At 27.9% G+C, this 97,990-nt stretch carries 93 protein-coding genes and 1 other RNA gene; 88 read left to right on the top strand and 6 right to left on the bottom strand.

From position 1 onward, the window contains the following. Window positions 1-251 precede the first annotated feature (251 nt). The 14 genes from thiC (at window position 252) to holA (ending at window position 16,050) form a co-directional block, all read left to right on the top strand. On the top strand, window positions 252-1,559 hold the full coding sequence (gene thiC / locus RGC78_RS04285) for a phosphomethylpyrimidine synthase ThiC (protein ID WP_309556109.1): 1,308 nt from the start codon (window positions 252-254) through the stop codon (window positions 1,557-1,559). Window positions 1,560-2,001: 442 nt separating this feature from the next. Then, window positions 2,002-2,547 carry an RNA polymerase sigma factor gene (locus tag RGC78_RS04280; RefSeq protein ID WP_252212621.1) on the top strand — a complete coding sequence of 182 codons (546 nt, stop codon included), beginning with the start codon at window positions 2,002-2,004 and terminating at the stop codon, window positions 2,545-2,547. Beyond that, complete coding sequence (locus RGC78_RS04275) at window positions 2,540-2,761, top strand: BhlA/UviB family holin-like peptide (RefSeq protein ID WP_252212620.1); 222 nt, start codon at window positions 2,540-2,542, stop codon at window positions 2,759-2,761. The genes RGC78_RS04280 and RGC78_RS04275 overlap by 8 nt, the downstream gene beginning before the upstream one ends. A 223-nt stretch (window positions 2,762-2,984) precedes the next feature. After that, complete coding sequence (locus tag RGC78_RS04270) at window positions 2,985-3,908, top strand: DUF4003 family protein (protein ID WP_252212619.1); 924 nt, start codon at window positions 2,985-2,987, stop codon at window positions 3,906-3,908. A 179-nt stretch (window positions 3,909-4,087) separates the two neighbouring features. Then, window positions 4,088-6,397, top strand: a complete 2,310-nt coding sequence (locus tag RGC78_RS04265) for an AAA family ATPase (RefSeq protein ID WP_252212618.1) — start codon at window positions 4,088-4,090, stop codon at window positions 6,395-6,397. Window positions 6,398-6,658: 261 nt separating this feature from the next. Beyond that, window positions 6,659-6,994: an anti-sigma F factor antagonist gene (gene spoIIAA / locus RGC78_RS04260; RefSeq protein ID WP_252212617.1), complete on the top strand. Its 336-nt coding sequence runs from the start codon at window positions 6,659-6,661 to the stop codon at window positions 6,992-6,994. Window positions 6,995-7,010: 16 nt separating this feature from the next. Beyond that, window positions 7,011-7,442: an anti-sigma F factor gene (gene spoIIAB / locus RGC78_RS04255; protein ID WP_252212616.1), complete on the top strand. Its 432-nt coding sequence runs from the start codon at window positions 7,011-7,013 to the stop codon at window positions 7,440-7,442. Between the two features lie 9 nt (window positions 7,443-7,451). Continuing rightward, window positions 7,452-8,207 (top strand): RNA polymerase sporulation sigma factor SigF, encoded by a 756-nt coding sequence (gene sigF, locus RGC78_RS04250; protein ID WP_252212615.1) that lies wholly within the window; start codon window positions 7,452-7,454, stop codon window positions 8,205-8,207. Between the two features lie 301 nt (window positions 8,208-8,508). Then, window positions 8,509-8,967, top strand: a complete 459-nt coding sequence (gene spoVAC, locus RGC78_RS04245; protein WP_286673994.1) for a stage V sporulation protein AC — start codon at window positions 8,509-8,511, stop codon at window positions 8,965-8,967. A 289-nt stretch (window positions 8,968-9,256) separates the two neighbouring features. Then, window positions 9,257-10,276, top strand: a complete 1,020-nt coding sequence (spoVAD, locus tag RGC78_RS04240) for a stage V sporulation protein AD (RefSeq protein ID WP_252212614.1) — start codon at window positions 9,257-9,259, stop codon at window positions 10,274-10,276. 23 nt (window positions 10,277-10,299) lie between these two features. Beyond that, entirely contained in the window at window positions 10,300-10,656 is a 357-nt protein-coding gene (gene spoVAE / locus RGC78_RS04235; protein ID WP_252212613.1) for a stage V sporulation protein AE, read from the top strand. A 113-nt stretch (window positions 10,657-10,769) separates the two neighbouring features. Beyond that, the gene (locus RGC78_RS04230; RefSeq protein ID WP_309556108.1) at window positions 10,770-13,286 is read left to right on the top strand and encodes a P-type ATPase actuator domain-containing protein; all 2,517 of its coding nucleotides are present in this window, start codon (window positions 10,770-10,772) and stop codon (window positions 13,284-13,286) included. A 5-nt stretch (window positions 13,287-13,291) separates the two neighbouring features. Continuing rightward, window positions 13,292-14,986 (top strand): ComEC/Rec2 family competence protein, encoded by a 1,695-nt coding sequence (locus tag RGC78_RS04225; protein WP_252212611.1) that lies wholly within the window; start codon window positions 13,292-13,294, stop codon window positions 14,984-14,986. Between the two features lie 29 nt (window positions 14,987-15,015). Beyond that, complete coding sequence (holA, locus tag RGC78_RS04220) at window positions 15,016-16,050, top strand: DNA polymerase III subunit delta (protein ID WP_252212610.1); 1,035 nt, start codon at window positions 15,016-15,018, stop codon at window positions 16,048-16,050. Window positions 16,051-16,089: 39 nt separating this feature from the next. On the opposite strand, the gene rpsT is transcribed toward holA, so the two are convergent. Then, window positions 16,090-16,353 (bottom strand): 30S ribosomal protein S20, encoded by a 264-nt coding sequence (gene rpsT, locus RGC78_RS04215; RefSeq protein WP_252212609.1) that lies wholly within the window; start codon window positions 16,351-16,353, stop codon window positions 16,090-16,092. Window positions 16,354-16,673: 320 nt separating this feature from the next. Between rpsT and gpr the strand changes: the two genes are divergently transcribed. The 31 genes from gpr to RGC78_RS04060 all read left to right on the top strand — a co-directional run bounded on the left by gpr (window position 16,674) and on the right by RGC78_RS04060 (window position 49,199). Further along, window positions 16,674-17,645 (top strand): GPR endopeptidase, encoded by a 972-nt coding sequence (gpr, locus tag RGC78_RS04210; protein WP_252212608.1) that lies wholly within the window; start codon window positions 16,674-16,676, stop codon window positions 17,643-17,645. A 109-nt stretch (window positions 17,646-17,754) separates the two neighbouring features. Continuing rightward, window positions 17,755-18,822 carry a stage II sporulation protein P gene (locus RGC78_RS04205; RefSeq protein ID WP_252212607.1) on the top strand — a complete coding sequence of 356 codons (1,068 nt, stop codon included), beginning with the start codon at window positions 17,755-17,757 and terminating at the stop codon, window positions 18,820-18,822. Window positions 18,823-18,892: 70 nt separating this feature from the next. Beyond that, complete coding sequence (locus RGC78_RS04200) at window positions 18,893-19,273, top strand: hypothetical protein (protein ID WP_252212606.1); 381 nt, start codon at window positions 18,893-18,895, stop codon at window positions 19,271-19,273. Between the two features lie 143 nt (window positions 19,274-19,416). Then, complete coding sequence (gene lepA / locus RGC78_RS04195) at window positions 19,417-21,219, top strand: translation elongation factor 4 (protein ID WP_252212605.1); 1,803 nt, start codon at window positions 19,417-19,419, stop codon at window positions 21,217-21,219. 97 nt (window positions 21,220-21,316) lie between these two features. Then, on the top strand, window positions 21,317-22,456 hold the full coding sequence (gene hemW / locus RGC78_RS04190) for a radical SAM family heme chaperone HemW (RefSeq protein WP_252212604.1): 1,140 nt from the start codon (window positions 21,317-21,319) through the stop codon (window positions 22,454-22,456). Window positions 22,457-22,640: 184 nt separating this feature from the next. Continuing rightward, window positions 22,641-23,672 (top strand): heat-inducible transcriptional repressor HrcA, encoded by a 1,032-nt coding sequence (hrcA, locus tag RGC78_RS04185; protein ID WP_252212603.1) that lies wholly within the window; start codon window positions 22,641-22,643, stop codon window positions 23,670-23,672. A 38-nt stretch (window positions 23,673-23,710) separates the two neighbouring features. After that, window positions 23,711-24,331, top strand: a complete 621-nt coding sequence (gene grpE, locus RGC78_RS04180; RefSeq protein ID WP_252212602.1) for a nucleotide exchange factor GrpE — start codon at window positions 23,711-23,713, stop codon at window positions 24,329-24,331. Window positions 24,332-24,409: 78 nt separating this feature from the next. Then, window positions 24,410-26,260, top strand: a complete 1,851-nt coding sequence (dnaK, locus tag RGC78_RS04175; protein WP_252212601.1) for a molecular chaperone DnaK — start codon at window positions 24,410-24,412, stop codon at window positions 26,258-26,260. Between the two features lie 103 nt (window positions 26,261-26,363). Further along, window positions 26,364-27,482: a molecular chaperone DnaJ gene (gene dnaJ / locus RGC78_RS04170; RefSeq protein ID WP_252212600.1), complete on the top strand. Its 1,119-nt coding sequence runs from the start codon at window positions 26,364-26,366 to the stop codon at window positions 27,480-27,482. 219 nt (window positions 27,483-27,701) lie between these two features. Beyond that, window positions 27,702-29,252, top strand: a complete 1,551-nt coding sequence (locus RGC78_RS04165) for a nitrite/sulfite reductase (RefSeq protein ID WP_309556107.1) — start codon at window positions 27,702-27,704, stop codon at window positions 29,250-29,252. Between the two features lie 261 nt (window positions 29,253-29,513). Continuing rightward, the gene (gene trmB / locus RGC78_RS04160) at window positions 29,514-30,173 is read left to right on the top strand and encodes a tRNA (guanosine(46)-N7)-methyltransferase TrmB (RefSeq protein WP_252212597.1); all 660 of its coding nucleotides are present in this window, start codon (window positions 29,514-29,516) and stop codon (window positions 30,171-30,173) included. Between the two features lie 31 nt (window positions 30,174-30,204). Next, window positions 30,205-31,146 carry a 50S ribosomal protein L11 methyltransferase gene (gene prmA / locus RGC78_RS04155; RefSeq protein WP_252212596.1) on the top strand — a complete coding sequence of 314 codons (942 nt, stop codon included), beginning with the start codon at window positions 30,205-30,207 and terminating at the stop codon, window positions 31,144-31,146. 80 nt (window positions 31,147-31,226) lie between these two features. After that, window positions 31,227-31,991: an RsmE family RNA methyltransferase gene (locus RGC78_RS04150; protein ID WP_252212595.1), complete on the top strand. Its 765-nt coding sequence runs from the start codon at window positions 31,227-31,229 to the stop codon at window positions 31,989-31,991. Continuing rightward, window positions 31,991-33,295, top strand: a complete 1,305-nt coding sequence (gene mtaB, locus RGC78_RS04145) for a tRNA (N(6)-L-threonylcarbamoyladenosine(37)-C(2))-methylthiotransferase MtaB (RefSeq protein ID WP_252212594.1) — start codon at window positions 31,991-31,993, stop codon at window positions 33,293-33,295. Before RGC78_RS04150 ends, mtaB begins: the two co-directional genes overlap by 1 nt. A gap of 217 nt (window positions 33,296-33,512) precedes the next feature. Then, a complete protein-coding gene (locus RGC78_RS04140) occupies window positions 33,513-33,857 on the top strand; it encodes a histidine triad nucleotide-binding protein (protein ID WP_252212593.1) in 345 nt (114 codons plus the stop codon). Window positions 33,858-33,993: 136 nt separating this feature from the next. Further along, window positions 33,994-34,170, top strand: coding sequence for a 30S ribosomal protein S21 (rpsU, locus tag RGC78_RS04135; RefSeq protein ID WP_003371500.1), 177 nt, complete (start codon window positions 33,994-33,996; stop codon window positions 34,168-34,170). 29 nt (window positions 34,171-34,199) lie between these two features. Then, window positions 34,200-34,649: a GatB/YqeY domain-containing protein gene (locus RGC78_RS04130; protein WP_035784011.1), complete on the top strand. Its 450-nt coding sequence runs from the start codon at window positions 34,200-34,202 to the stop codon at window positions 34,647-34,649. 335 nt (window positions 34,650-34,984) lie between these two features. Further along, window positions 34,985-35,263 (top strand): sporulation protein YqfC, encoded by a 279-nt coding sequence (yqfC, locus tag RGC78_RS04125; RefSeq protein WP_252212592.1) that lies wholly within the window; start codon window positions 34,985-34,987, stop codon window positions 35,261-35,263. A gap of 2 nt (window positions 35,264-35,265) precedes the next feature. Further along, complete coding sequence (yqfD, locus tag RGC78_RS04120) at window positions 35,266-36,396, top strand: sporulation protein YqfD (protein WP_252226216.1); 1,131 nt, start codon at window positions 35,266-35,268, stop codon at window positions 36,394-36,396. A 34-nt stretch (window positions 36,397-36,430) separates the two neighbouring features. Further along, window positions 36,431-38,491: an HD family phosphohydrolase gene (locus RGC78_RS04115; protein WP_252212590.1), complete on the top strand. Its 2,061-nt coding sequence runs from the start codon at window positions 36,431-36,433 to the stop codon at window positions 38,489-38,491. A gap of 12 nt (window positions 38,492-38,503) precedes the next feature. Further along, complete coding sequence (gene ybeY, locus RGC78_RS04110) at window positions 38,504-39,004, top strand: rRNA maturation RNase YbeY (RefSeq protein WP_252212588.1); 501 nt, start codon at window positions 38,504-38,506, stop codon at window positions 39,002-39,004. A 24-nt stretch (window positions 39,005-39,028) separates the two neighbouring features. Beyond that, entirely contained in the window at window positions 39,029-39,730 is a 702-nt protein-coding gene (locus RGC78_RS04105) for a diacylglycerol kinase (protein ID WP_252212587.1), read from the top strand. A gap of 437 nt (window positions 39,731-40,167) precedes the next feature. Then, window positions 40,168-41,055 (top strand): GTPase Era, encoded by an 888-nt coding sequence (gene era, locus RGC78_RS04100; RefSeq protein WP_252212586.1) that lies wholly within the window; start codon window positions 40,168-40,170, stop codon window positions 41,053-41,055. 24 nt (window positions 41,056-41,079) lie between these two features. Further along, complete coding sequence (recO, locus tag RGC78_RS04095) at window positions 41,080-41,829, top strand: DNA repair protein RecO (RefSeq protein ID WP_252212585.1); 750 nt, start codon at window positions 41,080-41,082, stop codon at window positions 41,827-41,829. Window positions 41,830-41,835: 6 nt separating this feature from the next. Continuing rightward, window positions 41,836-42,453 carry a DUF4342 domain-containing protein gene (locus RGC78_RS04090; protein WP_252212584.1) on the top strand — a complete coding sequence of 206 codons (618 nt, stop codon included), beginning with the start codon at window positions 41,836-41,838 and terminating at the stop codon, window positions 42,451-42,453. 42 nt (window positions 42,454-42,495) lie between these two features. Beyond that, entirely contained in the window at window positions 42,496-43,128 is a 633-nt protein-coding gene (gene ccpN, locus RGC78_RS04085) for a transcriptional regulator CcpN (RefSeq protein ID WP_252226220.1), read from the top strand. Window positions 43,129-43,216: 88 nt separating this feature from the next. After that, complete coding sequence (gene ppdK / locus RGC78_RS04080) at window positions 43,217-45,850, top strand: pyruvate, phosphate dikinase (protein WP_252212582.1); 2,634 nt, start codon at window positions 43,217-43,219, stop codon at window positions 45,848-45,850. A gap of 284 nt (window positions 45,851-46,134) precedes the next feature. Next, window positions 46,135-46,752, top strand: a complete 618-nt coding sequence (locus RGC78_RS04075; RefSeq protein WP_309556102.1) for a hypothetical protein — start codon at window positions 46,135-46,137, stop codon at window positions 46,750-46,752. Next, window positions 46,753-47,517 (top strand): ABC transporter permease, encoded by a 765-nt coding sequence (locus tag RGC78_RS04070; protein ID WP_252212580.1) that lies wholly within the window; start codon window positions 46,753-46,755, stop codon window positions 47,515-47,517. Continuing rightward, window positions 47,510-48,223: an ABC transporter ATP-binding protein gene (locus RGC78_RS04065; RefSeq protein WP_252212579.1), complete on the top strand. Its 714-nt coding sequence runs from the start codon at window positions 47,510-47,512 to the stop codon at window positions 48,221-48,223. The genes RGC78_RS04070 and RGC78_RS04065 overlap by 8 nt, the downstream gene beginning before the upstream one ends. Window positions 48,224-48,245: 22 nt before the next feature. Next, complete coding sequence (locus RGC78_RS04060) at window positions 48,246-49,199, top strand: NrtA/SsuA/CpmA family ABC transporter substrate-binding protein (protein WP_252212578.1); 954 nt, start codon at window positions 48,246-48,248, stop codon at window positions 49,197-49,199. 348 nt (window positions 49,200-49,547) lie between these two features. On the opposite strand, the gene RGC78_RS04055 is transcribed toward RGC78_RS04060, so the two are convergent. After that, window positions 49,548-50,615 (bottom strand): CotS family spore coat protein, encoded by a 1,068-nt coding sequence (locus RGC78_RS04055; protein ID WP_252212577.1) that lies wholly within the window; start codon window positions 50,613-50,615, stop codon window positions 49,548-49,550. 186 nt (window positions 50,616-50,801) lie between these two features. Here RGC78_RS04055 and RGC78_RS04050 point away from each other — a divergent pair, with 186 nt between their 5' ends. The 7 genes from RGC78_RS04050 (at window position 50,802) to rnpB (ending at window position 57,365) form a co-directional block, all read left to right on the top strand. After that, a complete protein-coding gene (locus RGC78_RS04050; protein WP_252212575.1) occupies window positions 50,802-51,830 on the top strand; it encodes a deoxyguanosinetriphosphate triphosphohydrolase in 1,029 nt (342 codons plus the stop codon). Between the two features lie 250 nt (window positions 51,831-52,080). Next, complete coding sequence (gene dnaG / locus RGC78_RS04045) at window positions 52,081-53,859, top strand: DNA primase (protein WP_252212573.1); 1,779 nt, start codon at window positions 52,081-52,083, stop codon at window positions 53,857-53,859. Window positions 53,860-53,864: 5 nt separating this feature from the next. Further along, window positions 53,865-54,989 (top strand): RNA polymerase sigma factor RpoD, encoded by a 1,125-nt coding sequence (rpoD, locus tag RGC78_RS04040; RefSeq protein WP_252212571.1) that lies wholly within the window; start codon window positions 53,865-53,867, stop codon window positions 54,987-54,989. Window positions 54,990-55,081: 92 nt separating this feature from the next. Next, a complete protein-coding gene (locus RGC78_RS04035) occupies window positions 55,082-55,768 on the top strand; it encodes a tRNA (adenine(22)-N(1))-methyltransferase (RefSeq protein WP_309556100.1) in 687 nt (228 codons plus the stop codon). A 63-nt stretch (window positions 55,769-55,831) separates the two neighbouring features. Next, window positions 55,832-56,623 carry a Nif3-like dinuclear metal center hexameric protein gene (locus RGC78_RS04030; RefSeq protein ID WP_252212569.1) on the top strand — a complete coding sequence of 264 codons (792 nt, stop codon included), beginning with the start codon at window positions 55,832-55,834 and terminating at the stop codon, window positions 56,621-56,623. Window positions 56,624-56,680: 57 nt separating this feature from the next. Beyond that, window positions 56,681-56,917 (top strand): hypothetical protein, encoded by a 237-nt coding sequence (locus RGC78_RS04025; RefSeq protein WP_252212568.1) that lies wholly within the window; start codon window positions 56,681-56,683, stop codon window positions 56,915-56,917. Between the two features lie 103 nt (window positions 56,918-57,020). Then, window positions 57,021-57,365, top strand: an RNA gene (rnpB, locus tag RGC78_RS04020) — RNase P RNA component class A. Between the two features lie 41 nt (window positions 57,366-57,406). Here the strand turns inward: rnpB and RGC78_RS04015 are convergent. Next, window positions 57,407-57,868, bottom strand: a complete 462-nt coding sequence (locus tag RGC78_RS04015; protein WP_252226227.1) for an ImmA/IrrE family metallo-endopeptidase — start codon at window positions 57,866-57,868, stop codon at window positions 57,407-57,409. A gap of 17 nt (window positions 57,869-57,885) precedes the next feature. Beyond that, window positions 57,886-58,251 (bottom strand): helix-turn-helix domain-containing protein, encoded by a 366-nt coding sequence (locus RGC78_RS04010; protein WP_252212566.1) that lies wholly within the window; start codon window positions 58,249-58,251, stop codon window positions 57,886-57,888. Between the two features lie 255 nt (window positions 58,252-58,506). Between RGC78_RS04010 and RGC78_RS04005 the strand changes: the two genes are divergently transcribed. From RGC78_RS04005 to RGC78_RS03835, 35 genes are all read left to right on the top strand, one after another. Further along, window positions 58,507-59,016, top strand: a complete 510-nt coding sequence (locus RGC78_RS04005; protein WP_252212565.1) for a helix-turn-helix domain-containing protein — start codon at window positions 58,507-58,509, stop codon at window positions 59,014-59,016. Window positions 59,017-59,379: 363 nt separating this feature from the next. Beyond that, on the top strand, window positions 59,380-59,796 hold the full coding sequence (locus RGC78_RS04000) for a phage tail terminator family protein (protein WP_252212564.1): 417 nt from the start codon (window positions 59,380-59,382) through the stop codon (window positions 59,794-59,796). Continuing rightward, on the top strand, window positions 59,786-59,941 hold the full coding sequence (locus tag RGC78_RS03995; protein ID WP_252212563.1) for a hypothetical protein: 156 nt from the start codon (window positions 59,786-59,788) through the stop codon (window positions 59,939-59,941). Before RGC78_RS04000 ends, RGC78_RS03995 begins: the two co-directional genes overlap by 11 nt. After that, on the top strand, window positions 59,942-61,252 hold the full coding sequence (locus RGC78_RS03990; RefSeq protein WP_252212562.1) for a phage tail sheath family protein: 1,311 nt from the start codon (window positions 59,942-59,944) through the stop codon (window positions 61,250-61,252). It abuts the gene before it with no gap. A gap of 18 nt (window positions 61,253-61,270) precedes the next feature. Continuing rightward, on the top strand, window positions 61,271-61,738 hold the full coding sequence (locus RGC78_RS03985; protein WP_012450094.1) for a phage tail tube protein: 468 nt from the start codon (window positions 61,271-61,273) through the stop codon (window positions 61,736-61,738). 349 nt (window positions 61,739-62,087) lie between these two features. Continuing rightward, window positions 62,088-62,501 carry a phage tail assembly chaperone gene (locus RGC78_RS03980; protein WP_252212561.1) on the top strand — a complete coding sequence of 138 codons (414 nt, stop codon included), beginning with the start codon at window positions 62,088-62,090 and terminating at the stop codon, window positions 62,499-62,501. 195 nt (window positions 62,502-62,696) lie between these two features. Continuing rightward, window positions 62,697-64,649, top strand: a complete 1,953-nt coding sequence (locus tag RGC78_RS03975; protein ID WP_309556098.1) for a tape measure protein — start codon at window positions 62,697-62,699, stop codon at window positions 64,647-64,649. Further along, window positions 64,649-65,311: a LysM peptidoglycan-binding domain-containing protein gene (locus RGC78_RS03970; protein WP_309556097.1), complete on the top strand. Its 663-nt coding sequence runs from the start codon at window positions 64,649-64,651 to the stop codon at window positions 65,309-65,311. Before RGC78_RS03975 ends, RGC78_RS03970 begins: the two co-directional genes overlap by 1 nt. Window positions 65,312-65,322: 11 nt before the next feature. Then, a complete protein-coding gene (locus RGC78_RS03965; RefSeq protein ID WP_309556096.1) occupies window positions 65,323-66,294 on the top strand; it encodes an XkdQ/YqbQ family protein in 972 nt (323 codons plus the stop codon). A 3-nt stretch (window positions 66,295-66,297) separates the two neighbouring features. Further along, the gene (locus RGC78_RS03960; RefSeq protein ID WP_309556094.1) at window positions 66,298-66,627 is read left to right on the top strand and encodes a DUF2577 domain-containing protein; all 330 of its coding nucleotides are present in this window, start codon (window positions 66,298-66,300) and stop codon (window positions 66,625-66,627) included. Continuing rightward, the gene (locus RGC78_RS03955; RefSeq protein ID WP_309556092.1) at window positions 66,620-67,027 is read left to right on the top strand and encodes a DUF2634 domain-containing protein; all 408 of its coding nucleotides are present in this window, start codon (window positions 66,620-66,622) and stop codon (window positions 67,025-67,027) included. Before RGC78_RS03960 ends, RGC78_RS03955 begins: the two co-directional genes overlap by 8 nt. 2 nt (window positions 67,028-67,029) lie before the next feature. Further along, window positions 67,030-68,076: a baseplate J/gp47 family protein gene (locus RGC78_RS03950; protein WP_309556091.1), complete on the top strand. Its 1,047-nt coding sequence runs from the start codon at window positions 67,030-67,032 to the stop codon at window positions 68,074-68,076. Next, window positions 68,066-68,674 carry a putative phage tail protein gene (locus RGC78_RS03945; protein WP_309556090.1) on the top strand — a complete coding sequence of 203 codons (609 nt, stop codon included), beginning with the start codon at window positions 68,066-68,068 and terminating at the stop codon, window positions 68,672-68,674. The genes RGC78_RS03950 and RGC78_RS03945 overlap by 11 nt, the downstream gene beginning before the upstream one ends. Before the next feature lie 6 nt (window positions 68,675-68,680). Next, entirely contained in the window at window positions 68,681-70,129 is a 1,449-nt protein-coding gene (locus RGC78_RS03940; RefSeq protein WP_309556088.1) for a phage tail protein, read from the top strand. Between the two features lie 29 nt (window positions 70,130-70,158). Continuing rightward, the gene (locus RGC78_RS03935; protein WP_309556087.1) at window positions 70,159-70,476 is read left to right on the top strand and encodes a hypothetical protein; all 318 of its coding nucleotides are present in this window, start codon (window positions 70,159-70,161) and stop codon (window positions 70,474-70,476) included. Between the two features lie 12 nt (window positions 70,477-70,488). Beyond that, on the top strand, window positions 70,489-70,677 hold the full coding sequence (locus tag RGC78_RS03930; RefSeq protein ID WP_309556085.1) for a hypothetical protein: 189 nt from the start codon (window positions 70,489-70,491) through the stop codon (window positions 70,675-70,677). Window positions 70,678-70,732: 55 nt separating this feature from the next. After that, window positions 70,733-72,109 carry a phage tail protein gene (locus tag RGC78_RS03925; RefSeq protein ID WP_309556084.1) on the top strand — a complete coding sequence of 459 codons (1,377 nt, stop codon included), beginning with the start codon at window positions 70,733-70,735 and terminating at the stop codon, window positions 72,107-72,109. 11 nt (window positions 72,110-72,120) lie between these two features. Beyond that, window positions 72,121-72,528, top strand: coding sequence for a hypothetical protein (locus tag RGC78_RS03920; RefSeq protein WP_309556083.1), 408 nt, complete (start codon window positions 72,121-72,123; stop codon window positions 72,526-72,528). Then, window positions 72,521-72,652, top strand: coding sequence for an XkdX family protein (locus RGC78_RS03915; RefSeq protein ID WP_309556082.1), 132 nt, complete (start codon window positions 72,521-72,523; stop codon window positions 72,650-72,652). Before RGC78_RS03920 ends, RGC78_RS03915 begins: the two co-directional genes overlap by 8 nt. Before the next feature lie 253 nt (window positions 72,653-72,905). Beyond that, a complete protein-coding gene (locus RGC78_RS03910; RefSeq protein WP_309556081.1) occupies window positions 72,906-74,249 on the top strand; it encodes a Vps62-related protein in 1,344 nt (447 codons plus the stop codon). Between the two features lie 85 nt (window positions 74,250-74,334). Then, complete coding sequence (locus tag RGC78_RS03905) at window positions 74,335-74,535, top strand: BhlA/UviB family holin-like peptide (protein ID WP_012423645.1); 201 nt, start codon at window positions 74,335-74,337, stop codon at window positions 74,533-74,535. Between the two features lie 138 nt (window positions 74,536-74,673). Next, window positions 74,674-75,468, top strand: a complete 795-nt coding sequence (locus RGC78_RS03900) for a GH25 family lysozyme (RefSeq protein ID WP_309556080.1) — start codon at window positions 74,674-74,676, stop codon at window positions 75,466-75,468. A gap of 297 nt (window positions 75,469-75,765) precedes the next feature. After that, the gene (locus RGC78_RS03895; protein ID WP_252243555.1) at window positions 75,766-76,302 is read left to right on the top strand and encodes a hypothetical protein; all 537 of its coding nucleotides are present in this window, start codon (window positions 75,766-75,768) and stop codon (window positions 76,300-76,302) included. Window positions 76,303-76,551: 249 nt separating this feature from the next. Then, window positions 76,552-77,598 (top strand): phosphodiester glycosidase family protein, encoded by a 1,047-nt coding sequence (locus tag RGC78_RS03890; RefSeq protein ID WP_309556079.1) that lies wholly within the window; start codon window positions 76,552-76,554, stop codon window positions 77,596-77,598. A gap of 18 nt (window positions 77,599-77,616) precedes the next feature. Continuing rightward, the gene (locus tag RGC78_RS03885) at window positions 77,617-78,654 is read left to right on the top strand and encodes a hypothetical protein (protein ID WP_252212542.1); all 1,038 of its coding nucleotides are present in this window, start codon (window positions 77,617-77,619) and stop codon (window positions 78,652-78,654) included. Window positions 78,655-78,806: 152 nt separating this feature from the next. Next, entirely contained in the window at window positions 78,807-79,916 is a 1,110-nt protein-coding gene (locus RGC78_RS03880; RefSeq protein WP_252212541.1) for an ABC transporter ATP-binding protein, read from the top strand. A 21-nt stretch (window positions 79,917-79,937) separates the two neighbouring features. Further along, window positions 79,938-80,879 (top strand): PucR family transcriptional regulator, encoded by a 942-nt coding sequence (locus tag RGC78_RS03875; RefSeq protein ID WP_252212540.1) that lies wholly within the window; start codon window positions 79,938-79,940, stop codon window positions 80,877-80,879. Window positions 80,880-81,040: 161 nt separating this feature from the next. Then, a complete protein-coding gene (locus RGC78_RS03870; RefSeq protein ID WP_309556077.1) occupies window positions 81,041-82,060 on the top strand; it encodes a LacI family DNA-binding transcriptional regulator in 1,020 nt (339 codons plus the stop codon). Between the two features lie 146 nt (window positions 82,061-82,206). Beyond that, complete coding sequence (gene malQ / locus RGC78_RS03865) at window positions 82,207-83,694, top strand: 4-alpha-glucanotransferase (protein ID WP_252212538.1); 1,488 nt, start codon at window positions 82,207-82,209, stop codon at window positions 83,692-83,694. After that, entirely contained in the window at window positions 83,694-86,054 is a 2,361-nt protein-coding gene (locus RGC78_RS03860) for a glycogen/starch/alpha-glucan phosphorylase (RefSeq protein WP_252212537.1), read from the top strand. Before malQ ends, RGC78_RS03860 begins: the two co-directional genes overlap by 1 nt. A gap of 369 nt (window positions 86,055-86,423) precedes the next feature. Then, window positions 86,424-88,163: a potassium-transporting ATPase subunit KdpA gene (gene kdpA / locus RGC78_RS03855; protein ID WP_252212536.1), complete on the top strand. Its 1,740-nt coding sequence runs from the start codon at window positions 86,424-86,426 to the stop codon at window positions 88,161-88,163. A 15-nt stretch (window positions 88,164-88,178) separates the two neighbouring features. Then, window positions 88,179-90,245 carry a potassium-transporting ATPase subunit KdpB gene (gene kdpB, locus RGC78_RS03850; protein WP_252212535.1) on the top strand — a complete coding sequence of 689 codons (2,067 nt, stop codon included), beginning with the start codon at window positions 88,179-88,181 and terminating at the stop codon, window positions 90,243-90,245. Window positions 90,246-90,262: 17 nt separating this feature from the next. Then, entirely contained in the window at window positions 90,263-90,868 is a 606-nt protein-coding gene (gene kdpC / locus RGC78_RS03845) for a potassium-transporting ATPase subunit KdpC (protein ID WP_252212534.1), read from the top strand. Window positions 90,869-91,035: 167 nt separating this feature from the next. After that, entirely contained in the window at window positions 91,036-93,738 is a 2,703-nt protein-coding gene (locus tag RGC78_RS03840; protein ID WP_252225578.1) for a sensor histidine kinase, read from the top strand. After that, a complete protein-coding gene (locus RGC78_RS03835; protein WP_252212532.1) occupies window positions 93,731-94,438 on the top strand; it encodes a response regulator in 708 nt (235 codons plus the stop codon). Before RGC78_RS03840 ends, RGC78_RS03835 begins: the two co-directional genes overlap by 8 nt. Before the next feature lie 217 nt (window positions 94,439-94,655). Here the strand turns inward: RGC78_RS03835 and RGC78_RS03830 are convergent, their stop codons facing one another. Further along, window positions 94,656-95,519, bottom strand: coding sequence for a 50S ribosomal protein L11 methyltransferase (locus tag RGC78_RS03830; protein WP_252212531.1), 864 nt, complete (start codon window positions 95,517-95,519; stop codon window positions 94,656-94,658). 211 nt (window positions 95,520-95,730) lie between these two features. Between RGC78_RS03830 and RGC78_RS03825 the strand changes: the two genes are divergently transcribed. After that, complete coding sequence (locus RGC78_RS03825; RefSeq protein ID WP_309556075.1) at window positions 95,731-96,690, top strand: D-2-hydroxyacid dehydrogenase; 960 nt, start codon at window positions 95,731-95,733, stop codon at window positions 96,688-96,690. A gap of 360 nt (window positions 96,691-97,050) precedes the next feature. Here RGC78_RS03825 and RGC78_RS03820 read toward each other — a convergent pair whose 3' ends face one another. Further along, entirely contained in the window at window positions 97,051-97,839 is a 789-nt protein-coding gene (locus RGC78_RS03820) for an HAD family hydrolase (protein WP_252230157.1), read from the bottom strand. Window positions 97,840-97,990: the final 151 nt, after the last annotated feature.

Here is a 97,990-nt window from a genome sequence, read left to right as displayed (position 1 = left end):
TTCCTGCACTGCGTTTGGAAAGGGCGCATGGCTAAAAAAATCGACGGCTCCAAAGTCGCCTTAGCGATTTTGTTCTTCTTTAGGAATTTATAAAAATTTTAAATCTGAGTATAATTCCTAGAATGCTATGTTTTAAAGAAATGAAATTTATATATAATATATTGTGATTAGAAAAGACAGGTTGTTATTTATTTAGGTTATCCCCCTTAGAAAAATTATCTAATTTTTATAATAAGGGAGGATTTTTTTTTATGAGTTATACAACACAAATGGATGCTGCTAAAAAAGGAATTATTACAGATGAAATGAATTTAGTAGCAAAAAAAGAAAATATTAATGTAGGGGATTTGAGAGAGTTAGTAGCACAAGGTAAAATTGCAATACCTGCTAATAAAAATCATAAGAGTTTAAGTGCAGAGGGCGTTGGACAAGGTTTAAGAACTAAAATAAATGTTAATTTAGGTATTTCAAAGGATTGTCAAAATTTTGAGATGGAATTAGAAAAGGTTCGTACAGCAATTGAAATGAAAGCAGAAGCTATCATGGATCTTTCTAATTATGGAAAAACTGAAGGGTTAAGAAAAAAAATAATTGATATGTCACCAGCTATGATAGGAACAGTTCCAATATATGATGCATTAGGATTTTATGATAAGGAATTAAAGGATATAACTGTAGATGAATTTTTTAGAGTAGTAGAAAAACATGGACAAGATGGAGTTGACTTTATAACAATTCATGCAGGGTTAAATAAGGAAGCCATAGAAACTGTAAAAAGAAATAAAAGGTTAACTAATATAGTTTCAAGAGGTGGTTCTTTATTATTTGCATGGATGGAATTAAATAATAAGGAAAATCCATTTTATGAGCATTTTGATAGATTACTAGATATATGTGCTAAATATGATATTACAATTTCATTAGGAGATGCGTGTAGACCAGGGTCAATAAATGATGCTACGGATGCATCTCAAATTAAAGAATTAATAACAATGGGGGAATTAACAAAAAGAGCATGGGCAAAAAATGTTCAAATAATAATAGAAGGTCCAGGACATATGCCTTTAAATGAAATTGAAGCTAATATGATTCTTGAAAAGAAGCTATGTCATGGAGCACCATTTTATGTGCTAGGACCATTAGTTACAGATGTAGCACCAGGCTATGATCATATAACATCTGCAATAGGTGGGGCTATTGCGGCAACTTATGGAGCTGATTTTTTATGTTATGTAACACCAGCGGAACATTTAAGGTTACCTAATTTAGATGATATGAAAGAAGGTATTATTGCAACCAAGATAGCAGCTCATGCAGCAGATATAGCTAAAGGAATACCAAGAGCTAAAGTTTGGGATGATAAGATGAGTAAGGAAAGAGCAGAGCTTAATTGGGAAAAGATGATGGAACTCGCTATGGATTCAACAAAACCTAAAAAATATAGAGAAGAGTCAAAACCACATGATGAAGAAACATGTACTATGTGTGGTAAAATGTGTTCCATGAGGACAATGAAGAAAATATTAAATGGTGAAAATTTAAATATAATAAGGGATTAATAAAAATAGAGATGGCAGTATATAAGTTTGTTTTTATACAAAGTTATATGCTGCTTTTTTTTAGTTTTGAAAATTTACATGATGAAATTAAAATAGCTATTAAACATAATATTGTTATTTATTTTCATGCGCCTAAATTGATTATTCTAATTTAAAACATTTAAAAGCATTGAGTTTTATTTACTTTAATAACTATTTATGTTGGTAATTGTAAAGTTTGAGTAACAATTATTGGATTTTGATGGAATATTTAGGAGGATAAATTATAATTTTCATAATAATATTTATCAAATATAGAACTATTATATTTGTTTTTGTAGAATTTTGTTTGAATAAAAATACATAAATTGAAAAAATAGGTTTACATTTTTTTTATATTTTTACTTTTAGTAGGTATATAAAGCTCTTGTTATGGAGTTAAAGCAACTTAAGGAGTGATCGTATGCCTACAGATTTATTAAAAAAAATGAAATTATTTCAAGAACAATCCAATAATTTTATGGATATAGTGTCTCATTTTAATTCTAAAATTAATTATTTGAGTTATAAGTTAAAATATCCAGAAGCATCTACAGATTTGATTATATATTTATATGAACTTGCCTTACAATTGGATTTGAAAAAGTTTAATGATGATGAAGAAATATTAAAATATATGAGAAGATGCATTAAGAATAAATCAATAAATTTATATTATAAAATAAATTCGTATAGAACCTTTATAACTTATAATTCCGATGAAGAACTTTTAAATGTACTAGACAAAAATATTAACAATGATGAATATTCAAATGTAATATTTAAGGATTTGATTTCATTATTAAAGCCTAAACAAAAGAAAATAATTTTTTTAAAGTTTTATTTACAGTTATCAGATAAGGAAATTGCAGAAAGATTAAAAATATCAAGACAAGCAGTAAATAAATCTAAAAGACAAGCTTTGAAATTTTTAAAGAATATATTATATAGGGAGGCAATTTATGTTTGATCAATTAATAAAAATAGCTGCAACTCAAGGAGTTTGGACAATTTTAAGTTGTGTTCTTATAGTTTATATATTAAAAGCACAAGAAAATAGAGACTTAAGACAAGAAGAGAGAGAGAAAAACTATCAAGATATAATAAAACAACTTACTGAAAAGTTAAATACACTAGATTCAATAAGTTCAACTATTAATGAAATAAGAAGCAAAATTAGATAGATATAATAAACTAATTAATACTATTAGACATACCCTAAAAACTTACTAATTCATATATATAATTAAGAAAGATGTTATTTATTAATAATTAAATAATAAATTTAGACACAAATATGTCATAAAGACATTATATAATTAAATAAAGAAAGTAATTAATAGATTAGTAAAAAACTAGGGGGAGATCATAATAGATACGAATACCAGAATAGTTTGTGATACTACAGTGAATAACTATCTTAATGCTAAAGAAACATTAAGATATGATGGAGATTATATTAATCATTTTTCTTCTTTACTTAATGGATATTATAATAAAGAAATTAAATTTGATGAAATTAAATATATAAGAAAATTTATTAAAGATAAAACGTCTAGAATGTCTTCGTTTAGAGGGGATATGCTATATATATTATCATTTTTAATATCAGTGATGAATGATAAAAAAGATAAAACAGATTTAATTGATGAAATAATTGGTGTATTTGAGTCATTATTAGAAGAAAATTTAAAAGATTGTGGCTATTTAGTTTTATCGGCATATTCAATAGTAAAATATGTAGATAAAGAAAATAGGCAAGATATAATTTATAAAACTAAAGAAATATTTAAAATAATAAAATCTAAATATGGAAACGTAACAAAAGAGGATGATTATTTATTCTGTACGCTATTAGCAATAAATTGTAATGAATTTAATTCTATAACTGAATATATGGAACAAGTTTTTAATTATGTTTTACATTTGGATTTATTCTCTAATAATAGCGTACAAGGATTGACTAATACAATACTGTTAAATGGTTATGAAGATGCAACCTGCAAGGCTGAAGAACTGTTAAAATCCTTAGAAAAAAATGATTTCAAGATAAGTAATCAATTTTTGAGTGTACTAGGAGTTTTGGTAAAAAAACAAGATGTACATGAAATCATAAGAAAAATGAAGGAAGTTGTAGAATATTTATGTGATGAAGAACTTGAATATGAATTTTATATAGATAAAGGATTTAGAAATATACTTGCTTTAGTTATTGTATTTATGAGTATGGAAGAGGAAAATATAAAATATTTGGACGAATTATTAGCATTTAGTACATATTCGTTCTTAATAAGTAAAAATCAAGGAGTTTTTAATGAAGTTTTAGCTTAATTATAAAAAATTAGTAGTAAATAATATATTAAAATATGGAGAAAAAATAAAAAACTATCTCTATTTTTTCAGTTGAAGAATATTAATATTAATATACTACTAATTTAAGGAGGAAACTACTTTTGAAGATTTAATCACAGTTTAAGTTATAGAAAAAAACTTCGAAGTGGATATGGTTTATGAAAAATGAATTAACTCCAAGTGAAGTTATATTTAAATGTTCTTTTAAAGAATTATCTGAGAAAGAACGTCTTGCAGAATTACCAGAAGTTACTTCAAGATTAAATGATATAAAAAGAGCTTTAAAAATTAAGAAAAATGGATACAACTTATATTATATTGATTCATTTGCAATGAATAAATTAACTGACTTGATGGATTATATTTCAAAGATATACGAAGAGGAAAGTGCACCTAAAGATATATGCTATGTTACTACTGAAGATATATTAAATCCAAAAGTTTTATTTTTACCAAGTGGAAAAGGAACACTATTAAAAGAACAAATTGACGATATAAAGAATCAATATTTTGATTGTGTAATAGAATTTTATAATGGCTCATCTGATAAGGAAAAAGAGGAGTTACTTGAAGAAACCAAGGAACAAAGGAATGAGTGTATTTCTAATTTAATGAAAAAAGCAAAGGAAAATAATTTTGAAGTAAAAGCAACAAATGGTGGTTTTGTATTTATTCCATTAAAATCTCAAGGAAATGAGATGACAGAAGATGAGTATGATGAATTGGAAAATGACGAACAGGGGGTAATCAAGGAACAAGTATCAGAATTGAAAAAGGAAGCACAAGTTGTACTAGATAAGCTAACTGCACTTGAAATTAAATCAATTAATGAATTAAGAGTTATTTATGAAAAATATCTTAAAAAAGAAATGAAAGAAATGAAGGAAGATTTATTATTTGAATTTGTAACTGATAAATTTACTTGTATGTATCTTTCTCAAATGTTTGATTGGATTGAAGAGCAGATAGTTGAATGCTATACAGTAAGTCTAGAAGAGGATCAGCAATATATAGATGATATTTTCACAAAATTTGAAGTTAGAGTTCTTGTGGATAATAAAAATATACCACATCCAAGAGTTATTTTTGAAGAAGATCCCACAATAAATAATTTGATTGGAAATATTGAATATAAGAATAGTAATGGAGGATATTTGCCAGACATAGAGTTAATACATCCTGGAAGCTTATTAAAAGCTAATGAAGGTTGTTTAATTTTAAATCTTAATTCATTACTATCTAGTGGGTATAGTTATTATTATTTAAAGAAAATACTAATGCTTGGAAAAATAGACTATAGTTATACAAAAAATTATTTAGATGTTCTATCTTTAGAAGGCTTAAAACCTGAGTCTATACCAATTAATGTGAAAGTTATTTTAATAGGTGATTATGAGGCATTTAGTATACTTCACGAGAAAGACGAAGAATTTAAAAGAATATTCCCATTTAAAGTTGAAATGGAAAATCAATTGAAATGTAATGATGCATCAAGAAGTTTAGTTGCAAATTATATAAAAAATAAAGCAAAAAATGAAAATCTTTTAGATATGGATCAAGAATCAATAGAAGAAATTTTTAAATATTTATCTAGAATTATAGGGGATAGAAATAAGATTTCTGTGGATAATTACTATATTGATAGAATATTATATCTAGCTAATGATAAAGCAAATAGTGAGGGGAGATTCTCTGTAATTAGAGATGATGTTATTAGTAGCTATCATTGTGATGATAAAGATATTAAAGAAGAGATGCTAGAAAGTTATAAGAATAATAAAATATTAATAGCTATTAAAGGTGAAAAGGTTGGATCTATTAATGGATTAGCGGTTATTGGCACAAGTTTATTTAGCTTGGGAAGACCTATGAGAATAACTTGTTTAGCATTTCAAGGCAGTGGTAGAATAATTGATGTTCATAATGAATGCAAATTAAGTGGAAATATTCATGAAAAATCTATTGTAATTTTAAGAGGTTTAATAAATACTTTATTGAGTCCTTATGAAAGCTTACCAGTAGATTTTCAGTTGAGTTTTGAACAAACGTATTCACTAGTTGAAGGTGATAGTGCTTCTGTTGCAGAAATAATATGCATGCTTTCAGCCATTAGTAAAAGACCGATAAAACAAAATATTGCAGTAACAGGATCAATAAATCAATTTGGAGAAGTACAGCCAATAGGAATGGTTAATGAAAAGATTGAAGGCTTTTATACTGTATGTAAGACTATAGATAATATTAGTGGCAAAGGTGTATTGATTCCTAGTATGAATAAAGATGAACTAATCTTAGAAAAAGAAGTGGAAGAGAGTATTAGTAATGGTGATTTTCATATTTATACAATGGATGTCCTTGAAGATGCAATAGAAGTTCTTATACTAAATGAAGGTGAAACTGTTAAGACATTTTTTAAGATTATAGAAGAAGAGATAGCCAAATATAAACCAAGTAAAAAGAAGAAGTAAAAAAATAAGTACTAAGTTAAAAAAATAAGCTTAGTACTTATTTTTTCGTTATGTTTTAGCAAAGCACTTTAGCTCTTAACTATAATCTTTACACTTTTGATTAAAATGTCATTGAGATATTTCATTTTTATTATATAAAATTGAATAAATAGAATAAAATGTAATAAAACAAATTGACGGTGCATAAAATAGTATGTTAAAATATGGTAAAGAAAACTAAGGAGGTGAATTACTCTAAGAAAAATTTTAGAGTATTTTTATATGGATTTAAAATTTGATAAGTATGATGAAATTTTAATAGTCACTATGATTGGGGAGTTAGATCATCATAGTGCAGAAGAAGTTAGAGTTAGAATTGACGATAGAATCGATAGAGATAATATACAAAAATTAATTTTAAACTTTTCTGGAGTGAGTTTTATGGACAGTTCTGGAATTGGAGTAGTTGTTGCAAGAAATAAAAAACTTAATAGTAAAGGTGGCGCTCTCTGTATTTGCAATATAAAGGAAAGCGTAAATAAAGTATTTGAATTAACAGGATTATATAAAATAATTAAACATTATGAAACTGTAGATGAGGCAGTAAGATGCATTTAAGATGGAGGGATTTATTGTGTATGAAAATAAAATGAATTTGGAGTTTGTAAGTAAATCTCAAAATGAAGCTTTTGCAAGAGTAGCTGTAGCTGCATTTATCGCTCAATTAGATCCAACTATAGATGAGATAAGTGATGTGAAAACAGCAGTATCAGAAGCAGTAACTAATTCTATAATACACGGATATGAAAATAAGGAAAATGGAATTATTAAAATTGAAGTTGAAATTCGTGATGGAGAAGTTACCATTGAGATTACGGATCATGGAAAAGGTATTGAAGATATACCGAAAGTGATGGAGCCATTATATACATCACGTCCTGATTTGGAAAGATCAGGAATGGGTTTTACTGTTATGGAAACATTTATGGATGGGTTATTAGTTGAAAGTGAAAAGGAAAAGGGTACAAGGGTTAGAATGAAGAAAAAATTTAACATATTAAGTTAGGGGAAAAATATGGGAACAGAGAATTTTAATAGAGAGGAATATAATTATAATGATAATTCACAATTATTACCTTTAGCTAAAGACGGTGATTCTGAAGCTATGAATAGATTAATAGAGATGAATTTACCACTAGTAGCTTCTATAAGTAAGAAATTTTTAAATAGAGGATATGACTATGAGGACATATTTCAAATAGGATCTATTGGACTCGTAAAGGCCATAAATAATTTTGATTTAAGTTACAATGTTAAATTTTCAACTTATGCAGTACCTATGATCATTGGAGAGATAAAAAGATTTTTAAGAGACGATGGGATGATAAAAGTCAGTCGTAATGTGAAAAGCTTAGCAAAGCGTATACACTTTACAAAAGAAGAATTAACTAAAAAATTAAATCGTAGTCCTACTATAGATGAACTTGCAGAATATTCTGGAGTAGATAAAGAAGAAATAATATTTGCTATAGAATCAGCTAACAGTCTACAATATCTTTATGATACAATTCATCAAGATGATGGAGCACCTGTATTGCTTATAGATAAGTTAAGTGAAAAAGGTGAAGATGATATTGGAATGATAAATAAAATAGCACTAAAAGAGGCGTTAAGAAGTCTAGATGAAAAAGCCAGGCAGATTATAGTATTAAGATATTTTAAAGATAAGACACAAGTCCAAGTAGCTAAATTGCTTGGTATAAGTCAAGTTCAAGTATCAAGAATTGAAAAAAAGGTACTTTTAAAAATGCGAGAGAAATTAGAGGAATAGAAATTAAAATGGTGATTTTTATAAAAAATATAAAAAAACAGATGAGACAATCATCTGTTTTTTTATTTTCTTTAGGAAATTATATCAGTAATTTTGTTTTGAAAATTGTGTGGTTTAAAATTGAAATAAATTATATTTAAGGGATCTATATACAATAGTTTTAGGCGAATGATAATAAGGAACAAATTAACATAATTAAATTTTCTAAATTTACAAATAATACTTATGTATGGATATATAAAAATAAAAAAGAAAGGAGAATGCTACAAGTTTATATTTACAAGTAGCAAAGTGATAAATATTGAAAAAAAGAAATGAAAAAATCATAAGACAAAAATATGAAAAGATGGCTAAGCAAATTGAACCAAAGCCCAAAATACTTCAGGATTGTGCGAAAGCCTTCTTTGTTGGAGGAATAATTTGTACTATAGGACAATTTATAAATAATTATATAGCAACATTAGGTTTGCCAGAAGATGAAGTAAAAACAATTGTTTCTATAGCTATGATTTTCTTTGGTGCATTATTAACAGGTGTAGGGATATATGATAAGATAGCACAATTTGGAGGTGCAGGAACAGTAGTACCAATAACAGGCTTTTCAAATGCAATTGTATCTCCAGCTATAGAATTTAAAAAAGAAGGTTTTGTTTTTGGAGTAGCATCCAAAATGTTTACAATTGCAGGTCCAGTTCTTGTATATGGTATAGGAACGTCTGTAATTATAGGTATTGTGTATTATATAATGTCTATTTTTTAAAATAAAAAGTTATTATATAGATTTATAGTTATAAAAGTTGATAAAATCTAGATTTATGAGTAAATATTAGTTGAGAATTGAGAGTGGAAAGTGTAGAGTGAAGGAGAAAATTCTATATTGGAATTTAAAAAACATATATTTTGGAAAGTCTTTATGACTTTCTACCAAAACTTTTAACTCTAATCTCTCCACTCTCAACTAAAAAAGTGTGGAACAACCACTTTGTTTTTTATATTAATTAGATATTAAGATTAATTACTATAGTTTGTTAATTGAGGTAGGTGTAAATATGAAAATAGATAGTAAGAAAATAGGATCTCAAACAGTTAAATTAACAAATCCACCTAAAATAATTTCTGCTTACTCCATAGTAGGACCTAAAGAGGGTGAAGGACCTTTAAAGGAGTATTTTGATCAAATATTAAATGATGATACTTGTGGCAAAGATAGTTTTGAAAAAGCTGAAAGTGAAATGATGTTTACAGCTATAACAGAGGCTTTGTCAAGAGCTAATTTACAGGAATGTAATATAGATTATCTTTTTGCTGGAGATTTATTAAATCAAATAATATCTTCGAGCTTTGCAGCAAGAAAATTTGATATACCTTTTTTTGGATTATATGGAGCATGTTCTACTATGACAGAATCATTAAGTTTAGCATCTATAATAATGGACTCTGGATGTGCAGATCATGTAGTAGCTGCAACGTCATCTCATTTTAGTTCAGCTGAAAGACAATTTAGATTTCCTCTAGAATATGGATGCCAAAGATGTGCTACTTGTCAATGGACTGTAACAGGTTCAGGTGCACTAGTATTGGGGCATGAAGGAAAATTCCCAGAGGTAACTTATGTAACTACTGGAAAAGTAAAAGACTATGGTCAAAAAGATCCTAATAATATGGGAGCTGCAATGGCTCCAGCGGCTGTAGATACATTAGTAAGTCATTTTAATGATACAGGAAGAAAACCAGAATTTTACGATGTTATAGCAACAGGTGATTTAGGGAGTGTAGGAAAAGAGTTAGCAGACAAATTAATATCGGAATATGGTTTTGATATAAGATCTAATCATATTGATTGTGGAGAAGCAATTTTTAATAATGAACAACAAAAAACTGCTGCAGGAGGAAGTGGATGTGGATGTTCAGCAGTTGTATTTGCAGGAGAATTTTATAAAAAATTAATGAGAAAAGAAATAAAGAATGTACTCTTAGTATCTACAGGAGCTTTAATGAGTCCAACTTCATCTCTTCAAGGAGAGAGTATACCAGGTATAGCACATGCAGTTGCAATAGAAATGAAATAAGTTTTTGAAAGGAGAATACATATATGGATTATTTAAGTGCTTTTATAACTGGTGGAATTATATGTATAATAGCACAAATATTAATGGATACAACAAAGTTAACACCAGGTAGAATATTAGTTTTATTTGTTACAATTGGGGCAATATTAGGTGCTTTTGGAATATATGATAAAATTGTTGCGATAGGAGGTGCAGGAGCTACTGTGCCTTTACCTGGATTTGGAAATTTATTAGCTAAAGCTGCAATAAAAGAAGTAAAAGAAATAGGATTACTAGGAGCCTTTACTGGAGGTATTAAAGGTGCTGCTGGAGGGATAACTGCTGCTATTTTCTTTGGTTATTTAATGGCTCTAATATTCAACCCTAAAACAAAAGAGTAGATTTTTAACTTTATTTTTAATCTACTAACATTTATACTATAATTAATAAATAATAATCCAGTTTATAGGCTGGTTTATTATTTATTTAATTATTAGTTAGGTGGGGGGATTTTTTGGACAAATATTGTAAAAGTACATGGCTTCAAGTTGTTGAAATGTTAGACAGTAATATACAAAAAGGACTTAATAGTAGTGAGTGTGTAGTAAGAAAAGAAAAGTATGGAAGTAATAAGATAGAATTACCAAGTGGGAATAGAGTATCTAAGAATATACTAAGTATATTTAAACAAGTACATATATTAATATATTTAATACTTACAATTTTATTATTTGTATTGAATTTTAATAATTATAAATTTATTATATTAGGATTTTTAATTATAAATACTGCAGCACTTATGTTTTATAACATTAGAAAAGATAAGGAAATTGGCTTTTTAGAAAAGTTGAACTTTGCTACGGCTACTGTAGTAAGAGATGGTCTACAACAAATAATAAAAGCAGAAGATATATTAATAGGCGATATAGTAATTTTTAAAAAAGATTCCTTGATTCCTGCTGATATAAGAATAATAAAAGCTAACAATATAAAAGTAGATGAAAAAAATATTACTGGGGAGACATTTTTTAAAGAGAAATTCGAAAGTAAAATAAGCGGTGGAATAAATTCACTTAGTGAAATGAACAATATACTTTTTAAAGGTTCTGTAATAAAAGAAGGCAATGGGGAAGGTATAGTAATTTCAATAGGGAATTCTACTCAACTTGGAAGACTTTTAGCAATGCTTACATATGCAAGCAATAGAAAGAACACCCTATTAAACAAAACACAAAAACAATGGGGAAAGTATCTGTTGTATAGTTTCCTAATATTAATATGCGGAATGATAAGTATTAATTTAGTAAAACAAGACATAAGTGATTTATATACTGGATTTTTTATAATTGGATGTTTACCAGTTTTTTTAATTATAGCACTAGCTGTTAAATATATTTCTGAATTATTTTTAAAACAAGATATTAATATTATAAATTTTTCTACTTTTGATTTAATAAATAATATTAATATAATGTGTTTAGATAAAATTGGAGCAATAACTCAAGAAAAAATGATAGTAAAAAAAATATTTACTAATAATGAAATATCTTTATCTGAGAATGTCGAATATTCTAAGGATATAAATATTACGAGAATATTAGATATATCGTTATTATGTAATAATTCTATTTATAATGTTGAAAATAATAATGGTTCAGGTGACTTAGCTGAGATAGCATATTTAGAATATGCGTCTAAAAAGAAAGTATATAAATCAATTTTAGATAATCAAAATCTTAGAATTATTGAAATACCTATGGATTTTGATAAAAAAATGATAACAGTTTTGAATAGAATAAAAAGATGGTATAGAGCTAATTCACGTGGTAATTTAGATTCGGTATTAGAAAGATGTACTCATATTATGGTAGATGGAGTAGAGAAAGAACTTACTGATGAAGAAAAATCTAAAATAAAAGAAATTGATATAAAATTTTCAGCAGAAGGTTTAATAACGGAAGCCTTTGCATATAGAAATTTTAGTTATCAACCATCAACGGATGAAAATATAGAAAGTAATATGGTTTTTGTGGGTATTATTGCTTTAGAAAATCCACTTAAAGAAGATATTGAAGAAAGAGTTAATAAAATAAAGGATAATGGTATAATTCCAATTCTATTTACAGAAGAAAATAAAATCAGTGCTATCACAACAGCAAAAAAAGCACGACTTATATATAAAAATGAACAAGTTGTATCAGGAATAGAATTAAATACATTAAGTTCTAAAGAATTAAAAGATTTATTAAATAAAGTAAGAGTATTTTCCAGAATAAATCCTGAAATAAAGTCTCAAATAATAGCTCTATTTAATAAAGATGGATATAAAGTATCAGCAACAGGAGAAAATTTGGGGGATTTACCAAGTTTAAATTTATCTAATGTTGGTATAGCTAAAGGAGAACCTTCTTTATTAGTTAAGAAAATATCCGATGTTTATATAAAAGAAAATTATTTAGATGGATTTTTTAAGATAAAAGATTATGCAACAAAATTAAATCATAATATTAATAGAACATTTAAAGGTATTTATACATTGGTTTTAACACAAATAATAACTTTATTATTGTCTTCAATGGTTGGAATATCGGAATCATTAGATATTTTTAATATATTATTTATAAATATAATTTTAAGTGTACCACTTGCATTAATTTTATTATTGAAAGATGGAATGGATATAAGCAGGAAAGAAGTGATAGGTAGATCAATGTTATTAAGTGCAATAACATTAATATCAACATATATATTAAAAGATAATAGTAGATATTTAATTTCATTGTTAACAATGTCTTTAGGTGGAATTGTATTTATTGCATTTAATAGCAATATAAGCCTAAGGCACTCATCAATAGAAAGAAAATTAATGATAATATCTTTAGTTTTATCAATAGTATCATTAGGAGCAACATTTATGTTAAAACAAGTAGTTATAACAAATAACTGCATGATTATTTCAGCTATAATAGTAGTATTTTTACTTGTGTTTGAAATTTTATTTAAAAAGTGGCAAAACTCATTGATGAGGTGAGCTATTTGAACACAAAAAGAATTGAAGAAATAGCCAATCCAATAGTATATATTTTTATAACGCTAATATTGAGTTCAATTACTTTTGGATTGTTTTCTGATTTTAAGAAGCTTACAATTTTTATTGTTGGCTTTTTTTTAATATGTGTTTTTTATTATTGTGGAATTAACTTTATATTTATAATTAGCTTAATTTTTGCAATTGGATTATTTATTAATTTTTCTTATTACAATATTAATTCCAATGTAGATGCACAAGTAAGAATATTAAAGAATAATTCATATGAAACAATAGGATGTTATAATGGTAAAAAAATTATAATAGAAAATTTAAAAGATGAGTTAACTCAAGGCGATAAATTTAATGTAAAAGGAACATTAAAAGATAACGATATTAAACAAAAGGGGATAGTGGGAACTCTTTTTATAAATAATTTACAAAAAAGCGATGATGATTTTATAAGTAAACTGTATAATATTAAAAATAAAGTATATCAAATGCTAGAAGAAAATATTGGCAAAAGAAAGGCAGGACTTATTTCATCTATTGCATTTGGTTATTCAGAGTGTTTGGATGATGAAGATAAGGAGTATATGAAAAGCTTTGGAATAATACATGCAATTAGTGTTTCAGGATTACATGTTGCTATAGTATATAGTGTTCTAAAAAGATTTTTAGGCATTAAGCTAGGTTTGATATTTACTATAATATATGTTTTATTTACTGGCAGTAATTATTCAAGTATTAGAGCATTTTTAATGCTGAGCACATTGGAATTAAGTCACTTATTGAAACGAAATAATAATTCTATCTCAGCATTAAGCATATCTGGAATAGTACTCTTACTTATGAGACCTTATGCTGTTTTTGAAGTCTCATTTCATTTATCATATTTGGCAACACTAGGAATAATTTTGTATAATAAGAAACTTAATTATAAGTTTTATAAATTGCCTAAGGTGTTAAGAAATACTTTAAGTATTAGTTTATCAGCTGAAATTTTTACTTTTCCATATTTAGTTTTAGTGTTCAAAGATTTTTCTATCAATTTTATATTGGGAAATTTATTTTTAATGCCGTTTATTAATTTAATAGTTATATGTGGCAATATTTTACCAGTTACATATGTTATACCTAGCTTATTTGATTTTTGTAGTTATATTAATTTAGTTATATTGAAATGGTTTGACTGGACATTAGATAAATTAGAGTATTATTCATTACCTATAATCAATGGTAATGAATATATAGCTATATTTTATATGAGCATTTTAATAAGTTTATATTTTGTAAAAAATAATCAATATAAATTTATTTATTTACCTATTTTATTTATAGTAGCAATAACCATTGAACTATATAGTCCGTTACCTAAAATACAATATTATAATGAAGGTTCTTTTTTAATTACTTATAAAGGTGATAGAGTACTTGTAACAAATAAAAATAATATAGATATAAAAAAATTAAAAAATATGACTTTTGCTACAAAAACATATAGAGAAAATGGAATTATAAATATAGGTGATAAAGCTAAAATAAAAAAATATAAAAATAATTGTGTATTAAAGGTTGATGATAAAAATTATATTCTTAAAACTAATAATACAAAAGTTAATTCTAAGGATTATGATATAATAAATTTTAGCGATAATAATATAAATAAAATTATATTATTTAAAGGTAAAGTGCTATTTTAGATGTGAAGTATAGGAAGGCGGATTTTACTTTGATTAATTATGAAGTTTTTGAAAGAGAAATTGAAAAAGGAAATATAAAAAATTCATATATATTTTGTGGATTAGATGAAGAGCTTATAAAGGATTCTATAAACTCAATACTTAATAAGACTATAGGAAATGATAAAGATAATCTTAATTTAATAAGAATAGATGGTATGAAAACAAATTATGATGAAATTATGAATGCATGTGAAACTTTTCCAATGATGAGTGATAAAAAAGTTGTCATTGTATACAGAGCTAATTTTTTGAAAGATAAAAGTGATGAAGCATCCAATAAGACTTATAAAAGTATGTTGAAATATGCTTCTGACATGCCACCGTATACTATTTTAATAATGTATTATTTATTTAATGATAAAAGGGAAAAACCTAATAAGAATAAAAAGTTAAATTCATTAGATAAATTAATACCAGTTGTACATTGTGATAAATTAAGAAGAGACTCTTATATTAAGAAAATAAATGATTTATTTAAAATAAATAAAAAGAATATAGGGAAAATAGAACTTATATATTTTGCAGAAAAAGTGCAAAATAATTTTGACATAATAAAAAGAGAAATTGATAAATTGATTTCATATACAGATGGAAGAGAAATAACTAAAAAAGATATTGATATGTTAATATCATCATCTGGAGAAGATGATGTATTTGATTTAGTTGAATTAATAGCACAAAGAAAAATAGAGCGTGCAATGGATGTAATGAAGGAAATTTTATATAAATCAGATCAACATATGTTAATAATAAGTAATATTCAAAGACATTTTATCAAACTTTATGATATAAAAACTGGATTAAGACAAGGGAAAAAGATAAATAATTTCATGACAGAATTAAGATTACCACAGTTTGTTTGTGAAAAATTAGTTGCACAAAGTAGTAAATTTACAGAAAAACAATTAAGTGAACTTGTTAAATTGTGTGTTAATACAGAAAATAATTTAAAATCTAGTGGACTAGATAAGACTATGGAAATGGAATTGTTACTTATTAATACTTTAACAGTAAAAAGATAAGAAAATAAATAACCCACCAAAAATGGTGGGTTTATTAGATTACGCCATAGCGTTTAATTTCGCAGCTAATCTAGATTTCTTTCTTGCAGCCATGTTTTTGTGAACAACACCTTTTGAAGCAGCCACATCTAAAGACTTAGTTACTGCTACGAAAGCAGTTTTAGCTTCTTCAACATTGTTACCAGCTACAGCAGCTTCAAACTTTTTAATTACAGTTTTTAACGCTGATTTAATCATTCTATTGTTTAAAGTTTTAGTTTCAGTAACTTTAATTCTCTTTTTTGCTGATTTTATGTTTGCCATTCTTGATTCACCCCCTTAAAGTTTTATAGGGCCTAAGCAGTTTTCGGGGAAATCTGCTCAACGTTTAATTTCAACAAACCTTATTATAACATTGAAAGTTATGTAATACAAGTATTAAATTTAAACATATAGGAAAAATAATAGTATTAAGCATTTATCTGATTGCTACCATTAACAATAATCTTATTTTGTAATATATGAGATAATCAATGGGTTGCATGTGGATAAGTTCTTCTAAGATTCAGATAGAGAAAGGCGATTTTTATAAGAAAAATCTAGCTAAAAATAAGAATAACTTGATATATGGAGGTAAGGTAACAATGGATATTAGAACAGATTTGGCAATTGAATCAAGGGAAATGTATATAAAAAAACATAATAGAGAAATTGATGGAGTTATTGCAGAAGAAGAAAAAGAGGGGGATATAAAATTTACTACAGTAAAGATAGAAAATGAAGATGGAGCTAAAAAAATGGGTAAACCTGTAGGAAATTATATAACAATGGATATTCCAGAATTTACAGTTTATGATGGTGGAATAATGGATGATGTTTCTAAGGTTTTAGGAAAAATATTAAAAAGACTTATTAATTTAGAGGAAAAGCAAACAGCACTAGTAGTTGGTCTTGGAAATTGGCAAGTAACACCAGATGCTTTAGGACCTAAAGTTGCAGAAAAAATAATGGTAACTAGACATTTGCAAGTTGTTATGCCTGAGGCTATTGATGATTCCGTAAGGCCTGTATGTGCTATAGCACCAGGTGTATTAGGTATAACAGGCATTGAAACCGGAGAAATTATAAAATCTTTAGTTGATAAAGTTAAACCTGATGTGGTAGTTTGCATAGATGCATTAGCTTCAAGACGTATAGAAAGAGTTAACAGAACAATTCAAATTTCAGATACGGGAATATCTCCAGGTGCAGGTGTTGGAAATAACCGAAAAGAAATAAGTGAAAAAACTTTAGGTGTAAAAGTAATTGCAGTAGGTGTACCAACAGTTGTTGATGCAGCTACAATTGCTAGTGACTCAATAGATTTAGTTATAGATGAATTAATAAGCAAATCTTCATCAGGAAAAGAATTTTATAATATGTTAAAAGATATTGATAAATCAGAAAAGAAACTTCTTATAAAAGAGGTTTTATCTGCTAATGTTGGTGAATTAATAGTAGCACCAAAAGAGGTAGATATGATTATTGAGGCATTATCTAAAATTATATCTAATGGTGTAAATATGGCGCTTCAACCTGATATGGAAATGGAAGATATAAATAAGTTTTTAAATTAAAAGTGGCTTAGCCACTTTTTGTTTTTATAAAATTAATAATTTTATAAATAAAGATAATAATTATGTAAATTTATTAATATAAATATAAAAGAAGCAAGGGGGGGTTAACTTGTATAAACTTACATTAGGAAGAAAAAATTTTAAACAACAGAATGCAAGAACTAAGTTTCTTTCCAGAATTAACAGTGGACTAATATTATTAATTATTATAGTGTTTATATTTTTTCTAAGGGTTGGCAGTGTATTGAAGCAATGTAATGAGAGAGGTGGATATGCATATGTTCAATTATTAAACTTAGGTATGCCAATAGTAAAAGAACAAGTTTATAATGAAGAAAGTTATGCGGAAAATAACTTATCTTTAAAAAATGTTTTATTAAAATCAGTTGGTTTGGACGGGTTAACATATGAGAATATATTAAAAAGCGAAGTTGGCTTTTTTAATAATATAGATAGAAATGATGAGTCTACATTAACATTTAATCAATTTAGCGTAAATGAAGACAGTATATTAAAATTTTCATCAAATGAAAAATCATTAAATAGTAAGATTTATGATGCATCCTTAAAAAAGGAACTAAATGTATCTAAACCTGAAATTTTAATTTATCATACACATACAACTGAAAATTATGCAGAGGCTCCTGCTGATACTACTGATGAAAATGCAAATGTAGTTGGCGTTGGAGATGTATTAGCAAAAGAATTAGAAGAGAACTATGGAATTTCAGTAATACATGATAAAACAAATCATAGCGTTTCATATAATGATAGTTATTCAAGATCAAGTGAAACGGTAGATAAGTATCTAAAAAAATATGGTGATTTTAAAATTATATTAGATTTGCATAGAGATTCTGTGCCTGACAAAGGTGCTATGACTACAAAAGTTGAAGGGACAGAAGCTGCTAAAATTATGTTTGTAAATGCTAAAAATAGTACAAGGTATGATAAAAATAAAGCGTTAACAGAACAAGTATTTAAAAAGACAGAAGAACTATTTCCAGGATTAACAAGAAAAATATTAACTTATAATAGAGGAAAAAATGCATTTAATCAAAGTAAAAGTGATGGAAGCTTACTTTTTGAAATGGGATCTAATGTAAATTCAATTGAAGAAGCAAAAGTTACAGCAAGATGCATGGCAAGGGTTATTGCTGAAATATTAAATAAATAGGGATTAATGAATAATATTAATGGAATAAGACCATTATTTAGATAAATATATCTAAAGGTGGTCTTTTAAAATGAGAGAAAAAAAACACGGGATATTTAGAAGAATGTTACCAGTAATTATGCTGATCTTAATTGTATTAGGTGGACTTATAAAGGTGAATATCATTAATACAAAATCATTATCTCCACTTGGAAATACAAAGCAAAATTACGAATTAGTTAGTGAAGAGTTTGGAGAAGACTTTTCAAATTTTATAAAAGATAATTCAACAATTAAAATTTATAAAGAACAAGATAAACAATTGTTGATCAGAATAGGTAATAAGGACTTAAGAATTAATGAAGAATCTATTTTTACACAGAAGTTAAAAAATTTATATAACAAAATTAGTATTAATTTTACTGGTTTAAAAGAAAATGCGTATAATTTTACTCATAAATCTAAAGAATAATATTTAGATAAAAGGGTTTGAAAAAGTTTTATATAGAAATATTAAATACATGTATGATATAATTTAGGCACTTGAAAAAAATAAAAGGTTTTATTTAAATACAATGGGGGTGACTAAACTGCCTTATTAAGGTAGTTATATATATGAGTGAAAGACAAAAATATATACGAAATTTTTCAATAGTAGCACATATCGATCACGGTAAGTCAACACTTGCAGATAGATTGTTAGAAACAACAGGAACATTAACTAAGAGAGAAATGGAAGAACAAATCTTAGATAATATGGAGATTGAAAGAGAAAGAGGCATAACAATAAAGTCTCAAGCAGCTAGATTAGTCTATAGGAGAGAGAATGGAGAAGAGTATATATTTAATCTTATAGATACTCCAGGACATGTGGATTTTACATATGAAGTCTCTAGAAGTCTAGCAGCATGTGAAGGTGCTTTATTAGTAGTTGATGCAACTCAAGGGATTCAAGCTCAAACTTTAGCAAATTGCTATTTAGCTTTAGATAATGACTTAGAAATTTCACCAGTTATAAATAAAATTGATTTACCTTCAGCTAGACCAGAAGAAGTAAAACAAGAAATTGAAGATGTAATAGGAATAGATGCAGGAAGTGCACCTATGATTTCAGCAAAAACAGGTTTAAATATAGAACAGGTTTTAGAAAGTATAGTTGAAACTTTACCTCCACCTGATGGAGATGAAGAAGCACCTTTAAAGGCTTTGATTTTTGATTCTTATTATGATAGTTATAAGGGTGTTGTATCTATTGTAAGAGTACTTGATGGTAAAGTAAAACCAGGTGATAAAATAAAACTTATGGCAACTAACAAAGTTTATGATGTAACTGAAGTAGGTGTGTTTATTCCAAGCGCGCTTGCAGTTCCAGAATTAAGCGCAGGAGACGTTGGTTACATAACAGCATCAATAAAGAATGTTAGAGATGCAAGAGTTGGTGATACTATAACAGAAGCTAGTAGACCAACAGGAAAGGCATTACCAGGATATAAACCAGCAATACCTATGGTTTATTCAGGAATATATCCAGTAGATGGAGCAAAGTACGATGAATTAAAAGAAGCATTAGAAAAATTACAAATAAATGATGCAGCATTAAACTTTGAACCTGAAACATCTATCGCATTAGGTTTTGGTTTCAGATGTGGATTCCTAGGATTATTGCATATGGAAATAATTCAAGAAAGAGTTGAAAGAGAATTTAATTTAGATATAATTACTACAGCACCATCAGTTATATATAAGGTTACTAAGACAAATGGTGAAGTATTGGATATTACTAATCCAACTAATTTACCACCAATGACAGAAATAGATTTTATGGAAGAACCAGTGGTAAAAGCATCTATAATTACACCAACTGATTATGTTGGAGCTGTTATGGAATTATGTCAAGAACGTCGTGGAATTTATATAGACATGCAATATATAGAAGAAACAAGAGCAGTAATAACTTATGATATGCCGCTAAATGAAATAGTTTATGACTTTTTCGATACATTAAAATCTAGAACTAGAGGATACGCATCTTTAGACTATGAATTTAAAGGATACAAGACAACTAAGTTAGTTAAGCTTGATATTTTATTAAATGGAGATGTAGTTGATGCATTATCAATGATAGTTCCAGATGAAAGAGCTTATAGCAAAGGAAGAGGCATAGCTGAGAAGTTAAAAGAAATAATTCCAAGACAAATGTTTGAAGTTCCAATTCAAGCTGCAATTGGCTCAAAAATTATAGCAAGAGAAACAGTAAAAGCTATGAGAAAAGATGTATTGGCTAAATGTTATGGTGGAGATATTTCAAGAAAGAAGAAATTACTTGAAAAGCAAAAAGAAGGTAAGAAGAGAATGAGACAGGTTGGTTCTGTTGAAGTACCACAAGAAGCATTTATGGCAGTATTAAAAGTAGATTAAAAATATAATAAAAATTAAACATAAGAAAAAAAGCTGACAAATTTGTCAGCTTTTTTCATCTAAAAGTATTAAAAAGCATTAATTAGGAGGAGAAAAGATGAAAGAACTATTTTTAAAAGAAATATCTTTATATATACATATTCCGTTTTGTAAGCAAAAATGCTTATATTGTGATTTTCCCTCATATTCAGGAAAAGAAAAATTTATTAGTGAGTATGTAAATGCACTTAATAAGGAGATTAGAACTAAATCTAGCAATTATAAAATTAAAAGTATATTTATTGGAGGTGGTACACCCTCTTATTTAAATGAAATAGAATTAGAGAAGCTTTTAAAATGCATTAATACTTTAAGATTAGAAGAAAATTTAGAATTTACTATGGAATGTAATCCAGGTAGTTTAAGTGAAGATAAGCTAAAAATTATGAAAAAATATAATGTAAATAGAATAAGTATGGGACTTCAATCTACAAAATCATCTCTTTTAAAAGAAATCGGGAGAATTCATACTCTTGAAGAATTTGAAAATAATTATTTATTGGCAAGAAAAGTAGGATTTACAAATATAAATATAGACTTAATGTTTGGATTGCCAAATCAAAGTGTAGAAGATTGGAGAAGAACATTAGAGAAAATAATAGAATTTAATCCAGAACACATATCTGCATATAGTCTAATAATTGAAGAGGGAACTTGTTTTTATAATTTATATAATAAAGATAAATTAAATTTACCATCTGAAGAAGAAGAAAGAGAAATGTATTTGCTCACAAAAGAATTTTTGAAAGATAATGGATATAATCAATATGAGATTTCTAATTTTGCAAAAGATGAAAAAGAATGTTACCATAATACAGTTTATTGGAAATTAAATGAATATTTAGGACTAGGAGCTTCAGCAAGTTCTTATATTGATGGGAAAAGAATAAAAAACATAGATGATATAGAACTTTATATTAAAAATATAAATAATAATAAAAATGTTGAAAATGAAATCTATAAAAATAATATAAATGATAACATGGAAGAATTCATGTTTATGGGGCTTAGAATGATTAGCGGAATAGAAGAAAGCGAATTTAAAGAGAGGTTTAAAAAAGATATAGACGAGGTATATGGAACCATAATTGATAAAAATATTAAACAAGAATTATTAGTTCGTAATGGGGGTAGAATATATTTGACATCTCGTGGAATAGAAGTATCAAATAGTGTTATGAGTGATTTTATAATATAACTTTTATAGTAAATTAGAGTAAAAATGAGAAAAATGGAGAAAAGTCAATAAAAAATCAAATAAAAGAAGTGAAGATCTTTATATTAAATATAAATAGAATTGACAAAAAACATGATAAATACTATATTAAAAACATAGTCATTAGCACTCGAACATAGTGAGTGCTAACAAAAGAGGTGAGATTATGACTATTGATGATAGAAAAATAAAAATACTTCAAGCTATTATCAATGATTATATTCATACTGGAGATCCAGTTGGCTCTAGAACTATTGCTAAAAAGTATAACTTAGGGGTAGGGTCTGCAACCATTAGAAATGAGATGGCAGATCTTGAAGATATGGGTTATTTAGAACAACCTCATGCTTCGTCAGGAAGAGTTCCATCTAGTAAGGGATATAGATTATATGTTGATAATTTGATGGAAAATCAATTGCTAACACCTGAAGAAAATTTGAGAATAAAGCAATATATTATAGATACGGCTATGTTAGAAGTAGATAAAATAGTTAGACAAACAAGTTCTTTATTATCAGAACTTACTAATTTAACTTGTGTAGTTCAAACTCCATCAGTAAATAAAAGTTTTATTAAATCACTTCAGTTGATGAAAGTAGATAGTACTACATTAGTATCAGTAATAATAACAGATGCTGGAGTAATGAAAAATCATATAATAAGAGTTAATTCAACGCCGACAATTGAGGAATTGAATAAGATAAATGCAGTTATTAATAGGAGACTGGTAAATCTTTGTATAGAACAAATAAATTTACAAGTTATCAATCAATTAAAAGAAGATTTACAAGGATACGATGAATTATTTAATGCTTTGTTAACTCCATTATATGAAACTCTAAAAAATGCAGCAGATTCACCTGATTTAATTATGGAGGGCACTACTAATATATTTAACTATCCAGAATACAACGATATTGAAAAAGCTAAGGAAATGTTATCTCTTCTTAATGATAAAGAGTCATTAAGAGATTTACTTAAAACAAATGAAGATATAACTATTAGAATAGGTGAAGAAAATTATAAGCCACAAGCTAAAGAATGTAGCATAATAGCTGCAGAATATTCTTTTGGAAATAGACCCATTGGAACCATTGGATTAATAGGTCCTAGAAGAATAGATTATTCTAAAGTAATAGCAATAATGGCTGAAATTGTAAAAGAATTAAACAATATGTTAAATAATCAGAATAAATAATTTTTATAATCAATAAGAGAAGAGGTGTAATTTCAGAAATGGAATATAATGGTGAAACTTTAAAAAATGAAGAAGTAGAAGAGATAATTGAAGATGTTATCGAAGAAAATGAAAAAAAAGAAGATAACATTGAAAATAATGATAAGGAAAATCTAAATGATGAAGCTTCTGAAGAATCTTTAAATGAAGAAGAGGATGAACTTAGCATGATGAAAAAGTATAAAGAAGAAAATGAAAAATTAAAGCAGGAAATGGAATCTTTAAATGATAGAGTATTAAGAATTACTGCTGAATATGACAACTACAGAAAAAGAACAACTAAAGAAAAACAAGGAATATACTCAGATGCATGTGTAGATGTATTAAAAGAATTAGTTCCTGTTTTAGATAATCTTGAAAGAGCAGTTGCTGCAGAAGGAAGTCTTGAAGACCTAAAAAAAGGTGTAGAGATGACAATAAAATCTTGCCAAGGTTCTTTTGAAAAACTAGGAGTTGAAGAAATAGATGCATCAGCAGATTTTGATCCAAATCTTCATCAAGCAGTAATGCATATAGAAGATGAGAATATGGGAAAAAATCAAATTGCAGAAGTTTTCTTAAAAGGATATAAAAAAGAAGATAAAGTAATTAGATATACAGTTGTTAAAGTAGCTAACTAATTAACTAGCCTATGAAAAGAGGCTAATATTTAAATAAAATATACAAATAAATTAAACCAAATTTAGGAGGAATATATTATGGGAAAAATAATAGGAATTGACTTAGGTACAACTAATTCATGTGTTGCAGTTATGGAAGGTGGAGAACCTGTTGTTATAACAAATTCAGAAGGAGCAAGAACTACTCCATCAGTAGTATCTTTCCAAGCTGGCGGAGAAAGACTAGTAGGTCAAGTAGCTAAAAGACAAGCGATAACAAATCCAGACAAAACTATTATCTCAATAAAGAGACATATGGGAACTTCTTATAAAGTTGATATAGATGGTAAGAACTATTCACCACAAGAAATTTCAGCTATGGTACTTCAAAAAATAAAAGCTGATGCTGAAAGCTATTTAGGTGAAAGTGTAACTCAAGCGGTTATTACAGTACCAGCTTACTTTAATGATAGTGAAAGACAAGCAACAAAAGATGCAGGTAAAATTGCTGGTTTAGAAGTATTAAGAATAATCAATGAACCAACAGCAGCAGCTTTAGCTTATGGATTAGATAAAATGGATTCAAATCATAAAATATTAGTTTATGATTTAGGTGGTGGTACTTTTGATGTATCTATCTTAGAATTAGGAGATGGAGTATTTGAAGTATTATCTACTAATGGTGATACAAAACTTGGTGGAGATGACTTCGACCAAAAAGTTATGGATTATATAGCAGAAACATTTAAGGCAGAAAATGGAATTGATTTAAGACAAGATAAAATGGCTCTTCAAAGATTAAAAGAAGCAGCAGAAAAAGCAAAGATTGAATTATCTTCATCAATGCAAACAAATATCAATTTACCATTTATAACAGCTGATGCAACAGGTCCAAAACATATAGACCTAAACTTAACAAGAGCTAAATTCAATGAAATTACTAATGACTTAGTTCAAAGAAGTATTGAACCTATGAAAAAAGCATTAAGTGATGCTGCAATTTCTATAGATGAAATTGAAAAAATAATCTTAGTTGGTGGATCAACAAGAATACCTGCTGTTGTAGAAGCAGTTAAAAACTTTACAGGAAAAGATCCATCAAAGGGAGTTAATCCGGATGAATGTGTAGCAGTAGGAGCTGCAGTTCAAGCAGGAGTATTAACAGGAGAAGTTAAAGATGTATTATTATTAGATGTTACACCATTAACTTTAGGAATAGAAACAGCTGGTGGAATAGCAACTCCATTAATTGAAAGAAATACAACTATTCCAACTAAAAAGAGTCAAATATTCTCAACTGCAGCAGATAGTCAAACATCAGTTGAAATAAATGTAGTTCAAGGTGAAAGACAAATGGCTATGGATAATAAATCATTAGGAAGATTTACTTTATCAGGAATAGCTCCAGCACCAAGAGGAATTCCTCAAATTGAAGTTACTTTTGATATTGATGCTAATGGTATTGTTAAAGTATCAGCATTAGATAAAGGAACAGGAAAAGAAGCTAATATAACTATTACTGCATCTACTAACTTAAATGATGAAGAAATAGATAAAGCTGTAAAAGAAGCAGAAAAATTTGCAGAAGAAGATAAGAAGAGAAAAGAAAAGGTAGAAACTTTAAATAATGCAGATCAATTAATCTATCAAACAGAAAAAGCCTTAACTGAACTTGGAGATAAAGTATCAGCAGAAGACAAAGCTAAAGTTACTGAAAAATTAGAAGCTCTTAAAGCTATAAAAGATGGAGAAGATTTAGAAGCTATAAAGAAAGCTACAGAAGAATTAACTCAAGAATTCTATGCTGTATCTTCTAAAGTTTATGCAGCAGCAGGTGGAGATCCATCTCAAGCTGGTGGATTTGATCCAAATGCAGCAGGTGGAGCAGAGCAAGCACCACATGATGACAATGTTGTAGATGCTGATTTTAAAGTAGATGATGATAAATAATTTTACTATATTCTAGTTATCTAATATAATAATTCAGAGGGAAGGCAATGCTCGTCTTCCCTCTTTAAGGTAGAAAACAAAACTAGGTGGTGAACATTAATAAATGGCAAACAAAGATTATTATGAAGTTCTTGGACTTCAAAAAGGTGCAAGTGATGATGAAATAAAAAAGGCTTTTAGAAAATTAGCTATTAAGTATCATCCCGATAAGAATAAGGGAAATGCAGAAGCAGAAGAAAAATTTAAAGAGATAAATGAAGCGTACCAAGTGCTTTCTGATCCTGAAAAAAAATCTAATTATGATCAGTTTGGAACAGCTGATTTTAATGGCGGTGGATTTGGATCAGGCGGCTTTGGTGGCTTTGATATGGGCGGCTTTGGAGATATTTTTGATATGTTTACTGGCGGTTCAAGTACACGTAGAAGAAATGGACCAGTTAGAGGAAATGACATTGAATATACATTAACATTAACTTTTGAAGAAGCTGTTTTTGGAGTTGAAAAGGAAATTACAGTTAATAGAAGCGAAAGTTGTGAACACTGTAATGGTTCAGGTGCTGAACCTGGAACTTCTAAGAAGACTTGTCCAACTTGTGGCGGCTCAGGTCAAGTAAGAGTACAAAGACAAACTCCACTTGGAAGTTTTGTATCAACATCAACTTGTGATAGATGTAGTGGTACAGGAAATATAATTGAAAAACCTTGTACACATTGTAGAGGAAATGGAAATGTTAGAAAGACAAGAAAGATAAACGTAAATATTCCTGCGGGAGTTGATACTGGAAATGTTATGCCTCTTAGAGGACAAGGTGAACATGGCTTAAGAGGGGGAAGTCCTGGAGATTTATACATTAGAATAAATGTAGCTCAATCAAAGGAATTCACAAGAAAAGGAAATGATATTTATATAGATACTCACATATCAATGGCTAAAGCAGCTCTTGGTACAGAGATTACAGTTAAAACAGTAGAAGGAAATGTGAAATATACTATTCCTGAAGGAACACAATCAGGAACACTATTTAGATTAAAAGGAAAAGGTGTTGCTAGAGTTAATTCTACTGGAAAAGGTGATCAATATGTAAGAGTTATTGTTGATATACCAAAAGGATTAAATCAAAAGCAAAAAGAAGCGTTATATACGTTTATGGAAGCTTGCGGTGAAGAAATGAATGAAAATACTCATAATTCTAAGAAAACATTTTTCGGAAGAAAAAAATAATTTTTAAATAAAAAATCGTTTCAAATTTTAATATAATTTGAAACGATTTTTTTGCATAATAAAGTGAAATATATATAAAGATAATACTGTAAGATAAGCACCATTTTAATTTTAGGGATATTTTAAAGATGGGTTATATTGTAATATAAAGCTAGTGAGTAGAGGAATTTATAAATGTTTGTTTATTGTTAATCTTAAAGCAAAGGTAGGTAGGTTTTAATGGATAGGTTGAAAAAAATTTTGTTAGATGAAATAGAAGATTTCAGAAAAATAGGTCATGATTTTTGTGAAGGTAAAATGTCGGCAATGGATTTTAAGAAAATATCTGGTGGCATGGGAACATATGCTCATCGTGGTGGTGAAAAATTTATGGTGCGTCTTAGAATACCATCAGGAATAACACATGTAGATGAATTAAAATTTATATATGATATGGCTAAAAAGTATAATTTAGAAAAGATACATTTAACTACAAGGCAAGCTGTTCAATTTCATGATATATCTATAGATGATGCATGTGAAATAATGAAAGAAGGATTAGAACATAATATATATACTAGAGGAGCAGGTGGAAATTATCCAAGAAATGTTGCAATGTCTCCACTAGCAGGTGTAGATAGATATGAAGCTTTTGATGTTACACCTTATGCATTAGCAGTAAATAATCATTTTTTAAGAAAAATAAATACATATAATCTTCCTAGAAAAATTAAAGTTTCATTTTCAAGCAGTAATATGGATTGTGGACATTCTACTGTTACAGATTTAGGGTTTTTAGCAGTTGTAGAAAATGGTAAAAAGTATTTTAAGGTATACATAGGCGGAGGGTTAGGAAAAAATCCAAAGTTAGGAATTGTGTGTGATGAACTTATAGATCCTAGTGACGTCTTATATCATGTTGAAGCTATGACAAATCTATTTATGGAAGAAGGTGACTATGAGAATAAAAACAAAGCACGTATAAGATATATATTAGATAAAATGGGACCAGAAGAATTTTTAAATTGCTATAAAAAACACTTGAAAGAATTAAGGGACAAAGAAGATTTGACTTTGCATTTACATGTATCAGAGTGCAACAAAGAAGGTATAGAAATTGATTTAGAACATAATAGATTGTATGAGCAAAAGCAAAAGGGATTGTATAGTGTATACTTTCATCCAATAGGAGGTCAATTATATCTTAAAGATTTAAAATTAATTATTGACGAAATTGAAAATACTAAAGATGTAGAAATAAGACTTACTATGACAGAAGGCATGTATATTAGAAATTTAAATGGAGAAGAAGCTAAAAGGCTTTTAGAAGCTACAAAAGATTTAGGTGGAGAAACTACATTAGAACAAAGTATATCTTGTATAGGAGTACCTACATGTCAAATAGGCATATTAAATAGCCAGGGTATATTAGATAATATACTAAAATATTTTAAAGAGAAAAATTATAGAAAAGATGTATTACCTAGAGTTCATATATCCGGCTGTGGAAATTCATGTGGTATTCATGAAGTTGCTTTGATTGGATTTACAGGAAAGAAGAAGAGAGTAAATGATGAAACTAAAGACGTATTTGAACTTCATATAAATGGATCTTTTGAAGAAGGCAATGCAAGACTTGGTAAAATATATGGAGACATTTTAACAGAAGATATTCCAGAATTTCTTTATGAATTAGCATTATTATTGGAAAAAGATAATGTTAATTTTCATGATTATCTAAAGGATCATGAAGAAGAATTTGAAGCATTAGTAAATAAATTTAAAAAATAAGTATAGATTAGCTATTTATTTCTTGATTTTTTTGGGAAATAAATAGCTTTTTATATTTTATAAAACCAATTAAATAGAAGTGTTTCAAATTTTATATAATTGCAATATATTTCGATATATGTATAATTATTATGAATGATAAAGTGAATTTTAATGCTAAAATAAGCAAAAGAATTCTTTTTTTATTAAGGAAATACATAGGTCTTATTGGTTTGATATTAAACTTATAAGGCATTAGATAAAAGATGGAGTGAATTAACAATGAGAATGAGAAAAAAGCCATGGGCAAGACCAGAACTTGAAAGTTGTAATTTTTTTATTGTAAATCCTAAAGAAAACAAAGGTAAGTGGAAGGAATCATTTAACAATGAAAATCCTATTTACTTAGAACTTGGATGCGGTAAAGGTGTGTTTGTAGCTGTACATGGTTCTGATAATGAAAATATTAATTATATTGCAATTGATATAAAAGACGAAGTGCTAGGTCTAGCTAAAAGAAATATAGAAAAAGCATATAACGAGAAAAATAAAGAATTAAATAATATTAAATTGATGGCTCAAGAGATTGGTCTTATTAATGAAATGTTAGATGAAAATGACAACATAAGTAGAATTTATATTAATTTTTGCAATCCTTGGCCTAAAAAGAAACATAAGAAGAGAAGACTAACTCATACAAGACAGTTAACTCAATATAGAAACTTTTTAAAAGAAAATGGAGAGATTTGGTTTAAGACAGATGATGATGAATTATTTGAAGAATCTCTTGAATATTTTAAAGAAGGTAAGTTTAGAATTGAATATATAACTTATGATTTACATACTAGTGGTTTTGAAGGAAATGTTGAAACTGAACATGAAAGAATGTTTACGGAACAAGGAATAAAAACTAAATTTTTAATAGCAATAAAAGAAGACTAAAAAATTAAAATAAGTGTAGGAGTGATTTAATATGAACGGAGTATGGATAGAAGTTAGAGTAATAACAAGTTGCGAAGCAATAGAACCTGTATCAGGAATATTTTATGGATTAAACAGCCAAGGGGTTGCCGTAGAAGACCCAAACGATTTATTAACAAGAGATCAAGGACCATTAACTTGGGATTTTGCAGACATAAACGTATTAGAGCATAAAGGTGAATTTGCAGTAGTTAAAGCTTATTTCTCTGGAGACGATAATTTAGAAGAAATAGTTTCAATTACAAAGGAAAAAATTAAAGAAATTCAAGACATGGGAATAGATATAGGAAAAGGTATAGTTGAATGTGACAAGATAAAAGAAGAAGATTGGGCAAACAACTGGAAGAAGTACTATAAACCATCAAATATTACAGACAGAATAGTTGTAAAACCTATGTGGGAAGAATATGCACCTAAAGATGAAGAGTTAGTCATTGAATTAGATCCAGGAATGGCATTTGGTACAGGAACACATGAAACTACAAGAATGTGTGTTAAAGCATTAGAAAAGTATGTGAAAAAAGATTCAACTGTTTTTGATGTTGGTTGTGGTTCTGGTATTTTAGCCATAGCTGCAGCAAAGCTTGGAGCAAAATTAGCTTTAGGAGTTGATTTAGATCCAGTAGCAGTTGAATCTGCTAAAGAAAATGTAGGATTAAATGATTTAGATAATATTGAAATATTAGAAGGAAATCTTCTTGATGTAATTGATGGTAAAGCTGATATAGTAGTTGCAAATATAATAGCAGAAATTATTTGTATATTAACAGATGATGTTAGTAAAGCTCTAAATAAAGGTGGATTATTTATTACTTCAGGAATAATACATGAAAGAGTAGACATGGTTACTTCAAAGCTTGATGAGTGTGGATTTGAGGTTATGGAAGTAAACAAAGATGGAGAATGGAATTGTATAGTTGCTAAATTAAAATAATGTTTTTTAACATTAATTAAAATAGAGCAAAGTAATGAAGCTAAAAATAATTTTGAATTTATTTAATGAAGGAGATTTTTATGCATAAGTTTTTTACTTCAGCATGCAATATCACAGAAAAAGAGGGAAAAATACTTGGTGATGATGTAAAACATATATATAAGGTTTTACGTTTAAATCAGGGTGAAAAAGTAGTTTTAAATAACTGTGAAGGTAAAGAATACTTAGGAGAAATTGAATCTGTTGGAAAACAAGAAGTAATAGTAAATATATTAGAAGAATTAAGTACTAATAATGAAAGTAGAGTAAATATAACTTTATTTCAAGGATTACCTAAAGGACAAAAGATGGATTTGATAGTTCAAAAAGGAACGGAACTTGGTATAAAAGAATTTGTGCCGATAATAACAGATAGAGTAGATGTTAAATTAAAGGGCGAATTTAAAAAGCTTGAAAGACTAAATAGAATTGCGTTAGAGGCAGCTAAGCAATCAAAAAGAAGTATTATACCAAATGTAAGAGAAGTTGTTGAGTTTGACGAAGCTTTAAATGAACTACAAAGATTAGATCTAATTTTAGTCCCTTATGAAAACGCAGAAAATTTTGGTTTCAAAAGTCTTGTAAAAGAACTAAGTGATAAAAATGTAGATTTAAATTCTATAAAAAATATAGGAGTTGTAATAGGACCAGAAGGTGGATTTGAAGAAAGTGAAATTGAAACTTTAAAACACAAAGGTGCCTATATAATAACTCTAGGCAATAGAATTTTACGTACAGAAACAGCAGGATTTGTAGCTACTTCTTTAATACAATATGAATTAGCAGATTTAGGAGGAAATGTTTAATGAAAGTTGCATTTGCCACATTAGGATGTAGAGTTAATCAATATGAAACTGAAGCGATGACAGAAAAGTTTATAAGAGAAGGTTATAGTGTTACTGACTTTGATGATTTTGCTGATGTTTATGTTATAAATACATGTACAGTTACAAACATGGGGGATAAAAAATCAAGACAAATAATAAGCAAGGCTAGAAGAACTAATAGTGATGCTATAATTGCAGTGGTTGGATGTTATTCTCAAATAGCTCCAGAAGAAGTTTCTAAAATTGAAGGTGTAGATGTTGTTTTAGGAACAAGAAATAAAGGTGATATAGTATATTTTGTTAATAAAGCTAGAGATGAAAAAGCAATACAAGTAAGTGTCAATGAAGTTCTTAGAAATAAAGAATTCGAAGAACTTAATATAGAAGAATATCAAGATAAAACTAGAGCATTTTTAAAAATACAAGATGGATGTAATAGATTTTGTACATTTTGTTTGATTCCATATGCAAGAGGTGCTACTTGTTCTAAAAATCCACAAAAAGTTATTGAAGAAGTAAAGAAATTAGCAGAGCATGGATTTAAGGAAGTTATCTTATCTGGTATACATACAGCTTCTTATGGAGTGGATCTAGGCTCAGACATTACGCTAATAAGCTTACTGGAAGACATAGAAAAGATAGACGGAATAGATAGAGTTAGAATTGGTTCTATAGAACCAGCATTTTTTACTGATGAAGTAATAAATAAAATAAAAAACATGAAAAAATTATGTCCTCATTTTCATTTATCACTTCAAAGTGGTTCTAATGATACTTTAAAGAGAATGAATAGAAGATATACTGCAGAAGAATATGCTAAAACAGTTCAAACACTAAGAGAGAATATTGAAGATGTATCAATTACAACTGATTTAATAGTAGGTTTCCCTGGTGAAACTGAAGAAGAGTTTAATGAGACATATGAATATTTAAAGAATTTAAAATTAACTAAAGTTCATTTATTTAAATATAGTCCTAGAAAGGGAACTAAAGCAGCAGAAATGCCAAATCAAATAGATGGAACTATTAAAGATAAAAGAAGTAAAATATTATCAGAGTTAAATAAAGAAAATGAAATAGAATTTATTAAGAAACTAGTTGGCAGAGATATGGGTGTTTTAATAGAAAGAGAATGTCCGCATAAAGCAGGAATGTTTGAAGGATATACAAAAAACTATGTAAAAGCTGAGATTTCTGATGCAAATGAAAAGATGATAGGCAAAATTATGAATTGCAATATAGAAGATTACGAAGATAATTATATTATTGGGAAAATAAAGTAAAGATTTGGTATAATAAATGTGTAAAAATAAGAAAATATAATTATATACAAAATTATAATTTCTAATAGGCTATGTTTTAAATATATATTTATATATGCAATAGATGAAGTGACATTGTGATTGGAATTTTAGAATTATGATAAGAGTTTTGATTATGCATATATCAATATTGTATTAGAACGGAACATTTTGATAATATTTTTTAGGAGGTGAATTTATGGTAGATTGTATATTTTGTAAAATTATAAAAGGTGATATTCCAAGCAAAAAGTTATACGAAGATGAGCTTGTATATGCATTTTATGATATAAATCCAGAAGCACCAGTTCATTTTTTAATTATTCCTAAAGAACATATAAAAAGTGCAAATGAATTAAATGAAAAAAATATTAATGTAGTTTCACACATCTTTAAAGTAATTAATAAACTAGTAGTAGAGCTTGGTATTGCTGAAAGTGGATATAGAATAGTGAACAATTGTGGAGAAGATGGTGGCCAAACGGTAAATCATATGCATTTTCACATTTTAGCTGGTAGAAACTTGCAATGGCCACCAGGTTAAAATTTACAATATAATTAGTCAGACATTTTATTCTAAGTTGTTGACATTAATCATTGTAATATTGTATAATATACCGTGTGTTATAAAGCCCATAGCTGAGTTAATTAATTTAAGCTAGCGGAGGGAGGGATAGTAAATGTCAGAAATTAAAGTTGGAGAAAACGAGACACTTGAAAGTGCTTTAAGAAGATTTAAAAAGAAGTGTGCTAGAGCTGGGGTTCTTTCAGAAGTAAGAAAGAGAGAACATTATGAAAAGCCAAGCGTTAAGAAAAAGAAAAAATCAGAAGCTGCTAGAAAGAGAAAGTTTAAATAAAATGGTTTCTTTTGAAAGAAGGTATAACAATGCCAACAATTAAGGAAAAACTTCAAGAAGACTGGAAAGCCGCTTTAAAGGCTAAAGATAAATTTAAAGCTAATACAATTAGTACAGCGAGATCTGCTATATTATTAGTTGAGAAAACTGATAATGTTAAGCTTGAGGATGATGAAGTTATCAATATTTTAGCAAAAGAAGTTAAGCAAAGAAGAGAATCTATGCTTGAATTCGAAAAAGGAAATAGACAAGATTTAGTGGATCAGTGTAATGCTGAGCTAGAAATTTTGTTGGAATACCTTCCTCAGCAGTTAAGCGAAGAAGAAATAAAACAAATAGTAAAAGATTCAGCTGAAGAAATGGGTGCAAGTAGCATTAAAGATATGGGTAAAGTTATGTCGGCTATAAGACCTAAAATTGTAGGCAGAGCTGATGGTAAACTTGTAAGTCAGATTGTTAAGGAATATTTAAATAAATAATAAAAGAACTCTTTTTTTGAGTTCTTTTATTATTTATAAGCTATACAAAAAATCCTTATGTTTAATATATTGTTAAACATAAGGATTTTTTTGTTGTCCAAGTAATTATGAGAAAATCTCAAAGAAGCTACATCATCTGAAATTAAGAGTTGTATTACACTATAATTTAAATAATATTTTAATATATAGTATTTTTAGTAAGCACTAACTTGAACTTTAACTTTCAAAAACTGTTTTATATACAAAATACAATGTATGGTAAATTTTAATGAATTAATTTAATTATTTAATCATAGATTACAATAGCAGAGTATTTGGGTATAGAGGAGGAGAATATGGAAGATAAGTTTCAAAGAGGACGAGAAAAAGTATTTGATAAATTAGAGTTTCCCACAGATGTTGTTTTAGATTTGCCAAAGATCATTGTTGTAGGAAATAAGGAAATAACAATTGAAAATCATAAGGGTATTATGACTTTTGACAATAACATGATAAAAATAAACTCTAGAATTGGTGCAGTTATAGTAGAGGGTGAAAAATTTGAAATACTTTTTATAGGAGATAATACCATTACTATAAGTGGAATTTTTAGAGGAATATCTTATGAGGGATAAATATGATATTAGATAAGTTTAAAGTAGGAAAAATAACAATAGAAGTTAACAGTCTAATACCTGAAAAGACATTGAACATACTTTGGCAAAAAGGAATAAATGTATCAAAAATAGTTAAACTTAATATAACTACAGTAAGGTTTCAGATACCTTTTGATTCATATAAAGAAGTGGAAGAGGTAGTTAAAAGGACTAAAGGAAAAGTCAGAATTGTTGGGAAAAGTGGTATAATAGTTTTACTATTATCAATAAAAAGAAAATTATCATTGTGTATTGGAGCAGGAGTATTTTTATTGGTTTTATACTTATTATCTAATTATATCTGGGCCATAGATATACAAACTAGAAATAATTTATCACCATTTGAGATTAGAAAGGAACTTACATCTATAGGTATAAAACCAGGATTAAAAAAATCTGATATAAATGTATATAATATAGAAAAAAAGATGGAAGATTTAGATTCAGAAGTTATGTGGGTAAGAGCTAGAATAGAAGGATCCACATTAAGAGTAATTGTAGCAGAAAAAGTTAATCCACCAGTTACAGAAAAAATATTACCAGAGCAAGTGCTAGCTAAGATGGATGGAGAAATTAAAAGGGTATTTACTTTTTCAGGGAATCCAGCAGTAAAACCTGGAGATATAGTAAAAACAGGTAATGTTTTAATTTTGCCAATACAAGGCAAAGAAGGCTTTGAAAAAGAAGTTAAGCCAAGTGGCAGTGTAATAGCTAACACTTTTTACGAAAAGTCAATGGAAGTACAAATAAGTGGGGAAAAAATCCAAAGAACTGGGGAAAAAGATAGAGATATTTATGTAAACTTTTGGGATAAGAAAATTTATCTAAAAAAAGCTATAAATGATTTTAAATATTATGATAAAATAGAGGAAACTGGTGGTTTATTAAATCAAGTAATATATTTTAGAAAAGAAGGAAAAAGTGTTAATTTAGATAAGGATAAAGCTGTAGAAGATGCAGTAGAAAAATTAAGAAAATCATTACAAAAGGATTTAACTAATGATGCTAAAATAATAGACAATAAAGTAAATATAGAAAATATTTCTAAAGATACAATATGTATAAAGGTGATTTTTACGGTTGAACAAGATATAGCTGAAAATATATCTTAATACTTTCAATGTTAGCGATGAGAAGGTGATTAACATGAAATCAAAAAATAATAAGAAACTACAGAATTTGAAGTCAAAAAAATCAAAGTATTTGGCTTTGTTTGGTACTGTATTTATTGTGTCATATCTTTTACTTTTAACAGCAATAGCACCTAAACAGTTTAATTTGCAAGAGGGCGACATAGCTAGAGTTGATATAAAAGCACCAAGAGATACAATAGATCAAAAAGCAACAAAAGAAAAAGAAAGTGAAGCTATAGAAAAAGTTGATAAGCAGTATACAGTAAAAAATGAAGTTAAAGTTCAAGCAGAAGATAATATAAAGTCTTTATTTGATGAAGTATTAAATTTAAATGCAACAAATATGGATGAAGCAAGTAAAATAACTGAATTAAGAAAAATAACGCAATTTAAATTAACAGATAGTGAATACAAAGAATTAATAAATACACCTAAAGAAACATTAATTGACTTAGAAGGAAAAATAGTCAATATAATTGATAAGATTTATAAGAAAGATATTCAAGAAAATAATGAAAGTTCACTTGAAAATGCAAAAAAAGAAGGAATAAATGCTATTGAAGAATTTAATATAGCAACTCCATTAAAAGAAATATTAGTTAATATAACAAAATCACAAATAAATCCAAATTTATTTTATGATAGTGAAAAAACTGAAGAAATGCAAAAAGAAGCCCAAAAAAGTACTTCTAAAGTTATAATAAAGAAAAATCAAATTATAATAAAAGAAGGAGAACCTGTAACAGCAGAACAAATTGCTATAATAAACGAATTAGGACTTCTTGATAATGGAATAACAGGCAAATATGTATATGTATATTTATCTTTAGCACTATTTTTATTTGTTATATTATTTTTACAATATAGTTATATATATTTAAATTATAAGGAAATATTTTTTGATGCTAAAAGATTAATTCTTATTAGTTTAATTAATATACTTTCTCTTATTTTAGCTAGAAGCATTGGAGCTGTTTCGGCATTTTTAATTCCCTTTGCATTTGGATCTATGTTACTCACATTACTTTTAAATTATAAAATTTCAATTATAATAAGTATTTTTAATTCAGCCATAATTAGTGCACTGGTTGAATTTGATCCACAAGTGATGTTATTAGTATTTATAAATGCTATTTTAGGTGCTGTTATGCTAAAGAAAATGCAACAGAGGAATGAACTTATATATGCAACATTATATATATCAGTAGTTAGCTCAATATTAACATTAGCTACAGGAGTTATTATATCTAGTAATTTAAAGGAAATTTTCATAGTAAGTTTATTCTCTATAATTGGAGGAGTGTTATCAGGAATCTTTGCATTAGGAGTACTACCATTTTTAGAAGGTACCTTTAATGAAGTTACTACGATTAAGTTATTAGAATTATCAAATCCTAATAATCCACTATTAAAAAAGTTACTTATGGAGGCACCAGGGACATATCATCATAGTATGTTAGTTGCAAACCTTGCAGAGATGGCAGCAGAAGAAGTTGGAGCAAATCCAGTAGTCGCTAGAATTGGAGCTTATTATCATGATGTAGGTAAGACTGAAAGACCTTATTTCTTTGGGGAAAATCAAATTGGTAGAGAAAATCCACATGATAAGATAAGCGCTAAACTTAGTACACACATTATAATATCACATGTTAAAGATGGATTAAGATTAGCTAAAGAACATAAGTTGCCTGCTATAATTCAAGATATTATAGCAGAACACCATGGAACTACCTTGGTAAAATATTTTTATTATACTATGAAAAATAATGCTGAAAATCCAGATGATATAAAAGAAAAAGATTATAGGTATTCAGGACCTATTCCAAGTAGCAAAGAAGCTGGTATAGTAATGCTTGCAGATGGAATAGAAGCAGCGGTTAGATCGATAAAAGAGCCTAACAAAGAAAAAATAGAGGAAATGGTTAATAACATAATAAAGGATAAGTTAAATTCCAATCAATTAATCAATTGTGATTTAACACTTAAGGATATTGAAAAGATAAGATTATGCTTTTTAAATGCATTAAATGGTATATATCATCAAAGAATTGAATATCCAAAAGAAAAATTGTAGGGAGAGTGTAAGATGATTTACGTTGATAATAGACAAGAAAAAATGGAAGTAAGTGATGAGTTTACAAATCATCTAGAAAAGGTAATAGAATTTGCGTTAAAAGAAGAAGGTGTTAATATTTCAAGTGAAATCTCTTTATTATTCGTTGATAATGAAGAGATTAGAGAAATTAATAATGAAACAAGAAATATAGACAGAGCTACAGATGTTTTATCTTTTCCTATGCTGGATTATCCAGAAAAGAAAGTATTTAAAGAAGTTTATACAGAAAATGATTTTTCTAAAGCAGATTTTGATGGAGATGATTTAGTACTTGGAGACATTGTATTGTCTTTAGAGAGAGCTTTAGAACAAAGTAAAGAGTATAATCATTCTTATGAAAGAGAAGCATCTTATCTAGTAGTACATTCAGTGTTACATCTTCTAGGATACGATCATATGGAGGAAGATGATAAGGTGAAAATGAGAAAAAGAGAGGAAGAAATATTAACTGCACTTGATATAAGAAGATAGTAGAAAAGCAGGTGAAAAATAACGATGAAATTTAAAAAAGTTTTAGATAGTTTTAATAATGCTATAAATGGAATCATAGAAACTGTAAGAACAGAGCGTAATATGAAAATACATTTAATAGTAGCGTTGTTAATATTGATAGCATGTTTTTTCTTTGATGTAACAAAATATGAATTTCTTATATTAGCCATAACAATTACTATGGTTATAAGTGCAGAAATAATTAATACAGCTATAGAAGCTGTAATAGATCTAAAAGCAAATTATTATCATCCATTAGCTAAAATAGCTAAAAATGCAGCTGCCGGAGCTGTTTTAGTTACTGCAATAAATGCTGTATTAGTAGGATATATAATATTTTGGGATAAATTATCGTATTTTTCATATAACTTAATTAATAAAGTTAAAAAATCAGAACCATACACAATTTTTATTGTACTAGTAATAGTATGTATAGCTACAATAATAGTAAAAGCTATATTTGGAGAGGGAACACCATTAAAAGGTGGAATGCCAAGTGGACATAGTGCTTTAGCATTTTCAATTGCCACAGCAATTTCATTAATTACAGAAGAACCTATATGTGTTATGTTAAGCTATTTAATGGCTCTTATAACCGCTCAAAGTAGAGTTGACTCTGAAGTACATACGATTTTGGAAGTTATTGTAGGAGCACTCTTTGGAATTTTATTAACTATGCTTATATTTGTAGTATTTAGAATATAAACAGTAAAATTAATACTTAGAAAAGTATGAAATCTTTTAAAATTAGTGTTAGCAATTGATAAACTATGTAGTTAGTTTATTCTTTTAAAGATAAATTTCTTTCAAATAAATAATAAGTGCTCGTAAAATATCATTAGAAAATTTTACGAGCATTTGTAATTTAGGCATAATCAAAAAGTTTTAATTATTATCATAGAAATATTAATTAATAATTCTTTGTATATATTCTTATTTCATAAACGTTGTTAATTATTATTTATAATATACATAATAGAATAAATAGAGTATACTATTTGTAAACTATATTATGATTAGAGAAGATATAGTTATTTTCTAGTTAGGGAAATAAACTTTATCTAAAGATGAATTTTAATTTATAATTAACGTATAACTTAATTACAGTATTTGAGTATGGTTAAGTTATAGAAGGAGGAAAAATGTTTAAATCAGGATTCGTTACAATAGTTGGTAGACCTAATGTGGGAAAATCAACTTTATTAAATTATATAATGGGGGAGAAACTATCAATAGTTTCTAATAAGCCTCAAACCACTAGAAATAATATTCAAACAATATTAACAGGTGAGGACTATCAAATTGTCTTTGTTGATACACCAGGAATTCATAAGCCAAAACATAAGCTTGGAGAATATATGGTCAATTCTGCGAAGGATTCCACTAATGATGTTGATTTAGTTTTATTTTTAACTAATCCAGACGAAGAAATCGGAAAAGGAGATAAGTTTATCTTAGAATCTTTAAAAGATAAAAAATGTCCTGTATACCTTGTTTTAAATAAGATAGATGAAAGTACACCAGAAAGAGTAGCTAAAAGTTTAGAAATGTATTCAAGCGAATTCAACTTTAAAGAAATAGTTCCTATAGCTGCAATAAAAGGAAAAAATGTAGATACATTAGTTGACTTAATGAAAAATGAGTTGCCAGAAGGACCTAAATATTATCCAGAAGATATGATAACAGATGTTCCAGAAAGATTTGTTGTTTCTGAAATCGTAAGAGAAAAAGCTTTAAGATGTTTACGTGATGAAGTACCACATGGTATTGCTGTTGATATAATTCAAATGAAGCAAAGTGATAATGGAACTTATCATATAGAAGTTGATTTGATTTGTGAAAAAGATTCCCATAAAGGAATAATAATAGGCAAAAACGGACAAATGCTTAAAAAAATAGGTGAAACTTCAAGATATGAGTTAGAAAGATTTTTAAGAACAAAAGTTAATGTTAAAATATGGGTTAAAGTAAGAAAAGAGTGGAGAGATAATCAAAATCTGTTAAAAGAATTAGGATATAAGAAAAAATAGATATATTTATTCTAAAATTAGGAGATGATCTTTCTGGCACTTTTTGAAAGTAAAGCTGTTATTATAAAATCACAGGATTTTAAAGAAAATGATAAATTAGTTTGGCTTTATACAGAAGAGTTGGGTAAGATTACTGCCATAGCAAAAGGGGCAAAGAAAAGCAAAAACAAGTCTTTTTCTATTACTTTGCCTTTATGTTATGGTGAGTACATGTTATATAAAGGTAAAAATTTGTATACGATTCAAGAAGGGAAAATTATAAATTCTTTTCAAGGATTGTTAGAAAACTTAGATAAGCTTACTTACTCATCCTATTTATGTGAACTCATAGATATATGTACACCTGATGATGAAAAAAATAAACAGATTTTTATAGATTTAGTTACGACTTTTTATCTTTTAGATACAAATGCTTTAGAGTATGAATTGTTAGTTAGAGCATTTGAATTAAAATTATTAAAAAACACAGGATATTCTTTAGAATTAGAGAATTGCTGTATGTGTAAAAAGAAAATCCCCTCATCTAATTATATAAGTTTATCTAATTACGGTGGGGTATGTGATGAATGTCCTAAAGAATATGGATTGTATATTTCAAAAGCTACTTATAATGCTTTGAAATTTTTATTAAAGATGAGAATAGATAAGGTATATAGACTTAATTTAACTGATAAAATCAAAGAAGAATTAGAAAAAATATCTAGCTATTTGATATCAAATAATTATTCTAAAAAGCCTAAAAGCTTAGAAATGTTAAAATTTATTAAGGAGTGATAAATAATGACTAATATTACATTAGAAAAAGTAGATATGATAATAGAAAGAACAGGAGTTAGCTATGCAATAGCTAAACATGCGTTAGAAGAATGTAATGGAGATGTTTTAGAAGCATTAATTTATTTAGAAGAAGAAATTAAAGATGATGAAAATGTAGACTATAATATTTATGATGATAAAGAAGATAAACAAAATATGACTATAGAAGAATTAAAAAATTTTATTAAAGATTTAATTCATAAAGGGAATATAACAAGAATAAAGATTAAGAAGGAGGATACTGAGTTAATAGATATTCCTGTAAATGCAGGAATAGCCGCTGGAGTTATTGCAGTATTAATTCCACCAATATTGGTAGCAGGTATAATTGCAGCAGTTGCAACAAAAATAACAATAGAAATAACTAAAAAAGATGGTTCAGTCGAAGTTATAAATAAATATGTATGTAAAGTTTCAAATGATGTGAAAGACAAAGCCGTTGATATTGCAGATAAAATGAAATCTAAAGTAGATGAAGTAAAGAATAAAGTAAAAACAAATAATGGTGAAGATAAATCAAAAGTATATACTGGAAATGAAACAGTTTATACATATAAAGTTGATTTTGATGACCAAGATTAAAAGTTTAAGTAATTCTTTTATTTCAGGGAAAGAGGGAGAATTTTGAAGTTATCAAATAGGCAAGAAGAAATAATTAAGTTAGTAAAAGAGCATCAACCAATCACAAGTGAGGCTTTAGCAGAAAAGTTAGGTTTAACAAGAGCTGCAATTAGAGCAGATTTATCAATACTTACAATGATAGGCATTTTAGATGCTAGACCTAAGGTAGGATATATATATTCAGGCAAATCTTCTAGTGGTATGTTACATGACTATATAACTGAAATTAAAGCTAATGCAATTATGTCTAAGCCAATTACAGTTAGTGAAGAAACTATGGTATATGATGCAATTGTATTTTTATTCCTTAATGATGTAGGTACATTATTTGTAGAAAATGAAGGCGTTTTAACTGGAGCTGTTTCAAGAAAGGATTTTCTTAAAATTGCTATAGGCGGAACGGATATCCACAAGGTACCAATTGGAGTAATAATGACTCGTATGCCCAATATTATATGTGGTAATAAAGATGATAATGCATATGATTTAGCTAAAAAAATAATAGAGCATGAAATTGACAGTATCCCCATTGTAGAATCGTTAGAAAAGATAGGTGATAAGGAACAATTTAAGATAATAGGAAAAGTTTCCAAGACTAATGTTACAAAATTGTTTGTTAAATTAGGAAAACAATAATAATAAGGTTAATCAGTGCTAACTACGAGATATTTTTTCTCGATAGTAAATATATGGTATAAAAATTTGAGAATGGGGGAGTATTGATATGACCAAAAAGTATGTTTATCTTTTCAATGAGGGAAATGCTTCAATGAGAAATTTACTAGGAGGTAAAGGTGCAAATTTAGCAGAAATGACTAATTTAGGCATTCCTGTACCTTATGGGTTCACAGTTACAACTGAAGCATGTAACAAGTACTATGAAGATGGTAAAGCTATTTCAGATGAAATTATAAATGAAATTTATAATAGTTTACAAAAACTTGAAAGTGTTAGTGGAAAAGAATTTGGAAACAATAAAAATCCACTATTAGTATCAGTAAGATCTGGAGCAAGAACATCAATGCCAGGAATGATGGATACTATTTTAAATTTAGGATTAAATGATGAAGTAGTAGAAAGCATGGCTAAATTAACTAATAATCCTAGATTTGCGTATGATTCTTACAGAAGATTTGTTCAAATGTTTTCAGATGTTGTTATGGGTATAGAAAACAGATTATTTGAAAATAAAATTGAAGAAATTAAAGATAAAAAAGGGGTAGAATTTGATACAGATTTAGATGAAAATGATTTAAAAGTATTGGTATCTGAATTTAAAGCAATATATAAAAAGGAAAAAGGGGAAGATTTCCCACAAAATCCTAAAACTCAGCTAATTGAAGCTGTAACTGCAGTATTTAGATCATGGAATAATCCTAGAGCTATTGTTTATAGAAGACTTAATGATATTCCAGGTGAATGGGGTACAGCAGTAAATGTACAAGAAATGGTTTTTGGAAATAAGGGTGAAACATCTGGAACAGGTGTTGTATTTTCAAGAAATCCAGCAACAGGAGAAAATGTTATTTATGGTGAATACTTAATGAATGCACAAGGTGAAGATGTTGTAGCAGGTATAAGAACACCACTTCCAATATCAAAGTTAAAAGAACAAGATCCTAAGATTTATGAGGAATTTGTTAATATTGTAAGTAAATTAGAAAATCATTATAAAGATATGCAAGATATGGAGATAACTATAGAAGAAGGAAAGTTGTATTTCTTACAAACCAGAAATGGTAAAAGAACAGCTCAAGCAGCATTAAAAATAGCTGTTGATTTGTTTAATGATGGAATGATAACTAAAGAAGAGGCTGTATTAAAAGTTGAACCTAAACAATTAGATACATTGCTTCATCCTACATTCTATACTGAGGCATTAAAAAAGGCCAATCCTATTGCTAAAGGCTTACCAGCATCTCCAGGAGCAGCTTGTGGTAAAATTGCATTTACAGCTGAAGAAGCTAAAGATAGAGCTGCTTTAGATGAAGATGTTATTCTGGTAAGGCTTGAAACATCTCCAGAAGATATAGAAGGTATGGTTGCCGCTAAAGGTATATTAACAGTAAGAGGAGGAATGACTTCTCATGCAGCTGTAGTTGCTAGAGGAATGGGAACTTGCTGTGTAGCAGGCTGTGGAACTATTAAGGTAGATGAAATTAAGAGAACTCTTAGAGTTGGAGATAAAGTATATACATCTAATGATTTTATTTCCATAGATGGTACTTCAGGAAATGTATATGGAGAAAAAATAAAAACTGTTATACCAGAAATATCAGGTTATTTTGCAACATTTATGTGTTGGGCTGATGAAATAAGAAAATTAAAAGTTAGAGCTAATGCAGATACACCAAAGGATGCCAAACAAGCGGTTGAATTTGGTGCAGAAGGAATCGGACTTTGCAGAACTGAGCATATGTTCTTTGCAGAAGATAGAATAATGGCAGTAAGACAAATGATTACATCTAAAGATGAAGAACAAAGAAGAGTTGCACTTGACAAAATATTACCAATGCAAAGAGGAGATTTTATAGGGATATATGAAGCTTTAGAAGAAAGACCTGTTACTATAAGATTGTTAGATCCACCTTTACATGAATTTTTACCAAGTACAGAGCAAGATATAATGACATTATCTAAGGAAATTGGATTAACTTTTGAAGAGTTAAAGCTTACAGTTGATAATTTACATGAATTTAATCCAATGATGGGGCATAGAGGTTGCCGTCTTGCGGTATCATATCCAGAAATAGCAGAGATGCAAACAAGAGCTATTATAGAAGCTGCTATAGAAGTTAAAACTAATAAAGGATATAATATTATTCCAGAAATAATGATACCTTTAATAGGTGATTTAAAAGAATTAAAATACGTAAAAGATGTAATAAAAAATACTGCAGAATCAGTATTAAAAGAAAAAAATATTGATTTAGAATATAAAATAGGAACAATGATAGAGATACCAAGAGCAGCATTAACAGCTGATGAAGTTGCAAAAGAAGCTGAATTCTTCTCATTTGGTACTAATGATTTAACTCAAATGACATTCGGTTTCTCAAGAGATGATGCTTCTAAGTTCTTATCTGATTATTATGATAAGAAGATATATGAACAAGATCCATTTGCTAAATTAGATAGAAGTGGTGTTGGAGCTTTAATTAAAATCGCAGTAGAAAAGGGCAGAGAAACAAGACCTGATATTAAATTAGGTATATGTGGAGAACATGGTGGAGATCCATCATCAATCGAATTCTGTCATGATTTGGGACTTAATTATGTTTCTTGTTCACCTTTTAGAGTACCACTTGCTAGACTTGCAGCAGCACAAGCACAAGTTAAGAATAAAAGACAAATGTAAGAGAAGTTAATAAAAAATGTAATTTATCAAAAAAAGTCTTATATAATGAGGGGTTAGAGCATATTTCATTATAAAATTATAGGGTATTATAACTTAATTTCAGTATTGATTTTAAGTATAATGCTCTATTTTTATGCAATTTATTAATGAAAATTTTACTTGGAGTAAAATGCTAAAAGTAAGAAACTTATTAAAAGTTAAATTTAATAAAAAAGTTGACATGCTATAATGGGAGACAGTATAATTATAAAGAAAATGATAATCAAAATCAATAAGGGGAAAAAATGAGCAAATTTTTATGGATTAATCCCGTAGCGGAGAAGATGTATGGAAAAGATATAAATACAATAGAAGAAGCGTTGATTAAAAAGGGTTATGTATTAGTAAGCTGTGAATCACAGTTAGATTATGTGAAAAAACAATATAAATCATATGCAGAGAAAAATAAAAATACTATTTTAGATTGTAGATGTCCACAAACTATTAAAGTATTAAAAGAATATGAATTAACAGATGGATATGATGTTCCAGATATTGAACCAATTTTAATTAGAACATCAAGAGTTTTATATGATAAATATATATCTAAAGAAAACGATTCTTTAATTATTACATGTCCATGTACTCAACTAAGAGATTTTACTGCAAAAAAGTTAGAAGATAAAAAAGAAATTATAGTATTAACATGGAAAGAGTTTATTGAAAGCGAAGAAATGAAATCTTTAGGCAAAATTAAAGCATCACCAATACCATTAGGATTTTTTGATAATACATTTGAAAACGTATTGAAATTATCAAATGAAGATATGATAATTTCAGCTATTAAAAAAAATCAAAAGAAATATGATATTATAGAAATGTTATATTGTAAAGATGGATGTAATAATGGAGATGGTCTATAAATGAAGATATGGAAACATATAAAAGGATATTTAATTTTTATAATCTTATTAGCTGCCTGGCAGATTGTTTGTGATATAGGAATTTGGAGTAGTTATATATTACCAACACCCCAAAAAGTATTTAATACATTCATAAATATGATTCAGAATGGAAGTATTTTTATACATATTTATACTAGCATGAGACGTGTATTTATTGGATTTGGAATTAGTGCAGTAATTGGAATTCCATTGGGAATAGCATTTGGAATGAATAACAATATATATGAGTATTGGAAGGTAATATTAAACTTTTTAAGAAATGTTCCACCTTTAGCAATGATACCAATGCTAATTTTATGGTTTGGAATAGGAGAAAGCACTAAAATAATAATTATTGTTTTAGCAGCATTTTTCCCAATATTCACAAGCACATTAAAGGGAATTCGTAATTGTGATCCTAAATTAATAGAAGTTGGAAAAGCATTTGAAATAAATAGATTACAAATAATAACAAGAATAATCATTCCTAATGCATTATTAGATATAGTGGTTGGATTAAAGTTATCATTAGGTTATAGCTTTAGGGCTATTATTGGTGCAGAATTAATTGCAGCATCATCAGGTCTTGGTTATCTTATTTCAGATGGTAAAGAAATGTCTAGAACTGATATTGTAATAGTAGGGATTATAGTAATTGGAGTATTAGGTGTAATTTGTGACTTTTTATTTGCTAAGCTTGTTAAAAAAGTAAGCAAAGGGAAGACGGTGGAAGCATATGAATAGCTCAAAATATAAATTAAAAAATGTTAATAAGATATATGAAATAAATGGACAGGAACATGTAGTATTAGAAGATATTTCATTAGATATATATTCAGAAGATATTACTGTAATACTTGGTGCAAGTGGTTGTGGAAAAACTACATTATTAAGAATTATTGCAGGGTTAGAGGAATTAAGTAATGGAAATATTGAATTTATTAAAGGAGATAAAAAAATAAAACCTAAGGTTGGATTGGTATTTCAAGAAAGTCGACTTATGCCATGGTTAAATGTTAGTGAAAATATAAATTTTCATAGAAAATCTTCCAAGAAAGATATAGAGTTATATCTTTCCATGATGCGGTTAGAGAAGTTTAGAAATTCATACCCTAATGAATTATCAGGGGGAATGGCACAAAGGGTAAGTATTGCACGAGCACTTTCATTTGAACCAGATTTTTTATTAATGGATGAACCTTTTTCGGCATTAGATTATTTTACACGAATGGATATGCAAAATGAGGTAATAGCAATTCATAAGGCTACTAATAAGGGAGTTATTTTTGTAACTCACGACATAGATGAAGCTTTAACTATAGGTACAAATATTATTGTGTTTACAAGTGACATGAATCTTAAACAATTTAATGTAAAGCAACAAAATAATGATGCTTTAGAAAATATTAAATTGAAAAAAGAAATTTTAAAAATATTAAGATATAAATAATAGAAAGAACAGGAGATAAAAAATGAATTTAAAAAAGATATTAACTACAGTATTAACATTAACATTGGTTACAACAAGTATAATTGGGTGTAAAACTACAAAAACAAATAATGAATTAAAAGAGATAAATCTTACATATGTAAAAGCACCACTAAATGTACCATCTATTCTTCAAAAAAATGATAATCTATTTAGTAATGAATTTGCTGATGATGGTATTACAGTTAATTTTCATGAAATAACATCAGGACCAGATCAAACTCAAGCTTTAGCAGCAGGAGAATTGGACTTTTTACATGCTCTAGGTGGCACATCTGCATTAATTGCAGCATCAAATGGCGTTGAACTAGAAATATTAAACACATATAGTAGATCTCCAAAAGGATTTATGATTTTGGCTAAAAATGAAGCTATTACGTCAGTAAAAGATTTAGTAGGTAAAAAGGTAGCTGGACCTAAGGGAACAATATTACATCAAGTATTAATTGCATCTTTACAAAGTGAAGGATGTAGTATTGATGATGTAGAATTTATTAATATGGGAATTGCAGATGCAGCTACAGCGTTAGAAGATGGAAGTATAGATGCTGCCTTGATTGCAGGACCAACTGCACTAAAGGCAATAAATTCAGGTAGTAGAGTTATAGCTAATGGTGAAGGATTAGTTGATGGAATTATTGTAACAGCAGTAAGCAAAGAATTTGCGGAAAAAAACCCAGAAATAGTTAAAAGATTTTTAAAAGTAGAAGAAGAAACATTAAATTATATAAAATCAAATTATGAAGAAGCAATGGAAAAGGTTGCAAATGAGGTTGGTTTAACAGTTGAAGAAACAAAAGAAATGTATGCATGGTATGATTTTTCTTTAGAAATAACAGATGCTGATATGAAATCATTAGAAGAAACACAAGAATTTTTAATACAAAATGGACTTCAAGAAACTAAAGTTGATGTTAAAGAATTACTATATAAATAGTTCAAGATATTTTGATTATGAGTAAATCAAAGAGATAAATAAAAAACCTTCTGAAAAGTGGTATTGATGATTTAGGAAAAGGTAATTCAGATATATTAAATACAGAAATTCATTGTATATGATAGCAGTAGTACAAGCTCAGGTTAAAAATAGTAGATAATAGTAAAAGATAAATTATATGTTGAAATAAAATATAAAAAGCACGTAATGGTAAATTCCATTGCGTGTTTTTTATTGTACAAAAAATTATAAAATTTTTATTTGCTTAAGTTTAATAATATCAATGGTCTTAGGAATATTGAATAGTAAAAATACTAACCACGAAGTAAAAGTGGTACAGCCACTTTTTTATACCAAAAGTATATTAAATTCATTTTTTATATTCATCAGTAATTCTAATGCAAAGTTATATTGAGTAGTACTCTTTGATGTTGTATTTTTTAAGAGTGTTAAAAAGGCAGTTTTATTGCATTTTGATATATTTCTATAATAATCCCTTGAAATTCTCCAATATTTTTGAGGAAAACAAATATAGGATAATAAATATCTTAAATCAGAAGGTGTTAATTTAAAGATTTCATTATAGGTTTTTATTATAGATAAAGCTAAATCAACATTCCAATTTGTATTTTCACGTTTAAGAAGTCTACGCATAAAGTAAGCTAAGTCTTTAGCGCAATAATCGATTTTACATTTATCAAAATCTATTATGCATGTTTCTAAATCTTTAGTGAAAATTATATTCTTATTTACATAATCACCATGACATAATGAAGTGCTTAAGTCTTCATTATCAATATTGTAAGCTATATCTAAAGAGAGTTTTGCAAGATATAAATTAACATCAAAATTAGATATAAATTCTTTAGAAAAATCATCCTTATATTTGAAAGCTTGATTAGATATAGTTAATAATTGTTCAAAATGTTTTAAGGTTGATATGTAGTAATCATCAAGACCTACCTTATATGAACTTCCTAGAATAGGTTGAAAATCTGTTGAAATTAGATGCATATTAGCAAGTTTTTTTATAGAAAGTATAACGTGGTTTAGATCATCAAAATTACATTTTACACCGTCAATCCAAGGTGTTAGTATAAATAGCATGTCTGAATAAGATACAAATCTATTATTATCAGTAGTGGGAATAAATTTTGGAACTTGTATACCGTATCTGTAAACCCATTCATTAGCAGAATATACATATAGTAAATCGGGTAAATCATAATAAACTTTTTTTAAACAATAGCATTTATTATTAGCTTCTACTTTATATACAGCTCTTTGTTTAGCAGTATCTTTAAATTTAACTACGTCTACCTTAGCATTTTGTAAATTATAATGTTTTAAAACAGTGTTTTTTATTATATCAGGTGATAGATTTGATTTTTCTAATAAATTTAATTCTGGTTCCATAAAATACTTCTCCTTATAAATTTATTCATTACTATGATATTAATAAAAAACTATAAATATACATAAAAAAGGAAATAAAAAATTAAAGTATAACAATAATTAATAAGGTTTTGGTAAATAATAATTTTATGAATTTATAAAGGATTTTAATGATATATATAGAATAGATAAGAAGAGGTGAAGTATATGAATATAAGGGAAAAAATTGAGTATTTTGAAAACTTGACATTTATTAAGGAAGCCTCTTTTTCCTCTCACTCTTTAGGAAGGAATAAACAAGAAGATGATGATGATATTAGAACTTGCTATATGATTGATAGAGACAGAATTATTCATAGTAAGTCATTTAGAAGATTAAAACATAAAACTCAGGTATATATAAAAACATTTGGTGATCATTATAGAACCAGATTAACTCATACCTTAGAAGTTGCACAAGTAGCTAGGAACATAGGCGTTGGTATCGGATTAAATGAAAATTTAATTGAAGCTATAGCGTTAGGACATGATTTAGGTCATGTTGCATTTGCACATAATGGAGAAGAGGTTTTAAATGAATACTTAGAAGAAGGCTTTAGGCATAATGAGCAAAGTGTTAGAGTTGTAAATAAGTTGGAGAATGATGGAGAAGGACTTAATTTAAGTAAAGAAGTTCTTGATGGAATACTAAATCATAGTGGATTTGGTGGGAAAAGTAATAAATCATTAACATTAGAAGGCACTGTAGTAAAGTATAGTGATAAAATTGCTTATTTAAATCATGATATAGATGATTCCATAAGAGCTGGCTTATTAAAAGAAAGTGATATTCCAAGTGATATAAAAAAAGTATTAGGTAATTCTTCAGATGAGAGAATGGAAAAATTAATTAAAAATTTTATAAAAACATCAAACAATAATATTGAAAATGGAATCAAGAAAGTTTCCTTAGATGAAGAAACTGAAGAAATAATGATTAAACTTAGAAAATTTATGTTTGAAAATATATATTTAGGAGATACATTAAAGGTGGAAAGAGATAAGGCGAAATTTATATTAAGGCAACTTTTAAATTACTATAGTAATAAACCGGAAGAAATGCCGGAATTATATAAGGATATAGTAGAAAAAGAAGGTTTAGAAAGAGGTGTTGCAGATTATATAGCTGGAATGAGCGATGATTACTGTTTATCTTTGTTTAATAGATTGTATGTTCCTAAATTAGTAATATATTAGCTGTTTAAATAAATTTATAATGGTAAAGCTAGAATCAAGAATATCTAATGTATTCTTGTAGTATAAAATACCAATAAATTGGGCAAACAAATTTTGTAATGAAAAAAGAGGATTATAAGGTAAAAAAAAGAATTATTAATTCAATGACATAATATAAAAAAATTTTTTTGGATAATTAAGAAGGAAAAGTGAGTATGATGTCGAATATTATATAATTGTTGAAAAATTAAGTAAGGAGGGAGATGTCTCCTTGCAAATTCCACAAGAAATTATTGAAAAAGTAAAAGAACAAACTGATATAGTGGATATTATATCAGAAAGTGTAAGATTAAAGAGAACAGGAAAAAATTATATAGGGTTATGTCCGTTTCATAGTGATAAAACACCATCATTTAGCGTTTCGCAAGAAAAGCAAATATATAAATGTTTTGCATGTGGAGAAGCTGGTAATGTTTTAACCTTTATTATGAAACAAAAAAATCTTACATTTGTAGAAGCGGTAAAGTATTTAGCTAATAAAGCTAATATTCCTATAAATCTACATTCTAACGAAACGCCTCAGTTTATTAAAAAGAGGGAGATATTATATAAAATTAATGTAGAAACTGGAAGATATTACTTTACTAATTTGCAAAAAATACATTTAGCAAAAGATTATTTTCTTAACAGAGGAATAAAAGAAGCAACTATAAAGAAGTTTGGACTTGGATATTCTAAGAATAGTTGGAGAGATCTGATTACTTATTTAAGAACTAAGGGATATAAAGATGACTTTTTAATAGAAGCAGGATTGGTTTCAAAAAATCAAGAGAAAGGAAATATATATGACAGATTTAGAAATCGAGTTATGTTTCCTGTTTTTGATGTGAAAGGTAGAGTCATTGGGTTTGGAGGAAGAGTATTAGATGATTCAAAACCTAAGTATTTAAATTCACCTGAAACTACAATATTTCAAAAAGGAATTAATCTTTATGGATTAAATTTTGCAGTCAAAAACAAGCTTAAAGAGGATTATATGATAATTGTTGAAGGGTATATGGACTTAATAACGCTTCATCAGTATGGGGTAACAAATGTTGTTGCGTCATTGGGAACAGCTCTAACTAACAATCAAGCTAAACTCTTAAAGCGATATACGAACAATGTTATTATATCATATGATGCAGATATTGCAGGGCAAACAGCTACTTTAAGAGGTCTTGAGATACTTAGAAATTCTGGTTTTGAAGTTAAGGTACTTGTAATTCCACAAGGAAAAGATCCAGATGAGTTTGTAAGAAGTAATGGAAAAGATGCTTTTTTAAAACTAGCAAGGGAAGCACTACCTTTAATTGAATACAGAATTAAAAGAATAAGAGAAGGCATAAATTTAAAGGACAGAAATAATTTAATTAGGTATGGAGAAAAAGTAGCAGAAATTTTAGCAGACTTAAATCCAGTAGAAAAAGATGTATATATAAAGAAAATTTCAGAAGATACTGGTATAAAAGAACAGGCACTATATGATTTACTTTCACAAGTAATGTCAAAAAACCAAAAAGAAGATAATTATGTGAATAAAAAGGAATATTTTGGAACAAAATTATATATAGAGCCTGCATATTTAAAAGCGGAAAGAGCTTTACTTAAATTAATGTTAAACGAAGAAATCTATGACCAAATTAAAGATAGTATGAGCTTAGAGGATTTTATATTAGATTCTCATAAAAGAATATATTCTTTAATATTAGAAGCTAAAAATGAAAATTCTAATAATGTAGAATCATATGTGGAAAATAGATGTGATGAAATTGAAAGTTCAAAAGAATGGATTGAGATAAAAGAACTTGAGATTCTAGACTTAAGTAACAAAGATAAGTTAATCAATGATTATTTAAATGAAGTAAAGTGTTTTAAACTACAATTAGAAATCAATGATTTAAAAAATGAACAAAAAAGATTGGAAGATAAGGGAATGATTGAGGAGTCTATAAAACTTGCAGTTAAGTTAACAAATTTAGAAATATTGAAAAAAAGAAAGAGAGGTTAATGGTCATGGCAGAAGGAGGTAAAGAAAGTATGGAGCAAAAAGTTAAGAATAAGACCGAAAAAGGAAAAGAAGATAAAAGTGCTAAAATGGCCATGGTAAAAGGTCTGATTGATAAAGGTAAGAAAAATGGTTCTTTGACTTATAAAGAAATTATGGATGAAATAGATCATATAGATTTAAGTCCAGAGCAAATAGAAAAAATTTATGAAGTACTTGAAATGATGGGAATTGAAGTAATCGGTGGTGCAACTGATGCACCAGAAGTTGAAGAAGAGATAGATTTAACAGTTTTAGAAGGAATTGCAATAGATGACCCTGTTAGAATGTACTTGAAGGAAATAGGTAAAGTACCTTTATTATCATCAGAACAAGAAATAGATTATGCTAAGAGAATTGAAGAAGGCGATCCAGTAGCTAAGAAGAAACTTGCAGAAGCTAATTTAAGATTAGTAGTAAGTATAGCTAAAAGATATGTTGGTAGAGGTATGTTATTCTTAGACTTAATTCAAGAAGGGAACTTAGGTCTTATAAAAGCAGTAGAGAAATTTGACTATAGAAAGGGTTTTAAATTTTCTACTTATGCAACATGGTGGATTAGACAGGCAATAACTAGAGCCATTGCGGATCAAGCTAGAACTATTAGAATACCAGTTCATATGGTAGAAACTATCAATAAGTTAATAAGAGTTCAAAGACAATTATTACAAGAATTAGGTAGAGATCCTTTCCCAGAAGAAATTTCAAAGGTAATGGAATTACCAGTAGATAAAGTACGTGAAATTCAAAAAATCGCTCAAGAGCCAGTATCATTAGAAACACCTATTGGTGAAGAAGAAGATTCTCACTTAGGTGACTTTATACCAGACGATGAAGCTCCAGCTCCAGCAGAAGCAGCAGCATTTACAATGCTGAAAGAACAATTAATAAATGTATTAGATACTTTAACTCCAAGAGAAGAAAAAGTTCTAAGACTAAGGTTTGGACTAGATGATGGAAGAGCTAGAACCCTTGAAGAAGTAGGAAAAGAGTTTAATGTAACAAGAGAAAGAATTAGACAAATTGAAGCTAAAGCATTAAGAAAGCTTAGACATCCATCAAGAAGTAAGAAATTAAAAGATTACCTAGATTAAAAAGCACCTTTACAGGTGCTCTTTTTTATAGTATAAGAAATTATAGAATTTTTTGAAATTTAAATAATGATAAATAGAAGAGGAGATAAATTATGGATTTAAGCAAAAGATTAAATTGGATATTAGAATATGTTGATAAATGTGATGCTGTAATGGACGTAGGAACTGATCATGGATATATACCAATTTACTTAGTAAAAAATAAAATGGTAGAAAAAGTAATTGCAAGTGATATAAATAAAGATCCACTTCAAAAAGCAAAGATTAATGCTTCATTAGATGGAGTTATAGATAAAATAGATTTACGTTTAGGGGGAGGTCTTTCACCTTTAAAGAAGAATGAAGTACAAGGTGTGATAATAGCTGGAATGGGTGGAAATCTAATAAGAGATATATTAGAAGAAGATATTAATAAAGTTAAAAAATTAGATTATTTAATTCTTCAACCAGCTCAAAATCCAGAAGTATTAAGAGAATACTTATATAATAGCAATTATGAAATTTTAAATGAAGACTTATGTTTTGATGAAGGTCAATTTTATGAATTATTTAAGGTGAAATATAAAATGGGAGAAAACACCAAATTAGATCCTATATTTTATGAAATAAGTCCAATAATGTTAAAAAACAATAATAAGTTAATAAAAGAATATATAAAGAATAAAGTTGAAAAATATAATAAAATTTTATGCTTCATAAAAGAAGAAACTGAATCTGCTAAATTAAGAAAAGAAGAACTACATAATAAAATAAAAATTCTAGAAAATTTTATAAAATAATAGCTATTGAAAAAATACAACCATGTTTTAAAATACATCAAAAAATACAATGGAGGGATTTATATGGTTTTAGTAAAAGATATTGCAAATATCATTGAGGAAAAAGCTCCTAAATTTTTAAAAGAGGATTTTGATAATGTTGGATTAATGGTTGGAGATGAAAATAAAGAAGTAAAAACAGTTTTATTAGCTTTAGACTGTACTAAAAAAGTTATAAAAGAAGCTATTGATAATAAAGTTGACTTAATAATAACTCATCATCCTCTAATATTTAAAAAGCCTAAAAGTATAATAAATGGAGATTTATTAGGTGATAAAGTTATAGATTTAATAAAAAATGATATAAGTTTATATTCATGTCATACTAATTTAGATTCTGCTAAGGATGGAATTAATGATGCATTACTTGAATTATTAGATTTGAAATATAGTAAAATAATTGAAAGTTCTAATATTAAAGGATTTGAAGAATGTGGACTAGGCAGAATTGTAGAACTAGAAAAAAATATTAATATTGAAGAAATAGTAAGTAATCTTAAAGAAAAACTAAATATTAAAAATATGAGAGTTGTAAAAGGTGATAATCATATAAATAAATTAGCAATAATTAATGGTAGTGGTCAAGATTTTTTCTATATGTGTAAAGAACTTGGAGTAAATTGCATAATAACTGGTGATACAACTTATCATTTTGCTTCTGATTTTAAAGAATATGGGATCAATATAATAGATGCGGGACATTTTTCAACTGAATGGTTAGCATTTATAAAAAGTTTAGAATTCTTAAAGAATAAATTTAAAGAAATAAAGTTTATAGTTTCAGAAAAATGTGAAGATCCATATGATTTTATTTAACTAAATTAAGTAATATCTGCATATATTAATTGTGAGAGCAATTTATAGGTGTGTATTATGGGAGATGACAATAATAAAAGTTTTAAACATATGTGCAAAAATATGAGGAGATGTTTTAGGGGTGGTAGAAGAAGAGGTGGGTGGTTTCCATTCTTTCAAGGTCCTTGTCCTTGGTACTTTTGTCCTAAAGCTGTAGTAGGAGCAATGATACTTGCATCACTACTTTTATGTGGGGTTAATATTTATGGTGTATTAATAATAACTTTATTAATATTATTATTTATTTTGGTGTGAAATAACAATATTTAGTAACTTTATCACTTAGCTTAATAATTACCAAAAAAATTATTAAATTTTTATTTGTAAAATTATAAGATGTGTGATAATATAAATCTTGCGAGCAAAACGTGCAATCGCTGCTGGGCTTGACCCAGGAGAGGAAAGTCGGGGCTCCATAGGGCAGGGTGCTGGATAACGTCCAGTCAAGGCGACTTGAAGGATAGTGCAACAGAGATATACCGCCTAAGTTTACTTAGGTAAGGGTGGAAAGGCGAGGTAAGAGCTCACCAGCGTGATGGTGACATCACGGCTATGTAAACCCCACTTGGAGCAAGACCGAATAGAGAGGCATTAAGGGATTGCCCGTCCCGCCTCCGGGTGCGTCGCTTGAGCTCATTGGCAACAATGAGCCTAGATAGATGATTGCTTAATACAGAACCCCGCTTACGGCTTGTCTCGTACAAATATAAAGAACACTAGGTTAACGTCTAGTGTTCTTTTTATTTAAACTAATTTCAATATTCCTAAGTTTGGTTCAAAATATATTAAATAAGAGTCTATCTTATAGCAAATACCATATTTTTTTCTGTAGTTAATAATGGTATCATTTAAGAATTCTTCAGTTACCCCAAAAAAATCAGCTAATTCATATTTATTTTTCACACCATAATTATAAGCACAAATTAGATCTTTTATTTCAATAAGTTTTTCATTTGCCCATCTCCGAGCTCTCAATTCTTGTTTTTTACTGTTAAGATTATTATAGTCAATTATATTTCCAAAGGATGTTTCATGATGTCCTATCTCTTCAATTAGAATACATTTACGTTCGATATCTGTGTCAATATCAGAATTAATAAGTATTCGGCTATTCTTATATAATCCCTTAAAATTAAATTTTAATTTTTTTTCTTTAATATTTAACCCCTTATTTTGAGCATATATAAGCAAATCTTCATATGTCATTAAATTACTCATGTAAGTTACCAATTTTCATCATCAAATAAAGCATCTATGTAATCTTTTAGTAATTTGACTTTTTTTGGAGTTAAATGTTTATCTTCTAAATGTGCTGCAACTGTATCAATTTGTTTTTGTTTTTCAATATCTACATTTTTTATTGAATTTTCATCTATAATATCAATTTTTGTTTCTTCAAAAAAATCATTTACGGATATATCAAGAGAAGAAGCTAGTTTTTGAAGTGTTATCATTCGAGGATTTAAGGCCTTACCAGTTTCTATATCTGAAATTGTACTTGGTCCAACACCACTCAAATCTGATAGGTCTTTTAATGTAAATTTTTTTTCAAATCTTTTATTTTTTAAAAAGTTACCTATATAGCTCATAGAAATCACCCCTTTATATTTATTCCGGTTTACAGAAATATAATATCACTTAATATGGAAAAAGTAAACAATTGTATACAGAAAACTGAATAAATGAGAGAAAATGCATAAAAATTAAACTAAAATACCGGAAAAACGTAACAAATTAGATTTGCATAAACGGGAAACCGGATATAAGATGTATTTATAGATTAATTAGAGTTTTGATGTGTTTTAAAACAAAGTTTAAATTTTATTGAGGGGGAGTAAACAATTATGGAATTACAAGAAATGAATATAGAAGGAATTATAGAAATGGCAGTTAAAACAGCAATAAAAGAATATGACAAGGAACAAAAAGATTTAGATAAGAAAAAAGTTTTTCATAATACCAAATTATTAATGAAACATTATAATGATTTAAAATCTCATATTATTTATTCAATAAGTGATATAAATGATATAACAAATACTGATAAGATTGAATTAGAAAAAGAAGAATATGATGAATTATATATATTAAGTATAAAACAAAGTAAAGTGAAAACATTAATAATGATATCGCATATAGATTCTTCATTAGAGGTATTAAAAAAAGAGCAAAGAAAAAAGGGTGTTGTAGAGAAATATTTGGCATTAGAAAAACTATTTATAGATGAAAAGACATATGAAGAAGTTGCAGAAGAGCTTAATTGTGGTGTTATTACAGTTAGAAGATGGGTTAAAGAGATGTTAGAAGAGTTAGGAATATATTTATTTGGAGTAGAAGGAATGAAGGTATGTTAAAATACAATGACAAATACATGAAAAAAAGATGCTATTTTAATGAAATAATAAACGTGAGATAATGGTATTGTGGAAAAGTAAGAAAACACAAAAACAACAATTTAAATATAGTTATATGGGAAAAGCACTTGTATGAAAATATAGGTGCTTTTAATTATAACAAAGCTAAATTGTACACATGAAATATCGTTTTGAAAAATAGATGAAAAAAAGATGTTATTTTAATGAAATAATAACCATGAGATAATGATATTGTGGAAAAGTAAAAAAAGACATATGATTTTAGGTACCTAAAAATATATATAAATTTAAAAATCTTATATTATTAAAACGAATCAGCCTTGAAGGGAGGTGATAATTTGAATGATAAGTAAATTAAAGCTTGAAATTAATAAAATGTTATCTCAAAATTTTCATGAGATAAATATATATGATGATGCTATGGAGCAAGGTTTTACGAAGCCTTGTTTTTTTGTGCAAGTATTATCTTCAAAACAAGTAAAAGAATTAAATAGACGATATAAAGAAGTTATATATTTTGATGTAAATTATTTAAGTAATAAAGAAAGTATTAATTTAGATTATTTTAATATGGCTGATACTTTATATAAAACACTTGAATATATAGAGGTTGATAATAAAAAGTACAGAGTATCTAATAAAGAGCATGAAATATCAGATGGAATATTACATTTTAAGTTTCAAGTAAAGTTTAATATATTAAAAACAATTGAAGAAGTAAATATGCAAAAGATGGGGGTAGATATTGTTGGAAAGTAAATTTTCAAAAGAGCAATTAGTACAATCTAAACATTTTACAAGAAATGAAAAGGACATTTTAAATGCATTATTAACAAAAGAAGAATATAGCATAAATGATGCAAGAGATGTAATAAACAAATTTTATAATATGGAGGTCAAATAAATGGCAGGTGGAACATGGGAAAAACAAAATAAAATAAGAGCAGGAGCTTATGTTAATTTTAAAAGTAAAAAGAATAATGATAGTAGCAATAATGAAAGAGGGGTAATGGCTTTACCGTTAGTATTGCCTTTTGGACCAGAAAAAACAATAGTAAAAATAGATAATGAAACAGATTTGTTAGGAGTAATAGGAATAGAACTAAATGAAGAAAGCCTTCTAATGCTTAAAGAAGGCTTAAAGAAAGCAAAAACAGTTTTATTATACAGACTTAATGAAGGTGTTAAAGCAACGAAGAAACTAGGAGAATTAGCAGTAACATCAAAATGGAGTGGAAGTAAAGGAAATGATATAAGAATTCAAATTCAAACTAATGTAAATGATGAAACTAAATTTGATGTAATCACATTCCTAGAATATACAAAACTAGATACACAAACTGTAAAAAATATTGATGAGTTAGTATCTAATGCACTTGTAGACTTTAAAGGATCAGGTGCACTAACTTTATCTGCTGGAGCAAAACTAGAAGGTGGAGAAGATAAACCTATTACAGGAAAGGATTATGTAGACTTTTTAGCAGAATTAGAATTATTTGATTTCAATACTGTAGCAATACCGTATGATGAGTCAGACACTAAGTTGGTTGTAAAAGAGTTTATTAAAAGATTAAGAGAATGTGAGGGAAGAAAAGTTCAAGCTGTTTTACCAAACTTTGCAGAAGCAGACTATGAAGGGATTATATCTATAAAGAATGGTGTGTATCTTAAAGATGATGTACATGTAACTAATGTACAAGCAACAGCATATGTAGCAGCGTTAACAGCAAGCTCAGGTTATGCTGATTCTAATACTTATGCTTTATATGAAGGTGCAAGCAATGTTGATGTTAGATATGCAGATAGCGAAATAAAAGAGATAATCAAAAAAGGTGAAATAATCTTCATCAATAATAAGCAACAAGTTTTAATTGAACAAGATATTAACACATTAAAGACTTTTACAGAGGATAAAAAATCTGACTTTAGAAAAAACAGAGTTATAAGAGTTTTAGATGGAATAAATGACAAGATTAAATATAAGTGGGAAGAATCTTATATTGGCAAAGTAAGCAACAATGAGGATGGAAGAAACTTATTTAAGAAAGATATATTAAATATTTTAGAAACATTACAAGGACAAGGAGCATTAGAAAATGTAGTTGTAGATGATATTGAGGTACTTAAAGGAAATTCTAATGATTCTATTGTTGTAAATGTTAATGCGCAACCAGTAGATAGTATGGAAAAAATATATATGACTGTATTTATATAATGATTGGAGGAATATTAAATGAGTAATTTTTTAAATTTTAGTGATACTTTAAGTGGAACAGAAGCAAAGGGGTTCATAACTGTAAATGGTAGAAATGAGGAATTATTTTATGCTAAAAAGTTAGAATCAGATGCAGAAAAAACTAAAACAACAGGTAAAACTTTAGGCAGTAGAGTTGAACAAAATAAAGCTACAGGCTGGAAAGGAACAGGAACACTTACAATTTATTATGTAACATCTTTATTTAGAGAAATGATGATAAAGTATATTAAAACAGGAAAAGATGTTTATTTCGATATGACAGTCACTAATGAAGATGCAACTTCTACAGTTGGAAAGCAAACAATTGTATTAAAAAAATGTAACTTTGATAAAGTAAGCATGGCTATGTTTGATGTAGAAAGTGAAGTTTTAGAAGAAGAAATGGCATTTACTTATGAAGATGTTGATTTATTAGATAAATTCGGAAAACCAGTAATTGGTTAATATTATAAATCTACTCTGTTTTAGCAGAATACGTTGATATATTCAATGGGTAAAGTGGCATTGTAATTGGACTTTGAGAATAGTTAAGTGAGAGTAAAAATTTTATATTTTACGCCTCGAACTTACTCAGTGACTTAATAGGAATCGAGTTTCCTCTTTTAAGTCACAATTTTATATTGGGAGCAAGCTAAAATGGGACTATACTCATTTTTAGTATTCCTAAGTTCAATTACTCAGTCCAACTTTACTTATGAATATATCAACGTATGCTAAAACAGAGTCTTATTTATGCTTTGAGTATTAAATATTAGTGTAAAAACAAAAACGATTAGTGAAGGAGTATGGAATAATGAATAATTTTGAAGATTTTTTAATGGATAGTTTTGAGGATACACAAGAAATTGAAAGAGAAGTAACAATAGGTGGTAAGAAAAAGCTTATGAAATTTAGACCTATTTCTGCTGAAATGGGGGATAGAATAAGAAAGAAAAATAGAAAAACTAAATTAATAAAAGGTCAAAGAATAATGGAAACAGATCAAGATAAATATGTATCTGATTTAATAATTGAAACTACAATTTGTCCTGACTTAAAAAATTCAGAACTACAAGCTTCATGGGGAGTTCTTGGTGCTGAAGAGCTACTAAGTGCAATGAAATCTAAGATGAGAGATGGAGAATTTTCAGATTGGTCATCAATAGTAGGAGAAGTTAATGGCTATGATAAAAGCGTTAATGATTTAATTGAAGAAGCAAAAAACTAATTAAGGAGGGAGATGGTGAAGCATCATATGCTCACTATGCCCTCCATAAATTAAAAATACTACCTCATGAATTAATGAATTTATCTAGACAAGAAAAGGCGTTTATATATGCTTCAATAGATTTACATGTAGAAAAGGAAAAGAAAGAAGCAAATAGGATGAAGAGAAAAAGATAAAAGGAGAGGAGGTAATATTATGGCATCAATGGAAACGGGCTTAATGGTAATGGATGGTATGGTAAATCAACCAGCATTACAACAACCAATAATGCCTAAGTTTCAACAAACATTACAAATGCAGCAAATACAATTAATACAACAAGAAATTTCATTAACAAATGTTTTACAAATAAATGTTCAAAAAGCAGCAGATGAACAAGATAAATTAAATCAAAATGTAAATAAAAGTACATCTAGTATGTCTGCACTAGCAACAAAGGCATCAGAAACATTTAAAAGTTTTTTCAATGCAGAAACATTGAAAAATGGAATATCAGCAGTTATAGGTGAAGCAAGTAAAATGCAAGACAAAATGATTTCAGTACAAGGAATGCTTGGAAATAAAGAGGCAGGAACAGCTTATTTTAATCATCTTCAAAAACAGGCTAATGAATCAGGATTTTCATTTGATGAACTTAAAAATAATGCACAATCATTTATGGGAGTAACTAAAAATACAGAAAGCTTAGATAAACTAGCCAATTTATCAGAACGTTTATCACTTGGTAATTCAGGAGAAGGAATATCTGGAGCAGGTGGAGCTATTAATAGTATGCTATCTGGAGATGGATCTGATCTTAAAGATAAGTTTGGATTTAGTAGCGAAGATATGGGAGTTTTACAAGCAAGTAAGGATTTAGATGATTTTACTTCAAAATTTGATGTGTTATTAAATAAAAAAGGCTTAGATTCTTCAATGCTAGATGAATTTAACAATTCAGCATCCTCACAATTTGAGAATCTTAAAGAAAACTTTGATAGTAGTTTAGGTACGATTGGATTAGGGTTATTGAATGCTATCAATCCAGCAATGCAAATGTTAAATGAAATGTTTTCCGATGGAGCTTTTCAGGGAATAATAAGTGGTATATGTATGGGAATTGGTTTGATAGCGACTTTAATATGTTGGGTTGGAGATGTAGTTACAAGCAATTGGGACATAATACAACCTATGTTGATATCATTAGGAATAGCTTTATTAGCTATATTAATACCACTTGTATTTCAATTTGCATTTGCATGGGTTATAGCTAATTTACCGATATTGATTTTAATAGGCACAATAATGTTACTTATATACTTTTTGAATTTATTTGGAATAAATTTTCAACAGATAATAGGTTTTATAGGTGGACTCTTTATGGGATTTGTAGGTTTTATATATAATAGCATTGCTTTAGTCTGGAATATAGTTGCTGCATTAGCTGAATTTTTTGCAAATGTATTTAATCATCCATTGTATTCTGTTCAACGTTTATTTTATAACATATGGAATTCTATTGTTGAATTCATAGGTGGAGCTTTAGATTGGATTGTAGAAAAAGCTAAAAGTATTCCATTTCTAAAAGATTTAATTGGAGATTTTTCAATAGGGTCTTTTAAAATGGATATACCAGAACCACCAGAGGATTATGTAAGTGTACAAAGAATGGAAACAAAGGATTTAAATGGCCAATTTAATTTAGGTTATAGTAGCGGTAGTAATTTTGTAAATGGTATTTCAGATAAGTTTAAAAATAATGATGCTATTTTAAATTCATATAATGAAGATAACATGGGAAATAATTTTAATAATTCTCTATTAAATCAAGGTGGAAATGTTTTAGGGGGCACTCCAAGTGATATGGGTGGAGGTAGTGATGCTTTAACTTCTGCAATAGACAATACTAATTTAGGTAATAATGTATCAGAAGGGTCAGAGGCCATTAAGGGGATAAATGATAGTGTAGAAGTTTCAAATGAGAATTTAGATTTAATGAATGATTTAGCAGAACTTGAAAGTCTTCAAAATTTCATAACACTCACTCCAACTGTACAAGTAACCACAGGAGATATAAGAAAAGAAGCAGATATAGATACAATTATATCTAGAATAGAATCATATATGGAAAATGAAATGACTAATAGTGCAGAGGGGCTGTATGCGTAATGAGTAAAAGATATAAGATGCGATTAAGTGTAAATGAAGGCAGAGAAGGATTTGTTTTACCAGTTCTTCCACAAGAGATTGAAATAAGTGATAGTGGAGATAACAAAACTCATAATGTAATAAATATAGGTGAAGTTAATGTAATAAATATTCCTAAATTAACTAAAATATCATTTAAAAGCTATTTCCCAAGAAATAATGGTCCTTATGTGAATGATAAGCATTTTTTTAGACCACATGAATATATGAATAGACTAAATGAATGGCGTCAAAATGCAGAAAAAGTAAGATTTATATTTATAGGTTCAGAATTTGCAATAAATGATTTATTTTCTATTGAAAATCTTAAATTTACCGAAAAAGGTGGAGAAGTAGGAGATATATATTATTCAATAGAGTTAAAAAGATATAAACCTTATTATGCTACAAGAGCAGTTGTAATGGAAACAAAAAATGGTATCATTGTTGAAAATTATAATACTACACTTAGACCTGATGATAAAGTAAAAGTTAATAGCCATAAAGTAGTTAAAGGTGAAAGCTTATGGCATATTGCAAAAAAATATTTAGGCGATGGAAACAGGTATAAAGAAATTGCAGAACTTAATAATATATCAAATCCAGGTTTAATATATCCTGGACAAGTTATTAATATTCCATAAAGGAGGTTAGCATGAATATAGAATTATTAATTGATGATAAAAAAAGTAATATCTATAATCTTAGCAATCTTATAAAACAAGTAACATGGAAAACAAAAAGAAAAGGAAGTCCTTCAAGCTTAGAAGTGACATTGTTAACAGATGAAACATTAGGTGTATCAAATGGTGACATAATAAGATTTAAAGTTGATGGGGTTAATATTTTCTATGGTTATGTGTTCAAACATAGTGGTAATGAAGGAGAAGAAATAAAATTAATAGCTTATGATCAAATTAAATATTTAATGTATAATGATACTTTTTCAGATGTTAACCTAAAAGCAAGTGATGTAGTTGAAAGGATACTTTATAATCTAGGATTGACAAAAGGTATTATAGAAGATACTGGTTATGTAATTCCTAGATTTAACGAAAAAGATAAAAAATTAGTAGATATTATTTATAAAGCATTAGAAAAAACATTAGGTTCAACTAAAAGAACTTTTGTTTTATATGATGATTTTGGAAGTATTAATCTTAAAGATATAAATAATATGAGACAGGAATTAATAATATCTGAAAATACTAATTTAGGAAAATATGATTGGAGTAATTCAATCGAAGATAGTTATAATGCTATAAAGCTTGTTAGAAAAAGTGAGGATTCAGAAGAGGAAGAAGTATACACTACTGAAGATAAAAATAACATGTATAAATGGGGTAAACTTCAATTTTTTAAAAGCATTGATGATAAAGTGAATAAGGCACAAATAGACGAAATACTCAAAGCTCATTTAACATTAAAAAATAAAGAGAAGAAGTCATTAAAACTTAAAGATGTTTTAGGAACTGACATTAAATTAGAGGCAAAACTTAGAGGGGGATGTGGTGTGTGGGTTGATATAAAAAGATATGGAATAAATGAAATGTATTTAATAGAAGAAGCCACACATAAGTTTTCTAAAGATGGACACATAATGGATTTTGATTTAAAGGTGGTGTAAAGTTTGGCTAGTATGATAGAAATTATAAAACAAGCAAGTGTAAATGCAATTAATGCTGGAAATCCTTTAGATATAGAATTTGGAACTATAATAGATGATAATTTAACTGTTAGGATAGATCAGAAAAGAATATTACAAAAAGATTTTTTTGTTGTTCCAGAAAGCTTAAAAAGATATGAAATAGATTTAAAACATTCTCATTCAGAAACATCATCAGCTCTTGGCACAATAGTTATTAGAGAAGGATTAAAAAAAGGAGACATTCTTGCATTGTTAATGATTGAAAAGGGAAGTAGATTTTTAATTCTTGATAAGGTGGGAAAGTATGAATAATTTTAGTATATTGCCTCAAGGAGGCATAATAAAAGATATTGATATTATAAAAGAAAAAAAGCATCCTAGTAAAACTTATAAGATCAAAGAAAATAGAATAATTGGATTTTGTGATGAGATAGAAGCACTTAAACAAACAATATATTTTATATTAAATACAGAGAGATATGATTATTTAATATATCCTGATAGTTATGGAAGTGAATTTAGAAGAACTATAGAAATGGACAGAGATATTGCAGAGAGTGAACTAAAGCGTAGAATTAAAGAAGCATTAACCCAAGATGATAGGATTGAAAATGTAGATGAATTTATATTTGAATATGAGAAAGACAGTGTATTAGTAAAATTCACTGTCTTTTCTATTTACTCAAAATTATATGAAAGTGTGGTGATTTAAATTTGTTTGAAGTAAAAGAAGAGGATTTATTAAAAGAGATGCTAGATAAAATCCCTAATGATTTGGATAAAAGAGAAGGCAGTAGTTTAATATATAATGCCTTAGCTCCAGCAGCACAAGAAATATCAAAACTAAGATCTGATATGGATAGATTTTTAGAATATACTTTTGCATCACCTAATATACCTGATGAATATTTAGATAAAAGATGTGTTGAACATGGAATTGAAAGAAAGATGGCAACATATGCAATAAAGTTAGGAACGTTTTATGATACAGAAGAGAAGTTAATTGATATTCCATTGAAATCTAGATTCTCTATAGATAAGACTAATTACATTGCAACAGAAAGAATTGAAAAGGGAAAATATAAAATGCAATGCGAACTTATAGGGACTAAAGGAAATTATCCAAGTGGGAATTTACTTCCTATTGAATACATTGAAGGATTAGGAAAGGGAGCTTTAGGTGAAACAATACTAGATGGTGTTGATACAGAAAGCAATGAAAGCTTATTTAATAGATTAATGGTAAAAGTAAGAACGCCATCAACATCTGGGAATAAATATGATTACTTAAATTGGGCTTTAAGTGTTAATGGAGTTGGAGATGCAAAAGTAAAGCCATTGTGGAATGGAAATGGAACTGTAAAAGTGTTAATAGCAGATACAGATGGTAGAGCACCTGTGGAAGATTTAATAAAAAAAGTAAGTGATGTTATAGAAGAAAAAAGACCTATAGGAGCAACCGTTACAGTTACAGGAATAAAAGAAGTTAATATTAAAATTTCTACAAAGGTTATTTTACAAGAAGGTAGTGTTTTAGAAGCAATAAAAGATATGATTATTTCTAATATTAACTCTTATTTTAAAAAGATAAGTTTAAAAACTAATATAATAAGATTTAATAGAATAGTAAACTGTATTTTAGATGTGGATGGAGTTGAAGATTATAAAGAAATTACTTTAAATGGAAAACAAAAGGATATAAGTTTAAGCGAAGATAGCGTTCCAATATTGGAAAGTGTGGTGGTAGATGGTGTTAATTAAGAGCTATGTACCTTTTTTTATATCACAAATTAAAGAATTTGCAAAAATATATGATCTTGAGCAAGATGAAATTGAAAAACTGACTTTAAATATAAGAGATTTACTAAATCAATGTTTTGTAGAAACATCAACATGGGGAATAAAATATTGGGAAGACTTTCTTAACATTGTTCCAGATGATTCTAAATCAATAGAAAGTAGAAGATCAAATGTATTAGCAAGGTTAAGAGGAGAAGGAACAACATCAAAAGAGGTAATAAAACAAATTGCTAAAAGTTTTATAAATGATGTTGAGGTAAAAGAAAAAAATGAGAATTATAGCTTTGAAGTATATCTAAAATCAAGAGATGGATTTTCAAAAATGCTAGAGCTGTTATATTCAGCAGTAGAAGAAGTAAAACCAGCACATTTAAAAGCAAAATATAAACTTATAGCTATAAATGAAAGTTCTATATATTTTGGTATAGCTCCTATGGATGGAGAAATTTTAACTAGTTATCCATGGAGTTCTAGTGATATTAAATCTAATAACAAAGTCAATATACAGATTATGCAAAATAGAAGCTTAGAAAGCTTAATTATATATCCAAAGGGGTGAATATAAATGGAAGAAAAATTTTATACAATATTAACAAATATAGGGAAAGCAAAGATAGCTAATAGCAGTGCATTAGGAAGTAAGGTTAATTTTGCAAAAATAAAAGCTGGAGATGGAAATGGAAAATACCATGAGCCAACAGAAGATCAAATAAAGCTTGTAAATACTGTTTGGGAAGGCAATATAAGAAACATTGAGGTGACTAAAGAAAATCCTAATTGGATAGAGATAGAAGCAATAATTCCATCAGATGAAGGTGGATTTACAATTAGAGAATTTGGAGCATTTGACCAGGATGATAATTTATTAGCAATATCAAAATGTCCAGAAACTTATAAACCAATAATATGTGATGGAAGTATAAAAGAACTATTAATAAAAATGGTACTCTCAGTAAGTAATACAGACAATGTTTCACTAAAAATAGATCCAACAATAGTGGTTGCAAAGAAAAGTGATGTTGATAAAGTTAGTGTTTGTGTTGATGAAATTAGGTCACAAATGAAAGAAATTGCGAACGATAGTTATCCAATAATAGAAGCAACAGGAACTAATAATTATGTAGGAGCTAGTGCAAGAATAACTAGCTTAAATAAAGGTACAAGATGTACTTTGTTTGTAGCTACAGGTTCTATTGGTAATTGTAGTTTGAATTTAAACAATTATGGAGTAAAAAACATTAAAGATAGCTTTGGAAATATAGTTACTAATCTTAAAGCTAATATTCCATACAACTTGTGTTACAATGGTTCGGATTTTATATTACAGGGTAAAGGAGGTGGTGGAAATGCTATAACTGATAAAGTATTAAATGGTAGTACATTTACAAATGATAGTGGACCCCAAACAGGAACTATGCCTAATCAAGGAACCAAAACAGCAACTTTAAATTGTGGAGGAAGTTATATAATACCTGCTGGGTATCATAATGGAAGTGGGAAAGTAACAGCTAATAGTTTAGCTAGTCAAACACAAGGAAATGGTACAGCAGCACAAATACTAAGTGGATATTCTGCTTGGGTAAACGGTAGTAAGATTAATGGAACATATGTAAAAGGTACAGAGTTAAAAATAACTGCAGGGGTAAACGTAGAATTAGCTTATAAGGATTCTTTAACAGCAAAAACCAGATCCGGACGTTATGTTTGTATAACTGAATTTTCTAATATTATAGCAAGAAATAGTACTTGTTTAGTTAAGTATACCGCAAGGAATCCGTATGATATATCAAGTATAACAGGTAATGTTGGCTTGTATGTAGATGATAAGTTAATAGGAGAAACACATTATATGGGGAGACGATCTTTAATAGAATATAAAGAAACAGTAACTATACAACCAGGTTCTAAGATTCATATAAAGCTTGTAGCTAATTTTGATAACTCTAATTATTATATAGAGTGTAGCAAAATATCTGTATCTTGTAATGAAAATTATGCTATTTGTACTAACTAAGTTTAATAGGAAAGCGAAAGGTGATGAATATGAAAATATTAGCAGTACACAATCAAACAGGACAACTTATTTTTACGCAGACAAATGCTATAGAACAATATAGTTGTTTGGTAGAAGAAGTAGCAGAAAATAAAGAGGTTATAGGTGTAGACTTAGAAACTAACAAGTTTATTCTTGTAGATAGATTTGCAACAACAGAGGAAAAAGAACAGCTTAAGAGAGAATTAGAAGCTAAAAATTTAGAACTAGAGAAGAAAAATAAAGAGTTAGAAAATAAAGAAAATGAAAATATTAAATTAACAGATAAAGTTATTGAGATTACAGCTAAAAATTTAATAAATCAATAGGAGGTACAATTTATGTTTGAAACTTGTAAAAAACAATATGAAGGAAAAATTGAGAGAGGATTATTAACAAATGAATATGTTGAAAAACAAAAGGTTTATATAGGAATATTTTTAATGAATGAACTGCTTACACAAGAACAATATCAAGAGGTATTAGAAATATTAACAGCTAATGTTAAAGTAGAAAATACAGTAGTTTAGTTCGCAATAGGAATAAAATAGGAAGCACATATAAATAGAAAGGAGAGTTTAATAAATGTCTGAAAAGTTTTATACTATATTAACTAATATAGGAAAAAGTAAAATTGCTAACTTTGCAATTAATGGAGAAGAAGTAAAGTTCGTTAAACTAAAAGTTGGAGATGGAAATGGGAAGTATTATAACCCAATAGAAAATCAAAAAGATTTGATAAATACAGTTTGGGAAGGAAAGATAGGAAATATTCAAATAGATAAAGACAACCCTAATTGGATAGTTTTAGAAGCAATAATTCCACCAGAAGTCGGAGATTTTACAATTAGAGAATATGGAGCATTTGATGAAGAAGATAATTTACTGGCAATATCAAAATGTCCAGAAACTTATAAACCTACAATATCTAATGGAAGTACAAAAGAATTAATAATAAAAATGATACTCTCAGTTAGTAATACTGAGAGTATTTCTTTTGAAGTTGATCCTAATATAATGCTAGCAAAAAATAGCAAAGTAGATGAGATAGATAAAAAAGTTAATCATACTATTTCGAAATTGAAAGATATGGGGAAGAATTTATCTCAATTAAGTAATCCTAATCTTTTAATCAACGGAGGTTTTAATGTAAATCAACGTGGAAAAGATTCATACACTGCCACAGGTGGTTCTTTCTATTCTTTAGATAGATGGGTAAGTTATAATTTAACTGATGATACTACACAAGTGTTACCACAAGCAAGTGGGGTTATTGTTAAATCAACAAATGGTGGTGCAGGGAGATATAGACAATGGGTAGAATTGCAAAAAACAACACTATATTTAAATACACCTCTAACGTTTTCGGTTAAAATTAATAACCCTTGTACCAAATGTTCAATGATAATAATAAACAAAAATAATGGTATTTTAGCTAGTAAAGAATTTAGTAATGTATCAGCTAATTCTGTTTTATCATTAACATACGCCCTGTCGTCTGACGTAACTGATATAATAGGTGTTCAAATTTCGACTAGAGATTCTAATGGAATCTACCTAAAATATGCAAAATTAGAATTAGGTTCAGTAGCAACGCCTTTTGTACCTAGACCTTATAGTGAAGAATTGGCATTATGTTGGCGTTATTTCAGAAAATTAAATATGGATGGTATTGCAGTGTTAACAGATCCTAGCACTGTGGTATTACACCTAGGTGGCAATGTTCCGATGCGTGTAAATCCTTCAGTAAGTTTTTCAACTACAGCATACTTACACACCAATGGAGAAACTTCTGCAATTAATATAACAAATGCAACTTTCAATGGCGACTCTGGACAAACGTTATATGCTGGTATTTCTGGTGTTCCGGGAGGAAAGTATGGTACAATAAATGCTTCATCAGCTGCTAATGATTTTGTATCTGGCGCAGTTTGGCTATATCTAGATTCGGAAATATATTAGGAGGTGTAAAAATGCAAGAAAATAAAATAAAGGTTTATATAAAAATAGATGAAAATAATTGTATTATAAATATTAATTCATCTATATTTTTGGATGATATAAAAGATTATATACAAATAGACGAAGGGGATGGAGATAAATATTCTCATGCACAAGGTAATTATCTTGAAAAGGGTTTAATAAATAGTAAAGGTAGATATAATTATAAATATGTTGATAACAAAGTTATAGAATTAACCGAGGAAGAAAAGGAAAAGTTATTTCCACCTGTACCAGTTCAACCAACACCACAGGAATTATTAAATTCTAAGTTACTTATGGATAATGCCAACATACAATTAGAATTAGATAATCAAAAGAAACTTAATGCAGATTTGTTATTAAAAATGGCACAGCTAGGAGGTGTAACAAATGTTTAGTTATATAAAAGAATATTATAATTTAAAACTATATGATAATGAAAAGGTAAAAGTATTTGTTAAAGTTAATTGGATTACAATAGAACAATATAAGGATATTACTGGAGTAGATTATGTAGCTTAGTTAGTTCACAATAGCAAAATATGATGTAAAAACAAAATTAAATAAAGCAATATATCAGGACTAGAGATAGTCTTTTTTTTATTGTCTAAAAATAACAGATTAAAATCAATTATATGATAAAAAGTAAAAAATTACTAAATTTCTTAGATATAAAGGAATTTGTATTACGATTATTGTTGGTTTTTACCATATATAAAGTTAAAATATTTTATGAACGCGTTCAATAATGGAAATAAGGGAGAAATAATATATAATGAAAAATTGTTATAAAAGAATACTTATCATGTTTGTAATGACATTAACCATTATGGGAGTTGGAGCATTTCAAAATAAAACTATTGCTAATGCTGAAACTCTTCCAAAACTTGAATTAAAAGAAGCAACAAAATTTAGTTTAGCTTGGAATGATCGTGGTAGTGGTGCAAAGTATGATGGAGCTTTCTATAGACTAACAACTGATACGGGATATGTACCTGTTGGATACTATGGTCAAGAAAATTATAATGATCCAAATAGTGATGTGTTAAAAGTACTTACAGTTAAATTTACTGATGGTATAACAGCTTATCCAATAGATTATAAACTAATATGGAATGATAAAGGTTCTGGTGCAAATATGAATGGATATTTTTGGGAACCTATAGCTCCAGAAGGATATGTTGCTATGGGAATGATTGTAACTAATGGATCTAAGCCATTAGAAAAAGACGTAGTTTGTATAAAAGAAGAATATACGGAAAAGGGTTGTGCTGGAAAATTTATTTGGGATGATACTAATACAGGATCAGCTACAAACTTTGGTTCATGGTCTATAGATCCTATAAAAAATACTAATGGAGAATTTACTGGTGTATCTGCTAATACTTTTGTTGGAATAACTTCACTTGATAAAAATAGTACAACTGATAATCCTGTTTTAAATGTTTTTAAAAAAGATTTAATAGTAAATACTAATGAATCAATATCATTAGATCATTCAATAATGAATTTAACAGTAAATGATTCAAAACAATTAACAGCGACAACTACACCTTCAGCTGTAGATATAGATTGGTCAAGCTCAGATGAAACAGTTGCAACAGTAGATTCTAATGGAAATGTTAAAGCTATAAAAGAAGGACAAGCAACGATAACATCACAAATTAAAGGAACAGATATAAAAGCTAATTGTATGGTTACAGTTACAAAAGAAGATAAAGAACCTGAACCAATAGATCCGGAACAAGAGTATATAATTAACACTGCTTATGCCAAAGGCGATAATACTAATAATGCTAGTGGTCAAGTATCTATAATATTTAGGGGAGTTACGGAGGCACAATTAAAAGTTGTAAAAACAGCAGATGTAGATTCTGTATATGTGGGAGATAATTTTACATATACAATAGAAGTTACTAACACAAGTGATAAAACTGCTAAATCAGTAGTTATTAATGATAGTGCTCCTAATCATATTCAATTTATACCTAATGGAGTAACAACAACTCAAGGGCTAATTGATTCAAGTTCAACATCTAAAAGTATTATAGTTAATGTTGGAGATATTCCTCCATCAGGAACAGTTATAATAAAAATACCAGTTCTTGTAGTGGAATAAAATTATAGTTAAAATTTATTAAGGCACTCACTTAAATGTAGGTGTCTTTTCTTATATCCAAAATTATATTAAAAGGAGCAACTTTATGGATGAAATAATGAAAATGGCTTTAAGTCAGGGCTTAGGATATGCGTTATTTGTTTTTTTATTATTATATGTTCTTAAGACAACTGGTGAAAGAGAAAATAAGTATCAAACTTTACTTGATGCATTAGCAGAAAAGTTTAATGTTGTTGAAGACATAAAAGAAGATGTGAAAGAAATTAAAAATAAGATTGAGAGCTAGAAATAAAAATAGAGTAGATTTTATAAATAAGTTGATATATGTAATGATATTTTACTTATAAATATATATTAATATATTTTTCAAATAGAGTATCGATGAAACTAAAAATTATTTATTAATTATGAAAGGTGAGGTTGTATGCGAGGTATAGATGTAAGTAATCATAATGGAGATATAGATTTTAATAAAGTAAAAGAAGACAATATAGAAGTTGCTTATATAAAAGCAACTGAGGGGACAACCTATGAAGACCCTTACTTAAATAAAAATTATAATGAAGCTAAAAAAGCCGGTATTAAGACTGGCTTTTATCATTTTTTAGTTGGTTCTTCTGAGCCAGAAACTCAGGCAGAAAATTTTTATAATAATATAAAAGACAAGGAGAATGATTTAAAACCTTGTTTAGATATAGAAATAAGCAATTTTAATGTAATGGATTATGCTCTAAAATTTATAAAAAAGTTTGAAAGTTTATGTGAATTACAACTTTGCATATACACTTCGCCTTATTTTGCAAATGAAAACTTAGATTCTAGAGTAGCTAAATATAAATGTTGGATAGCTCATTATGGCGTTGAAAATCCTATGAAAACAACTATATGGGGAGAAAATTATGCAGGACATCAATTCACTGAAAACGGTAAGATAAAAGGAATTGATACTAATGTAGATATAAATAATTTTACAGATGCTATATTAGTAAAACATAAGAAAATAGGATATGTAATAACTGATTACTTGCCAGATGGGTATAGGGGAAATAACGAATTTAAGGGTGTTGATCTAGAATATGTTTTAAGTTATTTCAATGATATTAGATGCTATGTTAGAAGCGATAGTAAAGGCATTTGGTTAGAAACTCAGGTTTTACCTATGAGTAAGTGCCAAGAATTAAAAATTAAATTAGGTAATTGGTTCTACTGTATAAAATAGATTTTTAATAAAGGATGATAATGCAAAAATAATCCTCCAATTTTTAGATACTATTTCTCAAACAAAAATTAGATTGATATTATAATAGTTATTATTAATAACAATGTAATAAAATCATGCATATAATATTGTATGAAGTTATAAAGTTTATAATTTCATGAGTTATAGTAATCAGAGTTACTTTTGCTTTTGAGATTTGTTTGGTGATATTCCTATAATAAGAAATGTAATGTTTGCTAAAAGAATAAGTATCTATCTATTAAATGTTAAAACTAGATTACACAAGGAGGATGTAATATGAGTAAATTATATTATAAGGAAGAAATAGCCGCAAATGATGAAATAATTGAGAAGTTAAATGTAAATGATAAAGAAGAAGATAAAAATTTAAATATAGATATGGAGACAACTGAGGAAATAAATAAAGAAATAGATATAGCTAATGAAGAAGAGAGAAAAAGATGGCATTTTGGAAAACATGTTGATCTTTCAGCAAATTGCAATTTCGAAATGCATGTTAATTCTGAAAATAAGATGATTTATGTATGTCCAGGAAAGGCTCAATACTTTTTAGCTAGTTCATCAAAATGTTGTGGACCAATTAGTGTTAAATATTTAGGCCATAATTATGATGAAAGATGTAAAAAAATATATGGATGTCTTGGAACGTATTTTGTATTTGATTCAGGAATAGTTATTATTCCTAAAAAACAATTACACCCTGGCGCTATAGATGTTTTACCATTCTTAGCATATGATGGATGCAATTATTATAAATTTGAAGTAATATTCACTTATTCTCCATGTGAATGCTGTAAATGTTGTAGTAAGTAGTTTTTTAAAATAAATGTAAATATATTTTAATATAAACAAAAGAGTTGATCTAAATGATTAAAAAACAATTTAGATCAACTCTTTTGTTATCTTAAGTTCTATAAGCAATTTTAATAGGGAAGTTTAAGAAAGAATATAATACTTTTCCAAAATATGTTGACAATTTAACTTTTTTGTAATATTTATACAAAGAGATATATGATAAAATCTTATGTAGAGCATTAACGCTTTTCAAGGTAAGGAGAAATTATGAATAAAAAAGTTAAAAAAAAACCAACAAGAAAAAAAGCGAGGCGTGAGAAGAAAAAGAAAAAATCATTTTCGGTATTTGTGGGATTAATATATGTTATTACTTTTTTAGTAATAACAACACCTTTAGTATTAATTTACGGCCCATATGACAAGACAAGGAAAACTTTAATTTCAACAGTGTTAGCTACTCGCCATGCCTATTTAGTAAATGATTTTATACCACAAAAAACATTAGATAAAATATTTGGAAAAAGTGAAATTGAAGAAGAAAGTGTTCCAACTAATACATCTATAGATTTAAACAAAATAGATGTTAAATATGATTCTGGAAATAATGTAACTAAATATGATATACATACAGAAAGATATGATGGTTATATGTTAGAAATAGAAAATCCACATAAAGTTAAAGTAGCTATGACTAAATATCTTGGAAAATTAGGTCAGAAGACAAGCGAAATGGCAGAAGAACATAATGCAATAGCAGCTATAAATGGTGGAGCATTCTCAGATACATCTTCAGATGGAGTAATACGTGCTGGCACAGGGGGAAAACCAGAGGGGTTTGTGATTTCTAATGGAAATGTTATATATCCTACTACAAAATGTGATGAGCATTTTATTGCGAATGTAATTGCATTTACTAAAAAGGGTCAATTAATTGTAGGAAATCATACCCTAGCAGAATTAAAAAAACTTGATGTGCAGGAAGCAATGTGCTTTAGGGAACCTAACGTAATAATAAATGGAGTTAGACAGCATAAAAAAGAAGACTATGTAGATGGAATTAATCCTAGAACTGCAGTTGGACAAAAAGAAGATGGAACAGTACTATTTTTAGCTTTAGATGGTAGAAAATTATCTAAACCAGGAGCTACAATATATGAAGTTCAAGAAATAATGAAAAATCGTGGAGCTATAAATGCAGGTATGCTTGATGGTGGATATTCAACGACTATGTATTATAAAGGTGATGTAATAAATTCTCCTAATTCGTGGGATGGAGAAAGAACTGTTGCTACAGCATTTTATGTTGAACAGTAAGTTAGGAGATGAAATATTATGAAAGTTTTAAATAAATTATTAATTTTTACATTTGTAGCATTTATAATTCAACAAGGAATATTTTTATATATTGAAAATATATATTTATCATCAAACATGGATATTAAAATAGAAAAATCTGATGACAGTGAAGTTAGTAAAAATGAACAAAAAGAAGTTGAATTAAAAGAAAATGTAGATGATTTAAAAGTATCTTCTAATGGTAGATATATTGCAGGGCTTCAAGATGGAAGATTAAAAGTATTAGATAGTGATGAAAATAAATATAAAGACGTTAAAAATAATGTTAATAGTAATATTGTATTTTACAAATGGGTTACAAATTCAGATCGTATAATTGCCATACAAAAAATAAAAGAAAAAGGAAGAAATTATTTTGAGCCAATAGCATTTAATGCTAAAAATGGGGAACAAATTGAACTTGCAGACTTTGATTTTAACAAATTAAGAGTGAGAATTGAAAATAGTGAGGATAAAGTAGAAGATATTCCTTTTTCAATAGGAACCCATAGTTTATATATTAAAATTAAAAAGAGTAATGAAAAAAGTGATTTATATTATGCAAACACTATGAATCAATTAGAGAAAAAGAGAAGTAATAAAGAGATAGGTAATATTGTTATCCCGACTACAGGAGCTAATGCAATAATGGAGATGGGAACTCAAGTAACAATATTAGATAAACCAGATAATTTATTGATACCTAATACAAAAAATCCAAAGTTACTAGGAGCAGATATAAACGATAATGTATATTTTGCCTCAGAAGTAGATAATAAGGTTGTAAAAATATATTATGCAATTTCATCTGATAATTATAAAGATTGGAAAGAATTCAAATTAGATAATCCAGTAAATAAAGAAGATGTATTAGTTGATTATAGTGGGAAAGTTTATATTAATGATAATGAAAAGAAATCCGTAACAGAACTTACAAGTAAAAAAACAATTAAGTATAAAGGTGAGTTAATCCAAACATATTCTAAAGGAGTTATATCGAAGAATGGTAATAAACTAATAAAGAACAGTATATAAGAAAGTAAAAATGCTACTAAATTTAACTTTAGTAGCATTTCACAAAAAAAATAATCTAGTTTTGTGAGTTTTTCATATAGAGTTTAAAGGATTACAATTGTACAATATAACCATGATAAACAATTAATTAGACTTAAATGGGAGGGGTTAACATGGCAGATTTGTCATTAAGACACATTTATAAAATATATTCAGGTGATGTAACAGCAGTAAACGATTTTAATTTAGAAATAGAAGATAAAGAATTTATAGTATTTGTTGGACCATCAGGTTGTGGTAAATCAACAACTTTAAGAATGATAGCAGGTTTAGAAGAAATATCTAAAGGTGAATTATATATAGGTGGAAAATTAGTAAATGATGTTGAGCCAAAAGAAAGAGATATAGCAATGGTATTTCAAAACTATGCATTATATCCTCATATGAGTGTTTATGATAATATGGCTTTTGCATTAAAGCTTAGAAAAGTACCTAAAGAGGAAATTGATGAAAAGGTAACTGAGGCTGCAAAGGTATTAGGCATAGAACATTTATTAACAAGAAAACCAAAGGCTTTATCTGGAGGACAAAGACAAAGAGTTGCATTAGGAAGAGCCATAGTTAGAGAACCTAAAGTGTTCTTAATGGATGAACCATTATCAAATCTTGATGCAAAATTAAGAGTTCAAATGAGAACTGAGATATCTAAACTTTATAATAAATTACAAACAACTTTCATATATGTTACTCATGACCAAGTTGAAGCAATGACTATGGGAACTAGAATAGTTGTAATGAAAGACGGTATAATACAACAAGTAGATACTCCACAAAACATATATAATAACCCAGTAAATATTTTCGTAGCTGGATTTATAGGAAGTCCTCAAATGAACTTCATAGATGGTAAAATAATAGAAAAAGAAGGCAATCTATATTGTAGCTTCGAAGAAAATAATATATTATTACCAGAACAACAAGCTAAGGAATTAAAAACCAAAGGTTATGTGAATAAAGAAGTTACATTTGGAATAAGACCAGAACATTTAGATGATAATATGGAAGTTGTAAAAGAAAATCCATCATCAATTATAAATGGAAAAGTAGAAGTAGTTGAGCTTATGGGAGCTGAAAGTTATATTTACTTTGTAGCATCTAACAATAATATGACAGCAAGAGTAAATGGAACTACTAATGTAAAAACTGGAGATTCAATAAAATTATACGTTGAAAGTGAAAAAATACACGTATTTGATAAAGAAAGTGAATTAAGAGTAATATAAATTTTATTTTGAGGTGAAGAGATGTACGGATTAGTTGAATATTTAAATGAATTATATAAAAAATGTGAAATACCTTTTGAATTATGTATTGATAATAAAATGGTTTTTAAAACTAATCCTTTTCTTTACACTGATAAAGAAATAATAGAAGCTAGATTTAATATAAATAATAAAATATTTATATTAAGAACTTATAGCAATTTTAAAGACTCACTAAAGCTTATTAAATTTTGTATTGAAAATAGATGCAAAGATGAGCACAATGTTAGAGAAAATACAATAATTTCTTTATTAAAAAATGAATATGTATCAAGTGATAAATTAAATGATATTATGATTGAGTTAAATGAGGTCTATTTAATATCTATTAATTTAGAAGAAAAAATAAGTGAAGCTATAGAGATTTTAAAGACAATATATATAGATACTGAAGTGTCTATATTAGAATATAATGAATATATTATTTTATTAGGGACATTTGAAGATATTGAAGATCATATATCAAGCATAACTGAAACTATACACAATAATTTATATAAAAGATGTTATATAAGTTACTATGCTGTAGAAGATTATAATAATATAAGTTCATTATATAAAGATGGGATATATAAAATTAACTTAGCTAAAAAATACAATATTTCAAATAGAATATTTAATGAAAAAAGTCTATTATTTGAAAGTATTGTAGATAGTTTAAGTGAAGAAAAGAAAGTAAAAATATTATCTAAATTTAATTATGGATTTAATAAATTAGATGATGATACAATAAATACAATAGAAGTATTTTTTAATTGCGATTTAAATTTGAGTGAATCAGCTAAAAATTTATATGTACATAGAAATACTTTGATTTATAGGTTAGATAAGATTAAGAAATGTACGTCTTATGATATTAGAAACTTTAATGAAGCAATACTATTTAAAATAGCATTTTTCATATGGAAAGAGAGTAATATATAAATTCATATTTGATATTCCGGTAACGATACCGAGTTCTGAATTCAATAGGGTAAATTTATTAGTTTATTGATATAATAATTGAAATGGGTGTATAATAAAATTATTGCGGAAACGTTACCATTATTTTTATTAGATTTTACATATATATTAGGAGGAATATCATGAATATAGGAGATATAGCAAGACTTGCAGGTGTAGGGGTAAGTACTGTTTCAAGAGTTATAAATAATCATCCAGATGTAAAAGAGAGTACAAGAGAACGAGTTTTGGAAATTATAAAACAAAACAATTACATACCTAATAATAGTGCACGAATATTAAAGCAAAACAATACTAAAAATATAGGTGTACTAGTAAAAGGAGTGTTTAATCCATTTTTTCCACAGATGATAAATGTTATAGGTAACATCATAGATAGATCAGGATATACAATGATATTAGAGCAGAATGATTACAACTTTTATCAGGATGTAGAAAATCTTATGGGATTTATAAAAGAAAAGAAATTACAAGGAGTTATTTGTCTAGGTGGAAACTTTATTGATATAAAAGAAGATAGTTTTTCAGATATAGAAACTCCAATAGTTTTAACATCAGTTAATACTATATCTAAAAAAGGCAAGAAACATTATTCTTCAATAGGAATAGATAATATTAAAGCTTCTTATGATGCAACTAAATATTTAATAGAAAAAGGCCATAAAAAAATAGCACTTATTTTAGGTGATGAAAATGATTTGGGAATTAGTTGGTGGAGACTTAAGGGATATAGAAGTGCTTTAGAAGACAATAATATTGAAATTGATGACGAACTTGAATTAATCGGAGATTATTCTTGTGAAAAAGCATATAACGAAACTATAAATCTTATAAAAAATAGAAAAGATGTAAGTGCTATTTTTGCACTTTCAGATATTATGGCTACAGGAGTAGCAAAGGCAGTTGTAGATAGTGGGTTGAAAATTGGTGATGATATTTCAATCATTGGTTTTGATGGGATGGATGAAAGCAAGTATTATAATCCAGGACTTACTACAGTAAATCAACCAAAAAGATTAATGGCTGAAACGAGTATATCATTATTATTTTCATTAATTAATGGAACTGAGGAAAATAAGCAAATATTACTAGATACTAAATTAATCGAAAGAGAATCATGTAAGGACTTATTGAAAAAATAATAGACTATGTTTTAAATATGTGTTGATATATGCAATATGAAAAGTGGTGTTCTAAGTTTAATTACTGAGTCCACTTTGCTTATTCATATATCAGTGCTTTATTAAAACATAGCAAATGATAAAAAAGGCATAAGGGGGAGAAAAAAATGAGAAGAAGCAGTGGAATTATAATGCATATTGCATCTTTGCCGGGGGAATTTGGAATAGGAACATTTGGGAAAGAGGCATATGAGTTTGCAGATTTTTTGAAAGAATCACATCAAAAATATTGGCAAATACTTCCTATAGGACCGACTAGTTATGGAGATTCACCATATCAATCTTTTTCAGCATTTGCAGGAAATCCTTATTTTATAGATTTTAAACTATTAGAAGATGATGGGTTATTGGAAAGTAAAGATTATTTAAATTTAAACTTTGGAAAAGATGAAGAAGATATTGATTATGGATTAATATTTGTAGAAAAAATGAAGGTTCTAAGAAAAGCGTATGAGAGGTTTAAGCGTAATTTACCAACAGACTTAAAAGAATTTGAAGAAGAAAATCAGTGGTTAGATGATTATTCTTTATATATGGCACTTAAATCAAAATTTGAATTAAAGAGTTGGCAAAAATGGGATATAGATATTAAACTTAGAAAAAAAGAAGTTTTAAATAAATATAGAGAAGAATTAAAAGATGAAATAAACTTTTGGACCTTTATACAATATAAATTCTTTGAACAATGGACTAATTTAAAGAAATATGTAAATGATTTGGGTATTGAAATCATAGGAGATATTCCAATATATGTAGCTGAAGATAGTGCAGATATATGGGCAAATCCAAAAGCATTTTTATTAGATGAAGAAACGTTAGTACCATTAAAAGTTTCAGGATGCCCACCAGACAATTTTGCTGTAACAGGTCAATTATGGGGAAATCCAATTTATAATTGGGACTATATTGATAAGACTAATTATAAATGGTGGATAGACAGAATGAAACAAAGTTCAAAATTATATGATGTTATAAGAATAGATCATTTTAGAGGGTTTGAATCTTATTGGTCAATACCTTATGGGGATCCTACAGCAGAAAATGGAGAATGGGTAAAGGGTCCAGGAATGAAATTATTCAATGCCATAAAGAAAGAACTTGGAGATATAAAAATAATAGCAGAAGACTTAGGATTTTTAACTGATGAAGTTATAAAATTTAGAGAAGAATCAGGATTTCCAGGAATGAGAGTACTTCAATTTGCATTTGTAGGAGATGCTGCAAACAGAGACCTACCTCATAATTATGAAGAAAATTGTATAGCTTATACAGGCACTCATGATAATAATACATTTAGAGGATGGCTTGAAAAAACAGGAACTGAAGAAGAAATTGAAGCGTCTATTAAATATCTGGGATTAAATAAAGAAGAAGGATATAACTGGGGATTTATAAGAGGGGTATGGAGTAGTAAAGCTTATTTATCAATAGCGTTAATACAAGATTTCTTAAATTTAGGGAATGAATCTAGAATTAATGTTCCTTCAACACTAGGACAAAATTGGCGTTGGAGAGCTAAAAAAGATGTATTTACAGATGAACTAGCAGAAAAAATTCATGATATAACGAAAATATATGGAAGGTGCGAAGAATAATGAATAAAGAAAATATAAAAAAAGGTATTGATAGATATTTAAAAGTAAAATATGGAATAAAGTTAGAAGATGCTAAGGAATATCAAATATTTAATGCTCTTTCATTAACTATATTAGAAGAAATCGTGGATGATTGGAATGATACAACTAAAGCATATAATTCTAAGAGAAGTGCAAATTATTTTTCAGCAGAATATTTAATGGGTAGGGCACTTGGAAATAATTTAATAAACTTAGGCTTGTATGAGGATGTAAAAGAAGTATTATCAGAATTAAATATAGATATTAACAAAGTAGAAGAAATAGAAGAAGATGCTGGCCTTGGTAATGGGGGACTTGGAAGACTTGCAGCCTGTTTTATGGAATCAGCAGCTACAATAGATATGCCGTTAAATGGTTATGGAATTAGATATAATAATGGGCTATTTAAACAAAATATAGATGAAGGATTTCAAACTGAAAGTGAAGATAGCTGGTTAAAGTATGGCGATCCTTGGAGTATAAGAAAAGATAACGAAACTCAAATTGTAGAATTTGAAGATATGAAAGTTAAAGCTATACCATATGATACACCTATCATAGGTTATGGAACTAAAAATATAAATACATTAAGATTATGGAAATGTGAACCGATAAAAGAATTTGATTTCTATTTATTTAATGAACAAAAATATGATGAATCAGTAGAATTAAAGAATAGAGCAGAGGATATATCTAGAGTTTTATATCCAAATGACTCAAACGATGAAGGTAAAATATTAAGATTACGTCAACAATATTTCTTAGTAAGCGCTTCATTAAAAGATATTATTAAAAAACACATAGAAAAATTCGGTACCGATTTCGAAAAGATAAGTGAATATAATTTTGTACAATTAAATGACACTCATCCAACACTTGCTATACCAGAATTTATAAGAATATTAGTTGATGAAGAAAAGGTTACATTTAAAAAAGCATTAGAATATGCTAATAAATTCTTTGGGTATACAAATCATACTATACTAGCAGAAGCATTAGAAAAATGGGATGTTGAATTAATAGAAAAATTATTCCCTAGAATATTAGAAATTACTAAGCAAATTGATAAAGAATTAATAAAAGAATTAAAAGCTAAGAAGTATACAGAAAAAGAAATTGAAAAACTTAGAATAATTTCTGATGACCAAATGAGAATGGCTAATTTAGCTATATTTGTATCAAAAGCAGTAAATGGAGTTGCTCAGTTGCATACGGATATATTAAAGGATAAAGAATTAAATGATTGGTATAAATTATATCCAGGAAAGTTCCAAAACAAAACAAATGGAATTACTCCAAGAAGATGGTTAAGATTATGTAATCAAGAATTATCAGAATTCATAACTAAGTTATTAGGAACTGAAGAGTGGGTTAAGAACTTATCTTTATTAAAGGCTTTAAAGAAGTTTGAAAATGATGATAAAGTTTTAGAAGAACTTATGAATATAAAGCTTCAAAAGAAAAAGCAATTATCAGAATATATTAGAGATGAAGAAGGAATAGAATTAGATCCAAATTCAATATTTGATATTCAAATTAAGAGATTACATGAATACAAGAGACAATTATTAAATGCAATGTATATCCTTGATTTATACTATAGAATAAAAGAAAATCCATCTTTAGATATACCAAAAGTAAGTTTTATCTTTGGAGCTAAGGCCTTCCCAGGATATGTTAGAGCTAAAGCAATAGTTAAATTTATAAATGAAATAGCAGAACTTGTAAATAATGATAAAGATGTAAATGGAAAAATAAAAGTAGTATTTGTTCATAATTATAGAGTTTCATATGCTCAAAAGTTATTCCCAGCAGCAGATTTATCTAAACAAATTTCTACAGCTGGAAAAGAAGCATCAGGAACAGGAAACATGAAATTCATGTTGAATGCTACTCCTACATTTGGAACTTATGATGGAGCTAATATAGAAATAGTTCAAGAATCAGGAGAAGAGAATAATTACATCTTTGGATTAAGAGTTGAAGATATAGATGATATTAAAGAAGAGTATGATCCAATGACTTATTATAAGAAGAATAAGAGCATTAAGAGAGTTCTAGATACTCTAATTGATGGAACTTTTGATGATGGTAATACTGATGATTTTAAAGACCTATATAATTCATTATTAGAAGAAGGAGATCAATATTATCTTCTAGCAGATTTTGAGAGCTTTAAAGAAGCTCAAGATAAAGTATTTAAAGATTACAAGGACACTAAAAAGTGGGCTAAAAAATGTTTTGCTAATCTTTATAGTGCAGGAATATTCTCAAGTGATAGAACTATAAAACAATACTGTGATGAAATTTGGGATATAAAAGAGACTCCTATAAAATAAATGCCTATGTTCCAGTAAAATGTTTATATATTCCACTTTACCTATTGCATATATAAACATATATTAGAACATAGCAAAATAAATAATATAAATAAGGCTGTATATAATAATTTTTATTACAAGCCAATGAAAGAGGATTCATTAATTTGAGTCCTCTTTTTGTGCGTGTAAATATCAATATAAAAATCTTAACACAATCTTAATTCTAAACAAGTAAACTCTAACACCACTATAATTTTTTCCATGTTAAACTTGTCCTATCAAAACGAAGGGGGAAATAAAAATGCATGTGATGGTTGGGCTTATAGGAATAATTTCACTTATATATTTTATTTATTTAGCAAATATTTTATTAAGAGGTGACAAGTAATGATGAATTTAGTATTACAATATGGATTGTATATTTTGATATTAGTAGTATTGGCAATTCCATTGGGGAATTATATAGGTAAGATTATGAATGGAGAAAAAGTGTTTTTATCTAAAATATTAACACCATGTGAAAATTTTATTTATAAAATGCTTCATATTGATAAAGATGAAGATATGAGTTGGAAAAAATATTCTTTTTCTGTTTTAGCATTTTCAATTATAAGTTTAATAGTATTATTTTTACTACACATTTTCCAAGGCTTTTTGCCATTAAATCCAGAAAAAGTTTCAGGTACAAGCTGGGATCTTGCATTTAATAATGCGGTAAGTTTTGTTACTAATACTAATTGGCAAGGTTATTCAGGTGAAAGTTCATTAAGTTATTTCACACAAATGATGGGACTAACTGTACAAAATTTTGTTTCGGCAGCAGTTGGTATTTCAGTATTATTCGCACTAATTAGAGGATTTATTAGAGTTAAGCAAAAAGGTATAGGAAATTTTTGGATAGACATTACTAGAGCTGTACTTTATATATTAATTCCTCTTTCAATAGTAGTATCTTTAGCATTAGTGTCTCAAGGTGTTGTACAAAATTTTAAACAATATGAAACAGTTTCTTTATTAGAGCCTATTACACTTGAAGATGGAACCGTAGTAACGGAAGAAGTTGTTCCATTAGGACCTGCAGCAAGCCAAATAGCAATAAAGCAACTTGGTACAAATGGTGGAGGATTTATGGGGACTAATTCAGCGCACCCAATTGAAAATCCAACTATATTATCTAATTTATTTGAAATGATTTCATTATTATTAATCCCAGTAGCATTATGTTTTACTTTTGGGAGAAATATAAAAGATAGAAGACAAGGAATAGCTATATTTATAGCAATGGGTATAATGCTAGTTGTAGCAATGGGCATTGTTGGAATAAATGAACAAATTGCTACACCACAAATGGCGTTAAATGGTCAAGTTGATTTATCAACAATTAATCAAGCCGGTGGAAATATGGAAGGAAAAGAAGCTAGATTTGGTATTGCTACTTCTTCAACATGGGCAACATTTACTACTGCTGCGTCTAATGGATCAGTAAATTCAATGCATGATAGCTATACTCCAATTGGTGGAATGATCCCTATGCTACTTATGCAACTTGGAGAAGTTGTATTTGGAGGTGTTGGATGTGGGCTTTATGGAATGATAGGTTTTGCAATACTTGCAGTATTTATGGCAGGACTTATGGTAGGAAGAACACCAGAATATTTAGGTAAAAAAATAGAGCCTTTTGAAATGAAAATGGCAGTTTTAGTTTGTTTAGCAACACCGATAGCTATTTTAATTGGTAGTGGTATTGCAAGTATATTACCTGAGACTGTTAACAGTTTGAATAATTCAGGGGCTCATGGATTTTCAGAAGTATTATATGCTTACACTTCAGCTGGAGGTAATAATGGTTCAGCATTTGCTGGTTTTACAGCGAATACACCATTTATAAATATAAGTATTGGGTTAAGTATGCTATTTGCACGTTTTGTTCCTATGATGGGTACTTTGGCTATAGCAGGAAGCATGGTTAAAAAGAAAAAAGTTGCAGAAAGTGTTGGTACATTGCCTACACATAATGCTATGTTTATAGGACTTTTAATTTTTGTTGTATTGCTTATTGGTGCATTAAGTTTCTTCCCAGCATTGGCACTTGGACCAATTGCTGAATTTTTTCAAATGTTAGGTTAAATGGGGTGACAAAATATGAATGAAAATAAAGGTAATTTTGCAAATAAAAAAATGATTAAAAGAGCTGTTAAAGATTCTTTTATAAAACTTTCTCCAAAAACTCAAATGGAAAATCCAGTTATGTTTTTAGTATATATTTCATCTATATTAACAACTGTATTATATGCAGTTTCATTAGTTGGAATTAGAGATTCAAAATCTAGTTTTATATTAGGTATTACTATAATTCTTTGGATTACTGTATTGTTTGCTAATTTTGCAGAAGCAATAGCAGAAGGGCGTGGTAAAGCACAAGCTGATTCTTTACGTGCAGCAAAGAAAGATGTGGAAGCGCATAAAATAATTTCTTTAGAAAAGAAAGATGAAATAACTAAAGTTTCATCAGCACTGCTTAAAAAAGGAGATATAGTAATTGTTGTTGCTGGAGAGCAAGTTCCAGCTGATGGAGAAGTAATAGATGGAGCAGCTTCAGTTGATGAAAGTGCAATAACAGGAGAATCAGCACCTGTTATTAGAGAAAGTGGTGGTGATAGAAGTGCTGTGACTGGTGGAACAACAGTAATTTCAGATTGGCTAATTGTTCAGGTTACAAGTGAAGCTGGAGAAAGTTTTCTTGATAAGATGATTTCTATGGTTGAAGGTGCAGCACGTAAGAAAACACCAAATGAAATTGCATTACAAATTTTATTAATCTCACTAACTATTATATTTTTATTGGTTACAGTTTCATTATATTCATATTCTGTTTTTTCAGCTAATCAGGCTGGTGTGGTAAATCCTATTTCAGTTACATCACTAGTGGCACTTTTGGTATGTCTTGCACCAACAACTATAGGTGCATTACTTTCATCTATTGGTATTGCAGGTATGAGCCGTTTAAATCAAGCTAATGTTTTAGCAATGAGTGGACGTGCTATTGAAGCTGCAGGAGATGTTGATATTTTGATGTTAGATAAAACAGGCACAATCACTTTAGGTAATCGTGAAGCTTGTGAATTTATACCAGTAAATGGAGTTAATGAAAATGAGTTAGCAGATGCTGCACAGCTTTCATCTTTAGCAGATGAAACTCCAGAGGGACGTAGTATAGTGGTTCTTGCTAAAGAGAAATTTGGAATAAGAGGAAGGAATATTAGAGAATCTAATATGGAATTTATTCCATTCACAGCTAAAACTCGTATGAGTGGTGTTAATTATAATAATAGTGAAATTCGTAAGGGAGCAGCAGAAACAGTTAAAGACTATGTAATTTCAAGAGGTGGATGTTATAGCAAAGAATGTGATGAGATTGTAGCTAGAATATCAAATAAAGGCGGTACTCCTCTTGTTGTAGCTAAAGATAATAAAGTTCTTGGAGTAGTTTATTTAAAAGATATTATTAAGCAAGGCGTACAAGAAAAGTTTGCAGATTTAAGAAAAATGGGTATTAAAACAATCATGATAACTGGAGATAATCCATTGACAGCAGCAGCTATTGCAGCAGAAGCTGGTGTTGATGACTTTTTAGCTGAGGCTACTCCAGAAGGTAAGCTAGAAATGATACGTGATTTTCAAGCAAAAGGCCATCTTGTTGCAATGACAGGCGATGGAACTAATGACGCCCCAGCACTTGCACAAGCAGATGTAGCAGTTGCTATGAATACAGGAACACAAGCAGCTAAAGAAGCTGGAAACATGGTTGACTTAGATTCTTCTCCAACAAAATTAATTGATATAGTTAGAATTGGTAAACAATTATTAATGACACGCGGCAGTTTAACAACATTTAGTATAGCTAATGACTTAGCTAAATATTTTGCAATAATCCCAGCATTATTTATTGGATTATATCCAGGATTATCTGCATTAAATATTATGAATTTACACAGTGCGGAGAGTGCAATATTTTCAGCAATAATATACAATGCATTAATTATTGTAGCTTTAATTCCATTAGCACTTAAAGGTGTAAAATATCGCGAAGTTTCAGCAGGTAAGTTATTATCAAGAAATCTTTTGGTTTATGGCTTAGGGGGAATAATTGTACCATTTATAGCTATAAAAGTAATTGATGTTTTAATTACTGCAATTGGTATTGTATAAAGAAAGGATGATTAGTAATGAAGGAATTTAAAGCAGTATTTCCTAAAGCTTTAATAATATTTATAATATTTACTATTTTGTGTGGAGGTATATATACAATATTTATAACAGGAATTTCTCAATTAATATTTCCTAAACAAGCCAATGGAAGTATTATACAAGTTAATGGTAAAAAATACGGCAGTGTATTATTAGCACAACAATATAATGATGAAAAACATTTATGGGGAAGAATTATGAATATTGATACAGATACTTTTGTTGATGATAATGGAAAGAAATTAGCTTATTCAGCACCATCTAATTTAAGTCCTGCAAGTAAAGAATACGAAGCTCTTGTTCAAGAAAGAGTTGATAAAATAAAAGCAAATCATCCAGAACAAGATGCACAAGCAATACCAGTAGATTTAGTCACTTGCTCAGGAAGTGGATTGGATCCGCATATTTCAGTTGCGGCTGCTAAATATCAAATAAATCGTATTGCTAAAAATAATAATATGGAAGTAAAAGATGTAGAAAAGATTATTGATAAATACACTTCAGGAAAACTTTTTGGTGTATTAGGAGAAAAAACAGTAAATGTATTAGAAGTTAATCTTGCTATTGATGGAATTCTAAAATAGATATTGATAGAATTGATATTATACAAAAAGCAGTAAAAACAACTTTTTATGAATATAAAATAAAATATTAACACAATCTTTATACTATAGTTAAAATAATTATGAAATATTTATTTTGGCTATAGTATAATTTATTTATAAGTAGATTATATTTTGAGGTGACATATATGATAGATGAACGTCCAGATCCTGATGAGATTTTAAAGAAAATATCCCTAGATGAAAATAACAAACAAGGAAAATTAAAGATATTTTTTGGATATGCAGCTGGTGTAGGTAAAACATATGCAATGCTTGAGGCAGCTCATATAGCTAAGAATTCAGGTATTGATGTAGTAGCAGGGTATATAGAACCTCATACTAGAGTAGAAACCCTTGCTCTTTTAGATGGGTTAGAAATGTTGCCTAATTTAAAAGTTAAATATAAAGGAATAACTTTAAATGAATTTGATCTTGATTCTGCAATTAATAGAAAACCAAAGCTAATTTTAGTAGATGAATTAGCTCATAGTAATGCTTATGGATGTAGGCATATGAAGAGATATCAAGATATACAGGAATTGTTGAATAATGGAATAGATGTTTATACAACTATAAATGTTCAACATATAGAAAGTTTAAATGATATTGTAGCATCTATAACTGGAATAGTAGTACGCGAGAGAATTCCTGATAGTGTATTTGACAATGCTAATCAAGTTGAACTAGTTGATATTGAGCCAGATGATTTAATTACTAGATTAGATAACGGAAAAGTATATAAAACTGATCAAGCACGCAGGGCATTGATTAACTTTTTTACAAAAGAAAAATTGGTTGCATTAAGAGAAATAGCTCTTAGACGTACGGCAGATGCTGTTAATAAAAAGATTGAAAATAAAAGAGATGAAATAAAAAGTACGTACTATACAGAAGAACACATTTTAATTTGTTTATCAAGTTCACCAAGCAATACGAAAGTAATTAGAACAGCTGCACGAATGGCATTTGCATTTCATGGGTTATTTACAGCATTATTTGTAGAAACCTCTAATAGCAAAGATCTTAGCTTAGAAAATAAAAAGATATTAGAGACGAATTTAAAACTTGCAGAACAACTTGGAGCTAAAATAGCTACAGTTTATGGTGACGATGTGGCAAATCAAATATCTCAGTATGCTAAGATAAGTGGTGTATCTAAGATTGTAATCGGTAGATCTAATAATAAAAAAAGTTGGTTTAATAATAAAAAAACATTAGTTGATAAATTAACTGAGTTTGCGCCAAACATAGATATATATATTATTCCAGATAATTTAAAAGCTTATAAAAGAAATTCTAATGAGAAACTTAAAAAAATTACTTTACCACATTTTACTGTAATGGACTTAATAAAAACAACAGTAATATTAGGAGCTGTCACAGCAACAGGGATGATTTTTTATAACTTAGGATATAGTGAAGCAAATATTATAAATATATATATATTAGGTGTATTGTTAACATCTATAACTACAACAGGTAAAAGTTGTGGATTACTGGTATCAATATTAGGAGTATTGGTATTTAATTTTCTTTTTACTAATCCTAGATTTACATTTCAAGCATATGATAAAAGTTATCCAATAACTTTTTTTGTTATGCTTGTTTCGTCAATAATATCAAGTAAACTAGCTACTAGAGTAAAGATAGAGGCTAAACAATCTGCTGAAAAAGCTTATAGAACTGAAGTTTTATTGGAAACTAGTCAAAAGTTACAAATGGCTAAAAATAGGGAAGAAATTTTTAATAAGATACTTATTCAAATAGAAAAGTTATTAGATAAATCAGTAATTTTATATCCTGCTGATAATGAAGTACTTTTAGAACCTATAGTATTTAAAAAAAATAGGACAATCAATATAAAAGACTTTATTACAGAAGATGAACGAGCCGTTGCACAATGGGTGTTTAAAAATAAAAAACATGCTGGAGCAACTACAAATACTTTACCAGGGGCAAAATGTCTTTACATGGCTATAAGAAATCATGAAAAATCTTTTGCTGTAGTGGCAATTCCAATAGATAAAGATGAGACTTTAGATTCTTTTAAAAAGAATTTGTTAATAGCAATTTTAGCTGAAAGTGCTTTATCTTTAGAAAAAGAATATATAAATGAAACTAAAAATGAAATTTATATGAAAGCAGAACAAGAAAAACTAAGGTCTAATTTATTAAGAGCTATTTCACATGATTTACGTACACCTCTTACAAGTATATCTGGGAATGCTGGAATTTTAATGGGAAATTCTAGAATATTAAATGAAGATAGAAAACAGAGGTTGTATACAGATATTTATGATGATTCTATGTGGCTTATTAATTTAGTAGAAAATTTATTGTCTGTAACTCGTATTGAAAATGGTACAATGAATATAAAATTACAACCAGAATTAATAGATGAAGTCATACAAGAAGCACTTCAACATATTAATAGAGAAAGCTCAGACTATAATATTGAAGTTGAAGTAGATGATGAATTATTGATGGCTAAAATGGATTCTAGATTAATTATTCAAGTAATAATTAATATTGTAAATAATGCTGTGAAATATACTCCCAAAGGTTCAAATATTAAAATATTTGGAAAAAAGCAAGGCAAAAGTGTAGTGATTGAAATAAGTGATGATGGATGTGGAATTGAGGATTCAATGAAAGGAAAATTGTTTGATATGTTTTTTACATTAAATAGCGCTAGTGCAGATGGAAGAAGAGGGCTTGGTTTGGGATTATCATTATGTAAGTCAATAATAAATGCTCATGGTGGAGAAGTTTATGTAAGAGACAACGAACCTAAAGGAACTATATTTGGTTTTACATTACAATGTGAGGAGGTTATTTATAGTGAATAAACCACAAATTTTAGTTGTAGAAGATGATAAAGCTGTTAGAAATTTAATTACTATAACATTAGAGACTGAAAACTATAAGTATCATGTAGCTGAAAATGGTGAAGCTGCAATTCGAGAAGCTGTTTCATATGTACCTGACATTGTTATCTTAGATTTAGGGTTACCAGATATGGATGGAATAGAAATTATAAAGAGAATACGTACATGGTCGAATGTTCCAATTATAGTAGTTAGTGCACGTAGTGAAGATAGAGATAAGATTGAAGCACTTGATTGTGGAGCTGATGATTATTTAACTAAACCATTTAGTGTTGAAGAACTGTTAGCAAGATTACGTGTGAGCTTAAGAAGAATTAATTATGTTAATAGTGGACAAGGCGAAAACAGTAATTTATTTATTAATGGAGATTTAAAGATTGATTACGCAGCAAGATGTGTATTTATTAAAGATGAGGAAATTCATTTAACACCTATTGAATATAGATTGATATGTCTTTTAGCTAAAAATGTAGGAAGAGTGCTTACTCATAATTTTATATTAAAAGAGGTATGGGGAAATACTTTACCTAATGATACACCATCATTACGTGTTTTTATGGCAACTTTAAGAAAGAAAATAGAAGAAAAACCTTCAAAACCCAAATATATACAAACTCATATAGGGATAGGATATAGGATGCTAAGAATTACAGAGGATTGAGGATATATATTTAAATAAAAAACATAAATAATGAAATAAGCAGATATGTAATTAAATTAATAGGCTATGTTTTAAATAGATGTTGATATATACAATAATTTAAGTGGAATTGTAATTGGAATTTAACAATACTTATGTTAGTATACTTAAGCCCACCGCTCAGTCCACTTTATTTATAAATAATCAACAAGATATTAAAACATAGCCTATTAGAGAGTTATTTTCTATTAAATATTGCTGTACACCATTCGTTTGTTTGAATTTTATGTTCCATAATATATCCTTTAGCTTCAACTTTATCTTTAACAGAATCAAAACTCCATTCAACTAAGCCTGAAACTAAAAGCTTACCATTTTCTTTTATATGATCATTTATATAATCCATAAACATTTCAGTTTCTTCTCCACCTATATTTATGTATATCCAATGAAAAGTGCCATCTATAACTACTTCATTACTTAAAGCATCACCAACAAAAGTCTCAATATTAGTAATGTTATTTAAAGATGAGTTGAATTCTATTTCTTCATGTACATCTCTAATATCTAAAGCACATACTCTTTTAGCATTTTTAACACTTGTAGCTAATGAAAGTATTCCAGAACCAGTACCTATATCTAATACATCTAATCCAGTGAAATCTTGTGATAAAATATATCTTAATATATCTTGAGTGGTTTCATGCATTCCAGTTCCAAAAGCACCTTGAGATATAAAATTTATTTTTTGTTTTTCAGGAAAATCTTCTTCCGGAGAAGCTATTACCCAAGTGTCATCTATATGTATAGCAGGAAAATGTGTTTCTTCATAATTATAATTTTCTTCAACCATATTGTCTGGCGTTAATTCAAGAATAGAATTAACTTTGTTTGTAAAGTCATTAAGAGCACATTCATCACCATCAAAAGCTACTTTGAAGTCGATAATAACATCATCTTTTTCTATAAATCCATATCCAAATTCATCTGTAGTTATTTCTAGTGGACTTTCGTAAAACACATTAAAAATATCATTGAATTGAAGTTTTTCAATAGAAGTGTCTACATTTTGATATGGTATTTTGTAAGTAATAATAAACATAAAAAATCTCCTTGTATTTGAATTTGTTGATATCTTTTAAGTTAATATTAACTTAAAAGATAATTTGTTTTACAAATTTGTATTCTTAGATAAAGTTTAACATTAAGGCATACATGATACAATACGGAAATTTAAAGTGAGAATAGTTTTAAATAATGTAGCTTATGATATAATAAAAATTAATTGAAGTATAGAGAGGGGTCTTATTTTTATGAAGCAAATAGTAGTACTTGATGGAAAAACATTAGGAAATGTAGATTTTTCAAAACTTAACGAATTTGGCAAGGTAACATATTATGATTTAACTTCAAGGAATGAAGTGGAAGAAAGAATAGAAAATGCCAATATAGTATTAACTAATAAAGTTGTATTAAATGAAAATAATTTAAAGAATGCTAAAAATTTAGAATTAATCTGTGAAATGGCAACTGGATTTAATAATATAGATATAAAGTATGCTAAAGAAAATAATATAGCAGTAACTAATGTAGCTGGATATTCTACAAATACAGTAGCACAACATACTTTTGCTATGGCACTTAATTTATATGATAAGATTTCATATTTTGATAATTATGTTAAATCTAAAGAATATTCAAGATCTAATATCTTTACCAATGTAGATGAAGTTTATAAAGATATTGATGGTAAGGTATGGGGAATAATTGGACTTGGAGCTATTGGAAAAAGAGTTGCTAAAATTGCAGATGCATTTGGATGTAAAGTGGTTTACTATTCAACTTCAGGAAAGAACTCAAATTCAGAATATGACAGGGTGTCTTTTGAAGAATTATTAGAGAAAGCGGATGTAATATCTATACATGCTCCACTAAATGAAAATACAAAAGGATTAATGAATCATGAAGCATTTAAGAAAATGAAAGAATATAGCATACTAATTAATATGGGAAGAGGTCCAATAGTAGTGGATGCAGATTTAGCAAAGGCTATAGATGAAAACTTAATAGGTGGTGCAGGCTTAGATGTATTTGAAATAGAGCCAATTCCAGAAAACAATCCATTATTAAGTGTTAAAAATAAAGAAAAATTAGTTTTAAGTCCTCATATAGCATGGGCAAGTGAAGAGGCTAGAAACAGATTATTTAATGACTTATTAGAAAACATAAGAGTTTATAATAAGGGTGAAATGAAAAATAGAGTAGAGCGTTAATATATGTATAAGCAAAGTGGACTGAGTAATTGAACTTAGGAATGCTAAAATGAGTATTGTCCCATTTTAGCTTGTTCCTAATATAAAATTAAGACAAGCAGTAAATGTGACAATACTCATTAAGTATTCTCAAAGTCCAATTACAATGCCAATTTGCCTATTACATATATTAACACATACTTTACAAGGTATTTATTTTATATACAGAGAAAAATTACTTACCTTTATTTTTAGCAACTGAATAAAGAACTACTTCGGTAGCTAAAAATGTTGTAAAAATTGCCATTTCCATAATGTTATTCCTTTTCTATGCAAGGAATTATTTAAGTTTCAATTTATGCATATATTAACACTTGGATATTATAGAACCACATGTTCCATTATAGCTCCTAATACACCGTAATCTTCATTGCTTTCTGCTATGTATTTTGCATGTTGTTTCATGTCTTCTGGAGCATTTTTCATAACAAAGCTAAAGTCAGCTTCATTTAACATTTCTATATCATTATAGTAATCTCCAAATGCCATTGTTTCTTCTTTTGAGATATTATCAGCTTCCATTATTTTTCTTAAAGCAGTACCTTTATTTACTGTTTTATTCATTATATCAAGCCAGATTTCACCAGCTACAACTACGTTTAAGTCATTTCCGAATAATGGATTTATAACTGGATTTGAATTTTTGATTGCGTGATCTAAATCACATATAGTAACTTTGATTATATCATCTTCAACTTTAGATATATCTTCAACAACTTCATATTTTACATAATATTTTTGTATTTCTTTTAAGTATTCTTCAGAACAATTTTCTATATAAGCACATTCTGCTCCACATAATACTATAGTAGTATTTTCTATATTTTTAGCTGTTTTTATTATATCTTGTACCAAGTTCTTTTCTATAACATCCTTAAATATTAATTTATTATTATCATATACTAATGCTCCGTTATCAGTAATATATGATAGTTTATTAGCTATTGGACCAAAGTTTGTTTGTAATGTAGCATATGGTCTACCGCTAGCTATAACTAATTTAACATCTTTTTCTGTTATTAAATCTAAAACTTCTGTGAAGCTTTCTGGTAAATGTCCTTTTTCATCTAATAAAGTTCCATCCATATCTGTTGCGATTAATTTTATCATAAAGTCCTCCTTAAAGTGCTTGTACTTTTAATTTAGGCTATGTTTTAGCAAAGTGTTGATATATGCATAAGCAAAGTGGGCTGAGTAATTGAACTTAGGAATGCTAAAATGAGTATAGTCCCATTTTAGCTTGCTCCCAATATAAAATTGC

Origin of the sequence: Clostridium aquiflavi (assembly GCF_031344075.1) — a bacterium.
GTDB lineage: Bacteria > Bacillota > Clostridia > Clostridiales > Clostridiaceae > Clostridium > Clostridium aquiflavi.
This window is presented reverse-complemented; position numbering and strand designations above follow the sequence as displayed.

Excerpts from the sequence above, each read along its gene's own strand:
- RGC78_RS04055 (WP_252212577.1), bottom strand. The coding sequence starts at position 50,615 with ATGGAACCAGAATTAAATTTATTAGAAAAATCAAATCTATCACCTGAT.
- RGC78_RS03885 (WP_252212542.1), top strand. The coding sequence starts at position 77,617 with ATGAAAGTTTTAAATAAATTATTAATTTTTACATTTGTAGCATTTATA.
- RGC78_RS03980 (WP_252212561.1), top strand. The coding sequence starts at position 62,088 with ATGAATAATTTTGAAGATTTTTTAATGGATAGTTTTGAGGATACACAA.
- RGC78_RS04070 (WP_252212580.1), top strand. The coding sequence starts at position 46,753 with ATGAAGATATGGAAACATATAAAAGGATATTTAATTTTTATAATCTTA.
- RGC78_RS04130 (WP_035784011.1), top strand. The coding sequence starts at position 34,200 with ATGCCAACAATTAAGGAAAAACTTCAAGAAGACTGGAAAGCCGCTTTA.
- RGC78_RS03910 (WP_309556081.1), top strand. The coding sequence starts at position 72,906 with ATGAAAAATTGTTATAAAAGAATACTTATCATGTTTGTAATGACATTA.
- malQ (WP_252212538.1), top strand. The coding sequence starts at position 82,207 with ATGAGAAGAAGCAGTGGAATTATAATGCATATTGCATCTTTGCCGGGG.
- RGC78_RS04065 (WP_252212579.1), top strand. The coding sequence starts at position 47,510 with ATGAATAGCTCAAAATATAAATTAAAAAATGTTAATAAGATATATGAA.
- kdpB (WP_252212535.1), top strand. The coding sequence starts at position 88,179 with ATGAATGAAAATAAAGGTAATTTTGCAAATAAAAAAATGATTAAAAGA.
- recO (WP_252212585.1), top strand. The coding sequence starts at position 41,080 with ATGATCTTTCTGGCACTTTTTGAAAGTAAAGCTGTTATTATAAAATCA.
- RGC78_RS03965 (WP_309556096.1), top strand. The coding sequence starts at position 65,323 with ATGAATATAGAATTATTAATTGATGATAAAAAAAGTAATATCTATAAT.
- RGC78_RS03875 (WP_252212540.1), top strand. The coding sequence starts at position 79,938 with ATGTACGGATTAGTTGAATATTTAAATGAATTATATAAAAAATGTGAA.
- trmB (WP_252212597.1), top strand. The coding sequence starts at position 29,514 with ATGAGAATGAGAAAAAAGCCATGGGCAAGACCAGAACTTGAAAGTTGT.
- RGC78_RS04140 (WP_252212593.1), top strand. The coding sequence starts at position 33,513 with ATGGTAGATTGTATATTTTGTAAAATTATAAAAGGTGATATTCCAAGC.
- RGC78_RS03915 (WP_309556082.1), top strand. The coding sequence starts at position 72,521 with ATGTTTAGTTATATAAAAGAATATTATAATTTAAAACTATATGATAAT.
- RGC78_RS04010 (WP_252212566.1), bottom strand. The coding sequence starts at position 58,251 with ATGAGCTATATAGGTAACTTTTTAAAAAATAAAAGATTTGAAAAAAAA.
- RGC78_RS03940 (WP_309556088.1), top strand. The coding sequence starts at position 68,681 with ATGGAAGAAAAATTTTATACAATATTAACAAATATAGGGAAAGCAAAG.
- ppdK (WP_252212582.1), top strand. The coding sequence starts at position 43,217 with ATGACCAAAAAGTATGTTTATCTTTTCAATGAGGGAAATGCTTCAATG.
- dnaK (WP_252212601.1), top strand. The coding sequence starts at position 24,410 with ATGGGAAAAATAATAGGAATTGACTTAGGTACAACTAATTCATGTGTT.
- RGC78_RS03905 (WP_012423645.1), top strand. The coding sequence starts at position 74,335 with ATGGATGAAATAATGAAAATGGCTTTAAGTCAGGGCTTAGGATATGCG.
- RGC78_RS03990 (WP_252212562.1), top strand. The coding sequence starts at position 59,942 with ATGGCAGGTGGAACATGGGAAAAACAAAATAAAATAAGAGCAGGAGCT.
- RGC78_RS04015 (WP_252226227.1), bottom strand. The coding sequence starts at position 57,868 with ATGACATATGAAGATTTGCTTATATATGCTCAAAATAAGGGGTTAAAT.
- RGC78_RS04005 (WP_252212565.1), top strand. The coding sequence starts at position 58,507 with ATGGAATTACAAGAAATGAATATAGAAGGAATTATAGAAATGGCAGTT.
- RGC78_RS03825 (WP_309556075.1), top strand. The coding sequence starts at position 95,731 with ATGAAGCAAATAGTAGTACTTGATGGAAAAACATTAGGAAATGTAGAT.
- RGC78_RS03955 (WP_309556092.1), top strand. The coding sequence starts at position 66,620 with ATGAATAATTTTAGTATATTGCCTCAAGGAGGCATAATAAAAGATATT.
- RGC78_RS04025 (WP_252212568.1), top strand. The coding sequence starts at position 56,681 with ATGGGAGATGACAATAATAAAAGTTTTAAACATATGTGCAAAAATATG.
- lepA (WP_252212605.1), top strand. The coding sequence starts at position 19,417 with ATGAGTGAAAGACAAAAATATATACGAAATTTTTCAATAGTAGCACAT.
- RGC78_RS04265 (WP_252212618.1), top strand. The coding sequence starts at position 4,088 with ATGAAAAATGAATTAACTCCAAGTGAAGTTATATTTAAATGTTCTTTT.
- gpr (WP_252212608.1), top strand. The coding sequence starts at position 16,674 with ATGGATATTAGAACAGATTTGGCAATTGAATCAAGGGAAATGTATATA.
- grpE (WP_252212602.1), top strand. The coding sequence starts at position 23,711 with ATGGAATATAATGGTGAAACTTTAAAAAATGAAGAAGTAGAAGAGATA.
- yqfD (WP_252226216.1), top strand. The coding sequence starts at position 35,266 with ATGATATTAGATAAGTTTAAAGTAGGAAAAATAACAATAGAAGTTAAC.
- RGC78_RS03975 (WP_309556098.1), top strand. The coding sequence starts at position 62,697 with ATGGCATCAATGGAAACGGGCTTAATGGTAATGGATGGTATGGTAAAT.
- kdpA (WP_252212536.1), top strand. The coding sequence starts at position 86,424 with ATGATGAATTTAGTATTACAATATGGATTGTATATTTTGATATTAGTA.
- mtaB (WP_252212594.1), top strand. The coding sequence starts at position 31,991 with ATGAAAGTTGCATTTGCCACATTAGGATGTAGAGTTAATCAATATGAA.
- ybeY (WP_252212588.1), top strand. The coding sequence starts at position 38,504 with ATGATTTACGTTGATAATAGACAAGAAAAAATGGAAGTAAGTGATGAG.
- RGC78_RS03830 (WP_252212531.1), bottom strand. The coding sequence starts at position 95,519 with ATGTTTATTATTACTTACAAAATACCATATCAAAATGTAGACACTTCT.
- kdpC (WP_252212534.1), top strand. The coding sequence starts at position 90,263 with ATGAAGGAATTTAAAGCAGTATTTCCTAAAGCTTTAATAATATTTATA.
- RGC78_RS04165 (WP_309556107.1), top strand. The coding sequence starts at position 27,702 with ATGGATAGGTTGAAAAAAATTTTGTTAGATGAAATAGAAGATTTCAGA.
- hemW (WP_252212604.1), top strand. The coding sequence starts at position 21,317 with ATGAAAGAACTATTTTTAAAAGAAATATCTTTATATATACATATTCCG.
- thiC (WP_309556109.1), top strand. The coding sequence starts at position 252 with ATGAGTTATACAACACAAATGGATGCTGCTAAAAAAGGAATTATTACA.
- RGC78_RS03920 (WP_309556083.1), top strand. The coding sequence starts at position 72,121 with ATGCAAGAAAATAAAATAAAGGTTTATATAAAAATAGATGAAAATAAT.
- RGC78_RS03930 (WP_309556085.1), top strand. The coding sequence starts at position 70,489 with ATGTTTGAAACTTGTAAAAAACAATATGAAGGAAAAATTGAGAGAGGA.
- RGC78_RS03900 (WP_309556080.1), top strand. The coding sequence starts at position 74,674 with ATGCGAGGTATAGATGTAAGTAATCATAATGGAGATATAGATTTTAAT.
- rpsT (WP_252212609.1), bottom strand. The coding sequence starts at position 16,353 with ATGGCAAACATAAAATCAGCAAAAAAGAGAATTAAAGTTACTGAAACT.
- RGC78_RS04030 (WP_252212569.1), top strand. The coding sequence starts at position 55,832 with ATGGTTTTAGTAAAAGATATTGCAAATATCATTGAGGAAAAAGCTCCT.
- RGC78_RS04275 (WP_252212620.1), top strand. The coding sequence starts at position 2,540 with ATGTTTGATCAATTAATAAAAATAGCTGCAACTCAAGGAGTTTGGACA.
- spoVAD (WP_252212614.1), top strand. The coding sequence starts at position 9,257 with ATGAAAATAGATAGTAAGAAAATAGGATCTCAAACAGTTAAATTAACA.
- RGC78_RS04075 (WP_309556102.1), top strand. The coding sequence starts at position 46,135 with ATGAGCAAATTTTTATGGATTAATCCCGTAGCGGAGAAGATGTATGGA.
- RGC78_RS03925 (WP_309556084.1), top strand. The coding sequence starts at position 70,733 with ATGTCTGAAAAGTTTTATACTATATTAACTAATATAGGAAAAAGTAAA.
- RGC78_RS03985 (WP_012450094.1), top strand. The coding sequence starts at position 61,271 with ATGAGTAATTTTTTAAATTTTAGTGATACTTTAAGTGGAACAGAAGCA.
- RGC78_RS04105 (WP_252212587.1), top strand. The coding sequence starts at position 39,029 with ATGAAATTTAAAAAAGTTTTAGATAGTTTTAATAATGCTATAAATGGA.
- yqfC (WP_252212592.1), top strand. The coding sequence starts at position 34,985 with ATGGAAGATAAGTTTCAAAGAGGACGAGAAAAAGTATTTGATAAATTA.
- dnaJ (WP_252212600.1), top strand. The coding sequence starts at position 26,364 with ATGGCAAACAAAGATTATTATGAAGTTCTTGGACTTCAAAAAGGTGCA.
- RGC78_RS04035 (WP_309556100.1), top strand. The coding sequence starts at position 55,082 with ATGGATTTAAGCAAAAGATTAAATTGGATATTAGAATATGTTGATAAA.
- spoVAE (WP_252212613.1), top strand. The coding sequence starts at position 10,300 with ATGGATTATTTAAGTGCTTTTATAACTGGTGGAATTATATGTATAATA.
- RGC78_RS03935 (WP_309556087.1), top strand. The coding sequence starts at position 70,159 with ATGAAAATATTAGCAGTACACAATCAAACAGGACAACTTATTTTTACG.
- hrcA (WP_252212603.1), top strand. The coding sequence starts at position 22,641 with ATGACTATTGATGATAGAAAAATAAAAATACTTCAAGCTATTATCAAT.
- RGC78_RS04150 (WP_252212595.1), top strand. The coding sequence starts at position 31,227 with ATGCATAAGTTTTTTACTTCAGCATGCAATATCACAGAAAAAGAGGGA.
- era (WP_252212586.1), top strand. The coding sequence starts at position 40,168 with ATGTTTAAATCAGGATTCGTTACAATAGTTGGTAGACCTAATGTGGGA.
- RGC78_RS03970 (WP_309556097.1), top strand. The coding sequence starts at position 64,649 with ATGAGTAAAAGATATAAGATGCGATTAAGTGTAAATGAAGGCAGAGAA.
- RGC78_RS03870 (WP_309556077.1), top strand. The coding sequence starts at position 81,041 with ATGAATATAGGAGATATAGCAAGACTTGCAGGTGTAGGGGTAAGTACT.
- rpoD (WP_252212571.1), top strand. The coding sequence starts at position 53,865 with ATGGCAGAAGGAGGTAAAGAAAGTATGGAGCAAAAAGTTAAGAATAAG.
- RGC78_RS04115 (WP_252212590.1), top strand. The coding sequence starts at position 36,431 with ATGAAATCAAAAAATAATAAGAAACTACAGAATTTGAAGTCAAAAAAA.
- RGC78_RS03840 (WP_252225578.1), top strand. The coding sequence starts at position 91,036 with ATGATAGATGAACGTCCAGATCCTGATGAGATTTTAAAGAAAATATCC.
- prmA (WP_252212596.1), top strand. The coding sequence starts at position 30,205 with ATGAACGGAGTATGGATAGAAGTTAGAGTAATAACAAGTTGCGAAGCA.
- RGC78_RS03880 (WP_252212541.1), top strand. The coding sequence starts at position 78,807 with ATGGCAGATTTGTCATTAAGACACATTTATAAAATATATTCAGGTGAT.
- RGC78_RS03895 (WP_252243555.1), top strand. The coding sequence starts at position 75,766 with ATGAGTAAATTATATTATAAGGAAGAAATAGCCGCAAATGATGAAATA.
- spoIIAA (WP_252212617.1), top strand. The coding sequence starts at position 6,659 with ATGGATTTAAAATTTGATAAGTATGATGAAATTTTAATAGTCACTATG.
- RGC78_RS04050 (WP_252212575.1), top strand. The coding sequence starts at position 50,802 with ATGAATATAAGGGAAAAAATTGAGTATTTTGAAAACTTGACATTTATT.
- rpsU (WP_003371500.1), top strand. The coding sequence starts at position 33,994 with ATGTCAGAAATTAAAGTTGGAGAAAACGAGACACTTGAAAGTGCTTTA.
- RGC78_RS03860 (WP_252212537.1), top strand. The coding sequence starts at position 83,694 with ATGAATAAAGAAAATATAAAAAAAGGTATTGATAGATATTTAAAAGTA.
- RGC78_RS04000 (WP_252212564.1), top strand. The coding sequence starts at position 59,380 with ATGATAAGTAAATTAAAGCTTGAAATTAATAAAATGTTATCTCAAAAT.
- RGC78_RS03820 (WP_252230157.1), bottom strand. The coding sequence starts at position 97,839 with ATGATAAAATTAATCGCAACAGATATGGATGGAACTTTATTAGATGAA.
- sigF (WP_252212615.1), top strand. The coding sequence starts at position 7,452 with ATGGGAACAGAGAATTTTAATAGAGAGGAATATAATTATAATGATAAT.
- RGC78_RS04060 (WP_252212578.1), top strand. The coding sequence starts at position 48,246 with ATGAATTTAAAAAAGATATTAACTACAGTATTAACATTAACATTGGTT.
- RGC78_RS04090 (WP_252212584.1), top strand. The coding sequence starts at position 41,836 with ATGACTAATATTACATTAGAAAAAGTAGATATGATAATAGAAAGAACA.
- RGC78_RS04280 (WP_252212621.1), top strand. The coding sequence starts at position 2,002 with ATGCCTACAGATTTATTAAAAAAAATGAAATTATTTCAAGAACAATCC.
- RGC78_RS04200 (WP_252212606.1), top strand. The coding sequence starts at position 18,893 with ATGAGAGAAAAAAAACACGGGATATTTAGAAGAATGTTACCAGTAATT.
- RGC78_RS03890 (WP_309556079.1), top strand. The coding sequence starts at position 76,552 with ATGAATAAAAAAGTTAAAAAAAAACCAACAAGAAAAAAAGCGAGGCGT.